The sequence below is a fragment of the Paraburkholderia franconis genome, assembly GCF_009362735.1.
Classification (GTDB): domain Bacteria; phylum Pseudomonadota; class Gammaproteobacteria; order Burkholderiales; family Burkholderiaceae; genus Paraburkholderia; species Paraburkholderia franconis.
In genome coordinates, this window is the sequence record NZ_WHNP01000031.1 from 1 (window position 1) to 108578 (window position 108578).

General features: G+C 59.6%; 92 protein-coding genes and 5 pseudogenes. 40 read left to right on the top strand and 57 right to left on the bottom strand.

All coding sequences use genetic code 11. The features are described 5' to 3' along the window. Window positions 1–175 (bottom strand): annotated as a pseudogene (locus GCT13_RS27770) (IS256 family transposase); the annotation flags it as partial. A gap of 703 nt (window positions 176–878) precedes the next feature. Here GCT13_RS27770 and GCT13_RS27775 point away from each other — a divergent pair. Continuing rightward, window positions 879–1118 (top strand): hypothetical protein, encoded by a 240-nt coding sequence (locus GCT13_RS27775; RefSeq protein ID WP_152763507.1) that lies wholly within the window; start codon window positions 879–881, stop codon window positions 1116–1118. Window positions 1119–1177: 59 nt separating this feature from the next. On the opposite strand, the gene GCT13_RS27780 is transcribed toward GCT13_RS27775, so the two are convergent. Beyond that, window positions 1178–2209 carry a hypothetical protein gene (locus GCT13_RS27780; RefSeq protein ID WP_152763509.1) on the bottom strand — a complete coding sequence of 344 codons (1032 nt, stop codon included), beginning with the start codon at window positions 2207–2209 and terminating at the stop codon, window positions 1178–1180. Between the two features lie 91 nt (window positions 2210–2300). Between GCT13_RS27780 and galE the strand changes: the two are divergent. The 3 genes and pseudogenes from galE to GCT13_RS27795 all read left to right on the top strand — a co-directional run. Then, window positions 2301–3233 (top strand): annotated as a pseudogene (gene galE / locus GCT13_RS27785) (UDP-glucose 4-epimerase GalE); the annotation flags it as partial. A gap of 392 nt (window positions 3234–3625) precedes the next feature. Further along, window positions 3626–3883: a hypothetical protein gene (locus GCT13_RS27790; protein WP_227747043.1), complete on the top strand. Its 258-nt coding sequence runs from the start codon at window positions 3626–3628 to the stop codon at window positions 3881–3883. Between the two features lie 317 nt (window positions 3884–4200). Continuing rightward, on the top strand, window positions 4201–5742 hold the full coding sequence (locus tag GCT13_RS27795; protein WP_152763511.1) for a mannose-1-phosphate guanylyltransferase/mannose-6-phosphate isomerase: 1542 nt from the start codon (window positions 4201–4203) through the stop codon (window positions 5740–5742). A gap of 454 nt (window positions 5743–6196) precedes the next feature. On the opposite strand, the pseudogene GCT13_RS51305 reads toward GCT13_RS27795, so the two are convergent. The 3 genes and pseudogenes from GCT13_RS51305 to GCT13_RS27810 form a co-directional block, all read right to left on the bottom strand. Continuing rightward, window positions 6197–6298: pseudogene (locus GCT13_RS51305) on the bottom strand (IS5/IS1182 family transposase); the annotation flags it as partial. Between the two features lie 170 nt (window positions 6299–6468). Further along, window positions 6469–6729, bottom strand: a complete 261-nt coding sequence (locus GCT13_RS27805; protein WP_152763515.1) for a hypothetical protein — start codon at window positions 6727–6729, stop codon at window positions 6469–6471. A 460-nt stretch (window positions 6730–7189) separates the two neighbouring features. Further along, entirely contained in the window at window positions 7190–8755 is a 1566-nt protein-coding gene (locus tag GCT13_RS27810) for a methyl-accepting chemotaxis protein (protein WP_152763517.1), read from the bottom strand. Between the two features lie 199 nt (window positions 8756–8954). On the opposite strand from GCT13_RS27810, the gene GCT13_RS27815 reads away from it, so the two are divergent. Beyond that, complete coding sequence (locus GCT13_RS27815; RefSeq protein WP_152763519.1) at window positions 8955–10049, top strand: MraY family glycosyltransferase; 1095 nt, start codon at window positions 8955–8957, stop codon at window positions 10047–10049. Window positions 10050–11266: 1217 nt separating this feature from the next. On the opposite strand, the gene GCT13_RS27820 is transcribed toward GCT13_RS27815, so the two are convergent. From GCT13_RS27820 to GCT13_RS27830, 3 genes are all read right to left on the bottom strand, one after another. Next, on the bottom strand, window positions 11267–11674 hold the full coding sequence (locus tag GCT13_RS27820) for a hypothetical protein (RefSeq protein ID WP_152763521.1): 408 nt from the start codon (window positions 11672–11674) through the stop codon (window positions 11267–11269). Between the two features lie 466 nt (window positions 11675–12140). Continuing rightward, window positions 12141–13112 carry a hypothetical protein gene (locus GCT13_RS27825; RefSeq protein WP_152763523.1) on the bottom strand — a complete coding sequence of 324 codons (972 nt, stop codon included), beginning with the start codon at window positions 13110–13112 and terminating at the stop codon, window positions 12141–12143. A 1315-nt stretch (window positions 13113–14427) separates the two neighbouring features. Beyond that, on the bottom strand, window positions 14428–15075 hold the full coding sequence (locus GCT13_RS27830; protein WP_152763525.1) for a hypothetical protein: 648 nt from the start codon (window positions 15073–15075) through the stop codon (window positions 14428–14430). A gap of 1183 nt (window positions 15076–16258) precedes the next feature. On the opposite strand from GCT13_RS27830, the pseudogene GCT13_RS27835 reads away from it, so the two are divergent. Both GCT13_RS27835 and GCT13_RS51310 read left to right on the top strand, forming a co-directional pair. Beyond that, window positions 16259–16473 (top strand): annotated as a pseudogene (locus tag GCT13_RS27835) (adenylyl-sulfate kinase). Further along, entirely contained in the window at window positions 16473–16634 is a 162-nt protein-coding gene (locus GCT13_RS51310; RefSeq protein WP_407670864.1) for a hypothetical protein, read from the top strand. Before GCT13_RS27835 ends, GCT13_RS51310 begins: the two are co-directional and overlap by 1 nt. Here the strand turns inward: GCT13_RS51310 and GCT13_RS27840 are convergent. Then, window positions 16559–17719 carry an acyltransferase family protein gene (locus GCT13_RS27840; RefSeq protein WP_152763527.1) on the bottom strand — a complete coding sequence of 387 codons (1161 nt, stop codon included), beginning with the start codon at window positions 17717–17719 and terminating at the stop codon, window positions 16559–16561. The genes GCT13_RS51310 and GCT13_RS27840 overlap by 76 nt on opposite strands. 421 nt (window positions 17720–18140) lie before the next feature. On the opposite strand from GCT13_RS27840, the gene GCT13_RS51315 reads away from it, so the two are divergent. Continuing rightward, the gene (locus GCT13_RS51315; RefSeq protein WP_152763529.1) at window positions 18141–18443 is read left to right on the top strand and encodes a methyltransferase domain-containing protein; all 303 of its coding nucleotides are present in this window, start codon (window positions 18141–18143) and stop codon (window positions 18441–18443) included. A 557-nt stretch (window positions 18444–19000) separates the two neighbouring features. On the opposite strand, the gene GCT13_RS27850 is transcribed toward GCT13_RS51315, so the two are convergent. Genes GCT13_RS27850 through GCT13_RS27865 form a run of 4 tightly spaced genes read right to left on the bottom strand, consistent with a single transcriptional unit; the run spans window position 19001 to window position 23739 of the window. Beyond that, window positions 19001–20896 (bottom strand): polysaccharide biosynthesis protein, encoded by a 1896-nt coding sequence (locus tag GCT13_RS27850; RefSeq protein WP_152763531.1) that lies wholly within the window; start codon window positions 20894–20896, stop codon window positions 19001–19003. Between the two features lie 5 nt (window positions 20897–20901). After that, the gene (locus GCT13_RS27855) at window positions 20902–21909 is read right to left on the bottom strand and encodes an MraY family glycosyltransferase (protein ID WP_227747044.1); all 1008 of its coding nucleotides are present in this window, start codon (window positions 21907–21909) and stop codon (window positions 20902–20904) included. A gap of 28 nt (window positions 21910–21937) precedes the next feature. Next, entirely contained in the window at window positions 21938–22894 is a 957-nt protein-coding gene (locus GCT13_RS27860) for a UDP-glucose 4-epimerase family protein (RefSeq protein ID WP_152763535.1), read from the bottom strand. Continuing rightward, entirely contained in the window at window positions 22891–23739 is an 849-nt protein-coding gene (locus GCT13_RS27865) for a glycosyltransferase family 2 protein (RefSeq protein ID WP_152763537.1), read from the bottom strand. The genes GCT13_RS27860 and GCT13_RS27865 overlap by 4 nt, the downstream gene beginning before the upstream one ends. A gap of 483 nt (window positions 23740–24222) precedes the next feature. Between GCT13_RS27865 and GCT13_RS27870 the strand changes: the two genes are divergently transcribed. The 10 genes from GCT13_RS27870 to GCT13_RS27915 all read left to right on the top strand — a co-directional run bounded on the left by GCT13_RS27870 (window position 24223) and on the right by GCT13_RS27915 (window position 36551). Next, a complete protein-coding gene (locus GCT13_RS27870; protein WP_152763539.1) occupies window positions 24223–25212 on the top strand; it encodes a GDP-mannose 4,6-dehydratase in 990 nt (329 codons plus the stop codon). Between the two features lie 31 nt (window positions 25213–25243). Continuing rightward, the gene (locus tag GCT13_RS27875; RefSeq protein WP_152763541.1) at window positions 25244–25960 is read left to right on the top strand and encodes a sugar phosphate nucleotidyltransferase; all 717 of its coding nucleotides are present in this window, start codon (window positions 25244–25246) and stop codon (window positions 25958–25960) included. Between the two features lie 3 nt (window positions 25961–25963). Further along, the gene (locus GCT13_RS27880; RefSeq protein ID WP_152763543.1) at window positions 25964–26896 is read left to right on the top strand and encodes an NAD-dependent epimerase/dehydratase family protein; all 933 of its coding nucleotides are present in this window, start codon (window positions 25964–25966) and stop codon (window positions 26894–26896) included. 128 nt (window positions 26897–27024) lie between these two features. Then, window positions 27025–30561: a glycosyltransferase gene (locus GCT13_RS27885; protein ID WP_152763545.1), complete on the top strand. Its 3537-nt coding sequence runs from the start codon at window positions 27025–27027 to the stop codon at window positions 30559–30561. A 207-nt stretch (window positions 30562–30768) separates the two neighbouring features. Next, a complete protein-coding gene (locus GCT13_RS27890; protein ID WP_152763547.1) occupies window positions 30769–31851 on the top strand; it encodes a DegT/DnrJ/EryC1/StrS family aminotransferase in 1083 nt (360 codons plus the stop codon). Beyond that, window positions 31848–32918, top strand: a complete 1071-nt coding sequence (locus GCT13_RS27895; RefSeq protein ID WP_152763549.1) for a glycosyltransferase family 2 protein — start codon at window positions 31848–31850, stop codon at window positions 32916–32918. Before GCT13_RS27890 ends, GCT13_RS27895 begins: the two co-directional genes overlap by 4 nt. Before the next feature lie 42 nt (window positions 32919–32960). Then, window positions 32961–33986: an ATP-grasp domain-containing protein gene (locus GCT13_RS27900; RefSeq protein ID WP_152763551.1), complete on the top strand. Its 1026-nt coding sequence runs from the start codon at window positions 32961–32963 to the stop codon at window positions 33984–33986. Continuing rightward, window positions 33983–34780, top strand: coding sequence for an NAD-dependent epimerase/dehydratase family protein (locus tag GCT13_RS27905; protein WP_152763553.1), 798 nt, complete (start codon window positions 33983–33985; stop codon window positions 34778–34780). The genes GCT13_RS27900 and GCT13_RS27905 overlap by 4 nt, the downstream gene beginning before the upstream one ends. Next, a complete protein-coding gene (locus GCT13_RS27910; RefSeq protein ID WP_152763555.1) occupies window positions 34777–35412 on the top strand; it encodes a metallophosphoesterase family protein in 636 nt (211 codons plus the stop codon). Before GCT13_RS27905 ends, GCT13_RS27910 begins: the two co-directional genes overlap by 4 nt. A gap of 83 nt (window positions 35413–35495) precedes the next feature. After that, the gene (locus tag GCT13_RS27915) at window positions 35496–36551 is read left to right on the top strand and encodes a glycosyltransferase family 4 protein (RefSeq protein WP_227747045.1); all 1056 of its coding nucleotides are present in this window, start codon (window positions 35496–35498) and stop codon (window positions 36549–36551) included. A 201-nt stretch (window positions 36552–36752) separates the two neighbouring features. On the opposite strand, the gene GCT13_RS27920 is transcribed toward GCT13_RS27915, so the two are convergent. From GCT13_RS27920 to GCT13_RS27980, 13 genes are all read right to left on the bottom strand, one after another. Next, window positions 36753–37508, bottom strand: coding sequence for a glycosyltransferase family 2 protein (locus tag GCT13_RS27920; RefSeq protein WP_152763559.1), 756 nt, complete (start codon window positions 37506–37508; stop codon window positions 36753–36755). Window positions 37509–37512: 4 nt separating this feature from the next. Next, on the bottom strand, window positions 37513–38655 hold the full coding sequence (locus GCT13_RS27925; RefSeq protein WP_152763561.1) for a hypothetical protein: 1143 nt from the start codon (window positions 38653–38655) through the stop codon (window positions 37513–37515). 159 nt (window positions 38656–38814) lie between these two features. Beyond that, window positions 38815–39723, bottom strand: coding sequence for a glycosyltransferase family 2 protein (locus GCT13_RS27930; protein WP_227747046.1), 909 nt, complete (start codon window positions 39721–39723; stop codon window positions 38815–38817). A gap of 60 nt (window positions 39724–39783) precedes the next feature. Continuing rightward, entirely contained in the window at window positions 39784–40950 is a 1167-nt protein-coding gene (locus GCT13_RS27935; protein ID WP_152763565.1) for a glycosyltransferase, read from the bottom strand. Then, a complete protein-coding gene (locus tag GCT13_RS27940) occupies window positions 40950–42245 on the bottom strand; it encodes a rhamnosyltransferase WsaF family glycosyltransferase (protein WP_152763567.1) in 1296 nt (431 codons plus the stop codon). The genes GCT13_RS27935 and GCT13_RS27940 overlap by 1 nt, the downstream gene beginning before the upstream one ends. A 155-nt stretch (window positions 42246–42400) precedes the next feature. Then, window positions 42401–43147 (bottom strand): ABC transporter ATP-binding protein, encoded by a 747-nt coding sequence (locus tag GCT13_RS27945; RefSeq protein WP_152763672.1) that lies wholly within the window; start codon window positions 43145–43147, stop codon window positions 42401–42403. 11 nt (window positions 43148–43158) lie between these two features. Further along, entirely contained in the window at window positions 43159–43941 is a 783-nt protein-coding gene (locus tag GCT13_RS27950) for an ABC transporter permease (RefSeq protein WP_152763569.1), read from the bottom strand. A gap of 63 nt (window positions 43942–44004) precedes the next feature. Next, the gene (locus GCT13_RS27955; protein ID WP_152763571.1) at window positions 44005–44925 is read right to left on the bottom strand and encodes a glycosyltransferase family 2 protein; all 921 of its coding nucleotides are present in this window, start codon (window positions 44923–44925) and stop codon (window positions 44005–44007) included. A 59-nt stretch (window positions 44926–44984) separates the two neighbouring features. Continuing rightward, window positions 44985–45878, bottom strand: coding sequence for a dTDP-4-dehydrorhamnose reductase (rfbD, locus tag GCT13_RS27960; RefSeq protein WP_152763573.1), 894 nt, complete (start codon window positions 45876–45878; stop codon window positions 44985–44987). 9 nt (window positions 45879–45887) lie between these two features. Then, window positions 45888–46439: a dTDP-4-dehydrorhamnose 3,5-epimerase gene (rfbC, locus tag GCT13_RS27965; protein WP_152763574.1), complete on the bottom strand. Its 552-nt coding sequence runs from the start codon at window positions 46437–46439 to the stop codon at window positions 45888–45890. Then, window positions 46424–47317, bottom strand: a complete 894-nt coding sequence (gene rfbA / locus GCT13_RS27970; protein ID WP_193727771.1) for a glucose-1-phosphate thymidylyltransferase RfbA — start codon at window positions 47315–47317, stop codon at window positions 46424–46426. Before rfbA ends, rfbC begins: the two co-directional genes overlap by 16 nt. Window positions 47318–47327: 10 nt before the next feature. After that, complete coding sequence (rfbB, locus tag GCT13_RS27975) at window positions 47328–48389, bottom strand: dTDP-glucose 4,6-dehydratase (RefSeq protein WP_152763576.1); 1062 nt, start codon at window positions 48387–48389, stop codon at window positions 47328–47330. 193 nt (window positions 48390–48582) lie between these two features. Beyond that, window positions 48583–49485, bottom strand: a complete 903-nt coding sequence (locus GCT13_RS27980) for an NAD-dependent epimerase/dehydratase family protein (RefSeq protein ID WP_152763578.1) — start codon at window positions 49483–49485, stop codon at window positions 48583–48585. Between the two features lie 337 nt (window positions 49486–49822). On the opposite strand from GCT13_RS27980, the gene GCT13_RS27985 reads away from it, so the two are divergent. Then, a complete protein-coding gene (locus GCT13_RS27985) occupies window positions 49823–50671 on the top strand; it encodes a symmetrical bis(5'-nucleosyl)-tetraphosphatase (RefSeq protein WP_152763580.1) in 849 nt (282 codons plus the stop codon). A gap of 15 nt (window positions 50672–50686) precedes the next feature. Here the strand turns inward: GCT13_RS27985 and GCT13_RS27990 are convergent, their stop codons facing one another. The 9 genes from GCT13_RS27990 to GCT13_RS28030 all read right to left on the bottom strand — a co-directional run bounded on the left by GCT13_RS27990 (window position 50687) and on the right by GCT13_RS28030 (window position 59542). Continuing rightward, window positions 50687–51541: a lysophospholipid acyltransferase family protein gene (locus GCT13_RS27990; protein ID WP_152763582.1), complete on the bottom strand. Its 855-nt coding sequence runs from the start codon at window positions 51539–51541 to the stop codon at window positions 50687–50689. Between the two features lie 72 nt (window positions 51542–51613). Then, a complete protein-coding gene (locus GCT13_RS27995) occupies window positions 51614–52891 on the bottom strand; it encodes a dihydroorotase (RefSeq protein WP_152763584.1) in 1278 nt (425 codons plus the stop codon). A gap of 57 nt (window positions 52892–52948) precedes the next feature. Next, window positions 52949–53980 carry an aspartate carbamoyltransferase catalytic subunit gene (locus GCT13_RS28000; RefSeq protein ID WP_152763586.1) on the bottom strand — a complete coding sequence of 344 codons (1032 nt, stop codon included), beginning with the start codon at window positions 53978–53980 and terminating at the stop codon, window positions 52949–52951. A 96-nt stretch (window positions 53981–54076) separates the two neighbouring features. After that, window positions 54077–55336: an RNA-guided endonuclease IscB gene (gene iscB, locus GCT13_RS28005; RefSeq protein ID WP_321574670.1), complete on the bottom strand. Its 1260-nt coding sequence runs from the start codon at window positions 55334–55336 to the stop codon at window positions 54077–54079. A gap of 425 nt (window positions 55337–55761) precedes the next feature. Continuing rightward, the gene (pyrR, locus tag GCT13_RS28010) at window positions 55762–56274 is read right to left on the bottom strand and encodes a bifunctional pyr operon transcriptional regulator/uracil phosphoribosyltransferase PyrR (protein WP_152763587.1); all 513 of its coding nucleotides are present in this window, start codon (window positions 56272–56274) and stop codon (window positions 55762–55764) included. Continuing rightward, complete coding sequence (gene ruvX, locus GCT13_RS28015; RefSeq protein WP_152763589.1) at window positions 56261–56701, bottom strand: Holliday junction resolvase RuvX; 441 nt, start codon at window positions 56699–56701, stop codon at window positions 56261–56263. Before ruvX ends, pyrR begins: the two co-directional genes overlap by 14 nt. Further along, the gene (locus GCT13_RS28020; protein ID WP_152763591.1) at window positions 56698–57273 is read right to left on the bottom strand and encodes a YqgE/AlgH family protein; all 576 of its coding nucleotides are present in this window, start codon (window positions 57271–57273) and stop codon (window positions 56698–56700) included. The genes ruvX and GCT13_RS28020 overlap by 4 nt, the downstream gene beginning before the upstream one ends. Before the next feature lie 264 nt (window positions 57274–57537). Further along, entirely contained in the window at window positions 57538–58947 is a 1410-nt protein-coding gene (locus GCT13_RS28025) for a hypothetical protein (RefSeq protein WP_152763593.1), read from the bottom strand. A 424-nt stretch (window positions 58948–59371) separates the two neighbouring features. Further along, the gene (locus GCT13_RS28030; RefSeq protein WP_152763594.1) at window positions 59372–59542 is read right to left on the bottom strand and encodes a rubredoxin; all 171 of its coding nucleotides are present in this window, start codon (window positions 59540–59542) and stop codon (window positions 59372–59374) included. A gap of 255 nt (window positions 59543–59797) precedes the next feature. Between GCT13_RS28030 and GCT13_RS28035 the strand changes: the two genes are divergently transcribed. Together GCT13_RS28035 and cysC are read left to right on the top strand one after the other, a co-directional pair. Then, a complete protein-coding gene (locus GCT13_RS28035; protein WP_152763596.1) occupies window positions 59798–60658 on the top strand; it encodes a hydroxymethylpyrimidine/phosphomethylpyrimidine kinase in 861 nt (286 codons plus the stop codon). A gap of 420 nt (window positions 60659–61078) precedes the next feature. After that, on the top strand, window positions 61079–61666 hold the full coding sequence (gene cysC, locus GCT13_RS28040) for an adenylyl-sulfate kinase (protein WP_407670865.1): 588 nt from the start codon (window positions 61079–61081) through the stop codon (window positions 61664–61666). Between the two features lie 144 nt (window positions 61667–61810). On the opposite strand, the gene groL is transcribed toward cysC, so the two are convergent. Further along, entirely contained in the window at window positions 61811–63451 is a 1641-nt protein-coding gene (groL, locus tag GCT13_RS28045) for a chaperonin GroEL (protein ID WP_152763600.1), read from the bottom strand. Window positions 63452–63494: 43 nt separating this feature from the next. Continuing rightward, a complete protein-coding gene (gene groES, locus GCT13_RS28050; protein WP_087738853.1) occupies window positions 63495–63785 on the bottom strand; it encodes a co-chaperone GroES in 291 nt (96 codons plus the stop codon). A gap of 914 nt (window positions 63786–64699) precedes the next feature. On the opposite strand from groES, the gene GCT13_RS28055 reads away from it, so the two are divergent. The 3 genes from GCT13_RS28055 (at window position 64700) to GCT13_RS28065 (ending at window position 67053) form a co-directional block, all read left to right on the top strand. Continuing rightward, entirely contained in the window at window positions 64700–64945 is a 246-nt protein-coding gene (locus GCT13_RS28055; RefSeq protein ID WP_152763602.1) for an AbrB/MazE/SpoVT family DNA-binding domain-containing protein, read from the top strand. Beyond that, window positions 64942–65340 (top strand): PIN domain-containing protein, encoded by a 399-nt coding sequence (locus tag GCT13_RS28060; protein WP_152763604.1) that lies wholly within the window; start codon window positions 64942–64944, stop codon window positions 65338–65340. Before GCT13_RS28055 ends, GCT13_RS28060 begins: the two co-directional genes overlap by 4 nt. A gap of 390 nt (window positions 65341–65730) precedes the next feature. Continuing rightward, complete coding sequence (locus tag GCT13_RS28065) at window positions 65731–67053, top strand: IS5 family transposase (RefSeq protein WP_152763607.1); 1323 nt, start codon at window positions 65731–65733, stop codon at window positions 67051–67053. A 508-nt stretch (window positions 67054–67561) separates the two neighbouring features. On the opposite strand, the gene GCT13_RS28070 is transcribed toward GCT13_RS28065, so the two are convergent. Further along, the gene (locus GCT13_RS28070) at window positions 67562–68791 is read right to left on the bottom strand and encodes an acyltransferase family protein (RefSeq protein WP_152763609.1); all 1230 of its coding nucleotides are present in this window, start codon (window positions 68789–68791) and stop codon (window positions 67562–67564) included. 534 nt (window positions 68792–69325) lie between these two features. On the opposite strand from GCT13_RS28070, the gene GCT13_RS28075 reads away from it, so the two are divergent. Beyond that, on the top strand, window positions 69326–71086 hold the full coding sequence (locus tag GCT13_RS28075) for a SulP family inorganic anion transporter (protein ID WP_152763611.1): 1761 nt from the start codon (window positions 69326–69328) through the stop codon (window positions 71084–71086). 311 nt (window positions 71087–71397) lie between these two features. Beyond that, on the top strand, window positions 71398–72948 hold the full coding sequence (locus tag GCT13_RS28080; protein WP_152763613.1) for a hypothetical protein: 1551 nt from the start codon (window positions 71398–71400) through the stop codon (window positions 72946–72948). Window positions 72949–73041: 93 nt separating this feature from the next. Here GCT13_RS28080 and GCT13_RS28085 read toward each other — a convergent pair whose 3' ends face one another. From GCT13_RS28085 to xylA, 6 genes are all read right to left on the bottom strand, one after another. Beyond that, a complete protein-coding gene (locus tag GCT13_RS28085; RefSeq protein ID WP_152763615.1) occupies window positions 73042–74439 on the bottom strand; it encodes an MFS transporter in 1398 nt (465 codons plus the stop codon). Window positions 74440–74498: 59 nt separating this feature from the next. Next, the gene (locus GCT13_RS28090) at window positions 74499–75242 is read right to left on the bottom strand and encodes a type IV pili methyl-accepting chemotaxis transducer N-terminal domain-containing protein (protein WP_152763617.1); all 744 of its coding nucleotides are present in this window, start codon (window positions 75240–75242) and stop codon (window positions 74499–74501) included. Between the two features lie 502 nt (window positions 75243–75744). Then, entirely contained in the window at window positions 75745–76941 is a 1197-nt protein-coding gene (locus GCT13_RS28095; protein ID WP_152763619.1) for a sugar ABC transporter permease, read from the bottom strand. Next, the gene (xylG, locus tag GCT13_RS28100; protein WP_152763621.1) at window positions 76938–78509 is read right to left on the bottom strand and encodes a D-xylose ABC transporter ATP-binding protein; all 1572 of its coding nucleotides are present in this window, start codon (window positions 78507–78509) and stop codon (window positions 76938–76940) included. Before xylG ends, GCT13_RS28095 begins: the two co-directional genes overlap by 4 nt. 76 nt (window positions 78510–78585) lie before the next feature. Continuing rightward, a complete protein-coding gene (gene xylF / locus GCT13_RS28105) occupies window positions 78586–79614 on the bottom strand; it encodes a D-xylose ABC transporter substrate-binding protein (RefSeq protein ID WP_152763623.1) in 1029 nt (342 codons plus the stop codon). Window positions 79615–79899: 285 nt separating this feature from the next. Continuing rightward, the gene (gene xylA, locus GCT13_RS28110; RefSeq protein ID WP_152763625.1) at window positions 79900–81225 is read right to left on the bottom strand and encodes a xylose isomerase; all 1326 of its coding nucleotides are present in this window, start codon (window positions 81223–81225) and stop codon (window positions 79900–79902) included. A 297-nt stretch (window positions 81226–81522) separates the two neighbouring features. Here xylA and GCT13_RS28115 point away from each other — a divergent pair, with 297 nt between their 5' ends. From GCT13_RS28115 to GCT13_RS28145, 7 genes are all read left to right on the top strand, one after another. After that, window positions 81523–82749 (top strand): XylR family transcriptional regulator, encoded by a 1227-nt coding sequence (locus GCT13_RS28115; RefSeq protein ID WP_152763627.1) that lies wholly within the window; start codon window positions 81523–81525, stop codon window positions 82747–82749. Window positions 82750–82805: 56 nt separating this feature from the next. After that, window positions 82806–83897 (top strand): aldose epimerase family protein, encoded by a 1092-nt coding sequence (locus tag GCT13_RS28120; protein WP_152763630.1) that lies wholly within the window; start codon window positions 82806–82808, stop codon window positions 83895–83897. A 381-nt stretch (window positions 83898–84278) separates the two neighbouring features. After that, window positions 84279–84548, top strand: a complete 270-nt coding sequence (locus GCT13_RS51320; RefSeq protein ID WP_407670867.1) for a hypothetical protein — start codon at window positions 84279–84281, stop codon at window positions 84546–84548. 139 nt (window positions 84549–84687) lie between these two features. After that, complete coding sequence (locus GCT13_RS51325) at window positions 84688–84951, top strand: helix-turn-helix domain-containing protein (protein ID WP_193727773.1); 264 nt, start codon at window positions 84688–84690, stop codon at window positions 84949–84951. Then, window positions 84840–85193 (top strand): hypothetical protein, encoded by a 354-nt coding sequence (locus GCT13_RS28135; protein WP_193727776.1) that lies wholly within the window; start codon window positions 84840–84842, stop codon window positions 85191–85193. The genes GCT13_RS51325 and GCT13_RS28135 overlap by 112 nt, the downstream gene beginning before the upstream one ends. A 19-nt stretch (window positions 85194–85212) precedes the next feature. Continuing rightward, window positions 85213–85425, top strand: coding sequence for a hypothetical protein (locus GCT13_RS28140; protein ID WP_152763636.1), 213 nt, complete (start codon window positions 85213–85215; stop codon window positions 85423–85425). A 7-nt stretch (window positions 85426–85432) separates the two neighbouring features. Next, window positions 85433–85819, top strand: a complete 387-nt coding sequence (locus tag GCT13_RS28145; RefSeq protein ID WP_152763638.1) for a hypothetical protein — start codon at window positions 85433–85435, stop codon at window positions 85817–85819. Between the two features lie 167 nt (window positions 85820–85986). Here the strand turns inward: GCT13_RS28145 and GCT13_RS28150 are convergent, their stop codons facing one another. The 5 genes from GCT13_RS28150 to GCT13_RS28170 form a co-directional block, all read right to left on the bottom strand. Continuing rightward, window positions 85987–86445: a YaiI/YqxD family protein gene (locus GCT13_RS28150; protein WP_152763640.1), complete on the bottom strand. Its 459-nt coding sequence runs from the start codon at window positions 86443–86445 to the stop codon at window positions 85987–85989. A gap of 260 nt (window positions 86446–86705) precedes the next feature. Continuing rightward, on the bottom strand, window positions 86706–87620 hold the full coding sequence (locus GCT13_RS28155) for an alpha/beta fold hydrolase (RefSeq protein WP_152763642.1): 915 nt from the start codon (window positions 87618–87620) through the stop codon (window positions 86706–86708). Window positions 87621–88504: 884 nt separating this feature from the next. Continuing rightward, window positions 88505–89971 (bottom strand): DUF4331 domain-containing protein, encoded by a 1467-nt coding sequence (locus GCT13_RS28160; RefSeq protein WP_152763644.1) that lies wholly within the window; start codon window positions 89969–89971, stop codon window positions 88505–88507. Between the two features lie 16 nt (window positions 89972–89987). Further along, window positions 89988–90881: a HupE/UreJ family protein gene (locus GCT13_RS28165; RefSeq protein ID WP_321574668.1), complete on the bottom strand. Its 894-nt coding sequence runs from the start codon at window positions 90879–90881 to the stop codon at window positions 89988–89990. A gap of 242 nt (window positions 90882–91123) precedes the next feature. Then, window positions 91124–92296: a tetratricopeptide repeat protein gene (locus tag GCT13_RS28170; RefSeq protein WP_152763648.1), complete on the bottom strand. Its 1173-nt coding sequence runs from the start codon at window positions 92294–92296 to the stop codon at window positions 91124–91126. 1070 nt (window positions 92297–93366) lie between these two features. Here GCT13_RS28170 and GCT13_RS28175 point away from each other — a divergent pair. The 3 genes and pseudogenes from GCT13_RS28175 (at window position 93367) to GCT13_RS28185 (ending at window position 95660) form a co-directional block, all read left to right on the top strand. Beyond that, window positions 93367–93672 carry a panthothenate synthetase gene (locus tag GCT13_RS28175; protein WP_152763650.1) on the top strand — a complete coding sequence of 102 codons (306 nt, stop codon included), beginning with the start codon at window positions 93367–93369 and terminating at the stop codon, window positions 93670–93672. 212 nt (window positions 93673–93884) lie between these two features. Further along, a pseudogene (locus GCT13_RS51630) lies at window positions 93885–94053 on the top strand (helix-turn-helix domain-containing protein); the annotation flags it as partial. Window positions 94054–94466: 413 nt separating this feature from the next. After that, window positions 94467–95660, top strand: coding sequence for a TIGR03118 family protein (locus tag GCT13_RS28185; RefSeq protein WP_152763674.1), 1194 nt, complete (start codon window positions 94467–94469; stop codon window positions 95658–95660). A 646-nt stretch (window positions 95661–96306) separates the two neighbouring features. Here the strand turns inward: GCT13_RS28185 and GCT13_RS28195 are convergent. The 6 genes from GCT13_RS28195 to GCT13_RS28220 all read right to left on the bottom strand — a co-directional run bounded on the left by GCT13_RS28195 (window position 96307) and on the right by GCT13_RS28220 (window position 102758). After that, window positions 96307–96597: a hypothetical protein gene (locus GCT13_RS28195; RefSeq protein ID WP_152763652.1), complete on the bottom strand. Its 291-nt coding sequence runs from the start codon at window positions 96595–96597 to the stop codon at window positions 96307–96309. Between the two features lie 571 nt (window positions 96598–97168). Continuing rightward, entirely contained in the window at window positions 97169–97630 is a 462-nt protein-coding gene (locus GCT13_RS28200) for an ester cyclase (RefSeq protein WP_152763654.1), read from the bottom strand. Window positions 97631–97697: 67 nt separating this feature from the next. Then, complete coding sequence (locus tag GCT13_RS28205) at window positions 97698–99743, bottom strand: FUSC family protein (protein WP_152763656.1); 2046 nt, start codon at window positions 99741–99743, stop codon at window positions 97698–97700. A gap of 93 nt (window positions 99744–99836) precedes the next feature. Then, on the bottom strand, window positions 99837–101315 hold the full coding sequence (locus tag GCT13_RS28210) for an aldehyde dehydrogenase (protein ID WP_152763658.1): 1479 nt from the start codon (window positions 101313–101315) through the stop codon (window positions 99837–99839). Between the two features lie 80 nt (window positions 101316–101395). Then, a complete protein-coding gene (locus GCT13_RS28215) occupies window positions 101396–101719 on the bottom strand; it encodes a DUF4148 domain-containing protein (protein WP_152763660.1) in 324 nt (107 codons plus the stop codon). A gap of 184 nt (window positions 101720–101903) precedes the next feature. Beyond that, entirely contained in the window at window positions 101904–102758 is an 855-nt protein-coding gene (locus GCT13_RS28220; RefSeq protein WP_152763662.1) for a LysR family transcriptional regulator, read from the bottom strand. A 570-nt stretch (window positions 102759–103328) separates the two neighbouring features. On the opposite strand from GCT13_RS28220, the gene GCT13_RS48560 reads away from it, so the two are divergent. The 4 genes from GCT13_RS48560 to GCT13_RS28235 all read left to right on the top strand — a co-directional run bounded on the left by GCT13_RS48560 (window position 103329) and on the right by GCT13_RS28235 (window position 106891). Then, the gene (locus tag GCT13_RS48560; RefSeq protein WP_193727774.1) at window positions 103329–103472 is read left to right on the top strand and encodes a hypothetical protein; all 144 of its coding nucleotides are present in this window, start codon (window positions 103329–103331) and stop codon (window positions 103470–103472) included. Between the two features lie 824 nt (window positions 103473–104296). Next, the gene (locus GCT13_RS28225) at window positions 104297–105505 is read left to right on the top strand and encodes a porin (RefSeq protein WP_152763664.1); all 1209 of its coding nucleotides are present in this window, start codon (window positions 104297–104299) and stop codon (window positions 105503–105505) included. Window positions 105506–105757: 252 nt separating this feature from the next. Next, window positions 105758–106360 (top strand): NAD(P)H:quinone oxidoreductase, encoded by a 603-nt coding sequence (gene wrbA, locus GCT13_RS28230; protein WP_152763666.1) that lies wholly within the window; start codon window positions 105758–105760, stop codon window positions 106358–106360. 117 nt (window positions 106361–106477) lie between these two features. Continuing rightward, window positions 106478–106891: a DoxX family protein gene (locus GCT13_RS28235; protein ID WP_152763676.1), complete on the top strand. Its 414-nt coding sequence runs from the start codon at window positions 106478–106480 to the stop codon at window positions 106889–106891. Window positions 106892–107043: 152 nt separating this feature from the next. Here the strand turns inward: GCT13_RS28235 and GCT13_RS50945 are convergent, their stop codons facing one another. Together GCT13_RS50945 and GCT13_RS28245 are read right to left on the bottom strand one after the other, a co-directional pair. Continuing rightward, window positions 107044–107559, bottom strand: coding sequence for a potassium channel family protein (locus tag GCT13_RS50945; RefSeq protein WP_193727775.1), 516 nt, complete (start codon window positions 107557–107559; stop codon window positions 107044–107046). Window positions 107560–108258: 699 nt separating this feature from the next. Further along, window positions 108259–108578: transposase (locus GCT13_RS28245; protein ID WP_152763670.1), on the bottom strand; the 320-nt coding region annotated here is incomplete at its 5' end.

Below are 108578 nucleotides of genomic sequence, written 5' to 3' on the forward strand. Positions count from 1 at the left end.
CGACGGCGCGTTGCCCTTGCAAAGTCTTGACGTTCGCGAACCGCTCCATCAGCTCTGACAGCTCCGCTTCGATTGCTTGTTGAATCACTTGCCGCGCCCCGTGACGAACCAATTCGTCCAAACCAAGCCCGACTCCCGATAGACCGACGACTGCTTTTTCCGTATCCTTGCTCATGGTGGATGGTTTGATTTTTTGCTGGTTTCCGACTTCGACAATCAGATTCTCAGCTGAAACCTCCACCGCTTTCAACTTCCCGCATCAACTCCCCCGTACACCAGATTCGACTTTAGCTCCCGCATCTCCTGGGCGAAAAGACACCCAACAACTCAAGCACGGTATCGAACTATCTGCCGATAGATGCCAGCGTTAGGTGCGTCGATCATTGACGGCAAGAACGTCGAGCTCCGGAGCACAATATGGGAAAATATCCGCGCGGTACGCAGCCGTCAGCTGGCCTTGGATCCAACCTAACAGCAATGTGGACGTTCCGCAGGGTATTAAGGTTGTCAGCCCGACTACACGGAATTGCACTATCGGTATTATGGCCGAGTTCGGTTCATTCCCAGGTCTCACAGCCCCCAAACGGTCAGCATCGGCATTAATCAACATTCAATTGAGTACCTACTCGGTAACAGTCAATATCGCGAGCCAGTCGCCCACTTAAGTCAATCCTCAGTACGCCCGATTCGTCAGCTATAATTTGCGATAAGGTAGGGCCGTCAATCGAAGCGACCAATTCGACAACGATTAAATAATGCCTGACGCCTCAGTCCTGTTGGGGCAGTTTGCCTTAACGGCCTTGGTGACGAACGGGAACCTCGTGGCGTGTATGCGGGGTCGGCAATCAACCCATTGCTTTCCAGAGAAAGGGACTTCTATGACGATCGTCAGCATCATCGGTGTGGTGCTTGTGTTGACGGTCGTCGTGCTTGCGTTACTGGCAGTTGTCGATATCCTGTTCGGGCTACGGGTGCGCAAGGGCAAGCGGGTTGGCCCAAACGGTCGCGCGACATCGAGCGCTGCAGCCAATCCGCCTCGTTGCTTGAACCGTCTTTTTGACCGGCGCTCCGTGTCAGACCATGCCTGTGACAGGCCAAATCGCCAGAGCCAAAAATAGTGCAGGATAGGCAGGCGCCCTCGATTCGGGCTGAATCTGCGTTGCTGCCCGTGTTTCATTCAAGGGATCACCGTTCGATTGACAACTTCAATGGTCGGCCCTCCCGGCCCGATGTCCGATGTCACGAACGGAACACGTCCAGACCTCCTCCACGTCGGCGAACGGCTCACAACGCGCCCGCTCACCGCACTCCCTTTTTCTCGCACGCCATACACGCTATAGGCTGCCTGAACACTTTCCTCGTCGCGGTGCTGATCAATTTCGATGTCAATGTCCTTGTGCACGGCGCCGGGTAATGAGGAAAGGTAAACCAAGATGCCGATCAGGCAATGACGGGTCGTCGGACGAACGATGCGAATGCGCTCGAGCACGTCCTTATTGTCGTCAGGCTCGATGTCGAGACCCGCAGAAGGGAGTGTCCCGCCAATGTTTTCCCATACTGGACTGTCGAACAGAATATCCTTGCCACTGATGATGGAAACGCCCTGCCGTCGGCATCCGCTTGCGTAGTGATTGAATACGCGAATGCACGTGCTATAGGAGTTCGGTCTGGTATAACTGTTGGCAATGTAGATTCCATCGCCCCAGCAGTCGGTTGTCACAGGCGACTCGATTCTGATATCAGCGCTTCCGGCTATCGAAATGCCCATGCCGAATCCAGCCCCGCTAGGATTTTTGACGGCCGCGTTCAGTTGCCTGCTGCCGGACAGGCGCGGGTTTTCGAGCAAGACATGTTGTATGTCCCACGCTCTCATCATCTGGTAATCGGCCGTATTGTGCGCAAGCAAGCTGATTGACGCACCCGGCGCGAACTGGACATGACTATTGGTGCGCAAGGTCAGGCCCGTTGCATCAATCCTGCAGTCACCGGTTATCAGAAGGGTCTTTCCAACCGATTCATCAATGGCGCGCTGTAGCGCAAACCTGTCATTCGTTTTACCGTCCCCCTTTGTCCCGAACGCGCTGTCCACAACGACAGCTGTGTGCTGTGTCCGGGACGGGCGTCGCGGCTCACCTCTGGCAACACTGTTAATTCGTGCGAGCATCATGTTCAGCGCGATGCACTGTAGCGCACAACGTCTGCTGATCATTTCTATCTCCAGAACATACGAATTGAGCGAAGACCAGGCATGCTTATGGAAGAGCGCTATGTCCGCATCATGCTACAGGAACAACGGCCTCATGGTCGTGATCGACAAGCTCGTGAACAGCAAAGCGAATCGATCGGGCGCGTCGAGAAGATCACCGGCAAGAAGATCGCGTTCTACGAAGCGAACGTGCGCGACGAAGCCACGCTCGACACGATCTTCGACCAACACCCCATCACGGGCGCGATCCACTTTGCGGCGCTAAAGGCCGTTGGCGAATCGGTCGCGAAGCCGATCGAGTACTACCGCAACAACATCGACGGCCTGCTCGTGCTGCTCGACATGATGCGCGCGCGCAATGTGAAGCAGTTCGTGTTCTGCTCGTCGGCAACGGTGTACGGCGTGCCGGAAATCTCACCGATCGACGAAACGTTCCCGCTGTCGGCGACCAACCCGTATGGCCAGAGCAAGCTGATCGCCGAACAGATCCTGCGCGACCTCGAAGTGTGCGACCCGTCGTGGCGCATCGGAGTGCTGCGTTACTTCAATCCCGTCGGCGCGCATGAAAGCGGGCTGATCGGCGAAGAGCCCGGCGGCATTCCGAACAACCTGATGCCGTATGTCGCGCAGGTGGCCGTAGGCAAGCTCGACAAGTTGCGCGTGTTCGGCGGCGACTACGACACGCCGGACGGCACGGGCGTGCGCGACTACATTCACGTCGTTGATCCGGCGCGCGGGCATATCGCGGCACTCGTATGCGCTCGTCAAATGCGACGCGAGCTTTGTCGTGAATCTCGGCACGGGCCAAGGCTATAGCGTGCTGGAAATCGTGAAGGCCTTCGAGAAGGCATCCGGCAAGCCGGTGCCGTACGAGATTGTCGCGCGCCGTCCGGCCGATGTCGCGCAGTGCTTCGCGAATCCGGCGAAGGCGCTCGACGTGATCGGCTGGAGCGCGCAGTTCGACATCGAGCGCATGTGCGTCGATCATTGGCGCTGGCAGGCGCAGAATCCGCGGAGGTTCGAGTGAGCGTGGGGCGTGGCAGGGATGCGTCACCGCGCGCGCATCCCGCCACCTTCGTCCCGTCAATGTTCATGTCTGGCTGCTGTGCCCTGTGCGCAAGCCGAATGACACTGCGCATTCGGCCTCTTTTCTCCGCGACGCGCATCCTTTGATCGCTAATGCCGCGAGATGTTTGCGTGGGACGGCGTTCTCAGGTGTCAAACGCGTGGCATCTCCACATGTTTTGGCTGTTCTGGCTTAGAAGAGGCCTCAAGATTTTTGCGCAACAGCCGAAATCCCAGACGTGAAAATCAGCGCAACGTCGGCCGGATTCCAAGCATCTGTAAAATGGCGGTCTGGATCGCGACCGTCCCGTCCGGCGCAGCATGGCTCGTAGACGGACATCGAAGATTGCCCCCATGAAGAATTTTTTCGACAGCGGCCTCGCGCAGCGCTACGGCTACGGCATCGCTGTGTACATCGCCGCCAGAACCGCCGACCTGCAGCGCGGCATCGAACGACAAATGTCCAACGCCGCGCCGCAGGCCGGCGCCCGCTCGAAGACGCGCAAGTTGAAGAGATCGTCTCTATCCTGCGTAGCAAAGGAGGAGACATTCCCGCCGAACCGAGCGCGGACGGCGCCCGTTTATCGGACGCAGATGCAACTGGTTGACTGACCTCGTCACAGGATCTTTTCATCGGTCCATTTTCACTTCTGTTTCCTCTCGCGGCACGTTGCTTGCAACGCCTTAAAAGGGCATTTCCGCTGTTTTCCGGCGGGCGACCCTGACCGTCGCCCGTCGCGATCACGCGTAGCCTCGACACGCTTTCAGGGCCCAGCGTGGTGGATTCCACGTTGATACGTTACTGGCTGGTCCCGCAGTCTGTGGTTCGACGCACAGATATCCGGTTGCGCAACTGCTGCAATGAGCGCGAACAACGGCGTGGCGGCAAATCGATTCCGAGCGCGCTGCGGCGCTTGCCCGGAGGAAACATGAACGTCATCGCAGAAAAGATTTCCCGCGCGTCCGCGGGTCACGAGACGCAGCCCGCTTGCATCATCCAGCCCGTCGTGCTGGCGGGGGGCTCAGGCACGCGTCTGTGGCCGCTGTCGCGCGAGCAATGCCCGAAACAGCTGATCGGCCTGACGAGCGACGAATCGCTGCTCGAAGCCACTTTGCGCAGAACGGAAGGGCTGCGCGTGCCCACACCTGGCCTTCCGACCCAACACATCGTGAGGACGCAGCGTGCGCTCGTCGTCTGCAGCGAAGAACTGCGGCTGCCGACCCGCGAACGGCTCGAACGCTGCGCGTGCGAATCGCGCGTCGTGCTCGAACCCGTGCCGCGCAACACGGCGCCCGCGCTGACGGTCGCCGCGCTGGCCGCGCTCGCGGACGCGCCGCAAGGCGAAGACCCCGTTCTCGTCGTGATGCCCGCCGATCATCTGATCGTCGATGAGGCCGCGTTCGCCGCGACGCTGCAGCAGGCCGTCCAGCACGCGCTGCACGATGCGATCGTCGCGCTGGGCGTGCCACCCGAGCGCGCGGAAACGGGCTACGGCTACATCAAGACGGGACTACCCGCCGACGCGCCCGGCGCACGGCCCATCGAGCGCTTCGTCGAAAAGCCCGCGCAGGAAACGGCCGAGCGCTACGTCGCGTCGGGCGAGTACTGGTGGAACAGCGGCATCTTCGTGATGCGCGCCTCGGTGTGGCTAGCGGCAATCGCTTCGTGCCGGCCCGACATCGCGGCCGCATGCCGCACAGCGTATGACGACGCGTGCACCGATCGCGACGGCGCGTTGATGATCGACCGCGCTGCGTTCACCGCATGTCCGAGCGATTCGATCGACTATGCGGTGATGGAACGCATCGGCGACGATCCGAAGCTGACGGGCATCATTGTGCCGCTGACGGCGGGCTGGTCCGACGTCGGCGCATGGGACGCTGTCTGGAACATCAGCGAGAAGGATGCGGCAGGCAACGTCGCGCGCGGCCGCGTGCTGCTGGAGAGCGCGACCGACACGTACGCGCATTCCGAAGGACGCCTCGTCGCGTGTGTCGGCGTGACGGGCGTCGTGGTGGTCGAGACGGCCGATGCCGTGCTCGTCGCCGCGAAAGACCGCGTGCAGGACGTCAAGGCGATCGTGAACCGGCTGAATGCCGCGAAGGACACGGAAGCGAAAGTGCATCGGAAAGTCGAGCGGCCGTGGGGCTGCTACGACTCGATCGATCGCGGCGACCGCTTTCAGGTGAAGCGGATCGTCGTGAAGCCGGGCGGGCGGCTATCGTTGCAGATGCATCATCATCGCGCTGAACACTGGATCGTCGTGCGCGGTACCGCGCGCGTAACGCGCAGCGACGAAACGTTTCTGCTGACCGAAAACCAGTCGACCTACATTCCGCTCGGCGTGAAGCACCGGCTGGAAAATCCGGGCAAGACGCCGCTCGAGATCATCGAGGTGCAGTCGGGCGGTTATCTGGGCGAAGACGATATCGTGCGGTTCGACGATCAGTACGGGCGCACCGGAGTCTAGCGGCAGGCCTGTCTGGTGAAATGCGGCGCAGGCACGCGCCAAGCGTTACAGCAACGCCGCATCTTCGGAAACACGGATGAAAACAAACGGGCGCGACGGAGCTGAATTGTCATCCCGAGCGTCGACGGAGGGCACTGCATCCGTCTAAGTAACGACCTGTCAATCGAGAAATGAGATTGCCACACGCGCAGGTGCGACTTCGAGACGGGCCGACCAAAACCGTTCCGTGCAGGAATTAGCGGGGTACGCGCGGCTGCCGACGTGCGCGATCCGCTTTACGTCCGAGATTGCACATGTGCGCACCATATGCACAAATCGCAGCCGTCAGAACCAACGCAACAACACCGAAACCCATCGTCGTTCTCCGTTTCGATAATTCAAGGTCAGGATAGCCTCAATTCTGCTTGAAATACAGCTTCCCAGAAAGCCCATCTTGAGCTCGATTTCTCGCCTGCAGCATCCCGTTGACCGTGGCCACCATGCCGGACGAGAACCCATGCGCTTCAAGCCGGTGCCGGAATCGCGTAATCGTGCTCTCGTCAGGCAATCGGGAATGTCGCCCAGTGATTCTCAACCGCCATCGCGATATAGGCTGCTTCGCCATTGCCGACCAGGTTTGCAACCGCGACTCGTCATATCTGCCTAGTTACTGCGGCTCTGCGATCACAACAAACCGTAAAGCAAAAACGGCCCCCGGTAGGGAGCCGCTTTCATGCTGCGCTTCGTTTATTTCATGATCGCCAGACAGACCGCCACGACGATGGCGAACACCTTCCACATACGCCACAGTTCGCTGGACCAGATCGCGCCTGCCGCGCCTGTGAGAAGCAACACAACGCACAGGTTGTTGTTCACATGCATGCTCGCGAGCATGGCGGCGAACCACCACAGCGCGAGCGATACGACAAAGATAATTGCCCTGCGCGCGAAGAAAGGCAGCGCCATGAACTTCACGTAGGACAACGTCAGCCAGTCCGCAGCGCGCATTTACTCCTCCGACTTGTTGTTCTTGGAATATTCGGTGACATCGAAGCTGTACCAGCCTGCGACGCCAGACGCGGCAAGCGACGCGAGAAAGAGCCGCGAGATTTCGATCAGTGCCAGCATATTTCCACCTCGGTAGTGAAGGCTCCCATGCATCGCGCCTCGCGCGATGAACACCAGAGTCAGACCTATCGTGGCTTCTCTGTAGCGAAGTCAAGTCTCCATCCGAACGAGACCGTGCTAGTGCTGATATGTATTGCCCGGTTTTCTGGGCTCAAACAAAAATGCATGAGGTATTGTCGAATTTCTAACCAACAGCCCCTCCGCATCAGGCTGTCAAGAGAGTCGCTGCCTTCAGACGTCACTCGTTGGGCCAAGTCAAGAGCGTAGCGTGAAACAGGTCAGCTATTCGGGAGGCGACGACCTCGCAAGACCTGGAAGACTTGTCCGGACGTCTGAAGCTTCAGGCAACGCCAGCAGCGGCCTCCACGCGAAACACCGCCACCGCCTCGCGCAGTACTATCGCCTGCGCTTCGAGTGATTTCGCGGCGGCCGCCGCCTGTTGCACAAGCGCCGCATTCTGCTGCGTCACTTCGTCGATCTGGCCGATCGCCTTGTTGATCTGCTCGATGCCGTCGCTCTGCTCGTGCGCGGCGCTTTCGATCTCCGTCATGATGCCCGTCACGCGCTCGACGGAGGCCATCGCTTCCTGCATCGTCTTGCGCGCATCGGCGACGAGCGACGCGCCCTGCTCGACCTGCGCCGTCGAATCGCCGATCAGATCGCGAATCTCCTTCGCCGCGGCCGCCGAGCGCTGCGCGAGCGCGCGCACTTCCGATGCCACGACGGCGAAGCCGCGTCCCTGCTCGCCCGCGCGCGCCGCCTCGACGGCCGCGTTCAGCGCGAGGATGTTGGTCTGAAACGCGATACCCTCGATGATGCCGATGATCTCGCCGACCTTGCGCGACGAACCGGTGATGCCATCCATCGTTTCTGTCACGCGCGTGACCACATCGCTGCCGCGCACGACCGTCTCCAGCGCGCCTTGCGCGAGAAGGTTCGCCAGCTTCGCATTGTCGGTGTTCTGCTTGACGGTAGCCGACAGCTCTTCCATGCTCGCCGCCGTCTGCTGGAGCGCGGCCGCCTGCTGCTCGGTACGGCTCGACAGATCGGCATTGCCGGCGGCGATTTCGTTCGCGCCCAGCGTGATCGACTGCGTGCTGCCGCGCACTTTCGACACGGTTTCGACGAGCCCGTCGCGCATCTGAGCGAGCGCCTGCAGCAACTGACCCATTTCGTTGCGCGAGCGCACCTTGACGGTCGAAGTCAGATCGCCTTCGGCCATGCTGCGGAAGTGGCGGATCGTCTGGTTCACGGGCTTCACAACGGCGGCGGAAAGACCGGCGCGCGCCAACGCGCCCACCACGATAGCCACCACGCCGATCGCGATGAAGATGCCTGTCGAGATCCTGAAGCGCTGGCTCAGTTGCTCCGCCTGGCGCTGCCGGTTGTCGGCGTGCGCGTGCCTGAGCGCGTCGATCGCCTTCGCATAGATGCCGTAGTAATGGTCGCCCGTTTCGCCCTGAATCGTGCGGAACGTGTTGAAGTCGTTATCGACGAGGGCCTTGTGCTCCGGCTCGATCGCCTGATTGACGAGCGCCATGCGTGCGTCCGCGACTGTCTGCGCAAGCTTGCGCTCTTGGTCGCTGCCGAACGGGCCAGCCATGTAGACGCGGAACTCGTCGTTCGACGCTTCGAGCATCTTGTGCGCGGCCGCGAGCAGCCCGTCCGTCTCCTTGCCGACGCTGAAGAGCGTCTCGTAGCTGCCGAGTGACAGTCGGACCTGCAACAGCTTCTCCGAACTCGACGCGAGCGCACTCATCGCCGCCGAAGTCTGCTGCACGTTCTGCAGACCATCGTTGCTGAATTTCAGCGCGCCCCAACCGACGCCGATCACCGTCAAAAGAAGCGCTGCGAATACACAGATGACGAGCGTCAGTCCTTGTCGGATAGTGAGGTTGTTGAGCATGGAGAGTCCGTGACATGCGATAGGCAGCCGGGATGGCGGCCCCGTCGATGGCTAACGGCAACGGCTCACGTGTTCTGGATAGGGAGAATCCATGACGCAGCATGTGGGATGGCGCGTGCCGGGCACGCGTCGTCAACCCGTCCGGGCGCGCTGCGTTTCATTTGTATAATCCCCCGTTTGCTTTCCGGCCCCCACTTTCATGCTCAGTTTCGCGCTCGGTTTCATCGTTTCATTACTGGTCACGCTCGTAATCGTGCGTTATGCGCATCTGCATGAAACTTTCGCGGACACCGATCTGGGCGGCGTGCAGAAATTCCACGCGCGGCCGGTGCCGCGCATCGGCGGAACGGGCATTCTGATCGGGCTCGTCGCATCGGCGATCCAGTTGCATGGCGCGTATCCGCGCGTGTCGGTGGGCATTCTCGGGATTGTCGCCTGCGGAATTCCGGCGTTCGCTTCGGGGCTGGTCGAAGACCTGACGAAGAAAGTTTCGCCGCTCGTGCGCCTGATCTGCACGATGATTGCGGCGGCGCTCGCCTATTTCGTGCTGGGAATCGCCGTCACGCGCATCAGCGTGCCGCCGCTCGATTTTCTGCTGTCGTATGCGGCAATTTCGTGTGCCGTGACCGTCCTGGCCGTTGCCGCGCTGGCGAATGCGATCAATATCATCGACGGTTTCAACGGGCTCGCTTCGATGGTTGCGTTCATGATGTTCGCATCGCTCGCTTATGTCGCGTTTCAGGTGCATGACCCGATCGTGCTATCGGCGTCCCTGATCATGATGGGCGCGGTAATGGGCTTCTTCATCTGGAATTTCCCCGCCGGCTTGATCTTTCTCGGCGACGGCGGCGCGTATTTCATCGGCTTCATGCTCGGCGAGCTGTCGATCATGCTCGTGATGCGCAATCGCGATGTGTCGGCGTGGTATCCCGTGCTGCTCTTCATGTACCCGATCTTCGAGACGTGCTTTTCGATCTATCGGAAGAAGTTCATTCGCGGGATGTCGCCGGGGATTCCGGATGGCGTGCATCTGCATATGCTCGTCTACAAGCGTCTGATGCGCTGGGCCGTTGGCGCACGCACGGCGCGTGAACTGACACGGCGCAATTCGCTGACGTCGCCTTATCTGTGGCTGCTTTGCCTGATCGCTGTGATTCCCGCGACGCTGTTCTGGCGGCATACGCTGCATCTGTTCTGTTTCGTCATCGTGTTTGCCGCGACATACGTGTGGCTCTATGTGAGCATTGTCCGATTCAAGGTGCCGCGCTGGCTGGTGGTCCGCAAGCACCGGTGAAGCGCTCGCCAGGAGGGGCACCCCGAGCAGCTCTTCCTATGAAGCCACCAGCCATTACGGTCAAGTCAGGCAATAGCGGTCCGGCAACGTCAATCAACATCGGGGTCGAGCGCACGCTTAGACCAAACGGTGCGCTGGCATGCATGACCGACGGCGACAACCTCCGACACAGGAATTAATAAATAAAAAAGGCCACACCCGAACACGCAGCCTTGCTTTGTCTGTCCGACGATAATCCTGCAACGGCGTTATGACATGCGTCGACGAGCGCGGTCTGCCTTGCGACCGTTACGGTCCATGATCAGACCAAGTGCAGATAAGACAAGAGCCACGCCAAGCGCAAAAAAAATGAAGCCCATGTGATTCTCCGTTTTGTGGATACGTGCGTGGTACAAACGGCCAACGTACTGGCGGCGCGCTTTCTATGCGGTCGTGCACGGCGCTCAACAAAAAACGGCGCCGAAAATGCGGGCCTCTATACGGATAAAAACCGGCAATGTCAGTTCAGTTCAACGATCAGCGCGCGATACGCCGGTGCCGCCGTTGCCGATCGTGCTTGCGACCGCGACTGCTCATGTAAGCACCGTAGCCCAGAATCGGCGCTAAGAGAAACAGTACGAACAAACCGAGATTCATGGTAAATGTCCGTTCATGGAATTCATGCCTTGAAGAAAGGGTACCACAACGACGAGGACGCCCACGGCCTCGTTCAGGAGCTTGCTCCGTGTCGGGGCGGCCCGTGCCCACCGGAACGACAATTAGCGGAAAGCAAAGTCTCCCGGGCTGCCTGCCTTCCCCCAAATCTTCCGTCGGCTCTAACCCCACTCGGCGCGGCGCCATTGCATCTGGGCGGCGATCGCTGCAGAACAACGTTTTTTGCCAACGACCGACGCATACGCCTTCGGCGCTCGTTTCTGCCAGCGTCGTTGCAGGCCTTTCACATGTCCCGCCAGCACTCCCGTCAGACCTGGCGCTATCAAAGCAAGTCTGTCGATCAGGGAGCGCGACCGGTTATGACTTTTTTGTTCTACTACTTTCGTCGAGCAGTGGGCGTGGACGCGCTGCGTTTATTGCATCAAGCAATCCGTCGCCCGAGATCACCTGATGGCATGAAGAACAATCTCTGAGAAAAGAGGTTCGTTATCCAGATTTACTCCAACACTCCCCAGAGTCAGGGCGAAGACAGGATGTACCCGCCGGTTCGAATGTCCGGTCGTTCAGCTCACATCCGCTAGCATCTTTCGCAGCAGCGCCAGCCGTCGGAGCTGAGGCGTGACCAAATAAAATCTCTGTTCAATCTCTGCAATCCGGCTAAGCCAGTAAGACACGCCGAGACTAAGTTTCGCATCAAGGACGTCTGTATTGCAGAGATGGCGTACTACCGTTTCAAGGTGTTGCAATTCTCCGTCGGCTAGTGCCGCCCGTGATTTGGGCGCTTGGCGTACTGGGATCGCTGATGATCTGCGCTTCATCGCATGCCCCATGAACGACCAAGGACGTGCAGCACCGGATTGCAAAAACCCGTTCGTTGTAAAGTACAGACGCACGAAGGCAATGACGCCAGCGCGACGAATGCGATGTCCGGTTTTCTTTTGACCACATGGCGGTGAAGCCGCGTTATGCATTGCATGGCACGTTGAAGTAACTTTCGTTAATTCATCATGCCCACGCCACGCCAAAGTCAACGGAGCGGCGCCGTGCAGAGCGGCGCATGCATGGCAGGACGTTCGACGCAGCCAGGTGCTCACAGCGGAACGAGCTGTGCCCACGGCACCCGTGAGTCCGCTGTCAGAGCGAACGCTATCTGCAGGTCGGGAGCACAACGAAGAACTGGCTTCCCGTCTGCCGGAGAAAGGGCAGATGGGTGCGCGGGACGAACGCAGACCGTCTTGCCGGTCGTATTGGCCGGCAACCTGAGAAAAGTTGTAGCGCGTCTGCCGTGATTACGCCGTTCAATAGCAACAGGGCGAACGGGCCGAGCTGGCAAGAAATTTAGCGGCGGATGCAGAGTGATCTCTCATTGAAGTGGACGCCGCTCATGTAGCTTGAGGCGCTCTGCCGGGAGGCAACGCCGCGGCACAACGGCTCGCCCTAGCCGCCGGAGCGAGGACGCTGCGATGGCTCGATCAGCTGAAATAGCGTGGAATGCTTCTCTCTTTCCTGAGCCGCGGCGATTTTGCTCACGACCTTGTTAAGCGCGATTTCCATTTCGCGACGATAACGGAGCAGAAAATCCGGATGATCGCACTCGATAATGAGTCGCCCTGCGCCTCTACCCTTTTTGATGCGTAGGCGCGAGAACGGCCCTGGCGGGACGTTCTCGCCATTCAGCTCACGCAGGACTTGCCCGGCCGTATACTTGTCCGCGATGTAGCGGATCTTGTTCGCACGCGCATCTAGCTCCCGGGTGCCCACCCTTCTTTCGACTGCAAGCAGTTTGCGTCCCACCGCGAACGTCAGCTGGCTTTCCCAGAAAAGCGATCTGACGCCAGGCGGTAGCTGTCCGATAGCGACGGCATCGCTTATGTTCCTTCGGGAAATGCGTAGCGCGCGGGAGCAGGCGCTGTAACTCGTCCATTCCCCGTCGACGATTCCACGATGGTATCGATCGAACAGAGCCATGGGTAAGTCCTGTGACCGAGGAATGGGTCTGTCCTGCTCCCTGCCAGCCGACGCTGCCACTTTCCTTGCTTCAGACATCCGGCCTTTTACCAGCGCGAGCACCGCCTTCGCGGGCAACTGGATGCCAACAGTAACATGCTGCCGGATTCGCTCACGTACCGTCTCAAGACCGTCACGCGCCATGACTTCGCGTATGACGCGCACGGTATGACTGCTGATCTCGGTGCGATCCGCAAAGATCGAGAGCAGCTCCTCTGGCAGTGAGCCCATTCGCAGCGCCATCGACAGCTCCGCCTGGCTCACGTTGAGCGCGCGCGACGCGCCAGCCTGCGTGGTCCATTCCCCATTCTCGAGTCCTCGTTGATATAAATAGGTAACCAGGAAGCAACGGCGCAGGGCATTCCCCCGACGCGGTTCATTACGGCTTATGTGTTTTTTCACTTCTCCCCCATTTCGGTCGGCCAGTTCAGCGACGAAGCATTAAAATACGCGAATTGTCTGCAAGATGGCGGCGCTATGAGGTGCAAAAAACAGCGTCTTTCGGCGATACGCTGCTCAGCACCCAGCAAGCCCTCCGCCAGCGCAGCTGAAAAGACAGGATCGGTGAGTTTGTGACATCCGCGCTCGCCCTACACGCTGCCTCGGGACGGACGCGCGACGTGGCCATATGTTCACATTGCATTGCCCTGCCCGTGACCGCCCGGCGGCACGTCGCGGGCTGCCAAAGCGACGTCGCAACGGCACGTTGATCGCGAAGGGCGATCAGTCGTACATGACCTTTGCCGGATCAGGTATCTGTTTTTCTGGACATATTGCCCCAAGTGCCTGGTTTCACTAAGAAAACGGCCTGATTTGCGAAAAACCATTGACCGCACAGGTGGCCCGCTTTCGCAAAACTGCGCCGTCAAGGAAGGCCGAGCAGACGTCAGAGACCGGAGCCAGATCACGGTGCTGATTTTTTGGGCATATTGCCCCAAGCGCCTGATCTTGCGAAGGAAGCGACTCAATTTGCGAAAAACCACCGACCTCACAGCCGCCCCGTTTTCGCGTAACTGCGCCATGCAAACGGCCCGTGAGCATCCAAAGGCATAGTGCGGACTTCGGGCATCATTGCGTTCCAACTGCGGGCAGACCTGCGATTTACTTGCCGCTGACTTGCGAGAACCGCTACGGATGGCTTAAGAAGCGCCGTTGTGGCACATTGCTTCAGGTCCCGTACGCTCATAACGGCCTGCAAACAAGTCGTGTATCAACGCGTGAGATTGCCGGGCAAGCGTCGCCGGCGCAAAGGGCCCGAAAAGTCACGCCGCGACCGCCGTGGTCGGCATGATTTATCCCACCCTTCGGCTCTGCGTCCGGCACTGCCGCAAGCGTTGCCTAGAACCAGTCTGGTAGCCCAACGGATGAAACAAGCGGTGACCGCTCACGTCTTTTCGAAGCTGCGAATTGGCCATTCGCCGGTCTTGAACAGAGAAAGCGGCCAGCGCCGGTCATGTGTAGAAAGCACTCGCCTTGCCCGAACATCCAAGTCACTTCAAAAGCTAAGATGTTTTTCTACCGCACGAAGTGTGGGCAGATAACCACACCCGCTAACAGAATGGCAGCGCCTGCTAAAGACGCACCGCCGTGCGCCGTCGAAGCGGCGCATATTGCGGAGATGCCCACGAATCCGCATCGGCTGCAACCCAAGGGCCTGGTGATTGCATGATCCAAGCTTGAGAACTTCTCCCCTTTCCCAAGCTGGCTCGGACGTGCGTCACGTCGTCAGTACGCGCATGCATCCGATGAGCAATCGCTTCTGCATTACCTCGATATCGACGAAACGGGCTCCGCTGCGACGATAGTGTTCCCGCTTCACTCGAAAGAAATAATGCAATTCGCTTAACTTGAGAAATGAGGTTGATATATCCAGTCCAAACTCGCATGTTTCATTGTCGGACACTGCGATGCTCTCTATCGGGCAGTCGACGTCATCAAGGATGGCCCCTAGATAGTGAACGACCGGCGCGGTGTATCGAAGCGGGCACGGATGCAGTTCGGTCCTCGCTCCAGCGGTACTGACCTGCAGCTTATCCTTATCAACGCTCCTATCCACCTTTCCCACCCAGTCGATCTGACTGATCACGAATACTCCAATGCAGGTAACGGCTAAACAGTCGACGCGGACCGCAGGGCCGGCCAGACCGACCGACGTCAATACCGTCAGGCCCTCAAACAAGCGGTATTTCGACCCAAGCATGGGACCCAGGACAGCATGTAGCTTCGACGAAAAATCGATATATCTCAGGCGACGCTCCGCAGCTATGGGGTCGTTTACAATTCCATCTGGATATCCGAGTATTGCGTCGGCGGGTATGAAGAAGTCTGTGCGGATTCGTCCGCATTCCGAGTAATGTTTAGTCATCTTGAGCTTTCCTGTCGTCCCATTGTCATCTGGTTTGACACACTGATGTCCGGTCGCGCCAGCAATGATGATCGTAGCGCTGCCTAAGGACTAGCGGCATCCGGAATGGTGACGCTTTTGGTAAGTCTTTCAACCTGAGCTTTGCTGGCGACGATATGCCTCGCTTCCTTTTCCCGTTATTCCAATGGGTGTCTCAACGCCGACTTCATCGCCTTCTATCTCCGCTCGCAGAACCACGGATTGAAGGGAGATCCGACGTCTACCCGTTTCCGCAGGGGCTCCCGTTCTATCCTTGCTCCAGACCTCAAACACAGGAGGGCCGGCAGTTCTCGGATCTTTCGGCGTCTTTAGACTGTGACGAAGCCCAGGATCCTGCAGTCAGTGTTTGCACGGATCGTTACGAAAAAAAGGACCGACGTCTCAATATTCGCAGCTCGCCGGCGAGCAAGAGCGACATACAGCCACATGGACATCGTCATGCGCGCTCAGTGCGCTGACCCTTCTGCGAGAATACAGGGCGACCTTCCCGAGGACCGGAAAGAGCACATCGCCTCATGAAACCCAACGATCGACCGAGCCGGCTCACGGTCTTAATCCGAAAAGCTCCGCAAAATCACATAGCTTTTGCTTGAACGTAGCGCCGGATCTGTGGTAGCTGACTCCGCCTCTCCAGCAAGCACTGGAATCGACGTCTCGACAGATTATTCATGGTTCATGCCCGTGAACCGGCGCAGAGAGCCGACAGACGGCTATACGCTGCGCGCGCCCCCTCGCGAAAAACATCTACAGCGCAAGGCTAGCCATGAATAGTGCGACCACAGCGGGAACTTACGCGGCACGTTGCAGATGATCGATTCAAAAGCCACTCTTTTCCTGCGGCTTTCCGCGATAACGGCGTCAACCGGTTGACGTGTGGTGCCGTCTTCTATGAGTGCGGGAGCCCAGCGCGTCGACAACAGGCAAGTGCCCACCTGCTCCGTGGGGGCTGTCACATTGTTCGCGATGAAATTCCGTAGCTGGCGCACGTGCCCTTGAGTGAGCGCAGCGGGTCCGTTTATCATGTGATGTCCGCTACGCATCGGCCACATCGCTCACGGTTCGTAGTGGGCGCCTTGTATCACGCCCGGGCCGCAAACAAGCGGCATCCCTCAACCCGCCTTCCAATTCGGACCGTGGGCGCATCATGGGACAACGCGCATTTGTCATCTGGTTGACGGGGATTTCGGGCGCAGGTAAATCCACGCTCGCCAATCTGCTCAGACATTCCTTGCACGGGCGTGGGCTGCACGCCGCCCTGCTCGACGGCGAAGTCTGCGTCTCGGTCTGAACAGGGATCTCGGGTTCTCCGACGACGATCGCAGCGAAAATATCCGCCGCGCCCCTAGGTCGCAAAGCTGATGGTCAATGCGGGACTCTCGGTAATCGTCGCGACCATTTCGCCGATCCGCGATATTCGCGAATCGGCACGTGCGCTCTTTGGCGACTATGAAACTACCGGAACTCCCCATCGTAGCGAAATGCGCCTCCCGATCTGCGTCAGCGGCTTCTCGACATACTGAAACGAAAGAACGGCGAGAGGAATCGTACTCGCGATCGATAACACGCTCGATAGGAACATCACTGCGAGCGGCTGACGCAACATTATCGGTGTCGGGACGACGTGCAACAGCGCGTTTGCGATGGCATATAGCACGATGAAGTGCAGCAGATAAAAGCTATATGAAATACGGCCGAGGAAGCGGACCCATCTGAAATCTAGGACCGACAGCGCGATATTGTCGCGACCGCTAGCTATCATCCATATCAACACGGCACTGGCGGCCACGATAATCAGGTCTGCTTCGAACGGATGCCAGAGCGGAAAGCAGGCACCCGACGCCACGATCGCAGCCACGCACGCTATGACAAGAGCGGCGCCCCCTTGCTCGCGGGCTGTGGTTCGCGCGCCGTGTTTAAAGACGGCAATTCCCACCGCGAACATATACACGTAGTGAAAGGCGCCAAACTGGTCAGCGCGGAACATCCAGCCAACAAGTAAGGTAGCCATCAGCAAGACGACGGTCCTGATCATTCCACTTCTGCCAACCGCGAAAACCATAGCGGGCAGAAGAGCTGATGCGATGAGCTCCACTTTCAGAGTCCACGCGTTCGGATTCAACCAGGGAGAAACAAACGCCGCATTTTCAATCACTGTTTTGGCTGCGAGTGGCTCGCCGTACCAATTCGTAAACCAGTCGGATGCGCCCGCAATCACACTGTGTCCGGGATAAATCGACAACAGATACATCACAACGACGCCGAGCGAAAGCCACGATACGGGAACGATGCGGAATAGTCGCTTGACCGAAAATGACCAAAACCGGCCTGCGGTCAGCTGTTGTCCGAGCATCGATGCGGTCAGAACAAATCCGCTCAACACGAAGAAAATATCGACGGCAGCCTCGCCGCTGAAAACCGAAATCAGAAACCGGGCAATTCTGGCTTGTGTGCCCGAAACTTCCCAAACCGGCGTTGCACCGATCTGTTCGCGGTTGAAGGCAAGCCAGATCATCGAATGACCGACGGCGACCGATAGCGCCGCAATACCCCTCAGGGCCTCCAACCTGTCAAAGAATCTGGACGAACTTCCTTCTTTTACCGACATCAAGTGCTCCGCGAATGAGCCATGATGCTAGCAGAACGAAGAGCACCATTCGGTTACGACCGCCTTTGCGCCCCGTGTCCCCAGATACGCAGTCTTCCCTGATGACGGTTATCAGTTGCGGGGCGTAGTACTCCCCACGCTGCAGCGGCCGGCTCGGAGCAGTCAGAATCAGCAAATACTATCGATCGTAACAGCGATTCAGACGTCTGCCCCCTATTTTCCAGCGAGTTTGGCGCCTCGGGGACAATATTGACATAGGATCACGCGTAGGCAAACATGGCGACCTTCTGAAGGATTCTGGGCCTTATCAGCGCGATACGCACTTACTGGCTATCTTCCCGGCCTTGATTCGCGGTGTCGCATACTACAGATCTATACGAGGCCCCTCAAGCTGCCCCTTCGTGATGTGCAACAGGATTCAATGGGAGAGTGTCTGTGGATCGCAAACAGAAGATTCTCGAGCAAACACGATGCCGGCAATCCGTCCGTCGATGTCGACAAAATAGTCGAAACAGATGCCATCTGGGGAAAGCGAACGCTCGCGGAAACACTAAAGCGGCCAGTGGACTTCATCGTCGCCTCCCACGTAATCGAGCATGTCCCAGATCTGATCACGTGGTTGCGTGAGCTCTCGCATGCGCTGAGGCCCGGCGGGCAGGTGCGCCTCGCAATTCCAGACAAGCGTTTTACATTTGACCTTCTGCGTAGAGAAACCGAGCTTTAGCGACGTACTCGACTCATACATCCTGTCAGCCCGCGTTCCAACGCCCCATGCAATCCTCGACTACTATCTAAATGCAACTCAGGTCGACCCGATCGCCGCTTGGCGCGGGGAGCTCAACGAAAATAATGTCAAGCCGAAAATAATGTCAAGCGCCCCGATATTTTGAACAGACCATGGCAATGGCGAGGGACGCCGCCAGCAATGGCACCTATCATGATGCACATTGCTGGGTATTTACGCCGCGTTCATTTGCAAAGCTTTTCGAACAGCTATCCACGCTAGCGCTGATTCAATTTGCATGTGACCGATTCTTCGACACCGACGTCAATACAATTGAGTTCTTCGTGTGGCTCAGGCCAGAAACCGATACCGTAAAACCTGTCTCGAGCTGGCAGCGGATGGCATTGGAGGCTAAAACATTTGCACCAGGCAAGGATCAGCGGTCCCGTCCTGGAGCATCCACTACGAATACGTGGAAAATCGCTGCGCCATTGCAAGCTCGTTCCATGCGACTTGTCCGATCGCTCCTGGCAGGGTCGAGATAAGCGCCCGCTTGCCTAGATTGATACCCGCTTGTCTGTCACCACCGTCAGCGGAACGGTTCGCAACGGCGGTACGGCCAGTGTCGGCTGATAATCGGCAACCCACCGCCGAAGATCGCGGCGCACTTCGTCGTCCATCAACACGCGATGCTGCATCAGCCACGGCAGCAGTTCGTCGAGCAGATTGCCGGGCACGCCGCGCGCCTGCGCGATGCGCAGCTTCGGATGCGGCGTGCGCGTCGTCGTTTCCTCGTCGGCGAGTAGTTCCTCATACAGCTTCTCGCCCGGACGCAAGCCCGTGAATTCGATGCGAATCTGTTCTTCCGTAAAGCCATACAGGCGGATCAGATCACGCGCGAGATCGACGATCTTCATCGGCTGGCCCATATCGAGAATGAAGATTTCGCCGCCATGTCCCATGCTCGACGCCTGCAGCACGAGCTGAGACGCCTCGGGAATCGTCATGAAAAAGCGCGTGATTTCCGGATGCGTGACGGTAACGGGACCGCCCTTCGCGATCTGCTGCTGGAACTTCGGGATCACGCTGCCCGCGCTGCCCAGCACGTTGCCGAAGCGCACGGTCTCGAACTGCGTGCGCTTGCTCGTCTGCTGGAGGGCCTGGCAGGCCATTTCGGCAAGGCGCTTGCTCGCGCCCATCACGTTGGTCGGATTGACGGCCTTATCGGTCGAAATCAGCACGAAGCGCGTCACATCATGGCGAATTGCCGCGCGCGCCACCCGGTACGTGCCGAGTACGTTGTTGCGCACGGCTTGCCAGGCGTTCTGCTCTTCCATCAGCGGCACGTGCTTGTAAGCGGCGGCGTGGTAGACGATATGCGGGGTGTAGCGTGCCATCACCTGATCGAGCAGCAGTGAGTCCTTGGCGTCGCCGATGACGGGCACAATCGATGCGCCCGGGAGGCGTTCATGCAGTTCTTCCACGAGGCGATACATCGCGTACTCGGAGATATCGAATGCAATCAGCTGCGCGGGCTTGAAACGCAGAATCTGACGACACAGTTCCGAGCCGATCGAACCGCCTGCGCCCGTCACCATCACCACGCGCGCATGCAGCAGCGCTTCGACGTGCGGCGTATCAATATGCACGGGCTCGCGGCCAAGCAGGTCTTCGAGGTCGATGCGGCGCACGCGGGACATCGACGCCTGTTCCTCGGCAACGTCCGTCAGCGCGGGCAGCACCATCGCGCGCACACCAGCGCGCACGCACAGCGTGGCCGCGCGGCGCTGCTGTTCGACCGATGCCGACGGGATCGCGATGATCGCGTATTCGGTCTTCATCGCCTCGGCGATTTCCGGCAGCTTGCCGATCGGACCCAGCACCTTGTAGCCGTAGATTTCACGGCCCTGCTTCGAGACGTCGTCGTCGAGCAGGCCGATCAGCCGCCACTCGCTCGAACGCGACAGTTCGCGCGCGAGCATCGCGCCCGCCGTGCCCGCGCCGAGTACGACGACGGGCTTGCCTTGCGCCACCAGCCCGCCGTACAGATAGAATTCCTTCGCTGCGCGATACAGCGCGCGCGAGCCGCCCATCGCGAGGAACAGGAAGAGCGGCGACACCAGCAGCACCGAGCGCGGAATGATCGGGATCGGCTGCACCATCACCGCGAGGATCATGGTGATAAGGGCGGCCGCCGCCACCGCCTTCGATATGCGCAGCAGATCGGGCAGGCTCGCGAACACCCACATGCCGCGATACAGGCCAAAGATGCGGAACATCACGCCGTAGACGGGCAGCACCCATATGAGGGCGTGGAGCGCGCCCTCCCGGAAGTCCGTCGGCACGGCGCCGTTGAAGCGGATCACGTAGGCGATGAGCCACGTGCCCGCGACGGCGGCCAGGTCGAAAAGGAAAGCGCTGAAGGATAGCCAGCTGGCTTTGGTTCTTAGCATCAGCGTCATACCTCGGATTGTTTGGACAGTGTTGACTGGAACCGACGCCAGCGCAGATCGACGATGCTTCCGATGACGACCAGCACGGCAGCCCAACCAGCGACGATACCCCACTGAGCGACCGTGGAACGGCCGAGTGCGAACAACGCAAGTCCTATGCCGACAACCATGACTGCGTACCACGCCCACGCGGTACCCGCATGGCCGACTCCTGAACGCACCATGCGCTGATAGTAGTGCTCGCGGTGCGCCTGCCAAAACTTTTCGCCGCGCATGAGCCGCCGCGCGAGCGTCACCGACGCATCGCCGATGAACGGCGCGAACACGAGGGCCGGGAACCATACGGGCCACGCGCCGCCGCGCCAGCCCCAGTAACCGAGCGCGCCTGCCAGATAGCCCAGCGAGATAGACCCGGCGTCACCCAGGAAAATCCGGGCCGGATGAAAATTGAAGAAAAGGAAACCGAGCGCCGCACCGGCAATCGCAACCGACGCGAAGGCCAGATCGGGCATCGGCTGGCTGCTCAGCAGCGCGCCGGCGGCGTAGCCCGAAAAGCCGAAAAGCGCCATGCCGCCCGCGAGGCCATCGGCGCCATCCATGAAATTGTAAAGGTTGACGAGCCAGATCATCAAAAATGCCAACGCGCACAACAGCCACCACGCCGCCGCCGCTGGAAAAAGCGCGACGTACACGACGACGGCGGCCAGATGCGCAGCGAACCGCACGCGCGCAGGCAGTCCGCGGCGGTCGTCGATCTGGGACACCGCGGCGAGAAACGCCGTCGCGAGCGCAGCGCACCACAGCGACGGCGCCACCAGCAGCATCGCCACGACAGCGACGGGAACGATGCCCCAGCCACCGACGCGCGGGGTCGGGCGCACGTGGAGCGACCGGTCGTTCGGTATATCGGTTGCGAGCCGCCAGGCGAGCCCCGTCTTCAGTAGCGCGTAAAGGATCGCCGCGCACACGCAGACAGCTGCGAGGGCGATGCCGGGTACGGTCGACGGGGCCATCAATGAGGCTTGCATCGGTATGGGTGGCTCACTGAGTCGAACGATACCAGTCGGCGGTTGCCGACAGGCCGTCATCGGTTGAAAACGGCGGCTGCCAGCCGAGCGTTTGGCGGATACGAGACGTGTCGACCTGCAAGCTGCCGATCAGGCGATCGATCTGCGCCGAGCGGCCCGTCAGCTGGCCCGCCGTACGCAGCCAGGCGGCGGGCACCGGGAGCATTCGCGATGGCTTGCCCAGATGTCGCGCAAGCGAGCGCGTCAGTTCCGCGACGGTCGGGGCGCCGCTGTCCGCGACGTGAAAGCACTGCCGTGCGGCGCGCGGATCGGTCGCGCAGCAAACGAGCGCATCGCCCAGATTGCCGACGTACACCACGCTGCGCCGCGCCTGAACGGCGCCGAGCGGCAGCGGCAGGCCGCGCCATACGGCGTCCATCAGCCGCAGGAAGTTAGCGCGCACTTGCGGTCCGTACACGAGCGGCGGCCGCACCACGACGACATCGAGCCCCGTTTCATTGCCAAAACGGGTGAGCGCCTCTTCGGCGGCGCGCTTCGAGCGGCCATAGGCGTCTTCGGGACAAGGCGGATCGTCCTCGCGCAGCGGCTTGCCGCCGTCCTTTTCCGCGACGGCCTTGATGCTGCTCACGAACACGAAACGCCGCACCCCGTTCTGCTGGGCCGCCGCCGCGAGGCGTAGTGTTCCGTCGACGTTGGTCGCGCGGAATGCGGCGTCGGGGTCGGCCGCCGTGTCGTTCATGACGTGTACCCGCGCGGCCAGATGCACCACGCAGTTGGCCTTCAGGCCGGCTGGCCAGGCTTGCGCCACGTTTGAGTAGTCCGTGCTCGCGTCGACCCACTCGGCGACGCCGTCGACGCATCCGCCAGACCGGCGCACGAGACCCGTCACACGATGCCCGGCATCAAGCAGGGCACCGCACAGCGCACGCCCGACGAACCCGTTCGCCCCGCTCACGATGACGTGACTCATAGCCACTTCCAGCCGAAGCGGTTGAAGAACTTGACGGCAGAAGCCGTGAACATCCGTATATGCGCGGAACCCTTGCGCGCTGCGCCGCCGCCATGGTGAAGCACGCGCACGGTCGGCGCATAGACCACGCGTGCAAGCTCGTGTGTGCGCAGGCTCAGATCGTAATCCTCGAAGTAAAGGAAATAGCGCGGATCAAAACCCGCCAGCCTTTTTAGCACGCTCGTTCGAAAAAACATGAAGCAGCCGCTGACGATAGGCGGATCCCAAACGATGTCCCGTTCGTTAATCAGGTCGCGCATTTCGTAGGCGGCCAAGCGTATCGAAAACAACTGCCTGACATGATGCGGTAAAAATCCTCTGATCAGCAAATCAAGCAAGGTCGGGTAGCGACGACACAAATACTGTAGATGTCCCCTCTCGTCACCAATGCGTGGCGTCAGCAGTCCCGCTTCAGGGTGCTGTTCGAAGAAATCGAAGGCCTGGATCAATGCTTCACGATCCAGGTCGATGTCGGGGTTCAACACGAGATGAAACCGGCTTGAAGCGCGCTCGATAGCCAGGTTGTGGCCGCGGCCATATCCGACGTTGCCGTGCCCAGCGATGACCGATAGACGGAATCCTCTGCGCCGCAATGGCGCGAGGTCAATAACCGCGTCAGACAAACCGCCGTTGTCGACGATGAAAAGTTCGGCAACGAAATCAGGTCTGATTGCCCGGAGCGCATCGACGGCTGCCCGCAAGCTGTCCAATGTGTGTCGAAGCTGCGATGGCTCGGGGCGATATACGACAACGGAGACCGAGATAGCGTTGGTTTCTGTTGCAGGAGGCGCGCTGGAAGCGTTCATGTAGAAGGCAGCGTGCCTGATAGCGACACTTTAAATTTGAAAGGGCCAGAATGCGCCAACTTAGCTGGATTTGAAGGGCTCTGCAACTGCTTTGGCCAGACGCCTGCCGGATGCGAGACGAGACGACTCGCGATCGTTTCCCATTATAAAACAATAGCCTTGCACCTTCGAGGCCGAACACGAACATGGTTAATACTCGACTGACTTGATGTTGGATATATTGATACGTCCTCGCTTTTGTTAATTCGCCATTTGTTACACACGCAAATAATGGTTTCAACGCGAATTCGCGGCTCACGCCTACGTGGAACACGAGGGTTACCGCGTCGAACCGGGTGACAGCAACGAGGCCTTTCTGGCGTTTAAAAACGCAGGAGTATGCGCATTTTCCGGCGAACAGCACATTAAGCCCGCCACTGTCCAGGGTGGTCTTCGTGGTCAGTTTGTGAGAACATTCGGCGCATTCATATATCGAGAAGAGTCATGCTGACTGGACGCAAATACTTGGTTACTGGAGCGGGCGGATTTATTGGCAGCCACCTCGTCGAAGCCCTCGTGCGCGCGGGCGCTGACGTGACGGCGATGATCAAGTACGGTTCTTCCGCAAGCTGGGGTAATCTGGACTTCGTTCCGGACGAAGTGAAGGGGCAATTTCGTGTCATCGCCGGCAATGTCGATGACGGAGACTTTGTCTTTCATGCGATGGAAGGCATGGATGTCGTCTGTCACCTCGCGGCGTTGATCGCCATTCCCTACTCGTATGTCGCCCCGCGCAGCTATGTGCGCACGAACGTCGAAGGTACGCTCAACGTGGTTGAAGCGGCGCGACGTCTTTCCGTAGGACGCGTGGTTCACACCAGCACGTCCGAGGTGTACGGCACCGCCATGCGGGTACCGATCGACGAAACCCATCCGCTGCAAGGGCAGTCGCCTTATTCGGCATCCAAGATCGGCGCCGACAAGATTGCCGAGAGCTATTATCGGTCGTTCAACACGGGCGTTGTCACGCTGCGCCCGTTCAATACGTTTGGTCCGCGACAATCCGCACGCGCTTTCCTGCCGACGATCATTGCGCAAGCGGCAACGCAAGACGAAATCCGCCTCGGATCGCTGACCCCGGAACGCGACATGACGTTCGTGACGGATACGGTTGCCGGGTTTATAGCCGCATCGACGAGACCCGGAATCGAAGGCGAGACCATCAATCTCGGCACGGGGTCGACCTATACCGTAGGACATTTCGCACAACGGATCCTCAACCTGATGGGCGTCAGCCACAAGCCGATTGTGCAGGAAGCAGCGCGCATGCGTCCGGAAAAGAGCGAAGTCCTCAAATTGGTTTCCGATAATTCGCGCGCGGCCCAGTTGATGGGATGGGCGCCGCGCGTCAGTCTGGACGATGGCCTGCTGCAGACCATCGAGTTCGTGCGGAAGAATATTCACCTGTATCGCCCGAACGTGTACACGGTATAAGCCGTTCGCACGTGTTCATCTGGAGTCTATTATGAAAGCTGTGATCATGGCCGGCGGCAAGGGCACCCGCCTCCAGCCGTATACTGCTTTGTTTCCGAAGCCGTTGATGCCGCTCGGTGACATGCCCGTCTTGGAATTGCTGCTGCATCAACTCCGCAAGGCAGGCGTCACAGAAGTCTTTTTGGCCGTGAATCACCTGCATCACCTGATTCGCGCATTCTGCGGCGATGGTTCGCGCTTTGGCCTCCAGCTCGATTACAGCCTCGAAGACAGTCCTCTCGGCACGGCGGGCCCGCTGGGCGGCCTGCTCGACAAGCTCGATGGCGACTTCATCGTCACCAACGGCGACCTGCTGACAACGCTCGACCTTCGCAAGCTGATCGACGATCATAGCGCGCAAAACGCGGCTGCATCGATCAGCGTGTATGAGCGCGAGGTGAAGATCGACTTCGGTCTGGTCCAGACGGACGGCGAGATGCGGCTCACGGGCTACCTCGAAAAGCCCGTGTCGCGACATCTCGTGAGCATGGGTCTGTATGTTCTCAACCGTGACGCGGTCGCTCCGCACGTCAAGCTTGATACGTATCTGGACATGCCCGACCTCATGAAGGCGTTGATCGCAGAAGGCAAGACGGTGCACTGCCACCGGCAGTCCGATAGCTTCTGGCTGGACATCGGCCGTCCGGACGATTACGCCACGGCGCAGCAACTGTTCGCCGAGAAGCGCGAACTGTTCCTTCCTGCCTGAGCGATGCGCGTACTGGTTACAGGCGCGAGCGGCTTTGTCGGCAGCCGCGTCGTCGATCAGCTCGTGCATCGCGGTGCCGAGGTCGTCACGGCAGGTCGAAATCCCCGGGCGCCAAGTGCATCGCGAGGCGGCGTCAGCGAGCACCGTGTACTTTGTCTGGTGGACGACGCGAACGAAATCGAAGCGCTCGTGACCGACGTCGCGCCTCAGTGCATCGTTCACCTTGCAGGCGCGTCGTCGGCACCGTCCGTAGCAGAGCTGTATCGCGTCAACACAATCTTCGCGGCAAACGTCCTGCGGGCGGCGTTCATCACCAATCCCAATCCTCATGTGCTGCTGGTGGGAAGCGCAGCCGAGTATGGTCCCGTGCCGGACGCCGATCTGCCCGTAGCAGAAACATTCCCCTGTCAGCCGAACACCACGTATGGCATCACCAAGCTGGCGCAAACGCTTCAAGGCCTCAATGCAGCGGCGGCCGGGTTGCCCGTGACGATCGCGCGCGTCTTCAATCCGATCGGACCAGGCATGTCGACTTCGCTCGCGCTCGGTAGCTTTGCCGATCAAATTTCGCGGTTCGGCGACGAAGGCGGCACGTTGTTCACGGGAGATCTCGAAGTCGAGCGCGATTTCATCGACGTTCGGGAAGCAGGCCGACTGCTTGCCGAATTGGCAGTCAACGTGGACGCGACCGGCCAGATAGTTAACATCTGCACGGGTGTGGGGTACAGCCTGCTGGAACTGACGCGTCGGCTGATCGTCGCTTCAGGGCTGGAGATTCAGCTTCAGTTTGATAAGTCACGAACGGGAAACAGCACCGTGCGCCGTTTTATCGGACATCCCGGGAAGATAGAGTCTCTCGGGCTCAAGGTCATACCTCCCGACATGGACACGCTGTTACCCACCATGCTGCATCCGACACCAACAAGACAGCAGTAGAAGCCACCCAAAGCCTTAACCCTATAGCCGGCAGGCCCGGCTCAAGAACAACGGCTCGCGCTCGCGAGAAATACACGGGGCTTGTTTCGAACCTTGCCCCATTGTTTTTGTTGAGATCGAAGTCAAAGATGGCACCGTCGGACAATATCCAAACGCCGTGTAACGGCTGCGGCAACGAGGACTCCACTCTGTTCGCCACCCGTGGAGATGGCGTCGCCATTCGGCAATGCACACGCTGCGGACTCGGCATCGTCGAAAATGTGCCCGACGACACCAGGGCATTCTACGGCGACACCTACTACGTCAATGGCACGGACAGTGGTTACTCGGACTATCACCTTGCAGCGGAACACGGACTTGGTTGGGCCGCAAACCTGGTCGATCTGCTGCGCAATAACGGCAAAATCCTCGACATTGGTTGCGCCGATGGCTATCTGCTCCGCAGAATCAAAGGCAACTTGGAGCGCTTCGGAATCGAAGTGAATCCATCAATGGCCGACGCGGCGGCTCGCGCGGGCATCGATGTGATTGGTCGCGATCTGCTCGAACCCACTCTGGCGCAACGCTACGAGAAAACGTTCGACATCGTGACGGCAATCGCGGTATTCGAGCATCTGCCCGACTTTGCCGGCGGGATCAAAGCGGCCGTCGACATGCTGAAGGACGACGGCATATTGCTGTTCGAAGTGCCCGTGATGTCGACGCAATCGAGCAATACGGCATGGCTTCAAAGCTCGTTTGAGCATATTTACTATCCCACTGAAAAGGCCATTCGGCAAATCGTCGAGACAAGACTGCAATGTCATCTAGCCGGCGCAGAACTAGTCATCAAGGATTACGCCTCCACTTATGCAGGCTTTATTGTGAAGTCCGCCGATCAAGCAAACACATTGCAGTCGCTTTTGAACCTGCTCCATTCCAACGAAACTGATGAGCACTCGGGTCTAAGCGAAGCCGAACGTCACGCGCGTACCCATTTGCGCCTGTTTCATATGGCACAAACATCGGAAAGCGCCGTGCAGGCGCTCAATCAACTTGACAAGAGCGAATTCACCGAGGCACTGGTCGCCCGTATTGCGCAGCTTTGGGCCGCTGACCTGCAACGACTTCGCATGCGAACCGAACATATCGAAGAGGTAACGCGAGCGCGCGACGAGTTTCAGCGTGAAGCCGAAGCCTGGCAGCAGTCGTGGCGGCAAAAGTCGGATCAGCTCGCCAAGGAAACGCGCCGCCTGAGCGCGCGGCTCGAGATTGCGCAGCGGGACTTGCGTCTGAATGCCGCTCAGGCGACGCAAGCCGTAGTCATCGAAATGGAGCGTGTCGCTGCGCTAGAAGCCAAGCTGCAGGAAGCCAACAAGCGAGTGCTCGCGGCGGAGGACCGCGAAGGCCGGGCGAGAGTAAGAGCCGAAGCCGAAGCCGAACATCGCTACGCCTTCGCTGAGGCGCAGTTGCGCCTGATCCAGGAGAGCATTTACTGGCGCCTGACGTCGCCCGCCCGACGTCTGACCACGAGCCACCCCCTCCTCGCGCGACGGATGCGCCAGCTCGCCAAGCTTGCATACTGGACCGTCAAGCTGAAGCTTTTTTCGAAGCTTCGAGAGGTCAAGGCGCGCCGCGCGGCAGCAGCGCTTGGTTTGGCCAACGCTCCCATCGACACCAACCCGAACCCGGCATTTGCGTCGACGGCAAAACTGCTTCCCGTTGCGGGCGTGTTACCTGAATTGCAGCCCTCAATCGAGTTCGATGAATGGCCCGTCGAGCAGCCACTCGTTAGCGTGGTCATCCCGTGCTTCAACTACGGGCACCTGGTGGGCGAGGCCATTCGATCGGTCGAGGCGCAGACGTTCCAGGATTTCGAAATCATCGTGGTTGAGGGTGGCTCGAGCTCGACCGAATCGCGTCGCGCGCTGGCGGCACTCGCCGAGCAATGGCCCGAGCGCGTTCGCATCCTGCTGCAAGAGAAGCCGTACCGCGCAGGCGCGAATCGCAACTTCGGTATCAGTCACGCTCGCGGGAAGTATGTGTGCTGCCTCGATGCCGACGACCGTCTCGCTCCGACATATCTGGAGAAGGCATTGTTCATGCTCGAGTCGTACGGCTACGACGTCGTTTCACCCGGGCTCAAGTTCTTTGGCGACCGCTCGGACAACTGGATTCCGCATGAGCGCCCCGATCTCGACATGCTGGTGCACAACAATCAGGTGGTCACCTGCGCCGTGTATCGACGCTCACTGTGGCGCAAGGCGGGCGGCTATCGCGACTCCGATCCTGCAACGGGTCACGTTCATGAAGACTGGCTGTTCTGGGTTCGCATCGCTGCGCTCGGCGCGCGCTTCCTGAATCTGCCGGAACCGCTTCTGCGATACCGTAGCCACGGTCTCACGCTGAGCAATAGCGATTCCGTTCTGAACAACGACCTGCAAGCACAACACATCCGGGAATTCAACGCCGACGTATTGACTGCGGAAGCGTTCAATCACGCGCGCGCGCGTGCGCGTGAACACTATCGCTCGCCAAAGCCCATGCGTAACCTTCTGCGCGAAGAGACATCGACGCAAGGTCACCGCCCAACCGTCCTCCTTGCAGTGCCGTACCTTATTCTCGGCGGCGCGGAGCGGCTGCTCAGCGCCCTCGTGAAGCATCTCGCCGAGACGGGATGGCACGTTGTCATCGTCAGTTCCGTGTACAGCGATGAGTCAAACGGCGACACGACTGCCTGGTTCGAGCAAGCGTCGTCGGAGATCTATCACCTTCCCCGATTTCTGAGCCAGGACCGCTGGAAAGACTTCGTCGATTATCTGTTCGCAACGCGAGAGATCTCGCTGCTGTGGATTGTGGGCAGTGCGTTCTTTTACGAAGACCTGCCGCGTCTGAAAGCCGCTCATCCCCGCATGAAGGTGGCCGATCTGCTGTTCAACCCGATCGGCCACACGGGCAACAATCGCCGTTACGCGTCCTTCATCGACCTGAACCTCGTCGAAAACAAGGAGGTCCAGCAATGGCTGATCGAGGCCGGCGAATCGCCTGAACGCATCCGGCTGATTCCGAGCGGTGCCGACCTGACGATCAACGCGCCGGGCGGAAAAGATGCGGCACTCCTTGCTGAATATGGCATTCCCGCCGACAACATCATCGTTGGTTTTTCTGGGCGTTGGTCGGAAGAGAAAGATCCCGTCGGATTCGTCGAAATCGCGAAACTGATCCCGCCGAATCTGCCGGTTACCTTTGTCATGACGGGAACGGGACCACAGGAAGCGGAACTACGGCAGGCGGTGCACAATTCGGGGTTGAGCCCGGCAAGATTCGTGGTGTGCGGCGCGGTACCGGAAATCACGCCATTTCTGCGTTTGTACGATATCCTGGCTTTGCCGTCGCGCGTCGACGGCCGCCCCAATGTCGTCATGGAAGCCATGGCGAACGGCGCAGCAGTGATCGCGTCGAAAGTTGGCGCATTGCCCGACATGCTGGAGGACGGCGTGAACGCCTATCTGTGCAGCCCGGGCGATTATCGGCAGTTCGCACAACGCATCGTGGAACTGGCTTCGGACGCCAACATGCTTGCACACTTCCGGCGTGAAGCGCGTAGCTACGCTGAGCGTCATTTTGACGTTCAGACCATGCTTGTCACGTATGCGCAATGCTTTGAAACGCTGCTGCATTCCTGATAGCGGATTGATACATGCGCCAACGATATTACAGTCTACGCATCAGGCGAAAACGGCCGCGCGTCATGGACAACGTCCGTCACGTCGATGGATGTGCCGCAGTGTCGGATCGCCCGCAGGCGCGCCCGGTAGCAACGACGTGCGCCCGTGCTAGAAGCAGCAATTTCGACATATTCTGGTTGACTCAGGTTAGGACAATTCAAGCCGATGCAAAACGAAACCATCAAAGTTCTAGTTCCCAAGCTGCCCGAAGTCGGCGCGGTCCTACCCTATTTGAAACGGATCGACACAACGCGAATCTACAGCAACTACGGGCCGCTCAATAGCGAGTTTCTGTCGCGGCTCCGCGAACTGACGGGAGCCAAAGCGGTGACGTTGACGTCCAACGGGACGACAGCGATCGAGCTTGCGCTGCGCGTGCGCGCCGCGCCGGGGCGTCGTTACTGCCTGATGCCGTCCTTCACTTTCATTGCCAGCGCCCACGCCGTGTGCAACGCCGGACTCCTTCCCGCGCTGGTCGACGTGTCCGCGGAAACGCTGACACTGACGCCCGAAATCGCCGAGGCGGCACTTGAATCGTTCGATGAGCGGCCTGCCGCAGTGCTGGTGGTCAGTGCGTTTGGCGCTCCTCCCGATCTGGCGGCATGGGCTGCGTTCGAGGCGCGGCACGACGTTCCGGTGGTTTTTGACGCGGCGGCCGCGGTAACGGCAATTAGTGGCGTCGGTACGCAGCCTGCCTGTGTCAGCCTCCACGCGACCAAGGTGCTGGGCATTGGCGAGGGCGGCGCCATTCTGTCGAACGACACGGCTCTGAATGAACGCACCACGGCCATGACGGGATTCGGGTTTCTCGGCGCGGAACGCGTTTCGGCCATACGTGGCGGGAATTACCGTATCTCCGAGTACACGGCCGCCGTGGGCCTGGCCGCGATGGACGCACTGCCCGCACGCATGGAGCAACTCAAGTCGCTGACACAGGCCTACCGGAAACGCCTGGACGGCAAAGCGGTGCGCTTCCAGAACGGTGTCGGTGACCAGTGGGTGACGATGACGCTCAACGTGATCGTTCCTGAAAACACCGAGCAAGACACGATCGACCGGCTGAATGCGGCAAAGGTCGAATGGCGCCACTGGTGGGGATTGGGCTGCCATCGGCATCCGGCGTTTGCCGATGTGCCGCGCGCCGACCTGAGCGGCACCGACGCGCTCGCCCGCAGAGTGATCGGACTGCCCTTCCACGACGGCCTCACAGAAGAAAACCTCGACCGGATTGCCAAGTGTCTGCCATGAGCAACAGCCCGCTTTTGTCGTATTTGGTGCTTTCGTACAACTACGAAAGTTACATTGACAGAACCATCCGTAGCATTCTCGAACAAACCGTCCAAGACTTCGAAATCGTGGTAGTGGACGATTGCTCGAAGGACAATTCCGTCGGAGTGATCCGGAGCTTTAACGATCCGCGCATCCGCCTGCTCCTCAATGACCAAAATATCGGTGGCGCTGCGAGCTACAATCGTGCTGTCAGCGAAGCCCGCGGTGAGTGGCTCGTCAACCTCGACGCCGACGACTGGATAGCGCCAAACAAAGCAGAAATTCAACTGGCTGCTGTAAAGTCGAACCCTCATTTGGACATTCTTGGTACCTATGTGGCGTTCTTCGATGAGGATGGTATTCCGCACGGCTCGACACACGAGCTCGAAACCATCGTTAATCAGGAGCATAAGGTCAATCAAATTGACACGTGGATTGGTGCGAATCACCTCTGCCGTTCGTCATCGATGGTACGACGGGCAGCCCACCTCCGGTTCGGTCTGGACGACCCCACAATGGTTCGTGCACCTGACTTCGAACTTTGGACACGAGCTTTGCGTGAGGGTTGTCAGTTTGCGATCATTCCAGAGAAGCTGACTTCGCTACGTGTTCATTCGAGCGGTCTAACGCATGGTGACCCGCTTGGTACGTTTCTCGAAATGACCTACGCAATGTCGTACAACCTGATTCCGCTCGCAGAAAAAAATGCGCTTCACTCGTCCGTTGCACGAATAGTGGCGTGGGTATGCCGACATGACGCACTGAATCGACTCCAGCCTGCCGTTGCCTATCGCCTGATTGGTATGGTTATGGAGCCGGGTGCGCCGCAAGACTTCGCTACGTTCAAGGCCAAACTCAACGATTTTGATCACCGCCCAGAACTCGCAACCATAGGACGCCGATGTCTTAGCCTTTTCAGTCCTGGCGCTCAGCCGTACCAAATGATCAGCAAGTTGAATAAAGATATTGAAGCCTATATCGAGGCGCGGGATTATTGGCAAGCGCAAAGCGAAATGTGGATGCAAGCGTATCAGTCAAAGAATTGAAATACCTCGCGAACCTAATGCATATATGAGGTCGAATTCACCGTGAAACATGAACCGCAGTCGATCGCTGTTACTGGAATTGGCGGAGGCGCCGGGCAGAGTATTGTCAAGGCGTTGCAAAGTACCACTTATCGCATAGTGGGCCTGGATGGTGATCTGCTTGGAGCTGGTTTGTATGCGGTGCCATCCGCTTATCAAATACCGTATGCAAAGCACCCTGACTTTATCTCGGCGCTGCTGGATATTTGCGCCCGCGAGAAGGTGGCAATGCTATTTCCAGGTCTGGATGCCGAACTCCCCATCCTCGCTGCGAACGTAGACAAATTCTCTGCAGTCGGCACGCGTGTGGTTGTCAGCAGCTCAGAGGTCGTCGAAATCGCCGACAACAAGCTTCGAACGTTCGAGACATTGCGGGCGGCCAACGTATCCATACCTGAGACGGTCGATCTCAGTGCTATAGCGACCGCGCAAGAACTCCCCTTGGCGGTACCGTTTATTCTGAAGCCGAGATCCGGCGGTGCACGCTCAAAAAGCGTTTATCTGATCAAAGAAGAACGGCAATTTCATGCACTCCGGGACAACTCTTCAGTCGACATGACTCAGTTCGTCGCGCAGGCGTACATTGAGGGCGACGAGTATACGTGCGGCACTGTGACCTTGAACGGTCAGCACGCAGGCACCATTGTCATGCGCCGGATCTTGCGCGACGGAGACACCTATAAATGCTTCACCGTAGACGATGCGCGCATTGAAGAGGAAGTGGCCAAGGTTGTTGCAGCCGTTCAACCTAGCGGGCCATTGAATGTTCAACTCCGGGTACAGAACGGTGTCCCATATATTTTTGAGCTGAACGCGCGCTGCTCTGGTACCACCGGTGCGCGGGCTCTTGCCGGGTTTAACGAGCCTCAAATGATTGCCGATTTTTTCCTGAAGGGGCACACACCGTCATTCTCGATCAAGCCCGTTTCCATCCTGAGATACTGGAAGGAACTGGTCGTGGAGAACGACGCTATTTCTCGCCTGCGAGAAGCCGGTCACATTGAGGCCACGGAGCATCCACAACTATGATCGCACTAACTGCCCACGGCGCGCTTGCTCAAGAGTTTCTAAAGGGTCGCGAGGCTGAGATCATCTCTTATCGAGCGCTCGGAGAAAAGGAATTTCTTGAACGGATCTGTGAGGCCGAGACGATCATTCATAACGCGTCCGCTATTCAGTGCGACGACATCGAACACGCCCTGTCGAGCAATTTCGATGTCACGCGTGTACTCGTGCGTACGCTAGAGAAGAAAAACCCTGGTGTGCACCTGGTGCACATTAGCAGCATGAGCATTTTGGACACTGCTTGCGCGAAGAGATACGCTTCGCCGTCGACGATGGACGCTTATGCTTATTCAAAATATCTGGCTGAGACGTATATCCTTAAATCGTCGCTAGCTCGCGTCAGCTCGGTCCGTTTCGCGACGTTATTTTATAGTGATCCAAGTCGTGACGGATTGTCCAAGCTGGTATCGGATGCCGCGAGACTCAATTCAATTGAGCTCATCAACGACGGTGAGTCTCAGCGGGATTTTTTGCCTCTACCTGTTGCGGTCGAATATCTTGACAAGATTTGCGCCTCACAAACGATAGGAAAAAGGTGCCTCACGCTCGCATCCGGACGCGCGACTAGCTTCCGCGACATCGCACAAATTCTCAACGCATTAGCTCCGACTCTTGAAATCAAAAATAGAGTTATCGAAAATTCTCGGCCAGTGCTCAGCTCGTTCTCAAAAGAGAGCATCGAGCAAATCGGGGAGATAAATTTCTCACTAGCCGAAGCGATCGAAAGTTATTTTAATTTTCTAAAAAATTCATCATGAGAACCGCCATTTTTAGCGATGTCCACGGCAACTTACCAGCACTCGAGTTGATGATTTTGGACGCAAGTCCAGTTGAAAACTGGATTTGTCTCGGGGATATTGTTAACTATGGCCCATGGAGCAATGAATGCATTGATCTAATTGCTTCACTCGAAAATTGCACCGTAATAGCGGGCAATCATGAGGATTATTTCATTAGCGGACAGTATGAATCTTCTAATGTTTCGAAGCAATTTTTCGATTTCTGTCTTCCACGTTTCAACAGATTTGAACAAATAAAATCGCTCCCCAGCGCAATCGTACGTCACGGATTTACCTTCACGCATACGTTAAATAACCAAAACATCTACCCGGATACGAAAATAGCACTGGATACCAACTACTTCATTGGACACTCTCATCATCAGTTCAAGACCGAGAATAATGGGTTCATCCTATATAATGCCGGCAGTGTCGGGCAAAATCGAAAATATATCAACGTGGTGAATTACCTCGTACTCGACTCAGACACTGGGAAAGTGGAGATGAAGGGGTTCAAATATGACGATTCAATTTTGATCGACGAAATGCGAAGGATAGGATATCCATCCAGTTGTATAGATTATTACGACAGCAAAGCCAGATTGAAATAGCGTTCCCAGACATTCGTAATTCACGCATCCATCTTTACATAGCACGCAGTCTAATATCGTAAAATATGAGAAAGCCAAAAATCTTGGCGCTGTTTCCCTTCTTCGCGAAGGGTGCGCTATCGCTTATTGTCTTGCGGGCCATGCGCGATCGCGGTTTCTTCGTAAAGGTTGCGTTTTATGAGGATGCGTCGGCGGTTTACCCTCCTGATCTGATGAACGATTTCGTGCAAAACGGTTGCATTCTTGATCTTTCACAGCTTAGTGAACCTCAACGCTTTTCCCTAGTGCAAAGCGAAATCCGACAGCACAATTTCGACGTTATTTTACAACTTGGCGCCACTGATCTCTATCATCTTCTGCCTTACTGGAAACAAGAGTCACCATCACTCCGCATTGTCGACACCCTTTACAACGAATATGGGCACACAGTCAATCATTTCTTATATGAACAGGCCATTGACGGTGTTATTGTCGAGAGCGAATACATGCGTGATTTCGTCGAGCGCACATCGGCGAAACTGCGTCCAAACATAAAGGTTCTCAGCAACGGCATCGATCTTCAAACGTTCATGCCGGCCGAAGAGAAAAAGCGTGAACGCGATCTGATCGTTGGATATGTGGGCAGAATGTCCGCTGAGAAAAACCCCATGGGCTTTATCGATCTGGCAGAAAAAGTTTGTGACGCGCTGCCTGAAGTGAATTTTCGGATGTTCGGGAGTGGCAACCAGTCGGAGCTCGTGCGACGGCGGCTAGAAAATAGCCCGGCGCAAACCCGGATTACGTTTGAAGGCTTCATTGACCATACTCCCACGGCCTTACATCAATTGGACGTACTAGTTTTGCCGTCAAAATTTGATGGACGTCCGAATATTATAATGGAGGCAAGCGCGTGTGGAGTACCCGTTATCGCCGCGCCAGTCGGTGGTGTTCCGGAGTTAATCGACGAAGGGTGCAACGGATTTCTGATTCAACCAACTGAATCGGACCGTGTTTGTGTTCTTCTTGCTAAGTGGGCCGCTGATTCGGTGGCCTTAGACTCGATTAAAAAGACCTCGCGAGAAGTCGCCCTGTCGAAATTTAACCGAACCGACATGCTCGATGCTTACGAAAGAGCATTGATTCACTTCGGATCGGTGTAGGGTTTCGCCACCTCTTCGCTCGCAGCCTATTTGCTTAGATCGAGAAGCACCGCCTCATGCGAATATTAAACTCGGCGACCGGCCCGCCGAAGAGAGAATCTATCTCAGGCGAAATATCCCTTAAGCGCTTCCCGCTTGAGCTCCAGTGAACAACTTACCTTAGAGCCTTTACGACGCCAGCGTCACAACGGCTGTAATTTATCAGACCGTATAAGGCGGCCTATGGTGTCTCGCCGCAATCATCTTCCGAAAAAAATTCGATGGCCGTGGAATACTATCCGCCGCGGAAGTCTGCTTCACCAGCGACACATTTCTTGTTCGTATCGCATGTGCGGTGTTGGGGACGATCTTATGAATTCCACCGCTATTTAACACGTCAATATTCCAGCACCAGTCTTCGTAGCCGACGCCGCTCTTGAGATCCGTGCCTGCGTACGGTACTGAACGCAACAGATCGGCCGCGGTAAAGCTAAGTGAAGTCCAGAGGTTGGTATAGCCAAGATCCGAAACGCGAAAAGAAGCGTCTTCCATGTCGATATGCAGAAAAATATAGGGCGTCACGCCAAAATACGCGTTGACTTCTGGGTGCCATACGATCTTTCGCGGATCGGCCTCCGCCGCAGCAAAAGCCCGGACCAACCAGTCCGCTCCCCAAAGATCGTCCGCGTCAAGGAAACCGATCCACTTCCCGCGAGCCCTTTCGACCGCAGAGTTCCTGGAAAAACCCAAATCGCCGTGCTCGACGATCTCGATTCGCAATTCGGGTTCAATCCGCGCAAATTCGGCGAAGACTTCTTGGGTTATTGCATTGGGCCGATCGAGTATCGCAAGCAGTTCCACGCGCAAGCCACTCGACCTAGCCAAGGCTGCAGATCTAGAAAGGCTGCGTAACGACGGCTGTGCGAGCAGACCTTCCGCGTGCCCATTGATGACAGCAGTGATATCGTATTCTGCCATGACCTTAATCGATAAATGAGGGAGAAGCTTGGAGCGTATTCACGAATGCGGTTCGTGATTGCTGGGCTTGCAGATGTACTATGCGGCTCATCAGTGAGGGAGGCAAACCATACTCCAATGTCAGAGCCTCCTGAAAATCGAGCGTTTCAAAGTACACCTTGCGCAAGAACGGAAGCCCTTCGCGAAAATGAGTGTGGGCAAAGTCATCAACAGAGCGACTATCCGTGCAACGGTCGACGCGGTGAAGATAGGCGTACATATCGGTCGCTAGCTGCAGCGCACCGCCTTTTCGCACTATCGCGTCCCAGCATGCGGCGCTGTCGACATTAAGCACAGCCTTCGGACGAACCGCGAGGATCAACTTCTCGACGATCGATGCCCTATCCATGCGCGTCAGAGGTTCTCCAAAGTTTGACAGGCAACGGGTGTGAAAGCCTACCGCGCAATCTGCGTTTGCGCCTTCATGGTCTGTAAAGACGGTGAGCGTTGAATCGGGCCCGTGCGCCTCGATAGCGGCTTGTGTCGCATTGACGACCATAGCCTCCACACCTGAATGAAGCGGCCCTGCAACGAAAACGATGCAACGAAACGGATGTTCCAGCGATTCGAACAGTGCACGCCATACGCGAAGTACTGGCCAATGCTGACCGCCTCCATGAATACCGAGCAGATGAGGTGAAGCCAATGCGGGGTCGAGTGCAATGGCCGGCTCCAAAGCGCCAGCCTCCTCATACATCGTGTCGACAACCGACAATACTCTCGAGTCGAGACCGCAACGCCTTCCCTCCTTTCTCCCGATCGTCAGATAGTGAACTAGCGGGTGAATCCCACTTTGCAACACGTCTGGATATTGTGTGGTGTACCACTGTGGGTCAAACGACGGATGCGGCCGACGGCCTTCCTTCCCGCCCCACGCCACATAATGCTTGAGGGGATCAATGCCTGCACGTGCGACATCGGGATACGTCTCGCGGTAGAACGCTTCATCAAACAGACCGGACTGTTCAATGATTCTGCGCTCTTCGGAGTAACGGGATTTACGCCCCTTTCCGTTGGGGTCGCCATTGCCGGAATGATAGGCGTGAAAACGCCGAATGACGAATCTGGTTGTCCGACGCAACGACGAAATCAGCGTATTGAGATACATACCAAAAGGCCAAACTCTCCAAGTTCTTTCTGCTCAAACATGCAACAAATTTCGTTTGGCGAAAACTCTCGCATATCGAGGGCTTGTTATCGTTATAGAAGGCTGGCTCGACGCCTTCGGCACCGGCCGTTAGTGCTGCAACCGAATGCCGTGCGTTATCTATCTTGAGTTGCGCATCCTGATACCGTCCCGCAACCCTTGCAGCATTTTTCCCAACGCGAGCAATCGCTGGGGGTGAAGCATCATCACGAAGACCGCCATCTGCAGCACGCGTATCGTATCCAAACGTCTCCAGGCACAACACGGGTAGTCACGCCGCTGTAACAGCACGCTGTTACGAATCATGAAATAGTAGCGAAATGGCTTGTGCAGCGGGATTTCCCGCCAGCGACCGAGCCAAACCCTGCGACGCCATTCTCCAAGAGAATGGGCCATAGCCGCTGCGCAGTGTCCCCACGCCCAATAGCCCTTGGCGCGCGCCCGCAGCACCCACTCCGTATCGACTTGGTCGATGAATAGCTGTTCATCCATCTCGCCGACGGCGTCCAAGGTGGCCAGCGAGATCAATGATCCCGACGAGATCAGCAGATCCGTCTTGACTACCCGTTGACCGGGTTCGCACGCGACGGGGGCAAAGCGCATTCCGGCAAAACGCACATGCGGCGCGAGGTGCCCCGTTCGGCGGTCCCTACTCCGAGGCCCAATAGCCGCCACCCTGTTGCCGGCGGCAACGAGATCCTCATGTGCAGCCTTCAGGGCTGCGACCATCCCCGGATCCGGCTCGCTGTCCTGATCCATCAGCAAAACGTATTTCGCACCTTGCGTGCGTGCCCACGCAATGCCGGCGTTGTGAGCGGCTGCAATTCCAAGGTTTTTGCCCAGCGATATGACGTGAACCGTTGCACTACCCAACGCCGCCACCACACTGGCCACGTCTTGGGCCGAACCGTTGTCCACTACGACGATATACTCCGCCTGCGGCGTAACGGCGTTAAGCAGCGCACCTAAACGTGCCGAATCCGGCTGATAGGTAACTACCACCGCCATCACCTCGGCAACAGGAGACATCGAAGATTCGTTCATATGTGCATGAGTAACGGCAATCGTCCGGTTGATCCTTCTGTAGGGTCAGTCGAGCTGCAGCGCGGCGAGAATCGTTTCACGCTGATTGAACCAACCGTATTTCGAACGCGCATCCTCTCTAGCGCTTTCGATCAATGCGGGCCATCTGGAAGTATCCTCAATCGCGCGCTCTATCACCGACAACCATTCCTGCGCTTGCGCTAGATACCCATTCTCGCCGTTGCGAATTGCGCCGGCATAGGTGTATGAAGGCGACGCAATGCTGATCGCCCCTACCACTGCCGCCTCAAAATATTTGAGTTCCGATTTGCAGTTGGTGAAATCGTTCGACTGCAGTGGCATCAGATTGAATTCGACGGTGCTGATAAGCCGTTGCAGATTGACGTAGTCGTGAAACGGCTGACGCTTGACCCGGTCGCCAAACTTGCTGAGCGCCGGGCCGGCGTCGATATAGCCGACAATCATCAGTTCGATTCTTGGATCTTTCGCGAGTAGCGCCTCTACCGCCGGAACGATTATCGCGTAGTCAAGTTTGTGCGACGGCGAGCCACTGAAGTACCCGAGGTGAATCTTGCCGTCACGCGCAAACTCGGCACCCTGCTTATGTTGAAAGAGCGCATCGGAATAGTCGATTTGCTCTCTGTTCATGAAGTTCGGCACCACTTTCACCGGCAATCCCGAGAACGCGGCAATCTTTCCCGCCAGAAAGTCGTTCGTCGTGATCGCGCCGTCGCACATTTTCAACGCGGCGCCGAGCCGGCCAATATACGAGAACCAGTAGTCCCAACGACTGGAATCGCGGACATCTTCGTCAAGCGTATTCATGATCAGGTGCGCATAGCTTGAATCGAAAACGAAATCGTCGATATCGAATAATATGCGCTTTCCCCGCAGCCGGAACTTCATCACAAGCTGATTGACGTGATGGCAGTATCGCGACCGGCAGATCACTAGGACATCTGCGAGATCTGCAATTTCATCGATTCGCGCCCAGTCCTGCAGAAAGAAAAAGCCCGCCGACACGTCCCCGCTCTCGCCGTCGTTCAGCACCTGTGCCATGTTGTAGGCGCGGTAGCGAAATGTGCTGTTATTCGGTTCTTCGTAAAAGTATGCAACCCGCCGCTTACCGCGAGTGAGCATTCTCACCCGCTCGCTCAACGGCAGAATCCACGGGTCCGAATAGGCCTTGGGTGCAATATCAACTTTAAACATCAGAGTTCTTCGGACAGCTGCTTGATGATCTTGCCGAAAGCCTGCTGCCAATCGCCAGCAAGTCCGTTGTTGCGGAAATTCTGCTCTCGTAACTGCTGGTTCGCTGCCAATGTCACTGCGGACCGCAGCGCTTCAACCAACGCATCGCGTTCAAGGTCCGCGCAAATCAGATTCAACGAGTAGCCGGACAAGTCCGTCTTGTTGCCAAAGCGATTGGTCACCACGACGGCACCGCTGGCGGCCAGATCTAGCGGGGGATAGCTCGGGTGCGGCGTGCTCATCAAACTCAGGCCCACATCGATTGTCCCTGCGAGTTCCGCATACTGCGACCACGTGAGGTTCTCAAACTTTTGGGGCTCGTAGCCGCCGTCGAAGACTATAGCCGGTATGTCCTTGCCTACCAAGCATATCTCCCACTTCGACGGGTCCAGCACCTTTTCAGCAATCGCCCGCTCGATGACTTCTATCCCGAGGTAGAAGAGATTACGTCCATTGTTCGGCCTCGCGTAGAAGAAGAATCGTTTCTTCTGCGACGGCTGTTTTTGGCGGGGATGGAAAATGGTGGTCGGGAAAGCAGGCTCGAACCACGTTCCTTTGGCGGCAATATTGCCGAGTCCATCCGACGTCAAATGATCAAATAGCAGTTTCGTATTGATCAGAAACCGAATATCGCTACTACGCAGCGTGTCTTCGCATTTGACGCGCTCATCGCCGAATGCATAGAACATCCGCTCGTCTTCCTGCAACAGATAGATGATCGATTTGCGTGGTACGCCTGGCAATGTAGCCGCCGTCGTCCACCAAGACGTCGTCACGAAGAGATCGCCTTCTTTGACATCAAGTTCATACTTCTGATCGAAGAACGCGGCGAACTTGAATTGCACTTCGTGCTTCAGCTTGATGCCGTACAACGAGAGAATATGATCGATGTTTTGGGGTTGGGCACGCTGCGTGCGAGTAATGATCCGGAGCTGTGCATCTAGCTCGTTGGCGAGCAGCGCCGAAAAGATCAGCGCAGTCCCTACTCCGCCAAACAGGCTGCCGCTCGACACGCTATCCGTCACGATACTGACGCGACGGACGCCGGACGCCGGAATCGAATACGTCAGCAAAGGGGCAAGCGACTCAAAGCGTTTGCGATAAAGTTGCTGCACGCTTTTCTGAGAGTCGCCGTCGCCTGATGAACTGGACGAAGCCTGAAGTTTGTTGGCCAACTTCCGATAGACTGCCTGCCGCAACGCCGAAGTTCCATGGCTTTTCCAGTAGCAGTAGGCCCTGTACGCTCGATCAATCATTGGAAGTCCTTGTTGCCTGCCGTTAAGCGGCACTCATTCATTTTATTCGACCGGCTATCGTCCATCACCGACATCGGCGATGTGATGCGACTGCATGAAGGCTGAGGAATATATATTTCTTTCTCAACCTTTAGCTTCAGGCGCCACTTCGCGCTTTACACCTGAGCTTCATACTGCGAGACAACATCTTCGGTCGGCCCAAACGCCCGAACGCGCCCGCGCTCCATCCATAGCGTCTTGTTGCACACCTTGCGGATTTCCGAATTCGAGTGCATGGCCAACACCACGATCTGTGCACGGCTGTGAAGATCGGCAAGGCGTTCTTCCGCCTTGTGCATAAACGACGCATCGCCCACGCCCATCACTTCGTCTAGCAGAAGAATCTCCGCGTCGACCGCTGTCGAAATCGCAAAACCCAATCGCACGCGCATGCCGCTCGAGTAGGTTCTGAGAGGCAGATCGAGATAGTCACCCAGTTCGCAGAACTCCGCGATCGACTGCTGCTTTTCGCGAATCTCTGCATCAGTCATGCCGAGCAACAGGCCACGCAGACGAATGTTCTGCATGCCCGTCGAGTTTTCATCCATCCCGAGGCTGATGTCGAGCAGCGGTACGATTTTTCCATCGCTCTCGATCGTTCCATAAGTCGGCGCGTAAATACCCGCCATGAGCCTGAGCAGCGTGGATTTGCCGGCGCCGTTGTGGCCGATCAGCCCAATACGATCACCGCTTTCAAAACGCAAATCGACGTTGTCGAGTGCACGCACGACGATCACGCCTTCGTTGCTCTCGGCGATGGAATTTCGACGCCCCATGCGCATGACCTGCTTCTTCAGCGATCGCGCCTGCACGTCATAAATGGGCAGATCGAGCGTCGTGCCTTTGAGTTCAATGTACGCCATGATTTGCCCTATTAGACCCAATACGGAATGCGTTTCAGGAACCGACCTGTCAGAGTGAGCGCCAGCAGCCAGCCAACCACGGCGAGACCCACCGTAACACCCCATGTCGTTGCGCTCGGAAATTCTCCGATCAGCGGCGCGCGAACCAGCTCAATCAGATGCGCGAGTGGATTCAGTTCCACGATGAACGAATAGCGCGTCAGTGAATTCGGACGATAAATAATTGGCGTGATGTAAAAGGCAATCTGCATCAGTGCAGCTATGATTTGGGGTAAATCGCGAAAGCGCGCGGACAGCAGCCCCGCGACCATCGCAATCCACAGCGCGTTGACCATGTACAGCAACAAGGCCGGAATGAAAACGGGCAGTGTTTCCCAGCTCTTCACGCCGAAAAATGCCATCAGCAGCAGCACAATCAGGAAGTTGTGCGCCAAGATGACGAGGTTGCGCCACGCAACCTGCAGCATGAAGATGAGCTTGGGCGTCGCCGCTTGCCGGATGTACTGGCCGCTGCTGATGTACGCGGTGCTACCTTCCAGCACGGTCGCAGAAAACGCGGTCCACAGCACGAGGCTGACGGCGAGATAGGGCAGATAGTCGCTCATCTTCACGCCGAAGAGTGTGCCGTACACCACGCCGATCGAACCGATCATCACACCGGTGCTGATGGTCAGCCAAAACGGCCCCACGCGCGAACGCGCGTAGCGTTGCCGTACCTCAAGCCAACCAAGAAGTGTCCAAAGCCGCCACGAGGCAAGGCTTTGCTTCAAATCAGAAAGTGCCAAATTGTACATTACGGACTTTTAAACTTTTGCGTTAAAAAAGAGGCCACAAGCGCGATGGTAGTTCGCGCAGCATCATAAGCGGTCCAGCGGGCCCATTCGGCCGGTCAGGCCGTGCCAGATTCCGACGAACGCCATTCTCAAATGACTGAGACGTGGCTGTAGAAACAATCCATAAATAGCAAGCCGAAACGGAAACTTGACGAGCTCCGTGGACTTCCAGGTCCACGGAATATAGCTTCGCTTGACCAAGGCAACTGCATTACGAAAGAGATAATAATGACGCAGCGGACTATGGCTCGGATATTGCCGACCCAAAAAAGACACAGGTTCGCCGCCCAATTCGTGCGCGAGCCGCAGGCCAGGCGCTCCGAGCACCGCGTACCCCCTCGAACGCGCTCTTACGCACCATTCCAGATCCACGAAATCGATGAACAGGGAATCGTCCATCGGGCCGATTTCCTGCCAGGCGGCAAGGTTGATGCAAGAGCCCGAACTGATTAGAAAATCGATCTCGATCGGCCGGGTGCCGACGGGCGCAACCCGTTGCAGTTTCAGATAGCCGAAGCGGACGAAGGGCGCCACGCCACCAAGACGGGTATCCTCGTACGCAGGGCCAATCAATGCCACCCGCCCCCGCAGTTGCTTTTCCTCTTCGAGCAACCGCGGCAACGCTTGCAGCAGTTGACCTGACGGTTCGCTGTCCTGGTCGAAAATCAGTGCGCTGGTGCACCCCGCCTTCAGGAGCAACTCGACGCCTTGATTGATGCCCGTCGCAATCCCATGGTTCGCCCCGTTCGCAACATACACGATTCGCTTGTCGAGCCCCAGTTGCCCTGCACTCTGCAACTGCTCGGTATTGTCGATGACCACGCAGAGTCCGGCATCGGCATAGCGATTCGCCCGACGCACGCAAGCGGCATCAGGACGATAGAACACGACAACGATTCCGGTCGACGCGTTACCCGACCAGGCAACCTGATCACCCAAACTCATGATGGGAGATCACTTTCCAGAAATAGATGGGCATAGATTGCGCCATTGGCGGACGCGGGCTATGCCCATCGATCGGCCATGCAAAGACGCAACGCGTCTTGCCAATCCGGCAGCGAGAGTCCAAATGTCTCCGTGAGCTTGCGGTGAGACATCCGCGAATTCGCCGGCCGCTTCGCAGGAACCGGGTAGTCGCTCGTGCCGATCGGCACTACGTTCGGCGCCTTCTCACGCATCGCAATGTCGAGGATCGCTTTCGCAAATCCGTGCCACGACGTTTCGCCTGCGGCTGTCAGGTGATAGATGCCGGAACGCTCGCGCCACCAATCGATATCGTTTGCAGCGATACTCTGGGCGATGATATGAGACGTCGCCGTCGCGATGGTGTTGGACCACGTGGGAGCGCCGATCTGATCGGCGACAACCCGCAGCTCCGGCCTCTCGGCACCGAGCTTGAGCATGGTCAGCAGGAAGTTTTTTCCACGCACTCCGTAGACCCAACTGGTTCGCAGGATCAGATGCGCACAGCCAGATTCGGCGATAGCCTGTTCCCCGACGAGCTTGCTCTTGCCATAGACATTCTGCGGATTGGTCGCATCGTCTTCGACGTAAGGCGCGTTTTTGGTCCCGTCGAAAACGTAATCGGTCGAATAATGAATCAGCACGGCCCCGCTTCGTGCCGCTTCCTCGGCGAGAACGCCCGGCGCGTCCCCGTTTAGACGCATCGCCGCATCCGCGTCGGTTTCCGCCTTGTCCACCGCGGTGTACGCGGCCGGATTGACAATCACCGATGGCTTCAGCTCACGCACCGTCGAGCGGATTTGCGCGAGGTCAGCCAGATCGAAGGCAGCGCGCTCGAGTGCAACAACGCGGCCGAGCCCTTGGAGGGTACGAACGAGTTCAAAGCCAACTTGCCCGTTGACTCCGGTGACGAGTATGGTCGGTTGCTTGCTCATTGGGAAGCCTCAAACAAACACTTCGGCATCGCTCAGACGCTTGCCGGCCGCATCCTTCGCCGCGAGCATCGGCTCGAAGTCGATCTGCCAATCGATGCCGATCTCCGGATCGTTCCAGATAATGCTGCGTTCGTGTTCAGGGAACCAGTAGTCGGTGGTCTTGTAAAGAAATTGAGCCGAGTCGGACAGCACGACGAAACCGTGCGCAAACCCCGGCGGAATCCATAGCTGGCGATGGTTCTCCGCCGACAGAATCACGCCCTCCCACTTGCCGAAGTTCGGCGAACTCTTACGGACATCGACAGCGACGTCGAACACCTCGCCTTCGACTACGCGCACGAGCTTGCCCTGCGCATGCTGGATCTGATAATGGAGCCCACGCAGCACACCTTTCGCAGAACGCGAATGATTGTCCTGGACGAACTCCACATCTGCTTGCACCTGTTCAGCAAACTCGCGTGCGTTGAAGCTTTCGAAGAAAAAACCGCGTGCATCACCGAACACTTTAGGTTCGATGATTTTGACTTCGGGCAGCGACGTAGGGGTTACCTGGATGGCCATGCAACTTGGTCCTTCGGGAGGTTCAGCAAATATTGACCGTACGCGTTTTTTGCAAGTGGGGACGCGAGCCGGAGCAATTGCTCTTCATCGATCCACTTGCGCCTGAATGCGATCTCTTCGGGACATGCAACGACAAGCCCCTGACGCTTCTGCAACGTTGCAATAAACGTCGCGGCCTCGATCAGCGAATCGTGCGTACCCGTGTCGAGCCACGCATACCCGCGGCCCATGATCTCAACATCGAGCTTCTGCGCATTCAGGTAGCGCGAATTGACATCCGTGATCTCGAGTTCGCCGCGCGCGGAGGGTTTGATGTCCACAGCGATGTCGCAGACGTCGCGATCGTAGAAGTACAAACCCGTGACCGCGTAATTCGAACGCGGCTTTGCAGGCTTCTCTTCGATCGACAGCGCGCGAAATTGCTTGTCGAATTCCACGACGCCATAGCGCTCGGGATCGTGCACGTGGTACGCAAACACCGTGGCGCCATCGGTGCGCGCGTTCGCACGCTCCAGCTGTTTCGCGAGATCGTGACCGTAGAAGATGTTGTCGCCGAGAATCAGCGCCGACGGATCATTGCCGACGAATTCCCTGCCGATGACGAACGCCTGCGCAAGTCCGTCCGGCGACGGCTGCACCGCATACTGGATGTTCATCCCCCACTGGCTGCCATCGCCCAACATCGCTTCGAAGCGCGGCGTGTCCTGTGGTGTGGAGATGATCAGCACATCGCGAATGCCCGCGACCATCAGCGTCGACAGCGGGTAGTAGATCATCGGCTTGTCGTACACGGGAAGCAGCTGCTTCGACACGACATGCGTTATAGGATACAGCCGGGTGCCCGAGCCGCCCGCCAGAATAATGCCCTTGCGCGCCATCGTTTTGCCCTTACGCGCGTTGCGCGTAGTTGGTTTCGACCCACTTGCGGTACTCGCCCGAAGCGACTTCGTCGACCCATTCCTGGTTGTCGAGATACCACTGCACGGTCTTCGCGAGCCCCGTCTCGAACGTCTCAGCGGGCTTCCAGCCAAGCTCACGCTCGAGCTTGCGCGCATCGATCGCATAGCGGCGATCGTGGCCAGGACGGTCCTTCACATAAGTGATCTGATCGCGATACGAGCCTTGCGCCTTCGGACGCTTCTGGTCGAGCAGGTCGCACAGCGTGTGCACGACTTCGAGGTTCTTCTTCTCGTTCCAGCCGCCGACGTTATACGTCTCGCCCGGCACGCCGCGCGCGAGCACTTCGCGGATCGCGCTGCAGTGGTCGCCGACGTACAGCCAGTCGCGCACGTTCTGACCGTCGCCGTAGACGGGCAGCGGCTTGCCGCCGAGCGCGTTCGCGATCATCAGCGGGATGAGCTTTTCGGGGAACTGGTAGGGGCCGTAGTTGTTCGAGCAGTTCGTCGTCAGCACGGGCAGGCCATACGTGTGGTGATAGGCGCGCACGAGATGATCGGAGCCCGCCTTGGTCGCCGAATAGGGGCTGTTCGGCGCATAGGGCGTGGTTTCGGAAAATTGCGGATCGGTTGCGGACAGCGAACCGAAGACTTCGTCCGTCGACACATGCAGGAAGCGGAAAGCCGCCTTGTCCGCATCGTTCAGCGCGCTCCAGTACGCGCGGGCTGCTTCGAGCAGCGTGAACGTGCCGACGACGTTGGTCTGCACGAAGTCCGCCGGCCCGTGGATCGAGCGGTCGACATGGCTTTCGGCTGCAAAGTGCAGCACCGCGCGCGGCTTGTGCTCGGCAAAGAGTGCGTCGAGCGTCGCGCGGTCGCAGATGTCGGCGCGCACGAACACGTGACGGGGATTGTCCTGCTGCGACTTCAAGGTGCCCAGATTACCGGCATAAGTGAGCTTGTCCAGATTGAGGACTGGCTCATCGGAGGCGTTCAACCATTCAAGCACGAAATTGGCGCCGATAAAGCCGGCACCGCCCGTTACCAGGATCATGGGATTCCTTCTAGAAATTTTCTCGACCGACTAGCCGGCTAGCCGCAGCTGTGAAAAACCGGCAGCCTTTACCTGAGCGGCCCGAACTCCGGCAAAGTTGACCGACCCCGCGAAGCGCGCGGTTTGTAACCGGCAATTATAAAGGTGTCAATGAGAAACACCAGCGCGCTAACAAACTGAGACGTTTTGTAAGTCAGGCCAGTGCAAGCATCCAGTCGATGGTGTCTTCGAGCCCGATGGCGGGCATTTCCGGCACCACGCGGTTCAGCCGTTCGGCCGAACCCACCAGCATCTTGACCTCGTTTTGACGGACGAACGCGGGATTGACGCGGACTTCGAGATCATGCCCCGTCGCTTCCCGCACGATGTCGACGATGTCCGTCAACGTGCGCGGCGTGCCGCTGCAGACGTTGAGCGTCTCGCCCGCAACAGGCGATTCCAGCAGCGCCCGATAGGCGGTCGACACCATCCGCACATCGGAAAAATCGCGCGCGACGTCGAGATTCCCAAGCTCGATAAACGGCCGCCGCCGGACGAAATGGGAAACAATTTTAGGAACAAGGAAACGCTCGGATTGCCCGCGTCCCGTGTAATTGAAGGGTCGCGTGACAACGATGGGCAGGCGGTCGAACCACGTCCGCACCAGATGCTCCATCGCCAGCTTGCTCGCCGCGTAGTGGTTGACGGGTGCGGGCGCGGTAGCTTCGTCGACGACGCCCTCCGCGTTGCCATAGACGTTCGCGCTACTCGCGATCAGGATCTTGCGCGGCTCGTGGCCGACGTCGACGCACGCCTGCAGCAGGTTCGTCGTGCCGATCACATTGACGTTGTACAGGTCCAACGGGTCGTCATGCGCGACGAAGCTGATCGCCGCCAGATGCACGATGAATGCGGGCTTCAGTTCGCCGATCAGGCGTCGGCAGTCGGGCAGCGACGTAATGTCGAGCGCGCGCTCGCCGGGCTGCGGCGCGCCGGCCGTCGTGCCGATGACCTCATAGCCCGCGTCGGCCAGTTCCTCCCGGACGTAGGCACCAGTGAAACCGCTCGCCCCCGTAAGGAGCACGCGATGGATGACTGGCTCAGACGGATGCCGCAAACTCTTCCTCCCCTGCTTTGAGATGCTCGGCCGTGCAGGCAGCCGGGCGATTATATCTGACGAATAAATCGGCCCGCTTCATTCCCAAGGCGCGTAAAAGCGAGTTTGACGGCCAGAAAATCCTCAAAAAATCAAAAAATATTTCTGCAGTTGCGCCGTCAACGCGCGACGGGCGGCATCGAGGCGCGGCGCGCTCAACGACGATGTCACGAGCGCGCGCTATCATGTGGCGTTGTGCAGCGCAGGTCGTCGGCAGCGTATCCGTTCCCTTATCGAGCGGGCATCCGTCGCGTCACGACACTGCCGCCGCGTCCTTTGGAACCACCCATTCTTCCCGATGACCGTTTCCACCAGCTCCCCTCCCCTCGCTTTCGGCGATCTGCAGGGCTGCCGCACCCAGTTCCAGCAACTTCTCGCGAAGGCCGCACCGCCCGCCGATGCGCCGCTGTGGTTCGCGGGTGATCTGATCAATCGGGGCGGCGAATCGCTCGCGACGTTGCGCGACATCATCGCGCTCGGCGATCGCGCGGTTCCCGTGCTGGGCAATCACGACCTGCATCTGCTGTCGGTGTCGGCAGGCATCCGCAAGTCGAAGAAAGGCGACACGATCGACGAAATCCTTGCCGCGCCCGACGCCGAGGATCTGCTGCACTGGATTCGCCACCGGCCGCTCGCGCACTACGAGAACGGCATGCTGCTCGTGCATGCGGGCGTGCTGCCGCAATGGGACGTCGATCTGACGCTGGAACTCGCCGACGAACTGCAACGCGCGTTGCGCGCGCCGGGCTGGAAAGAGACGCTCGCGGGCCTGTACGGCAACGAGCCGAACCGATGGAAACCAAGCCTCAAGGGCATCGACCGCCTGCGTCTGACGTGCACCGCGCTCACGCGCATGCGCTTCTGCGATGCCGACGGCGTGATGGATTTTTCGTCGAGCGGCGGCATCGGCTCCGCGCCGAAGGGCTTCATGCCGTGGTTCGACGTGCCTGGGCGCAAGACGGAAAACACCACGATCGTCTGCGGACACTGGGCCGCGCTCGGCCTGATGATCCGCGACAATCTGATCGGACTGGATTCAGGTTGTGTGTGGGGCGAGCAGCTGACGGCCGTCCGGCTGGCGCAGTCGCCCGCCGAGCGCACGGTCACGCAAGTGGAATGCGAAGGCTGCCGCGCCGACGGCGGTTGATGGGCGCCTGATCGATTACGCGTGGCGTGTCAGATCGACGTCCGAACTGCCGTCGAGCGCTTCCGCCGCGCTGTTCGCGCTGGCATCGATGAACTCCTGAGTCCGGTCGGCGATCTGTCCGGAGCGGCGCGCCTCCGGGTCCTGCAACGCGGCGAGCGCTGCCTGCACGGAAGCCTGCGCCTCAGACGCAAGCAAGCGCCGGTCGGCACCCGGCGCGAGCGGCGCGCCGACATACACATGCGCGGTCAGCGGGCCGCCGCGCAACAACGCATCGAGCGATTCGCCAAGTGACATCTCGCCGATATACGCCGGCGCTGTCGATTGCCGGCCGTGCGCATCTTCGTACATCAGGCAGAGAGGCTGCACGGGGCGTGACGCCGATACGGGCGCCTGAAACATGTTTGCGTGAAACGGCAACAGTTGAGTGCCGTCGGACGTCGTGCCTTCCGGAAATACGCACATCAGCTCGCCCGCGTTCAGCCGGTTTGCGAGTTCATGCATAATGCGCTTCGCGTCGCTGCGCTTCTCGCGCTGAATGAACACGGTGCCCAGTTGCTGGGCGCACCAGCCGACGATTGGCCACTTGCGGATCTCCGCCTTCGATACGAACGGCGTCGGCCGCCACGCGTTGATCACGTAGATGTCGATCCACGAAATGTGATTCGCGACGACCAGCACGCCTTCATCGAGCCGCACGCCATCGTTGTGCACGACGAGACGCATGCCGCACAACTGCAGCATGCGCAGCGACCAGGCGCGATTCAATTCCAGACGCTGCTGCGCAGTCGCACGAGGAAAACGCGTCCAGACGGTCCACATGCCGTACAGCAGATGCACGACCAGCCGAACCTTGCGAAATGCGAGCTTCATGGTGAGAGTTTTCCGCTTACCTTCCGATTCTTCGGAGCTTCTTTTTCGCTTCTCTGCCGATGTCCGGCTTTCTCAGCGCTGCTCGAACGCAACCTGCCCGCCGACGACCGTCGCACGCACGCGCGCAGGCAGCTCGTAGCCGAGGAACGGCGTGTTGTGCCCCTGGCTCTTCAGCGCGCGAGGCTCGACGCGCCAATGTGCGCCGCGGTCGAACACGCACAGATCGGCGGTTGAGCCCACTTCGATGCGGCCGGCGGGCAGTTTCAACACGTCGGCAGGCGCGGCCGTGATGCGGTTCAGCGCCTTCGCGAGCGAAACGCCCGCCTCGTCCGCCCACTTGACCGTCAGCGACAGCAGCAGCTCGAGCCCTGTCGCGCCCGGCGTCGCCTCGGCGAACGGCAGCAGCTTTTCGTCGTCGTCGACGGGCGTGTGGTCCGAACAGATCGCGTCGATCGTGCCGTCGAGCAGGCCCGCGCGAATCGCCTCGCGGTCGCGTTGCGAGCGCAGCGGCGGATCGAGCCGGAATTGCGAATCGAAATAGCCGATGTCGATGTCGATCAGATGCACATGATTGATCGTCACGTCGCAGGTGACGGGCAGGCCTTCTGCCTTCGCCGCGCGCATGAGCGCGACGCCCGCGCCCGACGACACGTGCGACAGATGCACGCGCGCACCCGTCACGCGGACGAGCTCGAAAATCGTATGCAGCGCGATCGTTTCCGCCGATACGGGCACGCCCGATAGACCAAGGCGCGACGCGAGCGGCCCGCTCGCCGCGACGCCGCCCTTCGCCAGATAGGCATCTTGCGGACGCAGCCACGCGGTATAGCCGTACGTGTTCGCGTACTGCAGCGCGCGCAGCAGCACCTGCGTATCGACGATGGGCGTATCGGCCTGCGAGAAGCCGACACAGCCCGCTTCCGTCAGCTCGACCATCTCGGTGATCACCTGCCCCTTGAGGCCGACCGTCAGCGCGCCGAGCGGATAGACATGCGCGCGGTTCAGATTGCGCGCGCGAAACTTGAGCATTTCGACGAGGCCCGGCTCGTCGAGCACGGGATCGGTGTCGGGCGGACACACGAGGGTCGTCACGCCGCCTGCGAGCGCCGCGGCCATTTCCGATTCGAGCGTCGCCTTGTGCTCGTAGCCCGGTTCGCGCAGCCGCGCGGACAGATCGACGAAGCCGGGCGCCACATACAGGCCCGTCGCGTCGATCGTCTTTGCCGCGTTGAAATCGGCAGGCGCGCTGCCGAGCGCGACGATCTTGCCCGCCGCGATGAATACGTCCTGTTGCTGCTCGGTGCCCGCGACCGGATCGATCAGCGTGCCGCCTTGAATGTAAATCTTCATTCGCTGCCTTTTTTGCCTGCCAGTGTGCCTGATGTGGTTGCGTGAACCGTCTGCGGATCAGTCGTTGTTGCCCGCGACGATGCCCATCACCGCCATGCGCACCGCGATGCCGAACGTCACCTGATTGAGGATCACCGACTGCGGCCCGTCCGCGACCTGCGAATCGATTTCGACGCCGCGATTCATCGGGCCCGGGTGCATCACAATCGCATCGGGCTTCGCGAGCGCGAGACGCTCGGGCGTCAGCCCCCAGCTCTTGAAGTACTCCTGCGCCGAAGGTAGCAGCGCGCCGCTCATCCGCTCGTTCTGCAGACGCAGCATGATGATCACGTCGACGCCCTTCAGCCCTTCGTCGAGGTTGTGGAACACGCGCACGCCCATCTGTTCGAGACCGCCCGGCAACAGCGTGCGCGGACCGATCGCGCGCACTTCCGGCACGCCGAGCGTGGTGAGCGCGTGAATGTCGGAGCGCGCGACGCGCGAATGCAGAATGTCGCCGACGATCGCTACGCGCAGATTCGTGAAATCGCGCTTGTAATGACGGATCGTGTACATGTCGAGCAGACCCTGCGTCGGGTGCGCGTGCCGGCCGTCACCCGCGTTGATCACGTGCACGTGTGGCGCGCAGTGCTCGGCGATCAGATACGGCGCGCCGCTCGACGCGTGGCGCACGACGAACATGTCGGCATGCATCGCCGACAGGTTGTTGATCGTGTCGAGCAGCGACTCGCCCTTGCTCGTCGACGAAGCGTTGATGTTCAGATTGATCACGTCCGCCGACAGCCGCTTTGCGGCGATCTCGAACGTGGTGCGCGTGCGCGTCGAGTTTTCGAAGAACAGGTTGAACACCGACTTGCCGCGCAACAGCGGCACCTTCTTCACTTCACGGTCGGTCACGCTGACGAACTGCTCGGCCGTATCGAGAATGTGGCTGACGATCGCGCGCGGCAAGCCCTCGATTGTCAGCAGGTGCTTCAACTCGCCGTTCTTCGTAAGCTGCGGATTGCCCTTCAGGAAACCGTAGCGAAAACGGTCCGCTGACGCGGCGCTGTCGGTGGAACCTTGGGAAACCTGGTTGAACGTGTTCATCCGGTTGCGCAGGAACCCTCGGCGTTCATGCCGGGGAGGGATAGCGCGACGTGCGAAGCGCGCCTCGCTGTTGTGCCGGTCCCTGATTCCTTTCCTTTATTTAATGGCACGGGTTGCGTATCCATAGCCATCCGCCGGTTGCACCATCGTGCAATGACGGTGTGCTATGCCCTGTACGACACCTTGCGGTGTCTGGATGTTAAAGTTCCCTGTCGCGCGAACGGCGACACGGCCGACATGCGTTCCGGCCTTCTTGCCGGTGGGAACCGTGGCCCGGACACGGTCACCCGTCTGAAAACCGTGAATGCGTTTCTGGCGGACCAGGAAACCTCGCGGAAAACCGTGCGCGGTCAGACGCGTGCGCTGATAACTGCCGCGTCCGCTGCACTTGAGCTCCAACGTCGGCCGTTGCCAGCCGAATATCGCCTGGACTGTTCCGACGCACGCGGCGTCAAGTGCGTGGGTCTTCGGGAGTCCAAGGCGCGTACGATTCCACTTTGTCCGTCCACCGCTACCGGCCTCGACAGTCAGGTCCGTGGTCTTCAACGCGTTGAGCAGCACCCAGCGAGTGGTGTTGACAGCGGCTGCGTCCCGCAGCGGTGCCTTTGCTTTTGCCAAAATGCGTGCGAGCCGTGCCTTTTCTTTGACGAATTCGCGCACGTCCTGTGCGCCCTTGTCGAGGTTGCACGGCTCACAGCCAAGCGTCAGGTTCGATACGCGATTCGAGCCGCCACGGGCCTTTGCCAGAACATGCTCGATTTGCAGCGGCACACCCTGTGCATCGCAGTAAGCACACCGTCTACCCCATTTCTCGAGCAGGTATTCCCGCACTTCGTAACCAAAGAGTACGCCTTGCTGGTACTCAACGCCGGCAATCTCCGGGTTCTGCATTGCCTGCATGTCGAAGCGCACCAGTTCCATGGACAGCGCCGAAAAGGGCACCCAACGCTGGATGCGCCGGAACCACGACATCGTGGTTTCGATGCGGTGCTGCAGACTTGGAGCAAGCCACCCTGTCCTGCGCGTCCGATTATTGAACCGCGGCGCACGGTAGCGCAGATTCGCACCGCGACGCCGACGCCGAAACCTGCTCCGCTGCATCAACGCTTCACTGATTTGCCGGCCACGGTGGACCAACTCGAACAGGTTCAGCACTCCAACGCCCGCGTCGGCCTTTTCGAGCACAAGAGCCATTCCGGTGGTTTTGCTACCGGGGTCGAGCTTCAACCGCAAAGGCTGGAACCGACTGTTCCTTGCCAACCGGTCAGTCAGGCGAATCACGAACGGCACCACCCTGTGTACGCGTGCGCGACCGCGCGCGAGCAACAGCCTTGCGCGTTTCTCCGAGCACGGCATCAGCGGTAAGCCCCGCCTGTCCAAAACAAATACGCTCAATCTGAAGTTCCCATTCTGCCCTTACGGGCCTCGTGACGGGAGCCCTGCGGCCCCGCTCCCCTCGCCAATGTTGTTCGGCAGCACATCCTCGCGGCCCGTTTCGGCACACCCAAAGCGTGTCTGCGACCGCAGGTTACAGGGCCTGGAACTGAGGAAGCATTCCAGGGTGTGTCCTTAACTTCCGTACAACGTAGCTGCTATGCAGCTTAGGCTGGTCAATCAGGCTTTAACGACAGGCCTCGCTCTTCAGGGCGGGGTGATTGACGGTATTCCTGAATCAGACTGGCACTGCGGTGTGATGCTGGACAGCTGCTTTGGATACTGACGTCGGACGCTTGCGCACATTCTCGCACCAGCGTGTTGTCGTTCGCGATGCGAGCCTCAACTCAATCCGCGCTCGGCTCTGTGTGAAACGTGAAGCGTTCTCCATCGCGCGCGAGCACGAGCGTCGCATTCGCAGGTACCTCGACCGTGCCGCCGAGGAAGCGTGCGGCGACCGGCAACTCGCGCCCGCCACGGTCGGCGAGCACGGCCAGTTCGACGGATGCGGGGCGCCCGTAGTCGTACAGTTCGTTCAATGCGGCGCGCACGGTGCGGCCCGTGTACAGCACGTCGTCGACGAGCACGATGCGGCGGTTGTCGACTTCAAACGGCAACGAAGTCGGGCTTGCCTGCGTGTGCAGACCTTTCTTCGCGTAATCGTCCCGATGCAGCGCGACGTTGACGACGCCGAACGTCGCAACGTTCAGGTCCTTGGCGAGCCGCTCGGCGAGCCATGCGCCGCCGCTGTAGATGCCGGCGAGCACCGCGCCATCGGGACCACCCAGCGCGCCGCCGTATGCCGCGCGAATCTGTTCAAGCACAGCGCGATAGAGCGCCTCGGCGTCAATGGAACTCATGATCGTAGGAAAGTCCGTCCAGATACTGCTGGAGAATGATGCACGCGGCTTCGGCGTCGAGCATGCCGGCCTGTCTCGCCCCGCTGCGGATGCCCGCCTCCGCTTCGACCGACGAATAGCGTTCGTCGACCCACGAGACGGGGAGATTGAAGCGCCCATTCAGCTGATTGCCGAAGCGTTTGGCAAGCTGCGTTCGTTCATGTGCGGTGCCATCGGGATGCATCGGCAGCCCGACGACGAGCGCATCGGGCTTCCATTCGTCGATCAGTTTGCCGACGGCTTCGAAACGGTATTCGCGATTGCGGTTTTGCAGAACGACGAGGGGCCGAGCGCTGCGCGTCAGTGAATTGCCGACGGCCACGCCGATGCGTTTTTCGCCATAGTCGAACGCAAGCAGCGTCGCTTCACGTCCGGCTATGTCGCTCATGCGTGACCCGCTTCGCCGGAGAGCATCGACGACGAAATGCCGAGCAGTGCGAGCGCGGCTTCGAAACGGTCTTCAGCGGGCACGTCGAACACGATCTTCGGATCGGCCTGAACGGTGAGCCAGCCGTTCTTCGAGATTTCATCTTCCAGCTGGCCCGCGCCCCACCCGGCATGACCGAGCGTCAGCAGGAAGCGCTGCGGACCCTTGCCGCTCGCGACAGCTTCCAGCACGTCTTTCGACGTAGTCATTTCGAGCCCGCCCGGCACCTGCATCGACGACGTGTACGTGCTTTCCGATGCGTCATGCAGCACGAAGCCGCGTTCCGTCTGGACGGGACCGCCGAAGTACACGGGAACATGCAGCAGAGGTTCGATTTCGAGCTTGAGATCGATGCGATTGAAGAGCGCCTCAAGGTCGATGTCGGTTGGCCTGTTGATGACGAGGCCAAGCGCGCCGCGCTCGCTGTGATCGCAAAGGTAGACCACCGTTCCTGAAAACGTGGGGTCCGCCATGTTCGGCATGGCGATCAGGAACTGGTTGGTCAGATTGATGCGATCGTTACTCTTGGGCATAGGTCGAATTTTAGCAAAGACGGTGCGCAACTGCGGGCTTCTGGCCCCATACACGGAGGCCTGCCGGATCGTACCGCGCGCCACGCTTGCAGCCTGTGCGCAACCTGTGTGCATCGGTGCGCGGCCGGCAAAAACCGCAGTCCATGAAACTGCACTCTATCACGCGCCTTGGCCTTGCCGGGCAAGAGGAACGTGCGCTATCGCGCGGCAGATGGCATAGGACAAGTGACCGTCCCTATCCAACCCGCGTAAGCCTTCGACTCGCTACGCGCCGCCGTGTTCGATCGCGTGCGTGAGCGCCGCGAGAGCGGTCGTCGCGGACTGCGGTGCGACACCCGCCGCCACCTTGTGCAACATCGCACGCAGCGCCCCGGCAGCGGCTTCGAGCGAAGGTGCGTCGGGCGCGTCGACGACGACATGTGCGCGAACCGCGGGCGTCGACACGCCAGCGTGCGCACGGCGACGCCACGCGAGCCCAAGCGCATCGGCGAGCAGCGCCACCTGGCCCAGTCCGAGCGCGGACGCCGCCGCGCCCAACCGGTACGCGGCATCGCCAGCCTGCAGCGCGGCGCTGGGGTCCGCCTTCTGTGGATTGTCCGCGGCGCGTGCATGGTCGGTCAGCGCGACGATAGCGCCATCGGCCGTCTGCAAGAAGTCTTCGTAGGCGTTCGCATTGACCGTCAGCACGCCCAGCTCGCGCGTCGCCGCGACGTACGCGGCCAACGCCTCGGCCTGGCGCGCGCCCTGCTCCCACAGCGCCTCGGACGCCTGCGTGCCCGCGATATGCCAGTCCACCGTCAGGCCGTAGTCCCGCAGCAGTTCCACGTGTTCGGTGTCTTCGGCGGCGGCGCCGAAAAGCGCGTAGTCGCGCCACAGAAGCGCGAGCGTCGCGCGCACAAGCGAGCGCGGCGCGAGGGGAATGCCGCGCGCCTCGTCTGCGAGCGCCAGATTGCAGCGCGCATAAAAACGCCGCGTTTCAGCGTCTTCGATGGATAGGCCGCGTGCGCGCAACGCGCGGGCGCAGGCGGACGCGAGACGCCAGAAGTCGTACGGATCGGGACCCGCCAGTTCGGCAAGGCATGCGTCGAGATCGCCGAGCGCGGCGTTGACGGCGCCCGCCACCGCGCTTGTGCCGACATTGCCCTTCGAGCGCAGCACGGGAAGCAGCGCCCGCTCGTAGCGCGCCCGCGCATGCGCGAGACGCGCGGCAGACTGCGACCGGAGCGTGACGGGCGGAATCGGCCGGCCGGCCAGCGCGATGTCTTCGAATGCAACGCTGTAGGCGGGCGTGTGCTGCGCGATGTGCGTGCTGAGTGCCTCGTAGTGTGAGAACAGCGCGGGTGAGCAACTCAGCTCGCGCAGATTGCGCCGCTCGAGCGTCGCGTGAAACGCGCGCAACGCCGCGCCGAACGTGGCGCGCGCTGGCGCCTCGTCGGCGAGACCGCTCGCGGCCATCGGCGACACCAGCAGTAGCGCGTCGGTGAAACGTTGCGCGGCCAGCCAGCCCGCCTCGCGCAGCGCGCGCACTGCGACGAGCAGCTGCGCGGTCATGTCGCGACGCCCTTCGAAGGCGTCGAGGGCGTCGGCAATGGCCTGTTCCGCCGGACGGACGGCGCCGCCGCGGGGGTTCGGTAAAGCGTCGAGCGTGTCGGGCGATGCGGATCGAGGAGTCATGAGCAGGCTGCAAGTACGCCGGCATCGTCGGACAGGCACCAGCACGGCGCCGCCCGAACTGCCGCAGTGGCGAAAATAAAGCAACCGCAGGGCCTTCGGACGCCTAGCCGGAAACGGCGCCCGCGCACTTTGCAGACGCGAGACGCCGGGCTGGCAACGGCTGCGCGAACGGCAAGCGCACGCGTTGCGCGCATCGGCAAGCTCCGGCAAGCATCGACGCCGACGAAACGGCACCTGCTAGGCCAAAACCATAATCATGCGCAATAGCGCACTATAAAGCGCAATGAAAGCCCGGTGACGCGCTACGCTGCGACACCGCGTGTGCATGGATGTTCCATCCCGCGCGAAAACATGCAATTCGAGTCCTGCTGCCCTTCACTCCATGCGACGGACAAACGCTACCCGTCGCCGAGCGATGAGTCGCTCAGATCTGGACCATCTCGAAGTCTTCCTTGCGGGCGCCGCACTCGGGGCAGGTCCAGTTGATGGGGACATCTTCCCAGCGCGTGCCCGGCGCGATTCCTTCCTCTGGCAGACCGGCTTCTTCGTCGTAGATCCAGCCGCAGATCAGGCACATCCAGCTCTTATAATCCATTCTTGAGTCGCGTCGAAAAGTCCGTGGAAACGGGAGCCATGATGGTACCGTGTTGCCGCCGGTATGCCTAGCGGATGCGGGGTCCGAGCGGTCCGAAGCGGCCGTTGCCGCTTTATCTATGATGGGACAGGCCGACTGATGCGAAAAAATGCCGGATGCCGATATAAAGCCGCATAATTGAGCCGTCTGCGGGCCCCATTGGCGCCTCGCGCTACGGCCCGCGAACGTCCCGCTTATCGACTCATCTAAGATTTCATGGCCAGCGACACCCCTCCCATCGTTCTCACCTTCGGCCTCTCCGATCCGACGGGCGGCGCCGGGCTGCAAGCCGACCTGATGACGCTTGCCAGCATGGGCTGCCACGGCGTGTCCGTGCTGACCGGCTACACGGTGCGCGACTCGGCGAACTGCGACGAAGTGACCGGGCTCGACCCGGAAGTCGTCGCGACCCAGGCGCGGATGCTGCTGGAAGACATGCCCATCGCCGCGTTCAAGGTCGGCGCGGCGACCCGCGCGGAAGTGGTTAGCGCAATCGCCGAAGTGGTCGCCGACTACGACGACATCCCGCTCATCCTCGCCCCCGACTTCGCGCTCGACGACGAACACGTGCTCGCCGCCGACGAACTGCGCGAGGCCATCGCCGACCTGCTCGCGCCGCAGACGACGCTGCTCGTCGCCGACACGACCGCATTGCTCGCGCTCGCGCAACCGGACGGCGACGCCGAAGCGCCAACGCTCGATGCGGCGATCTCGCATCTGCTGTCGCAAGGGTGCGAATACATCCTGTCGACGGAAACGGGCACGCACCGGCTCGTCAACACGCTCTTCAGCGAAGACGGCCAGATACGGCAGGACATGTGGGATCGTGGACAGCACCGCATCATGGGCATTACGGATACGCTCGGCGCCGCCATCGCTGCGTTGCTGGCAAATGGCCAGGAGCCGGCCGAAGCCGTGCGCGAAGCGCAAGAGTATCTGTTCCAGGCGACGCAGGCCGCGTTTCGTCCGGGCATGGGCGCTTACTTGCCGGACCGCTTCTTCTGGGCACGCAGCAGCGATGAAGACGTGCCACTCGCCGGAGGCAAGGAGCCGCCGCCGGGTGAGGCGCGGCACTAACCTGTCAGGTTCAGCCTTCTGCTCGCAACGTGCGGAGGGCGCATTCACATCGCCCCGCTCATATCAGTCCGATGGTCAAGCACGAATTGGCAAATCACGTATTACTTCGGTAATCAAATGTTACAGTGGCGTTAAATCTGATGGATTAGAGTTAACGAACTGTAAGCCGAACTCTCCCCGCCTGTTTTTGTTCACTCGCCCGCACACGGGCGACTCGCATCCGAGCGCCCGTTCGGGCAGTGCCAAAGGCAGGTTGCCCATTCGTTCGGTCAAAAAAAGGAAATAGCCTAATTGGAAAACGTTTGTCCTGGTGACGCTCGCATCGCTGAACCGAGGCCGTCTCACACCTGTGACCGCGGAACGAACGATCGCGCCGCTCGTGGGAACAGCGCGATACCTGCCGAATGCATTCAACATTTTGTGCAACGTGTCAATGGAACGATAACGGAACCCGACCGTGCGCTGAAGTTCGGACACAAGCCAGTCACCGTATGGCTGACGGGCCTGTCGGGCGCCGGCAAATCGACCATCGCGTTTCATCTGGAACGCGAGCTCATGTCGATGGGTCATGCATGCTACGTGCTCGACGGCGACAATGTTCGTCACGGTCTGACGAGCGACCTTGGCTTTTCGAAGGAAGACCGCCGAGAGAATATCCGCCGGGTCGCGCATGTCGCGCAACTGATGAACGACGCTGGCCTGATTGTGATTGCCGCGCTGATTTCGCCGATGCGCGACGACAGGGCGATGGCTCGCGACATCATCGGACGCGAGAGGTTTGTCGAAACTTATTTGTCCGCTTCGGCAAACGATTGTGCGAAGCGCGACCCGAAAGGCCTCTACGCGAAAGCGCACGCGGGAACCCTGAGCTCGTTCACGGGCGTGTCGGCGCCCTACGAAGCGCCAGAAAATCCCGACCTTCTCCTCGAAACAGCCGTGCAAACGGAAGCGTCCAGTGTGTCACGTGTGCTCGATCACCTGCGCGCGCACTTCCTGTTGAAGCGCTAAAACAATCAACATCGCGGCGTCGGACGGCCAGAACGCGGCTTGCCTGCCCGAAGCGCGAACAAAAAACCCGCATCGCTGCGGGGTTTTTGTTTTGGGAAGCACGCCGCGCGGCGCGCTTCCCGCATGTATTTCCGTTGCCGGAAATTACATGTCCATGCCCATGCCGCCCATGCCGCCGGGCATGCCGCCAGGCATCGGAGCCTCTTCCTTCGGCTGTTCGCAGACAGCTGCGTCCGTCGTCAGCAGCAGGCCAGCGACGGAAGCAGCGTTTTGCAGCGCCGTGCGCGTCACCTTCGTCGGATCGACGACACCGGCTTCGACCAGGTCGCCGTACTCGCCCGTTGCTGCGTTGTAGCCGTAGTTGCCCTTGCCAGCCGAAACAGCTGCCACCACGACGCTGGCTTCTTCGCCGCCGTTCGTGACGATCTGGCGCAGCGGCTCTTCCATCGCGCGCAGCACGATCTTGATGCCTGCGTCCTGGTCAGCGTTGTCGCCCTTCACACCGCTGATTGCGCTGCGAGCGCGGATCAGCGCGACGCCGCCGCCAGCCACGATGCCTTCTTCCACAGCTGCGCGCGTTGCGTGCAGTGCGTCTTCGACACGTGCCTTCTTTTCCTTCATTTCGACTTCGGTCGCGGCACCAACCTTGATCACTGCAACGCCGCCAGCCAGCTTGGCCACGCGCTCCTGCAGCTTTTCACGGTCGTAGTCCGACGTCGCTTCTTCGATCTGCGTGCGCACTTGCTTCACGCGCGCTTCGATGCTTGCTGCTTCGCCGGCGCCGTCGATGATCGTCGTGTTTTCCTTGCCCACTTCAATGCGCTTCGCCTGGCCCAGCTCCTGCAGCGTTGCCTTTTCCAGCGACAGGCCGGTTTCTTCAGCGATGACCTGGCCACCCGTCAGGATCGCGATGTCTTCCAGCATTGCCTTGCGACGGTCACCGAAGCCTGGAGCCTTCACAGCGACGGTCTTCAGGATGCCACGGATGTTGTTGACGACCAGCGTAGCGAGCGCTTCGCCTTCGATGTCTTCAGCGATGATCAAGAGCGGACGGCCAGCCTTCGCGACCTGTTCCAGAACCGGCAGCAGATCGCGGATGTTCGAGATCTTCTTGTCGTGCAGCAGCACGAACGGGTTTTCCAGAACGGCGACTTGCTTGTCCGGGTTGTTGATGAAGTACGGCGACAGGTAGCCGCGGTCGAACTGCATGCCTTCGACGACGTCCAGCTCGTCTTGCAGCGACTTGCCGTCTTCGACGGTGATGACGCCTTCCTTGCCGACCTTGTCCATTGCTTCAGCGATGCGATCGCCGATCGACGTGTCGCTGTTCGCCGAGATCGCGCCGACTTGCGCGATTTCCTTGTTCGTCGTGCAGGGCTTGCTGATCTTGCGCAGCTCTTCGATTGCTGCAGCGACGGCCTTGTCGATGCCGCGCTTCAGGTCCATCGGGTTCATGCCCGATGCAACGTACTTCATGCCTTCGCGAACGATCGACTGGGCCAGAACCGTTGCCGTCGTCGTACCGTCACCGGCGTTGTCGCTGGTCTTGGAAGCCACTTCCTTGACCATCTGCGCGCCCATGTTCTGAAGCTTGTCCTTCAGTTCGATTTCCTTGGCGACCGACACACCGTCCTTCGTGACCGTCGGGCCGCCGAAGCTGCGCTCGAGAACAACGTTACGGCCCTTCGGACCCAGCGTGACCTTCACTGCGTTGGCGAGAATGTTCACGCCTTCAACCATCTTGGAACGGGCGGAATCGCCGAACACGACGTCTTTAGCTGCCATCTTCTAACTCCTTGAATTCTTGAGAATGAACCGGAACAAGTGCTTACTTGTTGACAACGGCCATGATGTCTTCTTCGCGCATCACCAGCAGTTCGTTACCGTCGACCTTGACGGTCTGGCCTGCGTACTTGCCGAACAGGACGCGGTCGCCGACCTTCACGTCGAGCGCGATCGGGTTGCCCTTGTCGTCACGCTTACCCGGGCCGATGGCCAGCACTTCGCCTTGATCCGGCTTCTCTGCTGCTGCGTCGGGGATCACAATGCCCGATGCGGTCTTGGTTTCCTGATCCAGACGCTTGACGATCACGCGATCATGCAAAGGACGAAGGTTCATGGATATATCCTCTCTTGGATTGGGACTGAAGTACGCTGAGGAAAGCCAGCTGGCTGAGCCAGCCGGCGAAGTTGTTAGCACTCTCGTGCAGTGAGTGCTAATTATATGGACGGGGAATTACATTTTCAAGAAGGGGCGTGGGATCAGTTTTCGAGGTGTCTAACTCTGAACCTTGTTCACTTAAGTTCGAACTTCGAGTGTGCCGCTCAAGGCGAAAATATCTCGCAAATACAATAACTTACGATCGTGAACCGTCCCCATCCGACGCAGCAGCCTTAACGTCCCGCCCGTCGTATTTCTGTGCGATGACGCAGCCCGCACAACATCAGTAAAAACCCTTGCCCCCGGACCCGCAAGAGGCTTAGCCAACACTGAGCCCCGCCGTGAGAAGCAATCATCGGACATGGCATGCGCCAGTGTCGAATCCCGACACCTGCTGACGAATGCCGTCCAGTACGGCACGGGGCCCGTCAGCGTGGACGCATAGGGCCAAGGTGATGTGCTCACGTTGGACGTCTCGAACCCGGGCGCGCTGATTCCGGCCGCGGCGCTGCCCACGCTGTTTGATCCGCTGAGCCGGGCCGTCGTCCGCGGACGGCGGCTGAACGGGCGGCATGGGCCCCCGGCCTCTATATCTGCCGGTGCACCGCGCGGCGCATGGGGCCGCCCATCAAGTCGAGTCGTCAGACCGGGCCACGCCGCTCACGCTTCAGTTGACCCCGCTCGTGCTGGGCGTCAACGCCGTCATCCGGCTCATGAACGCGCTGCGTGCCTTGTGCCGCTGGCGCACGCGCGCCTCCTGACGCAGCCGGCCCTTGGCTCCGACAATCGTTTGCAGTTCATCAGGCAGTTTTCCGGTGGCCTTGCCTCTCCTATCGCCTTACCTTAAAGTAAGGAGTATTGGAGACACTATCATGACAGCAGCAACTATCACTTCGAAGGGCCAGGTCACGATCCCCGTGGACGTGCGCAATCAGCTTGGCTTGCAGTCCGGCGATCGGATCGAATTCAGCTTCAATGAGGCGACGGGACGGTATGAAGTTTATCCGGCCACGCGCTCGCTCACGTCGCTCAAGGGCATCGTGAAGAAGCCCGCTAAACCGGTGTCGGTCGAAGACATGAACCAAGCCGTCGCGGAACAGGGAGCATCCGCGCGATGATCGGACTGGATACGAACGTCCTGGTCCGCTACTTCGCCCAGGACGATGCCGTGCAATCGAAGAAGGCGACGGCGCTGATGGAGTCCCTGTCGGCCGAGCGGCCGGGGTACGTTTCTCAGGTTGCGCTGGTCGAGGTGGTATGGGTGCTCGGGCGCTGCTATGGCGTCGAGCGCGAGCAGATGAAGGACATCATCGATTCGATGATCGGCACCAAGGAGCTGCTCGTTGAAGGTGCTGACACGGTGCGAAAGGCGCTTCGCGTCTTCTCAGCATCTGCGAAGGCTAATTTTGCGGATTGTCTGATCGATCGGGCGGGGCACGTCGCCGGATGCGAGTACACGGCCACTTTCGACGTGACGGCTTCGAAGGTCGCAGGGATGCGCTTGATTAAGTGACCGCGCACGCGTTGATACAGGAAACATCATGACGGGAAGTATCGCCGCGCGCCGCGAATCGTTTTGGAGACGACTTCACGGCCGGGCAGGAGGGCTCTACGTCGTTCTCGCGATCGTGAATATCGTCGTGGCCCATGCAGGGCCGTTTCACATGTGGCTCCAGGTAAAAACGTTCGGACCACACTTGACTCGTCGCGATCGTCGGTCTGCTCACGCTACTGACGGACCTCTGGCGCACCGAGCAGTGGCCCGTTCCTGAGGGCAACTTAGTCGAACCTGAAAAATTCCAAGGGCCTTGTGCAGCAAGGGTTTGAAGCGGAAAGTTGTTGATGCATTTGCAGGAACCTGGCAGATTATGGGTTGTTTCCTGCAAATTCTGTCGAGGTCTGGATGGGTCCGAAGACAGCAGTGAGCGAAGGCGATTTGTTCCGGCATCCTCTGCGCGAGCAGATCAACCTGAAGCATCCACTGGTGCGTCTGGCCGATCTGATTAACTGGGATGGATTGAATGCGTCGATGAGCGCGAGCTTCGTCTCACGCAAGGGTCGGCCGGCCACGTCACCGAGGCTGATTGCAGGCCTGTTGTATCTCCAGCATGCGTTCGATCTGTCGGACGAGGAAGTGGTCTGGCAGTGGGTGGAGAACCCGTATTGGCAGGTCTTCACCGGCGAAACGTTTTTACAGACCGAACCGCCGATCGATCCGTCGAGCCTGACGCGCTGGCGCAAGCGCCTGGGTGAAGCCGGAGTTGAAGAGTTGCTGGCCGAGACGATCGAAGCGGCGAAGCGCGCGGGCGTGATCAAGGCCTCGAGCGCGAAACGCGTAATTGTCGACACGACGGTCATGCAAAAGGCAATCGCCCATCCAACCGATTCGCGCCTGCTCGAGCGGTGTCGCGAACATCTGGTGAAGGCTGCGGCACGACACGGATTGAAGCTGCGGCAGAACTACAATCGCGAGGCGCCACACCTGGCACATCAGATTGGCCGCTACGCTCACGCGAAGCAGTACAAGCGTATGAGGAAGGCATTGCGTACGCTACGCTCGCGCGTTGGACGCGTGATGCGCGATGTGGAGCGACAGGTCGACCAGGTAGCGGACTCAAACCGCGCGGCCCTGCAGGAGCTGATTGACCGCACGAAGCGGATTCTGTCGCAGAAGGCGAAGGACAAAAACAAGCTCTACGCCCTACATGCACCAGAGGTTGAATGTCTGGCGAAGGGCAAGGTGCGCACACCCTACGAGTTCGGCGTGAAGGTGTCGATCACCACGACCCACAAGGAAGGACTAGTGGTTGGTATGCGCTCGATGCCAGGCAATCCATACGATGGGCACACGCTGGCTGAAGCGCTTGAGCAGGCGGCAATCCTGTGCGACGCCACGCCGGAGGTCGCCATCGTCGACCGTGGCTACAAGGGTGTCGCCGTCGATGGTGTGAAGATCTACCACCCGGGCCTGCGGCGGGGCATCACGCGAGGATTACGCGCGATGATCAGACGGCGCAGCGCAATCGAGCCAGCCATTGGTCACATGAAGACAGATGGAAAACTCGACCGCAACTGGCTCAAAGGTGCGCTCGGCGACGCGATGCACGCGGTGCTGTGCGGCGCAGGCCACAATCTTCGGATGATCCTCCGGAAGCTGCGGCTTCTTTGTGCCTTCATTCTGGCTGCCTTGCTCAACCGCCGGGTTGCTGGGCTTCAATCACCGTAACACCGGCGGTCGGCAAAACGAATTGTTCAGGACGGACAACTTAGTCACACCGGAAGATCGTCGCCTACCGTCTATTCGCTCTCCCTCTTGCGGATGGTTCAAACTTAAGCGAACCGCCGGTTCAAAGTTGACTGAGCATCGCGCCCTGGACGCCCTTTCGTCCGCACTCCAGCCGTTCAAAACTCAGTGAATCTCGACATCAGAATCGAAGCGTCGGGGCGCGCTCGACTGGCGCATTGTTCGTTCAGATCCGAGCTCGCCGAGCCTGGAAGATGCCTGGCATTCCCTGAAAACACACACGAAAACAAGGGCTTGCATCAGACAGCGAGAATTGCAGCGGACACCCGGTCCAGACAGAACTACCCCGCCCGAAGTGACGAGACGTCCGACTTGGTGGAATCCCGTACTCGCGTCAGAGCAGGCCGCAGGGCCTCAAGATACTCGGCTCACTATGCTCTTTTCCCGCCCTCAGTCGCCGGGCAACGGAAACATCCCGTCGCGACAGATCCTAATCTGACGACACAACGGGATGCACAGACACGGCCGCGACTTTCTCGCGCGTCAGGACGCGGCGTATATGCGTTCTCATCGGGGCGACGACCTTTTCCTGAAAGGCAATCGCCGCACAGGCGAACAACACCAGAAAGATGGGGTAAAAGGAAAATCGCAACGGTATTCCACCCGCGATATGAGCGCACAGATGTAGGCGATCAAGGCAGGAGAGAATCGGGAATGGCAGGTCCAGGATCTTTTCTGCCTTTGCGTACAGATCGAACAATGGACTTTGCAACGCAAAGATCGACAGGGATGCGTTTCCCAGCCGTCGTACAAATTCGCGCGACTGCGCCGACGCATCCCGCAGCAGGCATGCAAACACGATCACGACGATGATCTGAGTGGGCAGCATTGCGCCGTTATGAAGCAGAACCCGTATCGAATGCGAGCCGTTCGCATACACGTAACTCGCAATGCAGAAAATGACTGTCAGAAAAAACAGCAAACAGTGCCAATGGCGCGCGACAGCATCGGTGATCTCATCGCTTTTTTTGACGAACACGCCATATGCGAGTATCCCCGCCAGAAATTCCGGAAGACGGAGTAGCGCGTTGGTATGAAGAATTCCCATTGCACCGATGCCATACCATTTCTCCAGAACCGCGACCAGCGCAACGACAAGATTGACCGCGCACACCGAGAACAGCATTGTCGTTTTATTTGACATCCTCATCAGTCGCGGCGCGAATACGGGAAATACCAGGTAGAAGAACATCAAGGTTGAAATCGACCATGCGGGGATGTTGTACGACAGATAAAACGGATTCCACGCCTGCAACAGAAGAAGCTGCATGATCAGATTCAAAACGGCTTCGTCCGCACCTCTTGTCTGCGGCGCTATCGTTTGCAAAAGCGTATCGTTCGGATGAGAACTCAAAAACGTCAGCGCAACCGTCAATAGCATGGTGAAAATATGTATGGGGTAAAGACTGCTGAATCGCTTGATGAAAAAACGAGACGCTGAAACCTTGAACCCTCGCCGCGGCTCCGCGCCGATATAAATGTGCGAAAGAATAAATCCGGATAAAACGAAAAACGTACTCGTTGCATAGCCGCCGAATCCGAAAACGTCATATAAACGCATCGACCCGTATTCCTTGTACGACGGCAATGTATGAAACAGAACCAGATAGAACGCGAGCAAAGCTCGTAGTGCATCCAGCCCGGGAAACGTCCTGTTCAATTTCTTCTCCCCTTGCGGGTCAATATATTTCCTTTTTTGATTGAAATCATCTTTCCTTCACACCACATGCTTGCATCTTTCTGAACGAAACATTTCTGATTGAAAGTTTCATTCAATACGAGCACGCTAATATTCTTTGGATGCTGAACGCTGAGTCTGTACGTTTTCGCACCTTCTTTTCCGCGCCTTGAAAACGCTTGCGAAGCATTTCCAAATGCGTCGTTAAGCGTAATGAAATATGATTCAGGCCGATTGCAAGTGGGCTAAGTGAGGATCGCTAATTTCCTTCATCGCGGGTCGTCGATGAAGTCGATGAGCGCGGTCCCGGTCCGTCAACCTCTCGTCCAGGGACAGACCCCTGGGCTTGCCATTCAGCCTTTCCTCACTCAATTGCCGTGTTGCTCAAGCGCGCAATCGCGCCCGAAGCCCCTCGTCCGCCACTACACTGAGCGATATTGGCGGCGCTGCACGCCGCGCCGGATTGGCCGCCGCGTAGCCGCACATCTTCGGGCCATCGATATGCAATCGTCCAGCATGAAGGACAGAGTGCTTGCCCGCCTCGCGCGGATCGCGCCGGGCATCGTCGCCTTCGTCCACTATCGCCGCGAAGATTTGCGCCATGATGTCGTCGCGGGCGTGTGCGTGGCCTCCGTCGCGCTGCCTGTCGGTGTCGCCTATGCGGAGCTGGCCGGATTCAACCCGGCCGTCGGCCTGTATTCGTGCATGTGGCCGCTCGTCGCGTATGCGCTCTTCGGCACCTCGCGCCAGTTGATCGTCGGCCCGGATGCGGCGACCTGCGCGCTCATCGCCGCGTCGATCGCGCCGCTCGCGGCCGTCGGCTCTCCCGAATACATGTCGATGTCGATCACGGTCGCGTTCCTCGCGGGTGTGTTTTGCATTGCCGCGAGCTTCGTCGGCCTCGGTGCATGCGCCGACTTTCTGTCGCGGCCGATTCTCACCGGCTTCATGAACGGCATCGCGATATCGATTGCACTCGGACAGGCCGGCAAGCTGCTCGGATTCAAGATCGCGTCGACGGGCGTCGTCGGTCCGCTGATAGAAATCGCGACGAAGATCGGGCAAACACATCTGCCGACGCTGTCCGTCGGACTATGCGCCTTCGCATTGCTCCTGCTATTGCCGAAGTTCGCGCCACGCGTGCCCGCTGCGCTCGCCACGCTCGCCGCGGCCGCGTGCGTGACGGCGCTTCTCGCGCTCGACACGCACGGTGTGCGCACGATCGGCGCCGTGCCTGCGGGCCTGCCTTCGTTCGTCGCGCCGCACTTCTCTTTCGACACTCTCGACACGCTCGCCGTCGATGCCGCCGGCATCGCGCTGATTTCCTTCTGCAGCGCGACGCTGACGGCACGCAGCTTCGCCGCGAAAAACGGCTATGACATCGAGGACGACCGCGAACTGTCGGCGATCGGCGCAGCGAACATCGCGTCGGCGCTCTCGCACGGCTTCGCGATCAGCGGCGCCGACTCGCGCACCGCGATGAACGACATGGCGGGAGGACGCACGCAACTGGCATCGATTGTCGCCGCGGCCGCCATCGCGTTCGTGCTGATCTTTCTCACCGGGCCGCTGCGGTTCGTGCCGACGGCGGCGCTCGGCGCAGTGCTCGTGATGGCGGCCATATCGCTCGTCGACATCACCACGGTCAAAGCGCTCTGGCACGAAGCGCGCGGCGAGTTCGCCATCTGCATCGTCGCGACGGTGGGCGTCGTTGCGCTCGGCTCGCTCAAAGGAATCATGCTTGCTGTCGCGCTCGCGCTGTTCCGCTTCATCCGCCTCGTGGCCCGCCCATCCTACGAAGTGCTCGGCCGCGTTGACGGGATGAAGGGCTTTCACAGCACCGCGCGTCATCCCGATGCGCGCTGCACGCCCGGACTGTGCCTGTTCCGTTTCAATTCGCCGATCGTCTTTTTCAACGCGCGATACTTCAAACGGACGGCGCTCGACGTGGTCGCCGAAACCATGCCGAAGCCGCAATGGTTCGTGCTGGACGCACTGGCCGTGACGGGCGTCGATGTCACCGGGCGGCACGCGATCGAAGAGCTGCGGGAAGAGCTCGATCAGCGCGGCGTGTCGCTCGTGCTCGCGGGACGCCGCACGCAACGGCTCGACTGGCTTCACAAGCACGGCATGGACGACGTGACGGCCGCGCAGTTCCACTTTCCGACGCTGCGGGCCGCTGTGCGATCGTTTCATGCCGCGCAGCGCCGTGATGCGCCATTGTCCGCTTCGACGCCGCGCGAGACGCAGGCGCAAGCACAGCAACAGCAACAGTGACAGGGACAAGCAGACCTGCCCGCGCAGAATCCGCTTGACGGGCATATGTCGCCTCCGACGCAAGGCGGACAAGAGACCGCGTAGCGCAGCGCCTGTCGATGCACGCTGCCGCGTCGTACCCGATCGACCAGAAGGCCCGCATCGACACCCGTGCGAAGTGCGAAGCGCGACCCCGCACCGTGCGACAACGTACATTGCGTTCGCCGGGATCGATCTAGAGTAAAACCCCGGGCTCGAGAGTTGACGTCGGATCCAGATTGACTGTGTCGCTGGGCCTTAACCAAAGATCGCATCGAGTGGAGAAGCGCGATATGGCCCGCGACCGTCACGTGAGCGAACCTCAGTTTGCCGGCGTAAAAGCCGCTGTGTTCGGCTTTTTCCTTTGCTTCTTCCTGTTGATATCGAGTGGAAGGATAGGCAGCTACGACGCTGGCCAGCAACTTTCGGCCGCCACGCTGGCCGTGACCCAGCATACGCTCAGCACGTCGAACCCACCGGATTCCGTTTTCTGGAGCCATGCGCTGAATGGCCTCTACTACGAGCCGCATGACCTCGGCGCCGTGCTATTGATGCTGCCCGCCGCCTGGATCGGATCGCAACTGGATCACCGGCCCGTCGACAGCCAGTTTCCGAATCCGCCCTTGCCTGCAAAAGTGGGCGTCTCGTTGACCTATGCGGTCGTTTGCGCAATCGGCTGCTTCTTTCTGTTCTTGCTCTTCGCGCAGCGCTACGCGGTATCGCAAGCGTTCCTGATCGTGTTCACGTTTGCGGCTGGCACCTACTATCTGGCGTATGCAAAGGTCGCCTGGGACGTTGCGCCTTGCGCAGCTGCAATGTGCACATTGCTCTACTACACGCAGCGCATGTTGCTTCCGGATGCGCGCCTTGGTACGTTTGCAGCAGCTGGATTCTGGCTGGCCGTCGTTTGCACCTTCCGCTACTCGATGGCTCCCGCGTTCGTCGTCGCACTCGTGTTTTTGTGGTGGCGCACGCGAGCATCGCTGCGCCCTTACCTGCTGCTGGCATCCGTATTCGTGCTCGGCATGCTTCCGATGTTCGTGTACAACGCCGCGCGTACGGGATCGTTCTGCCGCCCGGCGAACACATCCGCATTCGAATTGAGCCACGGCAATGCGATGGACGGCAACATCGTCCATGGCTTTATCGGCCTGATATTCAGCAGCAATCGCGGCCTTTTCTTTTTCTCGCCGATCCTGCTGCTCGTTCTGCTGCTGCCGTGGATCTGGCGCAGCCTGCAAGCGAGGCATCGACACCTCATCGAAGCGATGTCGCTCGGCACCTTCCTTTATATGCTGGTCGTCTCGAAGCTCAACCATTGGGGCGCGTTCGGCTGGGGGCCGAGATATCTTCTGCCGTGCCTGCCGATTATTTTTCTGGTCGTCGGTCCGTGCCTGGTTGAAGTCGTGAAGAAATCGCGACTTGCCGCGGGCATTGCGATTACAGCAGCCGTGCTTTTCAATGTTGCGCCCGCGACGACGAACTGGCACGTCATCATTGCGGAATACCCCGGCGCCGAAGTGATGGACGCCTCGACGCCGTATGCGCTCGAAGGAATCTGGGAAGGATTCTGGCGCGGAGTCAACGACAAGCCACTCATTTTCGCCAACTCGGATGTGCAGTTTGCGAAGTCCGACGATGGCCGGCGCTTTCCGGATTTCTGGACCGCAAGGCTGATCGAGCGCTCGCCCGCGGGACGCGTCGCCGGCTGGCTGATCATCGCCGCGTTGCTTGGCGGCATGGCGGCAGCGCTCCGACGAATCGTTCGACGTGCTCCGGACGGTGGATCGTTCGACGGCCTCGACGGAATACAGCCTGAACGCACGAACGGGTTGTTGTCCTGAAGGCGAGCGGGCCAACAAAAAAGTCCTGCAACGAAAATCGCCAGCGCACGACACGCTGGCGATCATCGGCAACTCAAACCACCACGGACATCATCAAGCTCCGCTATCCGCGCTCACGCCCGCGCGAATCGGCTCGACGACAGCATGGCTCTCCTTCGGCAGCGCCCATTCGAGCCAGCGTACGCGATGCAGCACCACGAGGCCGAACGCAATCGCCGCGAGCACGCCGAACGTCGCAAAGCCCATCTGATAGCTGCCCGTGCTTTCCTTCGCAATGCCCATGATGACGGGCAGATAGAAGCCGCCGATACCGCCCGCCGCGCCGATGATGCCCGACATCAAGCCCGTCTTGCCCTTCCAGCGCTGCGGCACGAGCTGGAACGTCGCGCCGTTGCCGAGACCGAAGCACACATACGTCGCGATCAGCAGCACGATACCCGCCGACAGCGGCGGCATCCACGCGGCGAACAGGAAGTCGCACAACGAGATCGCCGCAAGCAAAATCACGAGCGCGCGCACGCCGGAGATGCGATCCGCGACGAGCCCGCCGACAGGCCGCACGAGCGCGCCGATGCACGCGAGCAGCGACATGAAGAGACCTGCTTCGAGACGCGGCATCTGATAGAGCGAGATGAGCAGCGTCGTCACATACGACGACATGCCGACAAAGCCGCCGAACGTGATGCTATAGACAAGCATCACGATCCACGTATCGCCCTCGACAAGCACGCTCCGATAATGCTTCGGCAGCACCGCGATCGCGAGCAGCGCGCCGAGCACGGGCAACAGCAGCACGCCCGTCTTGCCTGCGCCGAACACGCCCGAGTGCACGGCGACGACTAGCGCGACGAGACCCGCAAGCGTCACGACGAAGCTGCGCAGCGCCTGCGAGCCGCTGCCCGTCTTCGGCCCGAGATCCCTGGCCCAGAAGAACAGCGCGACAGCGGCAAGGCCCAGCAGCGGCAGCGCGGCGCCTGCGGCCTTCGCCCAGCTGAAGTGATCGGCAAGCGCGGGGAACATGAAGCCGTCGAGCACCGCGCCGATGTTGCCTGCCGCCGCGAGGCCCAGCACAAGGCCTTGCACCTTCGGCGGATAGTTGCTGCCCGCCATCGGCAATGCGACCGCGAAGCTCGCGCCGCCGACGCCGAGAAACACGCCGAGAATCAGCAGCAGCGTGTATGACGGCACGCCGGGCATCAGCAGCAGCACGATCGAAGGAATCGCCGACAGCGCGACACCCATCAGCGCGACGCGTCTGCCGTCGCAAGCCTGATAGAGATTGCCGAGCGTCACGCGCAGGATCGCCGCGCCGAGCACGGGCACCGCGACGAGAAAGCCCAGTTCGGCGGGCGACATCGCGATGTCCTTGTGAATGAACGGCGCGAGGGGCCCGAACATGACCCACACGGTGAAGCCGGTATCGAAGTACAGGAAGCACGCGAGCAGCGCGCGCCAGTTACCGCTTGCAAGCGAATTCAGCAGGTTTTTCATCGGTCTCTCTCATTTGAACGAAAGCAGGGCGGGTGCGTGGTCGTGTAAAGAACAAAAGGTCAGGCGCGTTCGGCGATCCGACTGCGCGCGGCAATGGGTGAAACGTTTCGCGGCGCATCGCGCGACAAGTCGAGTCGCGGCGAAGCGTCGTCGCTATCGCTTTCGACGACGCTGTAGATCAGCGCGTCCATCTCCTTGATGATGTCGGCGAGCACGGTCGTGATGACGGCAAACTCGCGGCCATACGAGCCCGCGCGCGCCGCCGAAATGCGCGCATTCAACGCGACGATGTTCGCCTGCATCGAAATGCTCGATAGCTGCTCCGCGATGGCCGCCTGACGGCGCTGCGCCGCGGCTTCGATGCCGCGCATCTCGTGCTGGTACGCGAGCGTGATCTCCTGCAGCAGTTCGAGCAGCGGCGTCGCCTGCGCGACGAGGGCTTCGACATGCGCTTGCGTCGCATCGTCGCGCGCCTCCACGTGCGCGGCCGTTTGCTCCGACAGCGCGATGAAGCGTCCCACGCGCTCGTCCGCCTTGCGCGTGCCGTAGTAGAGCTGACGCAGCGCATCCGAGAACACGCCCGGCAGATGGTCGTTGCCGTTCACGAGCACCGCGTGCGTCGTCGCGAACGTCGCGAGGCAATCGCGCGCGACGGCGAGCGCGGCCATGTCGCCATGCGACGCGAGCAACACGTGCAGCACGATGCGTTGCGAAAGCATCCGCTGACGGCCCGACAGATTGATCAGTTCACCGATCGTCTGCCCCGATACCTCGATGCGTTGCGTGCTGGTGTGCTCGTTCATCGTGCCGATTGTTTCAAATGAGCGCGTCGGATGCGCGTGTCAAATAAGCGCGTTTCGTTTGCGCAAGAAAAAAGCGTCCCGAACCGCACGCGTGTGCCGTCGACCGATGCGATCGAACGATCCTCGCGTTGCGTTTCGGGACGCCGTTGCCCCTGTGGTCCGCCCGCCATGCGAGCGTCCGCGAAAATTCAGAAATCCTTGAAGCCGCCGTTGGCCCCGCGGCGGATAACGCAATAGGTATGCCATCGGCCTATTTCAGGCCGTCGCCTCGATGTCGAAACGGGTTTCAAAAAGCGCTGGCGAAGCGTGCGAGCATCGCCCAATCGCTTGCGAGACAAGGCTTGCGCGCTTTCTTTTATTTTTTTGACGCGTCGCATGTCGGGCCCGTTTCCATTCATGTACGACAAAAGAAAAGCGCCCTTTGCAGGGCGCCTGCACGCGCCTCGACGAAGCGCGCGGATGCTGTGCCGTGGTGCAGCGCACCACAGCCGTGCGCGATGCGCTATCGCCGTTCGGACCCCGAGATCACGTCGATCCACACGGCCAGCACGAGAATGCCGCCCTTGACGATCATCTGCCAGTACGAGTCGACGTCGAGCATCGACATGCCGTTGTCGAGGCTCGCCATCACGAGCGCGCCGATCAGCGCGCCGTAGACGGTGCCGGAGCCGCCGCGCATCGACGTGCCGCCGATGAAGCACGCCGCGATCGCATCGAGCTCGCCCATCGATCCCGCCGAAGGCGACCCCGCCGCGAGACGCGCCGTGTTGATGAGCCCGCCGAACGCGCACATCAGGCCCATCAGCGCGAAGATCGCGAGCTTCACGCGGTTCGTGTTGACGCCGGACAACCGCGTCGCTTCGAGATTCGAGCCGACGGCATAGATGCGCCGGCCGAACACCGTTTGCGTCGCGATGTACGTGAAGACGCCGAGCAGCGCGAGCAGCAACAGCACGGGCACGGGAATGCCGCCGTAGCGGTTGAGCGTCGCGACGAACGCGAGCAGGATCAGCCCCGCCGCGACGATCTTCACGCCGTCCTGCCACAGCGGCACGACGCTCAGGTTGTAGTGCTGGCGCTTCTGCCGCTGCCGCACCGTCAACGCGGCGAGCAGCACGAACAGCACGACGGCGAGCGTGTCGCCCGCGATACGCGGCAGATAGCCCTGCCCGATGAATACGAAGTTGTCGGAGACGGGCGCGATCGTCGATCCGCCCGTGATGCCGAGCAGCACGCCGCGATACGCGAGCATGCCGCCCAGTCCGACGATGAACGACGGCACGCGCAGATACGTCGACCACCAGCCGTTGAACAACCCGACGGCGGTGCCGAGCACCATCACGACGGGCAGGGTCGCCGCGAGCGGCCAGTGATACGTGACGTCGAGAATCGCCCCGACGCCGCCCAGCAGACCGAGCAGCGAACCGACGGACAGATCGATCTCACCCGAGATGATGACGAACACCATCCCGCACGCGAGCATCCCCGTAATCGACATCTGCCGCAGCAGATTCGACAGATTGCGCGGCGTGACGAATGCGCCGTCGGTGAGAACTGAAAAGAAAATCCAGATGACGGCGACGGCCAGCAGCAGCGCGAGCAGCTTGTAACGCGCGAACAGCAGCTTGATGCGCTGCCCCGACGCGAGCGACGCGCCGTGTTTTGCGTGGCTATCGGTGGAAGTGAGATCAGGAGTCATGCGACGCTCGCCAGTTGAGTGGGGTCGTTGCCTTGGGTGTCGTTGCTGCCGGCGCCAATGGCGGCCGTGAGAATGTGTTCCTGCGTGAGGCCGTCGTTGGCGAAATCGCCGCGCAGCTCGCCCTCGCCGATCACGAGCACGCGATCGCTGACGCCGAGCACTTCCGGCAATTCCGACGACACCATGATGATCGACACGCCGCGCTTCGCGAGCGCGAACATCAGCTTGTAGATTTCGTACTTCGCGCCGACATCGACGCCGCGTGTCGGCTCGTCGAGAATCAGCACGGACGGATCGGTGAGCAGCATGCGCGTGAGCACCGCTTTCTGCTGGTTGCCGCCAGAAAGACTCGCAATCGACAGCATCGGATGCGCGGCGCGCACCGACAGCCGCTTCATCTCCGTGTTGATCGTGTCGAGTTCCGACGCCGTGTCGATGCGCCCGCACTTCGCAAAACGTTGCAGCACCGCGAGCGTGATGTTGTGGCCCACGCCCAGTTGCGGCACGATGCCATGACGCTTGCGGTCCTCGGGCACCATCGCGATGCCGGCCGCGATCGCATCGGCGGGCGTGCGAATCTTGAGGCGCTTGCCGTTCATCCACACATCGGCTTCGCTGATGCCCGTATACGCGCCGAAAATCGCCTGCATCAGTTCCGTGCGGCCCGCGCCGACCAGTCCCGCGACGCCGAGTATTTCGCCGTTGCGCAACGAGAACGACACGTTGTCGACGCGCTTGCGATTCGTGTTCGTCACGTCGTAGCACGTGACATTGCGCGCTTCGAATATCACGTCGCCGATATCGTGCGGCTCACGTGGAAAGAGATTCGTGATCTCGCGCCCCACCATCATCGCGATGATGCGATCGGTGTCGAGCTGCTTCATCGGCTGCGTGCCGACATGCTTGCCGTCGCGTATCACGGTGATCGTGTCGCACACGGCTTCCACTTCGTCGAGCTTGTGCGAGATGTACACGCATGCGACGCCGCGCTTCTTCAGGTCGCCCACGATGTCGAGCAGAATCTTCGTTTCCGCTGCCGTCAGCGAAGAAGAAGGCTCGTCGAGAATCAGCAGCCTTGCCTGCTTGTTGAGCGCCTTGGCGATTTCGATCAGCTGCTGATGCCCGCCGCCGTAGTTCATCACCGGCTGCGCGACGTTGATGCCTGTGATGTTCAGTTCGCGCAGGAGCGAGTCGGCGCGCTGATACATCGCCGCGTAATTCATGCGGCCGCCGGGCAGCGTGATTTCGTTGCCGAGAAAAATGTTCTCGGCCACCGACAACTGCGGCACCAGCATCAGTTCCTGGTGAATGATGACGATGCCCGCGCGTTCGGTATCGCGGATGTTCTGCGCGACGAGCGGCTTGCCGTCCCAGACGATTTCGCCCGACCATTCGCCGTGCGGATAGACGCCGGACAGAATCTTCATCAGCGTCGATTTGCCTGCGCCGTTTTCGCCGCACAGTCCGACGCATTCGCCGGGCGCGACGACGAGATCGATGCCGTCGAGCGCCTTCACTCCGGCAAACGACTTGGCGATGCCGCGCATCTCCAGTAGCGCTTGTGCCATGCGTAATGTCCTGGATGGATGAAAGATGCGCGAGCGCTTTCCCGCGTTCGGATACGGGAAAGCGCCGCGCCCGCTATCAGTTGCCAGCCAGTTGCGCCTGCGTATAGAAGCCGTCCTTGATCACGACATCGACATTGCTCTTCGTGAGCAGCGTCGGTTGCAGCAGAACCGTGTCGACCTGCTTCTTGCCGTTGTCGTACTTCGCGTTGAACGCGGGCTTCTCGCCCTTCGCCAGATCGACGGCGAGCTTGGCAGCTTCGCCTGCGATCAGCTTCAGCGGCTTGTAGACGGTCATCGTCTGCGTGCCGGCGATCACACGCTTGACGGCGGCGAGGTCGGCATCCTGGCCCGACACGGGCACCTTGCCCGCCATCTTCTGCGCGGCGAGCGCCTGAATCGCGCCGCCTGCCGTGCCGTCGTTCGAAGCGACGATCGCATCGATCTTGTTGTTGTTCGCGGTCAGCGCATCTTCCGTGATGCGCAGCGCCGTCGCCGCGCTCCATTCCTGCACCCACTGCTGGCCGACGATCTTCACGTCGCCGCGATCGATCGCGGGCTTGAGCACTTTCATCTGCCCTTCGCGCAGCATCTTCGCGTTGTTGTCGGTCGGCGCGCCGCCGAGCAGGAAGTAGTTGCCCTTCGGCTGCGCGCTAAAGACGCCCTGCGCCTGCAGTTCGCCCACCTTCTCGTTGTCGAATGAGATATAGGCATCGACGTCTGCATCGAGAATCAGGCGGTCATACGAGACGACCTTGATGCCTGCCTTGTGCGCTTCGGCAACAACATTGCCGAGCGTCTTCGAGTTGAACGGCACGATCACGATCACGTCGACGCCGCGTGAAATCAGGTTCTCGATCTGCGAGATCTGTCGCGCTTCGCTCGCGTCAGCGGATTGCACGGAGACTTTCGCGCCGAGTTTCGTTGCAGCGGCGACGAAATAGTCGCGATCGCGCGACCAGCGCTCGACGCGCAGATCGTCGATGCAGAAGCCGATCTCGGGCTTGTCCTTGCTCGCATGCGCGAGCGGCGCCACCATCGTCAGGCCGGCGGCCATCGCCGCGCAAACGAGAGAACTCAATACGGAACGACGCATTGCAGATTTCATGTCTCACTCCATTTAGGGTTGCGTGCGGTATCGAATGCGAGAACTCGAAAACGCCGTCTTAACCTCAAGGGCGCGCCGCGAATACCTGTTCGCGAGCGTCTGTTGTTGTCGAAAGCCGTGCCCCATTTTTATTCGCACGACAGGGTGTGCCGTGCGCGCCGGCGGAGCAATTGCGAAATCTGCCGGCGCTGCTAACAATTTTTCGTGCGACTTTGAAGGCCTGGTTTGAAGGCCTGGTTTGAAGGCCTGGTTTGAAGGCCTGGTTGAAAGGCCTGTTCGGAGTGGCTATTTGGCGTGCGAGTAAATCGCCTGATTGACGATGTTCTCCAGATGCTCCTGCTGTCCGCTGACATGGCGCGGCGCGATGTTCCGCTGCACGGCATCGCTTGCGAGCGACTCGAGCGTATAGCCGCCTGCGAGCACCTTGCGTCCGAACTCGCTGTCCCAGCCCGCGTAGCGCTGCTGCCTGAATGCGCCGAGGCGGTCGTTTTCGACGAGATGCGCGGCGCGCTCCAGCGCGATGGCGATCACATCGATTGCGCCGATATGGCCATGCAGCAGGTCTTCGGGATCGACGCTCTGGCGCCGCACTTTCGCGTCGAAGTTCATGCCGCCCGTCGTAAAGCCGCCATTGCGCAGGATCTCGTAGAACGCGAGCGTGAGTTCTTCAACACTATTTGGGAACTGGTCGGTATCCCAACCGTTTTGCGGATCGCCGCGATTCGCATCGACGCTGCCGAAGATTCCGAGCGCAAATGCATTGGCGATTTCATGGTGGAACGAATGGCCCGCGAGCGTCGCGTGATTCGCTTCGATGTTCACGCGGATTTCATTCTGCAAATCGAATTGCTTCAGAAAGCCGTGAACCGTAGCGACGTCATAGTCGTATTGATGCTTGGTCGGCTCTTGCGGTTTCGGCTCGATCAGCAGCGCGCCCTTGAAGCCGAGCTTGTGCTTGTGCTCGACGACCATGCTCATGAAGCGGCCCAGTTGCTCGCGCTCGCGCTTGAGATCGGTGTTGAGCAGCGTGTCGTATCCTTCGCGGCCGCCCCACAGCACATAGTTCGCCCCGCCAAGCCGATGCGTCGCTTCGAGCGCGTGAAAGACCTGCGTGGCGGCAAACGCGAACACATCCGGATTCGGATTCGTCGCCGCGCCCGCCGCATAGCGCCGATTCGAAAAGAGATTCGCCGTGCCCCACAACAGCCTGACGCCCGTCTCCTGCTGCTTGCGCGCGAGCACGTCCGTCATCGCCTTGAAGTTGTTCACATACGTGTTGATGCTGTCGCCTTCGGGCGCCACGTCGGTGTCATGAAACGTGTAGAACGGCGTGCCCAGCTTCGAAAACAGCTCGAATGCATGGTCGGCTTTCATATGCGCTTTTTCGAGCGCGTCACCCGGACGATGCCACGGACGCTCGAACGTTCCCGCTCCGAAGATATCCGTGCCGGGCCACACGAACGTATGCCAGTAGCAGACGGCAAGGCGCAGATGATCTTCCATGCGCTTGCCAAGCACCAGCTTGTCCTTGTCGTAATGGCGGTATGCGAACGGGTTGTCCGTCTGCGGGCCTTCGTAGCGCACAGCGGGCAAATGTTCGAAGTAAGACATGCGCGTCTCCTTGGGTATCGGCTCGACGTTGCATCGGGCCGTGCATGATGTGACGCCATGCTGACGCTTGCCGCTTTGCGCGGCAATTGCGAAATTCGCCAGCACGCTTGGTGATTCTTGCTGGCGCTTAAAATCCATTGGCGGGCAAGGGGAAGTGACGCCTAGAATAAGCAGAACACTTAAATGTCTGCGGCGCGCACCGTTAAGGCAGCCGCAAACATAAAAACGCAAATCCGGAGACAACGTGACGATCAACGTCACAAGCTCACCGCGCCGCACCATGCGCCAGGAAACCCGATGACACGACGGCACGCCGCTCAACGCACGCACCGGATCGCATTGCTATTCAATGCGAACAAGGTGTACGACCGCGAGATCATCACGGGGATCGGCAATTACCTGCTGTCGACGCGCGTCGCGTGGGACCTGTTCCTCGAAGAAGATTTCCGCGCGCGGCTGAATGGGATCGAGTGCTTCGAAGGCGATGGCTTTATCGCGGACTTCGACGATCCCGCCGTCTGCGACGCATTGGCGAATTCGCGTTTACCCGTCGTCGCGGTGGGCGGATCGTATGAGGACGCGTCGAAGTATCCGCCTAACCTGCCGTACATCGCGACCGACAACATGCAGCTGGTGTCGCTCGCATACAAACATTTGATCGGCGCGGGGCTGCAACGCTTCGCGCTCTACAGCCTGCCCGAATCGCCAACGAACCGGTGGGCCCAGGAACGCGAACTGGCTTTCGATGCGCTGCTGAAGGCGGATGGACTCGAAGGCGACGTGCATCGCGGACTGCCGACGAGCGCGCCCGTCTGGCACCACGCCAGCGTGCAACTGACGGAGTGGCTGCAAAGCCTGCCGAAGCCCGTCGGCATCATCGCCGTGACGGATGCGCGCGCGCGTCAGGTGTTGCAGGCGTGTCTGATCAGCGGCATTCCCGTGCCCGAGCAGGTGGCGATCATCGGCATCGACAACGATCCGCTGACGCGCTCGCTCACGCGCATTCCGTTGTCGTCGGTGATCCAGGGCACGGAGGAAATGGGCCGCACGGCCGCGCACCTGCTGCATCAGATGCTCGGCGGCGCGCGTTTTGCCGGACGCCGCATTCTCGTGCCGCCCGTCGGCATCAACGTGTGCGAATCGACGAAGCATGAGCCGCTCGCAAGCCCGTACGTGATGCGCGCGCGTCACTACATCCGCCAGTACGCGTGCCAGGGCATCAAGACGGAACAGGTGGCCGACTATGTGGGTGTGTCACGTTCTTCGCTCGAAGACTACTTCCGGCGCGAACTCGGCTGCACCGTGCATCAGGAGATCCTCAAGCACAAACTCGATGTCGCGAAACAATTGCTCGCGCAGCATGACATGTCGAGCGCTGAAGTCGCGATACGCTGTGGCTTCACTTCGTTGCAGTACATGTACGCCGTGTTTCGCCGCGAACTCGATTGCACGCCGCGCGAGTATCAGGAGCGCCTGCAGGCCGCGCAGCAGGCGCCATCAGCGTCATGGTCGCAAATGCCTTAATCTGGTCTCACAAAGTGGTTCTACCTTCGCCTCACCTTCGGGTCTCAACGATCGACATGAATTTCGCCGACATGCAAAGCACCGATACCTCCACTTCATCCAGCGTGCAGATCGAGCGCTGGGGCACGTTGCCCGGGCTCGGCGACATTCGTCTGTTCACGCTGCGCAACGCGCACGGGATGCGCGCGACGATCAGCGATTTTGGCGCGACGCTCGTCTCATGGCATGCGCCCGACCGTGCGGGGCGCGTCGCCGATGTGCTGCTCGGCCACGACACGCCCGCCGACTATCTGGCGAGCCGCTGGTTTTTCGGTTCGACGATCGGCCGCTGGGCGAACCGCATTGCGCACGCGCGCTTTACGCTCGACGGCGTCACGTATCAACTGGACCGCAACGAAGGGGACAATCTGCTGCACGGCGGCGCAAGCGGCTTTCACAAGGCGCTGTGGACTGCGCGCGAAGTGGATGGCGCGCTCGTGCTCTCGCATGAATCGCCGGAAGGCGATGCGGGCTTTCCGGGCGCCGTGACGGCCACGGTCCGCTACGCACTCGACGGCGACGGCGCGCTGACCATCGACTACGATGCGACAGCCAATGCGCCCACGCCCATCAGCCTCACGAATCACGGGTACTTCAATCTGTCCGGCGATGCGCTCGCCGATGCTTCCGACATTCGCGGCCACGTGATCTCGATCGATGCGGACGCATTCTTCGCCATCGACGAAGCGATGATCCCGATCGAACGAAAGGACGTCGCGGGCAGCGTGTTCGACTTTCGCGCGGGCGCGCCCATCGGTGCGCGGCTCGACTGGCCCGATGCGCAGCTTGCGCGCGCGGGGGGCTTCGATCATTGCTACGTGCTGCGCGACGATGCAGCCGCATTGCGCAAGGCCGCCGTGCTCTACGATCCCGTGAGCGGCCGCGAACTCACCGTATCGACGAACGCGCAGGGCATGCAGTTCTACACGGGCAATTTTCTCGCCGGCGTGAAGGGCCGCAACGGCAGGACGTACTACAAGCACGCGGCGTTGTGCCTCGAAACAGGGGCGTTTCCGAACCAGATCAATATGCCGGATGCGCAAGCCGTCGTGCTGCGGCCCGGCGCGCACTACCGGCACACTACCGTCTACCGGCTCGGTGTGCGTTGAGCGCTGAAGCCATCACACACGGCTTGCCGTACTCTGTCGAAACATAGACGGTGTTGTAAATCGCGCCCGGCGATTGCGGCATTCTTTACGCCGTGAAATCATAGATACCCTTAGACGGTCGCTGATTCGATCGAAAATCCGTTCGCACATCTGATCGTTGAATCTGATCGTCACGCCAGCCCACTGCAGCGCCCCATTCATGGGCAACGCGGCCAGCCAACCATGCCATCGCGTCCTCGCGCCGATGGCTCATCCGTATCGAAGCGCCAAGCCCGTCGCAATCGTCTCAGACTGCGGCGCGATTTCGTTCGTGCAGCGATTCAGATCCGTTGCGACCGCACGCTGTCTTGCCCCTTGGGGCAACCCTTGCGCAGCCATTTGATGAACGTGACGCGGCGCGAGCCGGAAGGCGGCATACCGTTGCCCTGGCTCTTGCAGGAATTCAAGGTGCAAGGCAAGCCCGGTCGCATGCAGAAGGGAACCGTCGCATCCCGTCGCGTGGGCCGATCGCAAGGCCATCCAGCCGGAGCGCTGGCAGGTGCCGTTCGCGACGCCGAACGTGTTTTCGCCATTGCCGCGCGTGGCGGGATCGATGACGATGGGTTTGGGTGTATTCACAGGGTATTGGCGCTGCGCCTGACGGTCACGTAGTCATTGCCGACCCAGTATTCCGCCGACGTGTTCTCCCTTCCTCCCCATGAATGGGCCATGAATGGGGAGGATTGTCGGCTTTCTTGGGGGAAGCGGATGAGTCGTACTTGACACTGGCATGTATATATACAGTATCGGCATGTCCAGCACACTCACATCCGGTGTTCGATTCAGGCTCTACCCAGCAGGCGAGGTAGCGAGCGTGCTTCGTCAATGGATTGGGTGCCAGCGCTTCATCTATAGCAGCAAGGTGATGAGGACCGCCTTTTTGCAGCCCAGAGACGGCTTGAGATGGCCGGCGGCAAGACCGATGTGGGCAACGCCGCTGGACCAGCAGTACGCGCAATTCAAGACGGGCAATCACCCCGTCACCGCACGCGACGCGACTTCAACAGCGTGTTGATCACGCGCGAGCTCTTCCGTTTCGTTCAAGGTGCGTCGGATCAGATGCTCATCGAACTGGGCACGGACAGAAATCCCATCGGGCAGGTACCGTTCATTGCGCATCGTTCCTACGGCCTGCCGAAGCAGATCGTGATCCGGGAGGAAGCGGGCCAGTGGTACGTGAGCTTCTGCTACGAGCATAAGAGCGACATCATCCTGCGTGAGCCACGCAGAACTCGCATACGAACTGAACCGGCTTGAGAATGCGGAGCTGTCGACTGTGGCCCTGGGAATTGATCGTAATGTGCGGGACAACTGCATTGCGACAAGCGATGGCCGGCAGTATCGCCTGGACGCGGTTGTGCTCGAGCGCATCAAGCGCAAGGAGATCGGTGCGAAGCGCCATCAGCGCAGGATGGCCACGAGCCAGACATTCGTTGTTGGGTTTGGGCGTTGGTATGATTCTGATTTGATCGAGAAGAATCGAGATTGATCAGCGAATGAGACTCGACATCGAGGGCAAAGCGGCCATCACCGCGCCGACGCACGCACAGACCGCTCGTGCGCTCAAGTCACTGCGAAGCTACGGCAAGTCATCTTATGCGTCATTGACTGACGATGCAGGTAACTACGTGCAGGTAGCCGGCGGCGGTGTAAGCTGCATGATCGAGCGCTTCGAATTCGGCGGAGAACGATGGAGAGGGTTCCACGATAAGCCTTCGCCTGTACGCCCGGATGGCACGATCCTGGCCTTTCGAGCGGGCAACATCCCGATGCGCTCCGATGAATGGTTCATGGCTGATCAGGTCGTGGAAGTATTTCTGGCGTTCCTTGGTGGCGCACCATATCCGCCATTTGTTCACTGGCGGTTAGCGCCAGGCTTGTGAGCCAGAGACGCTAATCGCGAGCCGCCGTCGGAATCCTGCGTCGCGCATTGTCGACGATCTTGGCCCTGCCGTCGGCTGACCGGAACTGGCCCGCAAGCGAACGGCCGCAGCATAGCTAACAGACCCGGCGCAACATTTCTTGCTCCGTCTCACGCTCGTCAAGCGACTCAACGTGACGTGGCACGATGACGTGCGAGGAAGCGGTCCAATTGTCCCGCAAACGCTTTGCTGTCGTTTGCGGCGTAAGGTGTTGGGCCGCCCGTCTCGACCCCTGAGCTACGCAACTGATCCATTACCTCGCGCATCGTAAGACGCTCCTGGATATTCTCACGGCTAAACCAGGTTCCGCGCGGATCGAGCACGTGAGCGCCCTTGTCAAGGGCAGCGGCGGCAAGAGGTATGTCCGCCGTAATCACAAGGTCGCCGTCCCGGACCAGGTCAACGATACGGTTATCGGCAGCATCAAAGCCCACCGGCACTTGTAGTGCCTTGATAAATCGGGAAGGGGGCGTTCGCAAATACTGATTCGCGACCAGCGTGACGTACACTTCGACACGCCGCGCTGCCCGAAACAATATCTCTTTGACGACAACTGGGCAGGCGTCTGCGTCAACCAGCACTTGCATCGAGATATTTCCGATAGAGGGAGGGAGCAATGATAATCATATTACTGCTCGCACGCGTTTGAGGAGAACTCTAACTTCGTCCTGCGCATGGTTGTCGGGTCGTCAGCGCCCGCAGCTCGCTGCTGTTGAGTCGCAGTCGTTTCGCAGGAGCCGACCCAAACCGGTCGCACGCTGGTAGGGAAAGCGGGACCCTCAACGCCCAAACCCAGCGGCGGCTGGCAAGCACGCGCAGCCCCCATGGTTGGCAGGGCCGTGACGCTCTACTGCTTTAGGAATGCAAGTAGTGCATCGTTAAATGCAGACGGGTTTTCGAACGGCGCGAGATGCCGTGCATTTGGAATGACGACGAGGCGGGATCCCGGGATGCAGCGGCTCGCCGTTTCCGAAAGAATCCTGTAGTACGGCCGCGTTGACTGCCCGACGGCTATTGTCACCGGCATTTTGAGCCCACCCAGCTCGGCGCAGCTAATTGGCGGGGGCGGAGGCGCAGCGAACATCAGAGGAAGCGTTCGAGCGTTATCAATGAGCATTGAGCGGATTGGAGGTGCAAGTGTGTCAAAGACACCACTTTGGCCGTCCACCCAGTCAAGTAGTTGCCGTGCAGCACCGGCAACGTCGCCGGCTTTGGAGGCGGTTATTGCTGGAGCAAGGCCTTTGCTCTCCTCTTTCATGATCTTCATGTCAGCAGGCTCTGTTACGAGCGCCGGCAAACTGCTGGGCTCATAGACGAAAACACTGCGAACCAAATTCGGATTCTCCAGTGCTAGCCCAAGGACGATACCCCCACTGTAGGACCAGCCGACGACGCGCACAGGGCCTGCATTGAGCCCACGAATAAAAGCCGCAAGGTCATCGATATGAGTGGCAACCGAGAACTTCGGACCGCCAGTTGGCCACGCGCCAGTGCCGAAATAACGTTGATCGAGCGCGATAAATCGATAATCCCGAGCCGCAAAGCCTTGCTCGTAAATCCAGGCGCGGTGATCCGAGATCGCTCCGTGTACAAAAACAACAGGCACTCCCTCGCCCTGATCGAGGTATGCCAGGCTCACGCCATTCACGTTCAGCTGCTTGACCACGACACGTGTGGCGGCACCATTCTGGGAGGGCGCCCGGCATCCAGTAGTCGAGAAGAAGGCCACGACCACTATCAAAGCCGCTAACAGCTTTCGCATGATTCGCTCCTGGCGAGTTCCTGTCTAGCCCGTAGCCTCCCTGAAGCATAGGAAAAGGTCAGCATCAGCGCGAACTCTTATTGCGGTACCTCCTTACGATCCGCCGGGATCTCAAATCGCGCGGACGAATGGAGGCTCGCACGGAATGAATGTTTGTGGCCGAATCCGGGCCGACAGCGAACGGACCAAACCGACCCTCAACAGCCGTTGGAGTAAGCGCGAGTCGACGGCAGCTTTCAAGATCCAGTGGTCATTCATTCAGCGACGGCGCTCGATAATCGCTCGGCCGTTCTTCGTGCACTCGCCACCGCGGATCGGGCATTGTCGAGTGTCCGCTTCACATCAAAAGGATTTCTGCCGCGCGGAGCCGATGCGGTCTATCGACGTATCTCGGGGTACGTGCGACATGAATCGCATATGCCATCCAAGCCGGGTACCGGCCTCACGAGGCTTCGTTGATGACCTGGTGAGCCAATGACCTCGGCTTCTCCCCCGGGATCGACGACAAACTCACGCACCCCGTGGAAAGACGACGACGGCGAGGAACCGGCGCGTGCGCCCGCCCCAACGCAGCTTCGCATTGCCGCGCTGTTTTCGGTACACAGACGGTGACGGATTACCTGCTTACTCGAGCGTGTAAGGCAATACCGTGCTGCCAGCTTCGCCGACGCGGTGCACCGGCGAAGCGCGGCCTTTCATGCATTGTCCTGGAACGGCCGGCGTGGACTTCCCCGGCCTCGGTCAATTGTGGGCCAGCGCGAACTCGCCGCACGCAATCTTCCAGATTACAGTGCCTGGCCAGGTCTCTCTGCTTAAGCATTGGTGACGTACTGTCGACCGCCGCGAACACCTTATGCCGAATCGCGGCGGATCTCGATTACCATTCAGCAGGGATTGGCACCCGCTTCACCGCAGTCGATGTGGCGGCGATTTCTCCCGTCGTGCGGTGTTGGCAGGTACGGGAATACGGTATAGATGCCGTTCACGGTCAGGTTGCTGCCTTCGGCACCGATGTTGAAGTTCACCCCATCACCCAGCAACAGGTTGCCCGTTGGCGCACCTGTCAGACGGCCCGCAATGACCCGCAGCGCGATGTCGGTCACGTCGTCGTTCGGGCGCCGCCCATTGGGCCAGCCGGCGCTGTCCCCGGCAAGAACGGCGAGGCGACGCTGCTGCGCAGGCGGTGTCGGAGAAACCCCCAGATTGAGCCGCAGGAGTTCCGAGCAATCGTGTGCGCCGCACGTCCCAGTCTGCGGTTGGGAGGGATACTTGAGAAGCACGTTTACCAAATCAGTTCGGTTGGTCGTCGGAATCGTCAAGCCGAACCGGAGGTTGAGTGCGGTCGCCAGCCTGGAGTTGAGATAGAAACCCAGGAATTGCGCTTCGTCGGCCGGATCGGTCGTATTCCATTTGTCTTTCGTATCGGTCCCAATGATCAGTTCGTTGACGAGTGGATTGCCCATGCGGGACACCTGCACCCAACGTCCGGCGTTGTCCTCATCGCCCCCCATCCCGCGACCTTCGCGACGCATTGTGGACACGTACGCGCCGATTACGCCATTGGGTCTGGACGTCACCGTGGTGATTGGCACTTCGATCGCAATGGTGCTGATGTTGAAGCCGGAGAACGTGTCGTTGCCAAAAGGATTCACGTGATCGTTGGCATCCTCCGCCGGTGTCAACACAGGCGGCGTGCGGCGCAGATTCACCGTGTCGAACACGGCGCCCAAATCGATGTAGAACGTCTCACCGCGCTGTCCGGCGAAGACCTTGCCGCCGTTCGCCAGCGAGTAGATACCCTGTGCGGCTAGCGCCTCGTAATTGGGCATCGTTAGCGGTCCCACGTTGGACGGCACCGCGAACATCCTCTGGGTACCCAGGTCGGTGCGCTGGCCGTGACGAACTTGCGTCACGGTGTAGCTCTGGCGCAGTATCAGGCCGTCCGAGCCAGGGCCGTCGAGCGCAGTGATCGGCGGCAATGCGGCGTATGACAGCGGCAGCTGTTGGCTCGCCAGGGCCCCGCGCAATTCGGTCTTGAAGCGGATTTCGTAGACGAGGTCGTTGGCCTTGCCGTTGCCATTGGTGTCGATGTTGATGCGATAAATCACGTCATCGCCAAAATTGAAATAGTTCGGCCCAGCGCCAGGGTCCTGCATGGGAATCACGTTCAAAATGAAAACGACGTTGTTAGGGTTCGTCCAACTCCGAAACATGTAAAAGTCGGTGTTGTCGGCGGTCGGGTCGTTCGCAATTAGGGGTGCCTCGCGATGACTGGCAGGGTGGGTTCCACTGCTCCAAAGCGCCGCGGCGCAAAGCGCGACGGCCGCCATGATGCGGACAACAGATCTCATGGTGTTCTCCTTCAGCTTATAACGGGGCCGCAAACGAGCTAAATATGGGGACGTTAAGTGCACGCTCGAGCAGCCAGATCATGGCGACGGTCGCGGTCATCGCTGAGCCGCCGGTAAGTACCACGCGCCGGTATGTCCAGGTTGCTCGCAACGAGAACGCCAGTGGCAGGTAAACGAATACGATGGCGAGTTGTCCTGCTTCGACGCCAAGATTGAATCCGGCGAGCGACAACGCAAGCGAACCGGCCGGCAAGCCGAGGTCGTGCAACGCGCCTGCAAAGCCCAATCCGTGCAGCAGCCCGAAGCCGAACGCCGCCATCCAGCGTCCGTTCGTCACGTGCGGAAACAGGTTATTCAGCGCCGCCAGCACTACCGACAAGGCGATGCCCGATTCAACGAGCCGCGAAGGCAGCACGACGATCGATAGCGCCGCGAGCGTGAGTGTGATCGAGTGCGCCACCGTAAATGCGGTCACAACCTTGGTGACATCGATGAATGCCCGGCGAAATGATGTACCGGGCTGCCACGCATGCCCCTCACGAATCAGCACCGCAGGCAGCAGCAGCGAAAGCAGGAAGAGGATGTGATCGTATCCGGTCCAGATGTGCCAGACGCCTTCGTTCAGATACATCGCGAACTGTGTCAATGGCCCGCCGGTATCGGTGCCGACGATGCGGTGCGGCGCGTCAGCGCTAAATACGACACTTCGGCTCTCACCGTTCTCGACGAAGTTGAGAAGTCCGCGATGCTGGGGATCAAGGCCTTCGAACAGCCGGTAATCGATCGAAAGTGTTGGGCTCGTCCGCGGACATTGTCCTGTGAACGTCAGCACCGCGTAGGTGCCATCGGTGTGCGAGTCGATCAGTTGCCCAGTCGGTTCGAGCGCACAAAGCTTGCCGGCGGAGGACACCTTGAGGTGTGCAAGCGCATATGCCGCGATATCTCGCTTTCGCGAGCGTACTTCACCCCACGTGATGTCCCCGTCGCCGTTCTCATCGAGCCCAAGCGCGTTGTCGAGATCGCGTAGCGCGATATCCCACTGACCGCGCAGCGCTTGCCCGCTGCGCTCCAGTGTGAGGTAGGCGTCGCTTGCCTTGTGCGCAAACGCGGGCGCTATCAACAACGCGAGCATAAAGGCGAGGACGACGCGTCTCATTGCCGCACCTGCAGCAGTGTGACAATCGATGCATCTTCGAGACGCGTTGCGGCGACCCAATCGGATGCAATCTTTAGGGCATCAGCATCGCCGACCGCACGCGCGGCTTCGATCAGAATCCGCAGGTCTGGCGGCTCGCGCTGGACCAACCAGTTTTCGCGCGCGAGAATAAGTGCCGCTTTGGCATCATGTTCAACTGAGAGACGAAAGCGCGCCTCCTCCCGGCGATGCACGCTATCCCCGCGGCGACGCGCAGCGTCAAAGCGCGCTGAGAGATCCTCGCGGTGCGAAGCGAATGATTCGCGCAATTCCGGCAGCTGTTGTTCGGCCAGCACTAAACGAAGCAGCAGCGCGTCGTTTTTTGTAGCGTCACGCAAAAGTGGCAACAACTCTCGCGGACGACCCCGATCCAGCAGAAAATCGGCGTACGCCCCCTGCAGATAAGCGTCACGCGGGTCGAGCGCAAGTGCGTCACGGAAATGTCGCTCGGCTGCATCGAAATCGCCGCGGCGAGCGGCAATTTCCGCGGCGAGCGTCAACGCCCACTCGCGCACGTCCAGATTGCCGACGCCTTGCGCAAGCACCTGCACGAGCGCCCCGTATGCGCTGGCTGCGTTGCCGGTCAGGCTAGCCGATGTCGCATCGCACCCGATAACGACGATGGGTGCAACGAGTCCCTTCAGTTGCTCGCAATCGTGCCGCGCGTCCGCGTAGCGTCCGCGCACGCTGAGCACCGTGGCGCGCGTCAGTCGCGCCTGCGCGAGCGCCGGATGCGCAGCCAGCAACCGATCCAGATCGGCAAGCGAGCCTTCGAAATCATGCTGGCTTTGCTTGAGCGTTGCGCGAAGCAATAATGCGGTCGGCGGCACATCCTCTCCGCTCCACCACGGCGCCAGCGCCGCCTGCGCCTGGCCGAAGAAGCGAGGATCGCCCAGCCTCCGCCCTGCTTCGAGAGCGCGACGCGCGACGGACATTGCCAGGTTGAGATTGCGCGGGTCCATCATCAGCGTCGCGCGCATGCGTTTCAGTTGCGCGAGCGCCGGATCGTTTTTTTCCGGGAGGTGTTCGAGCACCACCCCATCGCTCTCGGGTACGTATGGCTTCGCCCCGCTCTCGCCTGAGAGCAAGACAAGCGCGGCTACGACCGTGACGAATGGCCAACCCGACATCGACCTTCTCCCGTCTGCACTGGGTTGTACGCGAAAAGTCCCGATCTGGATGCAGCCGGCTGTCACTGTTGACTCCAGCGTCTTGCCTTTGTCTGCGCAATCTGGGCGTCCACCACGCCAGCGTGGTTCAGCATGATGGGTTAGCCAGAAGTAAAGCTGGTTTCGCTTGACGTTGATGTTGCTTGCACCAGGTCAAATGTCGATCAGGTCACGATACGTTTGCGCTACAGCCGCCCTACCTTGAATTAGATCTGTCTGTAACGCTCTGCACATAGCGCATCGCGAATGGGCTTTTTCATGGTTCGAGTTGCATTTTTGGCTTTATAGGCGACTTCTCAATCACATTCAACGCTTAAGATCCGTCATGAACCGTCAATACAACGATGTCTTAAGCCACAGCGCGGGGGGCGCTGCTATGGCCAGAGCAGACATTCGCGCGTCATCACGGGACTCGCTGAAGCTGTGCGGTCGCTGATGCGCATACGACAATCTCTTTTCGATTGAAGGGACATCCAGTCTGCGACCGAAGCAATGGACGGTAGGCGACCCATTGCTGCCAATAGCCGGGTCACCTCGCCAACGTGCTCTTTTTATAGCCGCAGATCATCGCCGGGTACGTAGGCAATTGAGGTCCCGCTTCTGCCGCCATCGCCAACGCACGGAGAGTTGATCCCCATCGCTCAGGTTCGCAATTCTTGGGCGCCATGCTTCTGCAAGCGCATACATGCTCTGACTGTTCTTCTGCAAGCCCTATACCACATCAATAGAGCGCAGGATGCCCGCGCGACGAACCGGCATCCGTAACGAATCTTCTCCCACGTCCACCCGCGCACGTTGCTGCGTGACGATAGGAAGCGCCGTCATGATGAGGCAAATACGGTGGGTTGATTTCGCATGTCTATGCGCTCACTATGCTCAGGGCCTTCTGCCGATTCACCGCACAATCTTACGTCGGGCGTTTCGCAAGCCCCCGGAGCGTATTGAGGCGAGCGAAGGCTGCAGGCAGTCTGCCTGCGTCGTAGCAGTCGACCTGAACCGTGATCACGCGTCACCCAATAACGGAGGTTGCCATGCGATTCGTGTTACACATCTCCCTGCCTGTCGAGAAGTTTAATCAAGCCGTCCGGGACGGGACGGCCGGAGAAAAGATGCGCCGGATCCTCGACGAAACGAAGCCCGAAGCCGCGTACTTCTGCGCGAAGGAAGGCATGCGCGGTGGGTTCCTGATCGTCGATATTTCAGACGTCTCCGAAATGCCTCGCTTTGCGGAACCATGGTTCCTGCTGTTCGACGCCACGGTAGAGTTTCTGCCAACCATGACGCCAGAAGATCTGCAGCGAGCTGGGCTGGACCAACTCGGCAAGAAGTGGCAATAGACCCGCCCGATTTTCCGGCGGGGCAGCCACGCGGCGGCTGGGTCGCACTCGGACCGCTGGGGATCGGCCGCATCCCGGCAGCGCAAAGGGTCAGCGCTAGCGGTGGCAGCAGGTCCGGTTTGTCTCATCTTGAGCGACCCTTCACTGGCCGATGCGGTCGGCCCAAACCGACCCGAATGGGACAGTCGCTCGTCCGTACAACGGATTCGACGGAACCCGGCGGCATCCGGCCGCCACAGTGACACCGCTCGCAACTGGCGCTCGCGCCGCCTGAGCGCGAGGAGATATCACGGGCGCTCGTTGCTGGCCATTCGATCCGATCAATTGCGATGCGACGTTCACGACCCCTCCACCTTCTGCCGTGAGGTCGGACGTAATGGACTCAATGTCGTGGTGAAGATCGTCCGAGGAGGACCTTGAACTACGAAACGCCAGTTGAACGATTTGAGCAAACTGTTGCATTCACCCGTTGAATCCGCAACCCCTTGCAGTCATTCGAGTCCGCGCGACGCGCAATGTCTGTTTTCAAGTGCGGATTCAACCGCCATTCGCTCATCTCTGGCTCGTGCCGTGAATTTATCGTGACCCACTCAAAAGAGCATTGCTTAATGCACGTTCTGGTCTATGAATCGAGTTGAAGGGTCGCGGTCGACCTTATCGCGCCATGCTCCGGGTGGCTAGTGGAGTCTTTTGAAGTACAGCGGAAATTTTTGAAGTATAGCGGTCGTTTAACTTCCTCTGGCGCTCACTCTCGGAGCAATTTTTCGCCAGTCAGGGTAAGGAGGGTAGTCATGATGTCTCAGGTCTCTAGGGTTCTCAAAGCGGCGGCCGTGATTGTCCTCGCCGCCGGTTTCACAATCGGGCATGCTGCTGACGATAATGCTTACGTCGTCACACCACTCGTGTCCAACGTCGCAGGCGCTGCCCCGAAGGTCGACGGGGTACTACAGAATGCCTGGGGTATCGCGTTTAGTCCGGCAGCAAGTCCATTCTGGGTCAACGACAATGCCACAGGCTGCTCCACGCTTTATGACGGCGAGGGGACAAAGGTGGTGACGCTGCAGGTCTCCATCCCGCTGCCAGGCAATGTCATCCCGGACAGCGCCTGTCGTCCCTTCTCTCCCAACAATCCACCGAAGACCGCGCCCGCGGCGCCGACCGGGATCGTATGGAATCCCTCATCGGCGTTTCTCGTGCCAGGTACCACGATCCCGGCCGTATTCATCTTCGCGACCGAGAACGGCACGATTTCCGCTTGGGCCGGTGGGCTGAATCCGCCGGATCACGCCGTACTCGCGGTCGATAACTCGTCCATTCCCTCCGCCGCCAGCGGGGCCGTCTACAAAGGTCTTGTCTTTGGTGTGAACGCGAAAGGAGCATTCCTGTTTGCGACGAACTTTCGCTCGGGGCAGATCGATGTATTCGGACCTAGCGGCGGCCCGAAAGGCTTGTTCATGCCCGCGACGACCGACGGCGGCTTCATCGACCGAAAAATCCCAGCCGGCTACGCCCCGTTCGGTATTGCGAACATCGATGGCGACCTTTTCGTCACGTACGCGAAGCAGGATGATCAGAAGCACGACGATGTTGCAGGCCGCGGTCACGGATTCGTCGATGTATTCGATACAGACGGCCACCTGTTGCGCCGCTTTGCCAGCCGAGGTACGCTCGACTCGCCGTGGGGAGTCACGCGCGCATCGTTTGCTTTCGGCCGCTTCAGCGGCAAGATCCTGATTGGCAACTTCGGCAATGGCCAAATCAATGTCTTCAACAATGACGGCACGTTCGTCGATCAGCTGGAGGATGCACACGGCAATCCACTGGCTATCGACGGCTTGTGGACTCTGACACTCGGTGGCGGCCGCAACTCGAGCCCGGACACGTTGTACTTCTCGGCAGGTCCTAACAAGGAGGTCAATGGACTGTTCGGTACCATAGCTCCGGTGAGCGCCTCCAAGGCACACGCGTCGGCTGAGCAGGGGCAATAGCCGGCAGCGCGTGGTTCCCCGTGCAACTCCAGAAGCACGGTAGCGCTGACCATCGACGATGTGTCGATCCGGGTTGGAGACGAAGGACGTGAGCACAGCCGGTCGCGGAGCCTCGCCCGACGCGACCGGCTCTTCTCGGGCCAGACCGGGAGCTGCCTGTCCGCACGCAGGCAGACAGAATGCCGTCAGAACGGTTCACCAACCATCTCTTCGCTCTTGCGCCAAAGTGCATGAGCGTTTGCAACGTCGAGCGCATAACGTCGAAAACACGCTGGCGCGTGTAAGGACTTCGCTTACGTGACAGTTCTCACAATATCTGCCTCCCGACGCGAACGGGCGCGGTCGACCCACTCCGGCCAGTCAGTCCCCTCCGAATCAGCCGTTCAACGTTTGACACGAGTCGCGTGCGAAGGCTTGTTCTTGACTCGCTGCTCGATGAAAAGGAAAACAGAATGCCCGCTTCTGCGTTTCTGAATAAAGCGGAAGGCGGATCCGTTGAATGCATGTCTGGCCGGCATGTGAGCCAGAGGTAAACGTCCAGCTACTTACGGCAGAGGACGGTGGCCGTGAGGAGCGGTCGGTAAGGTTGCCTACCTATCTTCCAATCCGCCCGCTGAACTCACGCGCTGCCAGTCGCAAGGCAAAGTTACTTCAGTTGAATGAGGACTGATCCCTCCGTTATCTCCGGCGCGCCTACGCCCGTGCTTGCGGCGTTTGCCGCGATCCAGTCCTTCGCCTTCTGCACGCTTTCGTCGCAGCCTGCCTTGTCCTGGCAAACCGTCACCGAGAATCCGCCATCGCCGCTGCGTGCGAGGGTATAGCCGACAAAGCCTTTGACCGAACGCATCAGTTCTTCAACGTCAGCCGTGCGTGTCTCCAGCAGATCGAACAACTCCTTCGCACCCTTTCCGGAAAATCTCCTGATAACGGTTTGCATGATTGCGTCCTCCTATTTGATGGACCAGCGAGGCGAGCATGCCACACAATCACGCACCGGAGTAACCGCTCTTTCCGACAGCGAGTAGTGTGTGGATGCAATTGAGAAGGCCGCGCAGCTGATTCAGCGACCAATACCAAGTGTAGTAACTTTGCGATCGTAGTAAACGTGGGAAGCGGTGCAAAAACCTGGTGCCCTCGGCCAACGTCCGCGAGTGGCCCGATTGCTGCCCGACGCGGCCGGCCGTAGTCGACCCGTTGCTGACGGACATTCGGTCGCGCGTCCAAAGGCAACTAATAAAGTGTTCCGGACGTACACGACGGCCTCTCAGGGACGGCGGTTCGGACATCCCCAAAGATCGTTAGGCACCCTACAGTAGCGCGGCCGTTCGACGAGCGAGCCGGACAATTCGTGCGGCGGCAAGGTCGAACGGCAGCCACTCTTAGCGATCAATGGGCGAAATGACCTCTTTCCCAACACGCACGGTATTGTTTGTCTCGGCATCACAGAAGTTGCGCCCTTGCCGCTATATGCCCTAATGACGCATTCGCGCGCAACGACGCGCGAAAGCTTATAGGCCAGACTTGCTTGATGCAGGCTTGAAATGCCCGGCGGTGCTGTTTCCCGCCGCCACACTGCGCAGAACTTCCAGCGCACTGCGTTCCACCCAGTTGTGCCGCAGCAGCCCATCCTCGCCGACGTGCAGGACGGCCGTTCCCGTCATGTCGATCGGTAAGCCCGATGGCTCCGAACCCATAAAGCCGTTGTTCTTCCCCGTAACCCGCCATCGACTGACCACTCGATCGCCGGTTTCGTTCTGAAACGTCTCGATCACATCGAACTCGAACTCATCGATACTGGCGAGGAATGCAGCAACCCACTTCTTGAACGTTTCACGCGATTTGATCTCCACTCCACCCGAGGTGACCGTGAAGTCGTCGGTGACCAGATGGTCCGCAGCGTGTGGATTGCGCAATTGCCAGACTTCATGCCAAAACCTCTCGACGACCTGGACTGAATTCTTCCGTGCCATTTCAAATCTCCCCTTCATGCAGAACAAAAAATCCCTTCGTTTGACGCTCCGCTGCCTTCGGAACCTCTCATTGAGCCGGCGCAATTCCCGCAGCAGTAACGTGCTTCAACAGCGAGGCGATTTCAGCAATCCTCGCGCGGATGGCCAGTACGGTTTGATCGGCATGCCACGTCTGATGAAGTTCAGCATCGGCCGCGATGAGCCGTGCATGCCACGCATGAGGCTCGATATCCCTGAGATCCGAGAGCAATTGGTCCAGTGCCTTTTGCGTGGTTGGTGAAAGCGCTCCAGCAGCGATGCGCAAACCATTCTTCAGTTCGAGCAGTTCGGACCCTATCTCGATCCACGACATGCATTCATCCACTTCCTCTGCGGATGCCGCGGGCAATGCGATTCGCACGAGCGCGTCGATGCTTCGGCTTTGCCACTCGTGATGCGTGATGGCCGTTCGCCGCCCGAGGGGCGAAGCGATCAATGTCCCGATCGTGTCGGCTATTCCCACCAGACGGCGTTTGCCCCGCCGGCTCTCAAATCCAGGTGATGGAGCCAGATGGAATGCGAACGCGGCCAGCGCGGAGCCAGCGAGTACACCTGTTGCATTGCCGCTCACCACGCTTGCCGTCGTATGCGCTATCGCTGCCGGATCGGCCACAACGAGGAATACGAGGCAGAAGCCTGATGCCCAAAATCTATTCGAAAGTAGAGACGACAATACAATCGCCAGAAAAACGATACCGCCCTCCGCGAGCACAATCCCCGCCGGATGCGCAATGTGCGGCGCAACCGTCACGCAGAACACAAGCGCAGCGCCCATGCCCACGGCGCCCGAAGCTAGAAAATGAACTGCCGTATGTCGCGGGTTGGGTCGAATCGAGAAAAGGGCAATCGCGATAGCCGTGAATGCGACGAACAGCGGCCCGCCTTGCCAGCCGGTGTTCATCCAGACCGTTCCAGCGAGCAGCAATGCAATCGCAGCGCGTAACGCCGCGGCTACCGCGTAAGTGCGATCGCGTGTATAGACGGGCGCGGGATAGCTTTCTGCAAGGGCATCTCGACTTTCGTCGTCCCCTGTCAAACGGGCGGATACTCGCAGCGCTCCTTCCGCCGCGCCGAGCAGTGCTGAGACGAGATCGATGCGTCGGCGTTCGATGACGGTTTTCGCCCGAGCGGATGAAAGCGTGGCGCGCAATGCGCGCAGTTGCGCGAAAAAGACAGCTGTCTTTTCGCATTCGGTTGCGCTATCGCCACGCAGTTGATGAGCGATCGACCTAAGCAATACCGATGCTTCGACAACGATCTCCCCGATCTCGTCGCTTATTGCATTACCTTGTGACGCAGCCGCTTCGAAGTTCCGCTCGATGCCTCGCGACACCACAAGCAGACTCAGGAGCGCCGACACGACGCCGCGCAGACTACCGGTGCGGGTCCACAGCGCCGGCGATTCAGCAGCCGCGCTCAGCACCGCGCCATCAAGCGCGAGGATATCGCTCAATTGCCGACGCAGCCGCTGCGGGCCAGTGCCGTCGATGGCCCGTGGGCGCGGCAAGCCTGCGAGCCGGTCTGCACTCCACGCGCATGCTGCGCTTATCGCATGCCGGATGCGCCGGACTGCAAGTCCGCCGTGCACACTTTCGCGCGAGAAATCGATGACAAGCAGCCCGCATGTAATACCGACGAGCACCCCGACGCAGCGGTCCTTGCCGACCTCAAATAACTGTGCGGAATCGCCCGACAACGACATCGCGATGATGACCGCGCTGTAACCCGCCAGCACGGCACCGTATGCGCGGTAATTGCGCAATGAGGCGCCCGCATAGACACACGCCGCAAGCCACACCGCCAGCAGGCCGACAAGCAACGGCGCGTTGCCGTGCGCTACCAGCACCACCAGCACGCCGACAGGCGCACCGACAGCCGTGCCGAGCGCGCGATCGAGCGATTTCAACAGACTGTCTCCGCGTGCCGGAAGCGCCAGAGAGACCACTGTCCACGCGGCCCAATGAGGCTCGTGAAGGCCAGCTAGGATAGCGCAGAGCAGGCCTAGCGCAGCCGCCAGCGCAGTACGGCCAGCGAACGTCACAAGGCCGCGAGAGGGAATCCACGTCGAACGCATAGTCTTGACTTGCCTGCTTGCTCAAAGGGTTAAGCGGTGAACGATCGCCGGCGCGCTGTCGCGTCGACGATCGTCATCATCAGTCGCCTCGGCCTAGCTCAGCACGAACGGGTTTTCGACACCCGGCGTCGGATTGATGAACACGCTCTTTGCTTCGAGGTATTCGTAGACCGCACGAATCCCGTTTTCACGACCGATTCCGGAGGCCTTCACGCCGCCGAACGGTGCGAGATAGCTGACGAGGCGATAGGCATTGACCCATACGCTGCCTGCTTCCAGCCGCTTCGGCACCGTCATGGCGCGGCGAAGGTCGCGCGTCCAGACGCCAGCCGCGAGACCATAGTTGCTGTCGTTGGCAATGGCGATCGCTTCCTCCTCCGTGTCGAACTTGATGACGGCCACGACCGGTCCGAACACTTCTTCCTGAGCGATGCGCATTTCGTTGTGCACGTCAACGAAAATGGTCGGTTCGACAAAGAGGCCTTTCTCCGTGCCAGGTCGCGTCGAGCGATGTCCGCCCAACACGAGGCGTGCGCCTTCCTGCTTCGCCACATCGATGTAGTACAGAGTCTTTTCGAGTTGCGGCTGGGTCGATACGGGACCCATGTTCGTATCCGGCGACATCGGATCGCCGAGCCGCACATCCTTCATGAAGTTCACCAGCCGTTCGACGAACTCGTCATGGATGCTCGAATGCACGAGCAGGCGCGATCCCGCCATGCAGCTTTGGCCGGTTGCCGAAAAAATGGCGGTGACGGCGCCTTTCACGGCATCGTCGAGGTCGGCATCCTCGAACACGATGTTGGCCGACTTGCCACCCAGTTCGAGCGAAACACGCTTGAACGAGCGCGCCGCATTCTCGTAGACATGGCGACCGCCACCTTCGCTGCCGGTGAAAGCTACGCGCGCGACCAGGGGATGACCGACCAGCGGTTCGCCGACTTCCTTGCCGAATCCGGTTACGATATTGACGACGCCGTCCGGCACGCCCGCCTCTTCGCAGAGCCTTGCAAACAGGATGGAAGATGCCGACGAGAATTCTGATGGCTTGATGACGACCGTATTGCCGGCGGCGAGCGCTGGCGCGATTTTCCACACCGCGAGCAGCAGCGGGGAATTCCACGGTGCGATCGTCGCGACTACACCGAGCGGTTCGAACGTGCTGTAGTGAAAAATTCCCGCTTTATCGAACGGCGTGACATCGCCCTGGATCTTGTCGGCGAGACCGCCGTAGTAGTAGAACCATTGCGGCAAATATTGCATCTGCTTCAGCATTTCGTCTTTCAACTTGCCGTTGTCCTTTACTTCCAGATCGGCGAGTTCCTCCGCATGCGCGGCGATCGCGTCGCCGATCTTGTGAAGCGCCATCCCGCGCTGGCTCGCGGTCATCGTGGCCCAAGGGCCGCTCCTGAATGCAGCATGCGCTGCGCGCACGGCCGCATCGACATCGTCGGCTGTGCCGCGCGGCACCTCCGCCCAGACTTCGCCGTTGTAGGGATTGATACTCTCGAAGGTCCGACCATCGCTCGCACCGCGCCACTCGCTGCCGATGCGCATCTTGAACTGTTCCATCACGGTACTCCTTGCCTGTCTAACGTGAGCCGGCAGCCGCATCAGCTGCGACAGATGCCGGCGCTGTTACGGATTGGCGGTCATTGACCGAAATAGATGCTGTCCCGTGCTTGCGGCGCGGTCACGGTGCGGCGCCCGCTTTGCGAGCCACCCGTGACGGTGCCTCCCACGGAAGAGGCTTCAGCATTCCCGGCGTTCGTGCTGGCGTTCTGGAGCGCGGCGGCTGCGCGCAGTTGAGCGGCGGGATAGGTGGCATCGGGCGCGTCGAACACGCCCGATGCGCGGGCCTGAACGAGTTCGGCCCGAACTTCTTCGCGGGTCTTGCCGTGTGTCGCAGGCCCGGCGAACACGGACGAGGATACGATAGCGCCGGCAATGACGGCCGGGATCAGAAAGCGTTTCATTTCGTGCTCCTTGGCGGATAGATGAGAAGCTGTTCGACGATCAAGCGGCTAGTCTGCGATCTGCCGATTGCTTGTTCGTCGATCGGTGAATGCATTATTGCCACCGGCCTTCTATCCGCCAATTCCCGAAATGTGCGTACCGTCAAGGAGAAAATGCACAAGCTGGTGCGGCGTGCTGCCTGCGCTATCCGTTACCGGGAAAGCAGCTTGCAATGAACTGCATGACACTACGGATCGCCGGAGCGTGCCGCAGATCGTTGTGAATGGAGAGCCATATCTCGCGCTGCAATGGCTGGCCCGGCCCTTCGACGATGTTCAGGCTCTCGTCCCAGTCCCCGAGGAAGTAGGGCAAGATCGCCACCCCGACACCTGCCCGCGCGGCGGCTGCTTGCACGTCGAGACTATTGCTGCGCAGAACGACGGGACGTGACTTCGCCTGCGTGTCCAGCCAGATCTGTTGAGCAGATCCGTCGAGACTGTCGTCATATCCGATGAATTCGTAGTCTTCAGGCGCATGAGACGCCAGATAGTCTGGCGACGCGTAAAACGCGAACGGAACCACGCCGATCTTGCGCGCGACGAGATCGGCCTCGGTTGGCCGGCTCAGACGAACTGCAATATCTGCTTCCCTTCTGATCAGCGACACATTGCGCGTATCGGCGATCAAGCGGACGCGAAGCGCTGGATGCTGCACGCGCAGCTTGCCTAGATGAGGTGCAATGACGCTGCTCGACATCGACGGAGGCGCGCTGATCACCACCTCGCCGCTAACGACTTCCTGTCCGCCGACCGACATTCGTTCCACCGCAAACGACTCTTCCTGCATGCGCCTGCCCCGTTCGGCGATGCGTTCACCTTCTGCCGTCAGCACATAGGCGCGTGGGCGGCGGTCAACCAGCTTCAGTTCAAGGGACTGTTCGAGCGAGGCGATCCTGCGCGCGACGGTCGCATGATCGACCTTTAGACGCCGTGCGGCTTTGGCGAGCGATTGTTCCTGACTGAACGCGACGAAGTGGCGTAAATCCTCCCAGTCGAACATGAACTCTCTCCTTGCCGCTTTGATTATGGAAAATCCCGCAATGGGACTACCGAACAAGGATATTAGAAGCAAACACGACAGACCTCACAGAAACGGCGATGTGAAAGCTATGTGCATTGGGTGCAAATGGGCTATGCATCGTTGCGGAAAGATGCCCCGAACCGAAACTGGCACGATCAAGAACGAGATGACAAAGCGCGCACGCCATCACAGATAGCGTCCGAGCGAGAGCGGGTGCGAATGACTCTTCCTGGCCGATCGGGAACATACGCGTCAGTCTAGCCAATTGCCGCCGGAAATCCGGCCAGTCTTAGTGTGTTTTCATATGTGCAGCGAACGTCAGGACGAACCCGCTCATTTGTCGCCCGTCGGCCACGTCTGGGACAAACGATACTGACTATGCCGCGACCAAGGCGATGCTCGAGCAGATTGACACGCCGGCGACCGCCTGAGTCTCGGTGAGCGAGGGCATGGCGGAAAATGTCAGTGGGGGAGCACACATAGTCGAGAGCGATATGAGGGCGCCCTCGCTAAGCTGAGGTATCCAGACACGCTAGGCGCTTGCAACCAATGGCCGCTCTCTCCTTCTGTCTGTCGGCTGTGATGGCTGGCGCGGGATTCGGCACGTCAAACCTCTTCGGCACGCTGTTTGACTGGTCGGGCGTGCTCCTCCTGTTCCTGACGTTCTTTTTCGAAGCGGTCGATGGAGCTTGACCGCCCTCTTCTCTCAGCCCGCATCTTGCGGCGCGGCTTTTACCACCCTGCCCTAACGCGAAATGTGCACCACGGAGCTGAAATAGGTCCTGCGCTCTCAGCAACCGGCTTCCTATGGGAACCACTTACGACCATCATGGTTCACGATGGGCCTATCAGCGAACGCTCTATTCCAATGGCTCACGGGCAAACATACCGCCACAATAAAACCTACCGTCATGATAATGTTCGAAATCTGAAATCGGCGCGAATGCCTCTGGGATGGCTTCTCACCGGAGAACCACCAAATCGCCCTACGCCGGCGGTTGACTCCGTCCGACCCTCAACAGTCCATCCAGTTGCTCGAAGACGGTTGGCCGTTTTCGAGCAACGAACGGCCATTCGTTGCCGCTCCGACCTAAGGCCGACACGGCGCACGGAGAAATATCAAGCCGCCCCGGAACGGTTCTCTTCAACGGTGACGTGCAAAAGGCGCGTTAAACGCGCCAGCGCGGCAGGGAAACAACCCGGGTTCCGCCGGGAACTCGTTGCGTTCCATTTTCCATTCGGTGCAAAGCGCATCAAATCGGAACATTAGTGAGGCGAAGCGATGACCGCCTGTTTCGGCATTAAGCGCAGCCTGGCGTCCTTTTCCCTGCGTCCGCCTGTGATACGCGGGTTGTGCCCGCCGGGACCAAAGTCCAATACCGCCGGTAGAGGTGGCTGCATATACTGAAACCGACCGGATCGACGCATTGACTAACAGGCGTTAGCAAAATGAGTTCTCTTCCGACGACTGCGGGTCTATCCGCTTCGAACGTCTTGCATTTATCCACGAAGCCTCGATGAGAACTGCCTGCCGCATCCCCCTGCCGCTGATGCTACTGACAGGTGTCGCCACGGCGCATGCCCAAAGTAGCGCGACCCTGTATGGCGCGCTCGATGACTCGCTGCAGTTTGTTCACAATGCCAATCCCCACAACGATAACCTCTGGACGCTGGCGGGTGGCAATCTGCACAACAACCGTTGGGGACTCAAGGGTGTGGAAGACCTGGGCGGCGGGTTATCGGCCATTTTCCAGCTCGAAGCGGGCTTTAGTATCAACAACGGAGCAAGTAGCTCGTACCAGACGGGGACCAAGCTGTTCGGCGGAAAGGCATGGGTTGGCCTGAGCGACAACCGCTTCGGCACGCTCACGTTCGGGCGCCAGTTTGATCCTGTCGTCGATCTCGTTCAGCCGCTTACGGCCGACAACTTCTTCGGAGGCACCTTTACCACGCCAGGCGACGTCGATAACAACGACAACAGTTCACGTGCCAACAACGCGGTAAAGTACGCGTCACCCGTGTTGGCCGGTTTCCAGTTTGAAACGATGTATGCGTTTGGTGGAGTGGCAGGTTCGACGGGCTCGGGTCAGACGTGGTCAGCCGCGGCGACGTATGGAACGCGACCGTTCAGCGTCGCAGCCGGGTACGTTCGCATGGACAATGCATCGACCTTTGCGGGCCGGGGGTTTGTTCCACCTGCTCCGGGCGCGCCCGGTACACCACCGGGATGGGGCACGGGCGTGACGTCCGATGCCACGTTCATCTCGATCATCAACCTTGGATATGCATCCGCGAAATCAGTCGGTATCGGCTCGATTGCCGCGCAGTATGTCGCGGGCCAATTCACGTTCAACGTGCGCTATAGCAATGCCCAGTACAAGCCTGACGGCTTCTCCGCCTTCGCATCGACGGAGCGCTTCAATGTCGCGGCTGCTTACGTCGGCTATCAGGCGACACCCGCCGCGTTGCTCGGCCTGGGATACACGTACACACATGGCGCAGGCGATACGTCGGCAACCTACAACCAGATTTCGCTCGGCGCGGACTACAGTCTATCGAAGCGCACGACCGTTTATCTGATTGGTGCATACCAGCATGCGAACGGCACCCAGCGCATCGATGAGACACACACTGCGACAGCAAAGGCATCGGTGGGGAGCTATGGATATACGTCGGGATCGAGTTCGCAGGAAGTGATCAGCCTCGGCTTCCGTCATACGTTCTAGCGAACTTTCATGGCGGAGGCAGAGCCAACAGGCATTGCCGAATCGGCTAGACATGGTGCGCCGGTTCAGATTTTCGCGAGAGATCAGACGATTTCTGCGTTTGCCGCAGAATGCTCGGGACCAGTTCGCGTTGCACAGGCCTTCCTGAACTGTGTGTCATCGAGCGAATGAGCGTGGCTGTTCACGCTTCCATGAAGTTTTCGGCGTCGCTATCGCCAGGTAGGTGAAGCCCAACCCTAGCAGGAGGAAATCTTGGCAAAAGTACTGGTGTTGTACTACTCGATGTATGGCCACATCGAAACAATGGCCAACGCCGTCGCTGAAGGAGCACGGTCGGTGCCCGGCACCGAGGTGACACTCAAACGGGTGCCCGAGACGATTCCCGAGGAGCAGGCTCGGACGATTGGCGTAAAGCTCGATCAGGCGGCTCCGGTTGCCACCCCAGATGAGCTTGCCAACTATGACGCCATCATCTTCGGCACGCCCACGCGATTCGGCAACATGTCCGGCCAGATGCGTACCTTCCTTGATCAGACTGGAGGCCTGTGGATGAAGGGTGCGCTGGTCGGCAAGGTCGGCAGCGTATTCGCGTCGACGGGCACACAGCACGGGGGCCAGGAAACCACGATAACGTCGTTTCACAGCACTCTTCTTCATCAAGGCATGCTGATCGTTGGCGTGCCGTACGCGTGCAGCGGACTCACCAATATGAGTGAGATAACAGGCGGTACGCCATACGGTGCGACCACGCTCGCTGGCGCCGACGGCAGCCGGCAGCCCACGAGCAATGAACTGGACATCGCTCAATATCAAGGCAAGCATGTTGCCGAGTTCGCGAGCCGCCTCTTCTGCTGAATGTTGTAACTGCACGAATTGCATGCGGGCAACCTTGCCGCGGGCGCGCACAGATCGCGATTATGGCGCGCATCCCGAACAATGCGGTGAACAAATGATCCTGCGATGGAGTTAACCATGCGATACCTATCTCTTGAACACCAGAAAGACCCACTCCTTCTCGTCGCACGCGTGCTGTTGATGGTTCTGTTCGTCCTGTTCGGCTGGCAGAAGCTCACCGGTTTTTCTGGCACCGTTTCTTACATGACGTCGGCGGGCACGCCGGTTCCAACATTCTCGGCGATCATTGCGGTCGTGATGGAACTCGTGGTGGGTATCGCGATCGTCGTGGGCTTTTTCACGCGCCCGCTTGCGCTGCTCCTCGCACTCTATACGCTTGGCGCTGCCCTGATCGGGCATCATTACTGGACGATGCAGGGTATGGAGCAGTATGCAAACATGATCAACTTCTATAAGAACATCAGCATCATCGGCGGCCTGCTTTTGCTATGCATCACGGGTCCAGGGAGGTATTCGCTCGACCGAAAGTAGAACGCTCGGTGAACTCCGCACCACCTCGCGCAGGCGTGAATCGGCAACATCCTGGTAGACGCGCGCGAGGTGTGGGCGGCGTACGTGCTTACGATCACTGCGTCGCGCGGTTGCCGCCATCACCGGGAGCACGAGCCCCCTTGCGCCTGCGGTCATCCGCGCAGCCTGTCTTTCTCTGCCTGATGAATGTGCGCCGCCACGTAGGCAGAAAGCATTGAAATGAATACACCTAAGAACACGTACCCTGTCAATGCTTCGGTAGCCGCAATCATCCGGCCGTCGGGTGTGGGGCGGAAGTCGCCGTAGCCGACTGTAGTGAACGTGATGATGCTGAAATACAGGCAGCTTTCCCGGTCTTGAACGACGACGTTCGACGCGCCATCGACAATGCCGATCCGCATGTAGATGTCGCTGTAGGTCCATATGGCCATACACAACAGGAAACCCAATGCGGTGAGTTGCACGATGAGGATCATCCGTCGGGATGTCATCAGAACCATGAGGGCGAGGAAGAACAGTAAAACAGCGTCGAGAATCGCGTCGGAACTCGGCGACAGAAGCGAGTACGACAGATGCACCACAAAAAAGCCTGCTGCTATCGGCACGAGCATGGTCGTAAGGCTCACCATTACACCCCGCAACCCTTTTAGCGACAAGTTGACGTTCACGAGCCCTCCCGTCAAAGGTTGATGCATGTGGCCACACACCGCCAGAATCTGCACATCACTGGCGCCGGTGTTCCTGTGTTCCTCGCCCGCGTCACGTGTTCGAGACCGGGATTTGACAAGTTACGTTCCAAGATTAGACGAGCGATCCGTCGCGCCCAAGCCGTTGGGTATTGTGCATTTTCGGTGTGGACTGCAGGTCATCGCCGCGGCTGGAATGACTTCGGTGAGCAGGCCGGACGACACAATCCCACGGGAGCATTCCCATAGTCCTGGCTACGAGTCTGGAGACGCCCACCTCGATCATTCCCTGCCGGCTTCGACATGCTTCAACCATTCTAGCTGCTGGACCGTACCTATCCGGGGATAGTTGCGCTGGTTGCCAGTTCTGGTGATGTTGAGGAGTATCAGGCTGGCTGCCAAAGAATGTAATCGACCATGTCGAGATCGGCGAGCGGCGGCAGCCGAGATGCTTTCATAGGGCATCCGGCAGATTTGTGAACTAGCCGTTTGAATGACGGTTTGGCGGGACGGGCGAGCGGCAACAATTGGCCCAGACCGTGTCAAAACGCCTGGCTGCTGGAAATTGACGAGACGTTCTCCCGGAACAGGTTTCGACGGCGAACTGCGGGAACACAAACGTCAAGTTACATGAAACAGCTACCGTCAAACTGCTGACACGGTTCGACCACCCCGCCAGGCTTACGCCCGCATTGCCTTTACTACCATTTCTGCGCCGAGCAGCCTGATCACCCGCTTCATGTTGTACGCGAGCACGTGCAAGCTCATTTCGGTACTTACCCGCTCAATCGTTCTTGTCAGAAAGTGGGTTGCACCCATCCACGCCTTGAGCGTGCCGAAGGGATGTTCGACAGTCTGTCTTCGGATCCGCATCATGTCGGGGTTATGGTCAAGTCGCGTCTGCATCTCTTCGAGCACCCCTTCGTGCTCCCAGCGTGCCACCCGGCGTTGAGGGCCCGGCGTGCAGCGCGCCTTTAGCGAACATTGCTGGCAATTCGAAC

Bases quoted from the DNA above. Each gene is read 5' to 3' on its own strand.
- GCT13_RS27775 (WP_152763507.1), top strand. From the start codon at position 879: ATGACGATCGTCAGCATCATCGGTGTGGTGCTTGTGTTGACGGTCGTC.
- GCT13_RS27780 (WP_152763509.1), bottom strand. From the start codon at position 2,209: ATGATCAGCAGACGTTGTGCGCTACAGTGCATCGCGCTGAACATGATG.
- GCT13_RS27790 (WP_227747043.1), top strand. From the start codon at position 3,626: ATGAAGAATTTTTTCGACAGCGGCCTCGCGCAGCGCTACGGCTACGGC.
- GCT13_RS27795 (WP_152763511.1), top strand. From the start codon at position 4,201: ATGAACGTCATCGCAGAAAAGATTTCCCGCGCGTCCGCGGGTCACGAG.
- GCT13_RS27805 (WP_152763515.1), bottom strand. From the start codon at position 6,729: ATGCGCGCTGCGGACTGGCTGACGTTGTCCTACGTGAAGTTCATGGCG.
- GCT13_RS27810 (WP_152763517.1), bottom strand. From the start codon at position 8,755: ATGCTCAACAACCTCACTATCCGACAAGGACTGACGCTCGTCATCTGT.
- GCT13_RS27815 (WP_152763519.1), top strand. From the start codon at position 8,955: ATGCTCAGTTTCGCGCTCGGTTTCATCGTTTCATTACTGGTCACGCTC.
- GCT13_RS27820 (WP_152763521.1), bottom strand. From the start codon at position 11,674: ATGCATAACGCGGCTTCACCGCCATGTGGTCAAAAGAAAACCGGACAT.
- GCT13_RS27830 (WP_152763525.1), bottom strand. From the start codon at position 15,075: ATGACTAAACATTACTCGGAATGCGGACGAATCCGCACAGACTTCTTC.
- GCT13_RS51310 (WP_407670864.1), top strand. From the start codon at position 16,473: ATGGTCAATGCGGGACTCTCGGTAATCGTCGCGACCATTTCGCCGATC.
- GCT13_RS27840 (WP_152763527.1), bottom strand. From the start codon at position 17,719: ATGTCGGTAAAAGAAGGAAGTTCGTCCAGATTCTTTGACAGGTTGGAG.
- GCT13_RS51315 (WP_152763529.1), top strand. From the start codon at position 18,141: ATGGGAGAGTGTCTGTGGATCGCAAACAGAAGATTCTCGAGCAAACAC.
- GCT13_RS27850 (WP_152763531.1), bottom strand. From the start codon at position 20,896: ATGCTAAGAACCAAAGCCAGCTGGCTATCCTTCAGCGCTTTCCTTTTC.
- GCT13_RS27855 (WP_227747044.1), bottom strand. From the start codon at position 21,909: ATGGCCCCGTCGACCGTACCCGGCATCGCCCTCGCAGCTGTCTGCGTG.
- GCT13_RS27860 (WP_152763535.1), bottom strand. From the start codon at position 22,894: ATGAGTCACGTCATCGTGAGCGGGGCGAACGGGTTCGTCGGGCGTGCG.
- GCT13_RS27865 (WP_152763537.1), bottom strand. From the start codon at position 23,739: ATGAACGCTTCCAGCGCGCCTCCTGCAACAGAAACCAACGCTATCTCG.
- GCT13_RS27870 (WP_152763539.1), top strand. From the start codon at position 24,223: ATGCTGACTGGACGCAAATACTTGGTTACTGGAGCGGGCGGATTTATT.
- GCT13_RS27875 (WP_152763541.1), top strand. From the start codon at position 25,244: ATGAAAGCTGTGATCATGGCCGGCGGCAAGGGCACCCGCCTCCAGCCG.
- GCT13_RS27880 (WP_152763543.1), top strand. From the start codon at position 25,964: ATGCGCGTACTGGTTACAGGCGCGAGCGGCTTTGTCGGCAGCCGCGTC.
- GCT13_RS27885 (WP_152763545.1), top strand. From the start codon at position 27,025: ATGGCACCGTCGGACAATATCCAAACGCCGTGTAACGGCTGCGGCAAC.
- GCT13_RS27890 (WP_152763547.1), top strand. From the start codon at position 30,769: ATGCAAAACGAAACCATCAAAGTTCTAGTTCCCAAGCTGCCCGAAGTC.
- GCT13_RS27895 (WP_152763549.1), top strand. From the start codon at position 31,848: ATGAGCAACAGCCCGCTTTTGTCGTATTTGGTGCTTTCGTACAACTAC.
- GCT13_RS27905 (WP_152763553.1), top strand. From the start codon at position 33,983: ATGATCGCACTAACTGCCCACGGCGCGCTTGCTCAAGAGTTTCTAAAG.
- GCT13_RS27910 (WP_152763555.1), top strand. From the start codon at position 34,777: ATGAGAACCGCCATTTTTAGCGATGTCCACGGCAACTTACCAGCACTC.
- GCT13_RS27920 (WP_152763559.1), bottom strand. From the start codon at position 37,508: ATGGCAGAATACGATATCACTGCTGTCATCAATGGGCACGCGGAAGGT.
- GCT13_RS27925 (WP_152763561.1), bottom strand. From the start codon at position 38,655: ATGTATCTCAATACGCTGATTTCGTCGTTGCGTCGGACAACCAGATTC.
- GCT13_RS27930 (WP_227747046.1), bottom strand. From the start codon at position 39,723: ATGTCTCCTGTTGCCGAGGTGATGGCGGTGGTAGTTACCTATCAGCCG.
- GCT13_RS27935 (WP_152763565.1), bottom strand. From the start codon at position 40,950: ATGTTTAAAGTTGATATTGCACCCAAGGCCTATTCGGACCCGTGGATT.
- GCT13_RS27940 (WP_152763567.1), bottom strand. From the start codon at position 42,245: ATGATTGATCGAGCGTACAGGGCCTACTGCTACTGGAAAAGCCATGGA.
- GCT13_RS27945 (WP_152763672.1), bottom strand. From the start codon at position 43,147: ATGGCGTACATTGAACTCAAAGGCACGACGCTCGATCTGCCCATTTAT.
- GCT13_RS27950 (WP_152763569.1), bottom strand. From the start codon at position 43,941: ATGTACAATTTGGCACTTTCTGATTTGAAGCAAAGCCTTGCCTCGTGG.
- GCT13_RS27955 (WP_152763571.1), bottom strand. From the start codon at position 44,925: ATGAGTTTGGGTGATCAGGTTGCCTGGTCGGGTAACGCGTCGACCGGA.
- rfbD (WP_152763573.1), bottom strand. From the start codon at position 45,878: ATGAGCAAGCAACCGACCATACTCGTCACCGGAGTCAACGGGCAAGTT.
- rfbC (WP_152763574.1), bottom strand. From the start codon at position 46,439: ATGGCCATCCAGGTAACCCCTACGTCGCTGCCCGAAGTCAAAATCATC.
- rfbA (WP_193727771.1), bottom strand. From the start codon at position 47,317: ATGGCGCGCAAGGGCATTATTCTGGCGGGCGGCTCGGGCACCCGGCTG.
- rfbB (WP_152763576.1), bottom strand. From the start codon at position 48,389: ATGATCCTGGTAACGGGCGGTGCCGGCTTTATCGGCGCCAATTTCGTG.
- GCT13_RS27985 (WP_152763580.1), top strand. From the start codon at position 49,823: ATGACCGTTTCCACCAGCTCCCCTCCCCTCGCTTTCGGCGATCTGCAG.
- GCT13_RS27990 (WP_152763582.1), bottom strand. From the start codon at position 51,541: ATGAAGCTCGCATTTCGCAAGGTTCGGCTGGTCGTGCATCTGCTGTAC.
- GCT13_RS27995 (WP_152763584.1), bottom strand. From the start codon at position 52,891: ATGAAGATTTACATTCAAGGCGGCACGCTGATCGATCCGGTCGCGGGC.
- GCT13_RS28000 (WP_152763586.1), bottom strand. From the start codon at position 53,980: ATGAACACGTTCAACCAGGTTTCCCAAGGTTCCACCGACAGCGCCGCG.
- iscB (WP_321574670.1), bottom strand. From the start codon at position 55,336: ATGCCGTGCTCGGAGAAACGCGCAAGGCTGTTGCTCGCGCGCGGTCGC.
- pyrR (WP_152763587.1), bottom strand. From the start codon at position 56,274: ATGAGTTCCATTGACGCCGAGGCGCTCTATCGCGCTGTGCTTGAACAG.
- ruvX (WP_152763589.1), bottom strand. From the start codon at position 56,701: ATGAGCGACATAGCCGGACGTGAAGCGACGCTGCTTGCGTTCGACTAT.
- GCT13_RS28020 (WP_152763591.1), bottom strand. From the start codon at position 57,273: ATGCCCAAGAGTAACGATCGCATCAATCTGACCAACCAGTTCCTGATC.
- GCT13_RS28025 (WP_152763593.1), bottom strand. From the start codon at position 58,947: ATGACTCCTCGATCCGCATCGCCCGACACGCTCGACGCTTTACCGAAC.
- GCT13_RS28030 (WP_152763594.1), bottom strand. From the start codon at position 59,542: ATGGATTATAAGAGCTGGATGTGCCTGATCTGCGGCTGGATCTACGAC.
- GCT13_RS28035 (WP_152763596.1), top strand. From the start codon at position 59,798: ATGGCCAGCGACACCCCTCCCATCGTTCTCACCTTCGGCCTCTCCGAT.
- groL (WP_152763600.1), bottom strand. From the start codon at position 63,451: ATGGCAGCTAAAGACGTCGTGTTCGGCGATTCCGCCCGTTCCAAGATG.
- groES (WP_087738853.1), bottom strand. From the start codon at position 63,785: ATGAACCTTCGTCCTTTGCATGATCGCGTGATCGTCAAGCGTCTGGAT.
- GCT13_RS28055 (WP_152763602.1), top strand. From the start codon at position 64,700: ATGACAGCAGCAACTATCACTTCGAAGGGCCAGGTCACGATCCCCGTG.
- GCT13_RS28060 (WP_152763604.1), top strand. From the start codon at position 64,942: ATGATCGGACTGGATACGAACGTCCTGGTCCGCTACTTCGCCCAGGAC.
- GCT13_RS28065 (WP_152763607.1), top strand. From the start codon at position 65,731: ATGGGTCCGAAGACAGCAGTGAGCGAAGGCGATTTGTTCCGGCATCCT.
- GCT13_RS28075 (WP_152763611.1), top strand. From the start codon at position 69,326: ATGAAGGACAGAGTGCTTGCCCGCCTCGCGCGGATCGCGCCGGGCATC.
- GCT13_RS28080 (WP_152763613.1), top strand. From the start codon at position 71,398: ATGGCCCGCGACCGTCACGTGAGCGAACCTCAGTTTGCCGGCGTAAAA.
- GCT13_RS28085 (WP_152763615.1), bottom strand. From the start codon at position 74,439: ATGAAAAACCTGCTGAATTCGCTTGCAAGCGGTAACTGGCGCGCGCTG.
- GCT13_RS28090 (WP_152763617.1), bottom strand. From the start codon at position 75,242: ATGAACGAGCACACCAGCACGCAACGCATCGAGGTATCGGGGCAGACG.
- GCT13_RS28095 (WP_152763619.1), bottom strand. From the start codon at position 76,941: ATGACTCCTGATCTCACTTCCACCGATAGCCACGCAAAACACGGCGCG.
- xylG (WP_152763621.1), bottom strand. From the start codon at position 78,509: ATGGCACAAGCGCTACTGGAGATGCGCGGCATCGCCAAGTCGTTTGCC.
- xylF (WP_152763623.1), bottom strand. From the start codon at position 79,614: ATGAAATCTGCAATGCGTCGTTCCGTATTGAGTTCTCTCGTTTGCGCG.
- xylA (WP_152763625.1), bottom strand. From the start codon at position 81,225: ATGTCTTACTTCGAACATTTGCCCGCTGTGCGCTACGAAGGCCCGCAG.
- GCT13_RS28115 (WP_152763627.1), top strand. From the start codon at position 81,523: ATGACACGACGGCACGCCGCTCAACGCACGCACCGGATCGCATTGCTA.
- GCT13_RS28120 (WP_152763630.1), top strand. From the start codon at position 82,806: ATGAATTTCGCCGACATGCAAAGCACCGATACCTCCACTTCATCCAGC.
- GCT13_RS51320 (WP_407670867.1), top strand. From the start codon at position 84,279: ATGAACGTGACGCGGCGCGAGCCGGAAGGCGGCATACCGTTGCCCTGG.
- GCT13_RS51325 (WP_193727773.1), top strand. From the start codon at position 84,688: ATGTCCAGCACACTCACATCCGGTGTTCGATTCAGGCTCTACCCAGCA.
- GCT13_RS28135 (WP_193727776.1), top strand. From the start codon at position 84,840: ATGGCCGGCGGCAAGACCGATGTGGGCAACGCCGCTGGACCAGCAGTA.
- GCT13_RS28145 (WP_152763638.1), top strand. From the start codon at position 85,433: ATGAGACTCGACATCGAGGGCAAAGCGGCCATCACCGCGCCGACGCAC.
- GCT13_RS28150 (WP_152763640.1), bottom strand. From the start codon at position 86,445: ATGCAAGTGCTGGTTGACGCAGACGCCTGCCCAGTTGTCGTCAAAGAG.
- GCT13_RS28155 (WP_152763642.1), bottom strand. From the start codon at position 87,620: ATGCGAAAGCTGTTAGCGGCTTTGATAGTGGTCGTGGCCTTCTTCTCG.
- GCT13_RS28160 (WP_152763644.1), bottom strand. From the start codon at position 89,971: ATGAGATCTGTTGTCCGCATCATGGCGGCCGTCGCGCTTTGCGCCGCG.
- GCT13_RS28170 (WP_152763648.1), bottom strand. From the start codon at position 92,296: ATGTCGGGTTGGCCATTCGTCACGGTCGTAGCCGCGCTTGTCTTGCTC.
- GCT13_RS28175 (WP_152763650.1), top strand. From the start codon at position 93,367: ATGCGATTCGTGTTACACATCTCCCTGCCTGTCGAGAAGTTTAATCAA.
- GCT13_RS28185 (WP_152763674.1), top strand. From the start codon at position 94,467: ATGTCTCAGGTCTCTAGGGTTCTCAAAGCGGCGGCCGTGATTGTCCTC.
- GCT13_RS28195 (WP_152763652.1), bottom strand. From the start codon at position 96,597: ATGCAAACCGTTATCAGGAGATTTTCCGGAAAGGGTGCGAAGGAGTTG.
- GCT13_RS28200 (WP_152763654.1), bottom strand. From the start codon at position 97,630: ATGGCACGGAAGAATTCAGTCCAGGTCGTCGAGAGGTTTTGGCATGAA.
- GCT13_RS28205 (WP_152763656.1), bottom strand. From the start codon at position 99,743: ATGCGTTCGACGTGGATTCCCTCTCGCGGCCTTGTGACGTTCGCTGGC.
- GCT13_RS28210 (WP_152763658.1), bottom strand. From the start codon at position 101,315: ATGGAACAGTTCAAGATGCGCATCGGCAGCGAGTGGCGCGGTGCGAGC.
- GCT13_RS28215 (WP_152763660.1), bottom strand. From the start codon at position 101,719: ATGAAACGCTTTCTGATCCCGGCCGTCATTGCCGGCGCTATCGTATCC.
- GCT13_RS28220 (WP_152763662.1), bottom strand. From the start codon at position 102,758: ATGTTCGACTGGGAGGATTTACGCCACTTCGTCGCGTTCAGTCAGGAA.
- GCT13_RS48560 (WP_193727774.1), top strand. From the start codon at position 103,329: ATGGCCGCTCTCTCCTTCTGTCTGTCGGCTGTGATGGCTGGCGCGGGA.
- GCT13_RS28225 (WP_152763664.1), top strand. From the start codon at position 104,297: ATGAGAACTGCCTGCCGCATCCCCCTGCCGCTGATGCTACTGACAGGT.
- GCT13_RS28235 (WP_152763676.1), top strand. From the start codon at position 106,478: ATGCGATACCTATCTCTTGAACACCAGAAAGACCCACTCCTTCTCGTC.